Source organism: Microbacterium sp. bgisy189, assembly GCF_057707225.1.
Window position 1 is genome coordinate 1 of sequence record NZ_JBYIPT010000009.1, and the last position, 115343, is coordinate 115343.

Genomic DNA, 115343 nt, shown 5'->3' on the forward strand with positions numbered 1-115343 from the left:
AGACGACGACTGATCGCATCCGGATGCCGCATTCGGCATACTCGGAGGCGATGAACGGACAAGGATCGTCTGCACTGCGGCGACGCATCGCGCGTATCCGCGAATCGATGGACGCGCGGCTGTGGCCGGTGCCCCTTACCGCGGTCATCGGCGGGGTGCTCATCGGCATCGCCCTGCCGGCCATGGATCGCATCGTCGATCCCACCCTGCCGACATGGGTCTCTGCGGCCGTCTTCGGCGGCGGGGTGGATGCCGCGCGTACCGTGCTCTCGGCGATCGCCGGATCGCTCATCACGGCGGCATCCCTCACCTTCTCGCTCACCGTCGTCGCGTTGCAGCTCGCGACGAGTCAGGGCTCGCCTCGGCTGCTGCGCATGTTCGCCGCCGATCGCATGGTGCACGCCACACTGGCCGTGTTCCTGGGCACGTTCGCGTATGCGATCACCGTGCTGCGGACGGTCGACGACGCGACTGAGCAGCGCGAGGCGTTCGTGCCGCGCGTGTCGATGACCGTGGCTTCGGTGCTCACCCTCGCCAGCATCGTGCTGCTCACGCTCTTCCTCGCACACCTCGCCAGGCAATTGCGCGTCGAGACGATGATGCGCGATGTTCACCGCGAGGCGTCGGCGACGATGTCGCGGATGGGGGAGGCCTTCGCCGTCAGCGAGACGGGCGTGCCCGAACGTCCGGTGAACGTGCGTGTCGTCGTGGCGCCGGCTTCCGGGTTCCTCACCGGTGTCGACCGCGATCGGCTGATGTCGGTCGCCGCATCGGATGACCTCGTCGTCCGCGAATTGCGGGTGGTGGGGGAGAACGTCATCGAGAAGACGCCGCTCGTCGAATGGTGGCCGCGTCGCGAGGACAGCGAACTGGATGTCGCAGGCATCGCCGAACGGTTGGCATCCGCCTTCTCCTCGGGGTACGAACGAACGGCTGCACAAGACGTCGGGTTCGGGCTTCGCCAGCTCGTCGACATCGCGGTCAAGGCGCTCTCGCCGGGCGTGAACGATCCGACGACGGCGGTGCACGCGCTCGGACACATCTCCGCCGTGCTGGGCGACCTCTCCGAGATCGACGACCCGCCCGCCGCATACGCGGATGCCGATGGTATTGCCCGGCTCCTTCCGAGGGGCGGCGGGTTCACACTGCACGTCGACATCGGACTCGGTCAGATCCGGCGCTACGGCAACGGCGATCCGGAGGTGATGGCTCGGCTCCTCGGGGTGCTCGACGACCTCGCCTGGCGGGTGCACGACCAACGACAGCGGGCGGTTATCGCGTCCCAACTGGAGCGCACCGAGCGCACGCTCGCCAATGCGACCTACGACGAGGTCGAGCGCGCACGGTTCCGGGCGTTGGCAGACGGGGTGCGCGGCCGGCTCGATCTGGACCGCACAGCAGCCGCTTCGCAGCCCGCTCCTGGCTGAGCGGCCGTTCCTATGGATCGGCGCGCGCCGGGTGTCGCACGCAACGCAGTAACCTCGTGCGCTTAGGCTCATCTGGTCATGATCCGGTTCGAACACGTCACAAAGCGCTACCGCGGGACGAGCAAGCCGGCCCTGAGCGACGTCGGATTCGAGGTGCAGCGCGGCGAGTTCGTGTTCCTCGTCGGCGCCTCAGGGTCTGGCAAGTCCTCGTGCCTGCGACTGATTCTGCGCGAAGACACGCCCACCGAGGGCAAGGTCGTCGTCCTCGGCCGCGACCTGCGCACCCTCTCCACCCGCAAGGTGCCGTACTTTCGGCGCCACATCGGGTCCGTGTTCCAGGACTTCCGGCTGCTGCCGAACAAGACCGTGTTCCAGAACGTCGCCTTCACGCTCCAGGTGATCGGGTCATCACGCGGTTTCATCCAACAGGCGGTCCCCGAAGTGCTCGCACTCGTGGGGCTCGAAGGCAAGGAGAAGCGGCTTCCACACGAGCTGTCCGGTGGTGAGCAGCAGCGAGTCGCGATCGCGCGTGCACTCGCGAACCGCCCCCAGGTCCTCCTCGCCGACGAGCCGACCGGAAACCTCGACCCGGCAACGTCTGTCGACATCATGCAACTGCTGGCGCGGATCAACGCGGCGGGCACCACGGTCCTGATGGCGACCCACGAAGCGTCGTTCGTCGACCAGATGCAGCGCCGTGTCATCGAACTGCGCGGCGGCGTCATGGTGCGTGACGACCGTCACGGTGGCTACGGCGACACCTCGTCGATTCCGCGTCTGGCTCCCGCGTCGGAACGCGGTGCCGCTGCGACGGCCGCACTCACGGCGGTTCTCGAGCTCCAGCGCGAGATCGCGCAGGGCGCCGGTGACCCGGCTGCCGCCGCCGCGGCGGCTGCTGCGATCCCGACTGCCGTCCCCGTGGCGACTCCCGATCCGGTCCCCGACGGAATGTCCGTGTCGACACCGGCGCCCGAGCAGCACGAGCCGGCATCCTCATCCGTGCCCGCCACCGCCGCACCCGAGGTGACGACACCACAGCCGGGGGCTGACCCGCATCCCGGTACCAGGCCCATCGCGATCAATGCACCGGAGGTCGACCTCGGTGCGCTGGGGCTCGACGGCCCGGGTGTCGCTGATCGTCTCGGGCTCGCCGCTCATGACGAGAACGAAGACGAAGTGGGGCCGACCTCGTGAGGGCCGGGCTGATCCTCGGCGAAGCGCTGTCCGGCCTGCGTCGCAATGCCTCCATGGTGATCTCGGTCGTGCTCGTCACGTTCGTCTCGCTCACGTTCGTCGGCGCCGCGATGCTCATGCAGATGCAGATCGTGAAGATGCGGGACTTCTGGGTGGATCGCGCCCAAGTGGCCATCTCGATGTGTCGCGAGGATTCCGCGACGACGAACTGCACCAACGGTGCTGCGACGGTCGAACAACTCGACGCGGTCAGCGAGCGACTCGAGAGCGACGCGCTCGAAGAGGTCGTGCGCAGTGTGCGATTCGAGTCGGCGCAGGAGGCGTACGACAACGTCCTCGAGCTCTACGGCGAAGAGTATTCGGAGTTCATCACACCCGAGCAGTTGGGCGAGACGTTCCGCGTGAATCTCGTCGACCCGACGAAATCGGACGTCCTCGTCGAAGCCTTCACGAACGAAGAAGGCGTCGAATCGGTCACCGATCAGATGCAATACCTCGAACCGCTCTTCGCCGCACTCACGATCGCCACCTACATCGCCGTCGGCATCGCAGGGCTCATGCTGATCGCTGCCGTCCTGCTCATCGCGACAACGATTCGACTGTCCGCCTATGCGCGTCGAAAAGAGCTCGGCATCATGCGGTTGGTCGGTGCCTCGAACAGATTTATCCAGACGCCGTTCATCCTCGAGGGCGTTTTCGCGGCATTCATCGGCTCGCTGCTCGCGGGCGGCGCGATCGTGCTCGGCGTTCAGTTCGGCGTGCAACGGTATCTGCGTGACAGGGTCGACTTCGTCACGAGCTGGGTCAACCTCGGCGATGTGGCGATCGTGCTCCCGACCATCATCGGCATCGGTCTGCTCCTCGCCGCGCTGTCGGCGGGCTTTGCGATTCGGCGCTGGCTGCGCGCCTGATCCGCTGCGTCGGCTAGACTGAACGGCTGCCGCGCGGCCAGATCGGGTCGAGGGTGCGGCGAGATCGAGGAGTCATCATGCCCAGGGAACGCGGCGAGAAGGTCGTCGCGACCAACCGTCGCGCGCGCCACGACTACGCCATCGAGAAGACGTACGAGGCAGGTCTCGTGCTCACCGGCACCGAGGTGAAGTCGCTGCGTCAGGGACGCGCGAACCTGACCGACGGTTACGCCTACATCAAGGACGGCGAAGCCTTCCTCGACGCCGTGCACATCCCCGAGTACTCGCAGGGGCACTGGACGAATCATTCGGCCAAGCGCATCCGAAAGCTACTGCTCCACAAAGACGAGATCGTGAAGCTCAGCCACGCCGTGGCCGCCGGTGGCTACACCCTGGTGCCGTTGAAGCTCTACTTCTCGGACGGGCGGGCGAAGGTCGAGATCGCGGTCGCGAAGGGCAAGCGCGAGTTCGAGAAGCGCCAGACGATTCGCGAACGTGAAGACAAGCGTGAAGCCGAGCGGGCGATGCGCTCCCGCAACCGGCTGGGGGAGTAGCCTCAGACCGCGCGGAAGCGCGCCTCGACCGTCGCAGTGATGACGATGTCGTCGGGGTGGAAGTCGACCGCCGGCGCGCCGCCGTCGAACGCCATCTCGGCCTTCGCTGCACGCAGCATCGCCGGATGCGTCGGTTCGCTGCCGCCCAGCATCCCGACGTCGGCGATCTCGATCGGCCGGACGGTGCTGCGACCGATCGCTGTCGCGTACGCCGTCGCCCGCTCGACGGCGACGGCGACCGCCGACGTCGCGACCTCGCGTTCCGTGCGTGCGCGTACCTCGGGCGTGAGCTGCCACGCGACATGGCCGATCTGCACTCCGTCCTGCTCGGCGAGGGCGTTGATCCAGCCGGAGAGGGCGATCGTGTCGGTGAACGTGGCGGTGAATTCGACGGACGCGTAATGCACGGGTGGCAATTGCTCCCCGGCGTCGTTCCACGGCCGCTGGGCCCAGACGCTCACACGCTGACTGTTCCACTCCGAGACGGCACCGGCTTCGCGTCGCACGCCGAGTCCGGCGCGCACGGGCTCCGCCAGGGCCGCGATGCGTTCGACCACCGCGCCGCGCTCGGGCCCGTCAGCGGCGACCGTGATGTGGGCTCTGGCCTGCTCGGGCGCCACCCGCCGTTCGCTCTCGCCCCGGACGGTGATGATGACCTCGTCGCTCATGCTCGGGAGCCTACGGGGAATGGCAGTCTGCCCGCATCCGTTGTAGGCTGTAATGCTCGGGTACGAAAGTTCCCGAGGACAACTCCACAGCGTGACAGTGGCCCACTGCCGTCAGGCGCACGGGGATGATCGGTTTCGACATCGCCTGTGTAACTGCGGGAAGCGGGCCGAGGATGCAGAGTTATCTCGTGAACGCCCTCTGCAAAACTATAGTTGCCGATGCAAAGCGCAACGACTTCGCCCTCGCCGCTTGAGCGAGCCCGATAGTCCGTCAGACCGTGGCTGATTCCGACACGGATCCTGGCGTCATCTAGGAATCTTGCTGGGTGGCGGCGTCTGGACGCCACCCGGGACTCTTCCCAGACTGGGCTCGTCGACTTAGGTGTCTGTGACAAAGGTCGGAGCCGAGCAGAACGTCTCCACAGACTGCGCCCGGAGAAGACGCAGTATCCCAGCGATGGACGGGGGTTCGATTCCCCCCATCTCCACGACGCCGCTGTCACGCGAACGAGTCGACAGGCCGCCCCTCGGGGCGGCCTGTTCCGTTTCGGGGCGCCCGGTCAGAGCGCGGGCTGCTCGATGAGCACGAGGTTGGCCTTCCAGTCGGCCAGGGTGACCCAGCCGTCGCCGAAGCGGTACGTGAACCCGTAGCCGTCGTCGTCCACGGTCAGCGGGTTGGGCTCGGTGACGAGCACGCCGTCGGCATCCTCTTCGCGCTTCCATCCTTCGGCGACAAGCTCCGCCTCGATCGCGGCGGCATCGTCGGCAGCGACCGGCGCCCACGCCAGCACCATCATGTCGTTGCTCTCGACGCTGAAATCGGCCCACATGCAGCGGATGCCGCCGGGCATCTCCCGCTCGCCGATGAGGAACGGCTCCTCCTTCGGCGTCCACCCCGCCTCGGTGAAGGTGGCAACCGTCTCCGGCAGCACGAGCGTCTCGCACGTGACGTCCTCAGCCGGCACCGCGGTCTCGGTGGGCTCGGGCGTCGATGCGGGGGCCTCGCCGGCCGGGGTCTCGACAGGTGCCTGCGGCGTCGGGTCCTGTGCAGCGGGCGCGTCGGCGGGCGAGCAGCTGACTGTGAGCAGGGCGAGCGCGGTGACGGCGGCGGCGACGACGGTGCGTGCCGGGCGAGGGAAAGGCATCGGGGTCCTCGTCATCAGGTGGTCGGACCGATCACGTCGAGGAACGCGTCGTGCAGGATACCGTTGGTTGCCAGCGAGGAGCGGGAGTCGAGCGAGTCGGCGCCGTCGATGTCGGTGAACCGTCCGCCCGCCTCCATCACGATCGGCACGTGCGCTGCGATGTCGTACGCCTGCACGCCGAACTCTGCGACGAACTCGAGACGCCCTTCGGCAAGCAGCATGTAGGGCCACGCATCGCCGTAGCCTCGGTCGCGCCAGACCGCGCGGGTCAGGCGGAGCAGGTCTTCGCTGCGGCCGACTTCATCCCACTGCGCGATCGACTGGAAGCTCACCGACGAGGCCGCGACATCGTCGACCCCAGACACGTGCAGGCGTCGCGGCTCGCCGGTCGGGGTGTTCGTCCACGCGCCGAGTCCGGTGGCGCCCCACCAGCGGCGACCGATCGCCGGCTGGCTGACGACGCCGACGCGGGGCACGCCGTCGATTGCGAGGGCGATCAAGGTCGACCACATCGGAATGCCCTTGAGGTAATTGGCCGTGCCGTCGATGGGATCGATGATCCACTGGCGTGCAACGTCTCCCGAGGTTCCGAACTCTTCGCCGTGGATGCCGTCGGCCGGACGCTCGGCGACGAGGATGTCGCGGATCGCGCGCTCCGTGGCGAGGTCAGCCTCGGTCACGGGTGACTGATCGGCCTTGAGGTCGATGTTCAGATCGGGTGCGTCGAAGCGCGCCATCGCGACGCGATCGGCCGCATCGGCGAGCCGAAGCGCGAGGGCCAGGTCCTCCGTGAGGTCGTCGTCGAAGGGCGTGCGCCAGGACGTCGGCGTGGTGGGGGAGGTCACACCGTCAAGGATAGTTCGCGACGGGGGCCTCGATTGGCGTGAGTCGGCATCGGGATGGTAACGTTGACCCTCGGTTCGTCTCGCGGCAGAACCGATGCACCTCTAGCTCAATCGGCAGAGCAACTGACTCTTAATCAGTGGGTTCTGGGTTCGAGTCCCAGGGGGTGCACAGACCGGGAAGCCCCGGCGCGAACATGTTCGCGCCGGGGCTTCTTCGTGTCATGTGCGGGCCGCTCCTCGTCGGTAACGGTTGCGACACGGGGGTCCATGCCGTTTGACACGAGGTGCCCTGCGCTCCATGATTGCATTACCTGAATCGGGTTTCAGGTTTCCTTCCAACGGTGAAAGGCATCGACATGCGGGTTACGAAGAAGTTGCTCCTGGGGGCGGTCGCCACGACCGCCGCGTTCGCCCTTGCGGCGTGCGCTCCCGGAACCACGGGTGGCAACGGTGATGGTGGCGAGGGCGATGGCAATGCGCCCAGCGAGATCACCGTCGGCGTCATCACGAGCGAGACCGGTCCGCTGGCCAGCTACGGTGAGCAGTACCTCGACGGGTTCAAGGCAGGGCTCGACTACGCCACCGACGGCACGGGTGAGGTCGACGGCACGACGATCAACGTCGAGTACCGTGACGACACCGGCGACCCCGACACGGCGGTCAACATCGCCAAGGAGCTCATCGGCGACGGTGTGACCATCCTTGCCGGCAGCGCCTCCTCGGGTGTCGCCCTTGCGGTGGCCGAGCAGGCTGCACAGAACCAGGTGCTGTTCCTCTCTGGGCCGGCTGCGGCCGACGCGATCACCGGCATCAACGAGTACACGTTCCGTACCGGTCGTCAGTCCGCGCAGGACGTCGCGACCGCCGGGACCTTCCTCGATGACATCGAAGGGCAGAAGGTCGTCGTGTTCGCGCAGAACAACGCGTTCGGTCAGGGCAACCAGGCCGCCGTCGAGGCGATCCTCGGCGCACAGGGTGCAGAGGTCGAGCCGGTGCTCGTTGCAGAAGACGTCACCGAGTTCACGCCGTTCGCGCAGCAGGTGCTGGCGGCCGACCCCGATCTCGTGTTCGTCGCGTGGGCCGGTGCTACCTCCGGCGCGATGTGGCAGGCGATGAGCCAGCAGGGCGTGCTGGATGACATCCCGGTCGTGACGGGTCTCGGCGATGCGGCGACGTTCGGTGCGTACGGTGAGGCGTCGGAGCAGATCAGCTTTCTCAACCACTACTTCGCGGGTGCACCGGACAACGACGTGAACACGGCGATGGTCGAGGCGGTCGAAGGTGCCGGCGGGACGCCCGACCTGTTCACTCCCGACGGCTTCAACGCGGCGATCATGCTCGTGCAGGCCATCTCGGAGGGCGATGGCGACGTGGATGCCATGATCGCCGCACTCGAGGGGTTCAGCTTCGACGGGCCCAAGGGCAGCCTGACCGTGCGTGAGGGTGACCACGCGCTGCTGCAGGAGATGTACCAGGTGCGTCTGGTCGCCGACGGCAGCGGCTTCGTGCCGGAACTGATCGAGACCGTTCCCGCCGACGCAGTTGCACCGGCCGAGGCCGGCTGATCCCGGCACCTCCACCGACCCGAGGAGCACTCACCCGATGAGCACCCCTGTCCCGTCCGCGCTGACGATCGAAGGCCTCGGCCTGCAGATCGGCGGCGCCACCATCCTCCATGATGTCGACCTCGACATCGCGCCCGGCTCCCTGGTCGGCGTGATCGGGCCCAACGGTGCCGGAAAGACCACGCTGTTCAACGTGATCTCCGGTGTCGCGTCACCCACGTCGGGTCGCATCCAGATGCACGGTGAGGACATCACCCGCACGTCCGTGTCGCAGCGGGCGCGGGCGGGACTGGGGCGCACCTTTCAGACCTCGAGTCTGTTCCCGCGATTGAGCGTGCTCGAGAACGTGCGGCTCGCCGCGCAAGTCGCCCTCGGCGGCAACTATTCACTGCTGCGATTTCCGCGTCGCACGGATGCCGCCACCGGGTTGGCTCTCGAGAAGCTGACGCTCGTCGGGCTCACCCACAAGCTCGACACACCCGCCGGCGACATCTCGCACGGCGACAAGCGAAAGCTCGAGATCGCGGTGCTGCTGGCCACCGACGCCTCGGTCGTGCTGCTCGACGAACCGATGGCGGGCGTCGCGTCGGGGGATGTCGCGGGACTCGTCGACAACATCCGCGAGATGCAGCGCGAAAAGCAGTGCACCGTGCTGATGGTGGAACACCACATCGACGTGCTCATGGGGCTCGTCGAGAAGGTCGCCGTCATGTACTCGGGATCGATCATCGCGTTCGACACCCCCGAGAACGTCATGGCCAACCCGCTCGTGCAGAGTGCCTACTTGGGAACGGCAGCATGAGCGCGGCGACCACCGCATCCCCGATCCTGGAGGTGGAGGAGCTGTCCGCCTCGATCGCCGGTCAGCAGGTCGTCGAGTCGGTCAGCTTCACGGTGCCCGCCACCGGCATCACCGCCGTCCTCGGCCGCAACGGTGTCGGCAAGACCTCGACGCTGCGCGGCATCCTCGGGCTGATCCAGCGACGCGGGCGCGTCACCTTGGCGGGGGAGCGCATCGACCACCTGTCGACCCACAAGGTCGTCCAGCGCGGTGTCGGGTACGTTCCCGAAGACCGTGAAGTGTTCGCCAAGCTCACCGTCGCCGAGAACCTCGCACTCGCCGAGCGCTCCAAGCACCCGCGGCGCGATTTCGTCGCGGAACTGTTCCCCGACCTCGTGAAGCGTCGCGGGCAGATGGCCGGCACGCTCTCCGGCGGCCAGCAGCAGATGGTGTCGGTCGCCCGCGCCCTGCTGAACGAGAACGTCCTGCTGCTCGTCGACGAACCCACGAAGGGCCTCGCCCCCAAGATCGTCGACGAAGTCGCTGCCGCCCTCCAGGAAGCGTCGAAGACCGTGCCGATCCTGCTCGTCGAACAGAACCTCGAAGTCGTCAAGCGATTGGCCGCGGATGCCGTCGTGATCGCCGGCGGTCGTGTCGTGCACACCGGCACCGCCCGCGGCATCCTCGATGACGAGGCGCTCACGATGCGCCTGCTCGGCGTCAGCGCGGAGGTGCACTCGTGAACCTCGAACCGCTCGTCCTCATCCTCATCACCGGCGTCGGACTCGGCGCGCTGTACTTCCTGGTGGCCTCCGGACTCAGCCTCATCTATGGCCTCATGCACGTGCTGAACTTCGCGCACGGCGCGTTCCTCACCCTCAGCGCCTTCATCGGATGGCAGGTCGCGCAGGCGCTCGGCACGGCGTCGTGGGGATCGTTCCTGATCTCGATCCTCGTCGGCGCCGTCGTCGGCGCGCTGTTCGCGACGGTCACCGAACTCGTGCTCATCCGTCCCCTCTACGAACGGCACATCGAGCAGGTGCTCGTCACCGTCGGCCTCTCGTTCGCTGCGATCGCGCTCTTCGAAGGCATCTGGGGCACCGACGTGATCAACATCTCGGGGCCGGCGTGGCTCAAGGGCACGACCCCCGTGCTCGGCGCCAGCATCCCGAACATCTACTGGCTGCTGATGGCCGCCGCGGTCATCGTGCTCGGTGCGATCGTGCTGTTCCTGCGCAAGACCCGCTACGGCATGATCATCCGCGCCGGTGTCGAGAACCGGGCGATGGTCACGGCGCTCGGCATCGATGTGCGCCGAAGCTTCACGATCGTCTTCGCGATCGGCGGTGCCGCTGCCGGCATCGGCGGCGTGCTCGCAATGCACTGGAACACGTTCGTGTCCGCCCACATGGGCTCGACGCTGCTCATCTTCGCGTTCATCGTGACCGTGATCGGCGGGCTCGGCTCACTCACGGGAGCGGCGATCGCCGCCGTGATCGTCGCGGTGCTGCAGCAGTTCGCCAACTACTACCTGGGCGGCACGGGCGACTTCATCGTGGTCGCACTGCTCGCCATCGTCCTGCTGGTGCGACCCACCGGCCTCATGGGGAGGGCAGCATGACCGTCACCACCGGCGTCCCGACGCTCGTTCCCGGCCGCAAGGGCGCCTACCTGCCCTTCGTCGTCGGTGCAGGGCTCGTCGTGCTCATGGCCGTGCTGCCACTGCTGAACATCTCGATCCCCGGCATCCTGCCCGGCGCCACCTACACGCCCGGCAGCCTGTCGCTCATGTCGCTGTGCATGGTGTTCGCAGCGCTCGCACTGTCGTACAACCTGCTGCTCGGTACGAGCGGGATGCTCTCGTTCGGCCACGCACTGTACTTCGGCGCCGGCGCATACGGCCTGGGCATCGCCCTGAAGTACCTCGGTGTGCCCCTGTGGCCCGGCGTGCTCATCGCGCTGGTCGGCGGCCTGTTGATCGCCCTGTTCACCGGGTCGATCGCGATGCGCGTCTCCGGCATCCCGTTCGCAATGGTCACCCTCGCCTTCGCGCAGGCCGGTTCGGTGCTGGTGCGACGCAACCAGCAGGTCACCGGCGGCGAAGAGGGGATGCGGCTGCCCACCGAGCATGTTCCCGACTGGCTCATCGGCGTCATCAACACCCGGAACCTCTACTGGTTCGCGCTCGTCGTCGTGGTGATCGTCTACCTCGTCGTGCTGTGGGTGGACCGCTCGCGTCTCGGCCACCTCGCCGAGGCCACGCGGGAGAACGAGCTGCGCGTGCGGGTGCTCGGTCTGCATCCGTACGCGGCACGGCTGATCGTCTTCACGGTCGCCGCCGGGTGCGCCTCGCTCGCCGGCATCGCCTACATGCTGCTGCAGTCGGGCACGCAGCCGAGCTCGGTCGGGGCCGATCTGACGATCACGGTGCTCGTGATGGTCGTGCTCGGTGGCGTCGGGTTCCGCTGGGGTGCCATTCTCGGAGGCGTGCTCTACACGATCCTCGACCAGCGCCTGACGGTGCTCGCGCGTTCGGAGTGGATCGATTCGCTGCCGGCCTGGCTGCACATCCCGCTGTCGGAGCCGCTGTTCCTCCTCGGCGTCCTGTTCATCCTCGTCGTCATGTTCCTTCCCGGTGGCATCGCGGGAACGATCGACACCTGGGTCAGGCGTCGCCGAGGCGAGCGCACGCGCACCCAACTGCGCACGCTCGACGATGCGGGCAGCACGGCCGAGGCCGGAGAAGGTGCCGGAGAGGTCGCGGCGCGCACATGAACGAACTGCTGCCCGAGCGCGACGGTGCGCACACGGTCGGCCGATGGCTCTCCGACCGCGCCGCGGCATCGCCCGCGCGCATCGCGATCGACGATCGCGGCGTGACGATCGCGTACGGCCGGCTCGACGAGCGTGTTCGCGAGCTGTCGGCGCGGCTGCGACGTGCGGGGTACGGTCCGGGGGACCGCATCGCGACCGTGTCGGGCAACTCGATCGACCACGTCGTTGCCTTCTTCGCGGCGGCACGCGTGGGTGCCGCGTTCGTCCCGCTGTCGTGGCGGCTCACCGCGAAGGAACTGTCCGGGATGCTGGCGCGGACGGCTCCCGAACTCGTGCTCGTCGAAGACGAGTACGTTGCGCTCGCCTCCGAGGCGCTCGACCTGCTCGCCGAGCGCCCGCCGGTGGCATCGCTCGGCACGACAGGGGTCGAGCAGACCGTGCCGCGCCGCACGACTGCACCCGCACCCTGCCGTGCGGTCCGCGACGACGACGCGCTGCTCGTGATCTTCACGTCGGGCAGCGAGGCCGAGCCCAAGGGCGTCGTCCTCACCCACGCGAACTGCTTCTGGAACAACCTCGCCCTCGCCGGAGCGCTGCCGCTGACCGCTGACGACGTCGTGCTCTCGATGCTCCCGCAGTTCCACGTCGCCGCCTGGAACGTGCAACCGCTCCTCGCGTGGTGGACGGGTGCGACGGTCGTCCTCGAACGGGGCTTCCAGCCTTCACGCGTCCTCCAGCTCATCGAGGACCGCGGCGTGACCGCGATGATGGGGGTCCCCACCCAGTACCGGCTGCTCGCCGACGATCCTCGCTTCGACGCGGCCGCCCTCGGCTCGCTGCGCGTCGGTCTCGTGGGCGGTGCGACGCTGCCCGATGACGTGGCCGAGACATGGCAGGCGCACGGCGTGGATCTCGTGCAGGGGTACGGGTTGACGGAAGCCTCGCCCAACGTGCTGTGGCTCGCCGCTGACGAGGCCCGCCGGCATCCCGGCGCGGTCGGCCGGCCCTACCCGGGGGTCGACGTCTGCCTCGCCGACCCCGAGACCGGACTCGTGCTGGAGGGCGCGGCGACGGGGGAGTTGTGGGTGCGCGGTCCGAGCGTGTTCGCCGGGTACCTCGACGATCCCGCAGCCACGGCGCGCGTCTTCGCCGGAGAGTGGCTTCGCACAGGCGACATCGTCGAGCGCACCGCCGACGGATGCCACCGCATCGTCGACCGCATGAAGGACATTTACATTTCCGGTGGCGAGAACGTCGCGCCGGCCGAGGTCGAGGCGGCGCTCATGCGGCACCCGAACGTCGCAGAGGCGGCCGTCGTCGGCGTCCCCGATCCGGTGTGGGGCGAGCGGGGGGTCGCGTTCATCGTGCCGATTCCGGGCGCCTTGGTCGGCGAGGACGAACTGCTCGCCCATGCTCGTGCGGAGCTCGCGGGCTACAAGGTGCCGGTGAAGATCGCGCTGGTGTCCGAATTGCCGCGCTCGACGATCGACAAGCTCGCCCGCTCACGCCTGCGCGAACGGGCCATCGCACTCGTGCACGCGGCGTCGACCGTCGCACACGAGCCGCACGCGCACGAAGAACAGGGGGTCGCGCATGAGCAGCATTGACGTGGGTGGAGTGGTCGAGGCAGTCGGCGCCACCTCGACATCGGGCCGCCCGCTCACAAAACGCGGTGAGGCGACGCGGCGCAGGCTCCTGGAGGCAGCAGAGGTGGTCTTCGCCGATCTGGGATACCACGAGGCGTCCATCGTCAAGATCACCGAGCGCGCGGGCATCGGCCTCGGCACGTTCTACCTGTACTTCGACGGCAAGCAGCAGATCTTCGAAGAGCTCGTCATCGACCTGAACCGTCGCGTGCGGCATTCGATGGCAGAGGCGATGGCGGGCGCAACCGACCGCATCGCCGCCGAGCGTGCGGGCTTCGAGGGGTTCTTCCGCTTCACCGCCGCCCACCCCGCCCTCTACCGGGTCGTGCGTGAAGCCGAGTTCGTCTCGCCCGAAACGCTCCGGCTGCACTACACGCGGATCGTCGAGGGGTATGAGGCGGGACTGCGTGCCGCACAGCATGTCGGCGACGTCGATGTCGCCCTCGACCCAGAAGTCACCGCCTGGGCACTCATGGGCGCGGGTGAGCTGATCGGCATGCGCTACGTCCTCTGGGAGCGCGACGACGAGGGCAACGCGCCGATCCAGATGCCCACCGAGATCATCGACCACACCATGCGATTCATCCGCAACGCCCTCGAGGCTCGCGGACAGGGCCAGGCGCCCGGGGAGGAAGGCCAGGATGGCTGAGCACGATCTGCAGGGCAAGCGCGCCCTCGTCACCGGCGGCGCGAGCGGCATCGGTCTCGCGTGCGTGCACGAGTTCGCGTCGCGCGGGGCGCATGTCACCGTCGCTGACTTCAACGGGGATGCGGCGCACGCCGTCGCCGCAGAGGTCGGGGGAGAGGCGTGGGTCGTCGACCTGAGCGACACGGCTGTCCAGGAACGACTCGAGCTCGAGACCGACATCCTCGTCAACAACGCGGGCATCCAGACCGTGGCGCCGATCCACGAGTTCGACCCTGAACGGTTCCGCTTCATGCACCGCCTCATGGTCGAATCCCCCTTCCTGCTGGTGCGCGCCGCGTTGCCCGGCATGTACGAGCGCGGATGGGGTCGCATCATCAACATCTGCAGCGCGCACGGACTGCGGGCAAGTCCCTTCAAGGTCGCCTACGTGACGGCGAAGCACGCGATGGAGGGGCTGTCGAAAGTAACGGCGCTCGAGGGCGGCCCGCACGGCGTCACGAGCAACTGCATCAACCCGGCTTACGTGCGCACGCCGCTCGTCGAGAAGCAGATCGCTGACCAGGCGGTCGTCCACGGGATCCCCGAAAGCGAGGTCGTCGAGAAGATCATGCTGACCGAAACGGCGATCAAACGGCTCATCGAGCCCGAAGAGGTGGGCTCGCTCGCGGGGTGGCTCGCATCGGATGCCGCGGGCATGGTGACCGGCGCGAGCTACACCATGGACGGCGGATGGACCGCGCGGTGACGGGGCACACCTATCGCACCGTCGACGTTCCGGTGGCGGGCGGCGACCTGCGGGTCGCGATCTGGAATCCTGAGCACGTCGAAGATGCACCGACCCTCGTCGCGATCCACGGAGTGACCTCCTCGCACCTCGCATGGCAGTGGGTCGCGGAGGCGATGCCGGGCGTGCGGATCGTCGCACCAGACCTTCGCGGGCGCGGCCGCAGCAACGAGCTCGAGGGCCCGGCCGGCATGGCGGCCCACGCGGAAGACCTCGCGGCGGTGTTCGCCCACTTGGAACTCGATCCGACCGTGATCGTCGGGCACTCCATGGGAGCGTTCGTCGCGGTCGTCTTCGCCCACCGTCACCCCGACCTCGTCACGAGACTCCTGCTGGTCGACGGCGGGCTGCCGCTCGCCGCTCCTGCCGGGCTCTCGGCCGATGAGCTGGTCGCCGCGATCCTCGGCCCCACCGCCGAACGGCTCGGAATGCGTTTCGCCGACACCGGCGAGTACCTCGCCTTCTGGGACGGGCACCCCGCGTTCGAGGGCCCCCCGTCGCCCGCGCTCGAACGGTACTTCGCGTACGACCTCGTGCCCGACGGCGACCTGCTGCGCCCCGCGACGAGCTACGAGACGACCGCCGAAGACACCGTCGACCTCAACACCGGTACCGCGCTCACGCAGGCCCTGGCCGTCCTTCCCGCCGGGACGGCCTTCATCACGGTGCCGCGCGGGTTGCAGAACGAAGCGCCGGGACTGTACCCGCCGGCCCATCTCGAGGGCCTCCTCGAGACCCACCAGCAGGTCGAGCATGAACGCTGGGAAGGCCTGAACCACTACTCGGTCGTCATGGCGCCCCAGGGGGCGCACGCGGTCGCAGCCCGCATCCGCTCCCTCCTCGACTGAAGCGTCAGCGAAGATCCCGGAGGCGCGCGGCGATGCCTTCCGCCTCGCCGGCACGTCGTTCGTACGACACGGCGAGGATCAGCAGGACGGCCCCGACGACCGCGAGTGTGATCCACCACGGCATCGACTCGATGCCCCGACCGATCTGCACCGCGAACGCCGATACGGTCTCGATCGGCAGCACGACGACGCCGATGACGAACGGTGCCGCCAGTCGGGCGGTCGCCCCCACGAGGATCGCGACGAGTGCGAGGACGATCACGAGGATCGCACGCCACGTGAGCGGGTCGGTGAACGTCGACGCGATCGAGGCGCTGAGCACCGTCACCAGGCCGGGCGCGAGCAGCGCCCACGACCCGCCGAACCCCGCCGGCCACTGTGCCAGCGTCCCGCGGGCGCCGTCCGGATGCCGCCCGAGATGCAACGCGCCCGCCACCAGGAGGGCGGCGCCCAGCGGCAGCGAGAACCACTCGACTCGAAGATCACGCGGACTCCACGCGACAACCGCAGTGGTGAACGACAACACGAAGAGCACCCACACCGGCGGCAGGATGCCGGCATCCTCCACACCTCGTCGGCGAAGCGTCGTCGCGACGGCCACCACGGCGATGAGCCCCGCGATCATGACCGCCCACATCGTCCAAATGCTGGTCCAGTCCCGCTGGATCGCCGGCCACGTGCCGGCGGCGAGGAACACGACCGTGGGCACGAGCAGCCACCGCCGCCGCGATGGGGTCGCGAACACCGAGGATGCCGCCGCCGCTCCCGAGAGACCCGCGACCACGGCGCCGAGCCCGGCGAACGCCAGCGCAGTGAACACCACGACGCCGCCCGGACCTTCAGCATCCAGGCCCACGCGAGCCGCGTGCACGGGGCCCGCCGATGCGGCCACCACTGCGGTCGCCAGCATCGGGATGCGCAGCGCGCCGAGTGGCCCGGGGTCACGCAGTCGCGCACCGAGCGCGCACAGGACGACGGCTGCGGCCAGCAGCGCCCACAGCCGCCAGGTGCCGCCGGCGATCGCCAGCAGCACGACGCTCGGTGTGACGACGACCGCCATGCCGACGGCGAACAGTGCCCGACCGTTCCGGCGACGCCAGGTGAGCGCGGCCCCCACAGTCGCAGCGGCCAGCGCAGGCGGCACGGTGTACGGTTCGACGACCTCGACCCCGGCGAGCGACCAGGCGCACCACAGCGCTCCCGTGCCCGCCGCGGCTGCGAACCACCACAGGAAGCGGCGACGGACTGTCGCCGCGGCCGCACCGATGCCGATCGCGAGGATGACGAGCACGAGGATCGCTGTGGGCAGCCCCGCCGCCTCCCGCCCGAGCGCGAGCGCAACTGCGATGGCAGCGGTCAGGAGCGATGAGGACTCGATCGCCAACCGAAGGCGCTCTGCGTCGCCGCCCGACATGTCACGCCCCACGAACGCCGCGCGCACGCGCGTCGCGAGCGGCAACGCGCACACCACGATGACAGCGATGATCGGGAGGACCACCGGCGATCCGCTCATGGGCAGCAGCCACGCGCCGAGACACACCGCGACGACCGCCAGTGCCGGCACCAGCACCGCGGCGCACACGGCGCGCAGGACCGGCACGAGGCCCGCCCGTCTGGTCATGAGCAGCGTCAGCGCGAGCAGGAAGATGAGCCCGGTCGACAGGGCCGTCCACCCCGTCCGCACGGTGATCACCTGCACGACACCGACAAGGAACGGCACCGAGGTGACCGCGAGCACCGTCCACCACGCGTGCACCGGGACGCGTCGCGCGTATGTGGCGGCAATGGCCACCATGGCGCCGGCCGATGTCGTGAGGCTCGTCGTCGCGACCGCATCCAGCCCCAGCAGGCCGAACCCAGCGGCCGTCGCGAGGAGCGCATAGGCATACCCGGCGCCCACGTGCGCCCACCGCCTCGCCCGCGGCGCGCCGAGTGAGACCACGGCGGCCGCGGCGACCACGACCGGTGCACTCCACACGGCGATCTGCGCGGATTGCCAGGCCACCAGCGCGCCCAGCGCGAGGGCCGCATGCGTCGCGATGGTGAACGGAATCGCGAGGATCGCCGAACGGGTGCGTGTGCGGACAACCATCGTCGTGAGTACCGCCACCACCACGGCGACGGCGACGGCGACGGTGAGACCGGGCATCCCGTGCGGCAGCAGCACGGCGGCCAGAAGCGCGCCCGCGCCGAGCCACGCCGCGACGACACTCGACCAGACAGTGGCATGCAGCCGTGCGTGCAGCGCGAAGCCGACCGCGACCGCGACGAGTCCGACCGTGGCGCCCAGCGATGCCCACCGGTCATCGGCGACACCGCCCCACCCGCCCCCGGCCTCCCCGGAGAGGGTGAGCACGGCGCCGAACGCAATGGTGGCCAGCACCGGGAGAGCCATGAGCGCCATCGCAGACAGGGCGCCCGCCGTCGTCCACGCGGTCCGCGAACGGGATCGCACGTCAGGAGCCCACGTCGCGAGCAGCAGGCCTGCGGCGGCGCCCGCCGGCGCCGAGGCGAACAGCCATGCGGCGCCCGCCTCGGCGGTGACGGGAACGGCGGCCCCGATCAGGGTGAGGGCACCGACTGCGGTCCCGCCCGAGACGGTCGACCACAGCGGCATCGCGATCCGTCGTGCCGAGAGCGCCGCGACCAGCGCGACCAGCGCGAAGAAGGCAGCGGCCGTCCACAGCGTTGCAGAGAACGAAGCGCCGATCGCCAGCAGCTGCGGCAACGAGATCACGAGCGCGATGACCTGCACGACGGTGAGCGCGACACCTTCGGCAGTCGCCGATGCGCGCCGGGCAGCGGCGGCGCGCTGTGCGACCGCGATCAGCGCCATCGCGGCGCCCATGGTCCCGGTCCACCCGATCAGCGCGGCGATCGGCGTCGCACCGGCCGCGCCGAACATGGCAGGAACGAGGGCGAGTGCGACCACCGCGGGCGCGAACCATGCCCGGATGCCGGATCGAAGACCCGCGAACCCCATCACACCGCCGGCGATCAGCGTCGCGATCGCCGTGAGCACCCAGCCGCTGAGGGTTGCGGGAGTGAGTGCCGCGATCGCTGTGATGTCGAGTGCGATGAACACCATGCCGAGGGCACCGACGGTTTCCGCCGAAGAGCGCAGCCGCCGAGCGTGCAGCATCCTTGCGCCCGCGAGGAAGACGGCCGTCGTGGCGAACAGCACGAGGCTGCGCACGCCCCGGTCGTCGAGGTCCGGGTTGAAGAAGGTGAACACGATCGCTGCGACGGCGAACAGTCCCGCGCCGGCGACCGCAAGGACGGATTGGACCGTGGTGTTGCCGCGCGGCGCCGCAACCGCCGTGGGCGTGGCAGACGTGCTGGGCGGGCGCTGCGCTGGCGGGGCGGCAGCGGCGACAGATCGCCGCGGGATGTTGAGGCGGAGGGTCTCGCGAGCTTCCAGCGCGACGGCGGCGGAGTGGGAGGCGTTCCATAGCGCGACGGCTTCGGTGGTGGCGAGATCGGCGCCGCACTCGGTGCACGACGTCGCGACGAGCGACGCGCGCCCGCAGACCGGGCACCGGCCCCCGTCGCGCAAGCGGGCGATGGCGACGGTGCTCCATGACGGCGCGGCTTCGACGATGTACGTCATCGGGCTTCCTCCTCGTCGGGCACCCACTGCAGGATGTCGCCCGGCTGGCATTCGAGCACACGGCAGATCGCGTCGAGGGTCGTGAAGCGCACCGCCTTTGCGCGTCCGTTCTTCAAGACCGAAACATTGGCGGGCGTGATGTCGATGGCCGCGGCGAAGTCGCCCACCGACATCTTCTTCTTGGCCAGTTCGACGTCGAGGTTGATGATGATCGGCATCACACCACCTCCGAGAGGTCGTGCTGCAGATCGAGCGCGCGTCGCAGCAGTCCGCGCAGGACCCGCACCAGCAGGGCGAGCCCGCCACCGACGACGATGCCGAACAAGCCGAGCAGCAGGGTCGACGGGTTCGCGGCTCCCGTCGCCAGCAGCAGCACCGCGGCGACCACGATCAAGAGGTCGGCGATCACGATCGAGGCGATGATGACGTCGATGTAGCGGAATGCACGATCACTGAAGGAGCCTTCCGTCGTGAACAGGTCGAGGAGGCGCCAGATGCACACGAGCACGACTTGCACGCAGACCGTGAAGGCGATGGCGATGATCAGGCACGGCACCTGCAAAGTGGCGAACTCGGGGAATGCACGTGCCCACCCCGCGGCCGTGACGGGCAGCGCGACGGTCTGCGCGACCAGCAGCAGCAGGATCATCAGCACGAGCGACGCTTTGAGGGCGACGAAGGTCACGCGATTCATGGGGCACCTATCGATAAACGGCATACAGCTATCGATATTCAACGCACAATCTGAGCCGAACGGCAAGTCGTCGCGCCCGCGTGCGGCGAGTTCTCAGGTGTCGTCAGCGACGGCGCGCGTGCTGGATGCGGGAGGTCAACTGGTGAGCGTGCGCAAGCAGCGTCCGACCGAGCGATGCGAGCCGATCCGGCCCGAATCGGAATTCGACGCCGGTGAGGCTGAGCGCCCACTCCGGCCGCCCGTGCTGATCGAAGACCGCCGCGCCGATACCCCAGGAGCCCTGCACGATCAGTCCGGGGTTGACGCCGTAGCCGCGTTCCCTGGTCTCGCCGAGGCGGGTGCGGAGGGCGCCCGCATCGTGGGAGCCGCCCCATCGGGCCGCCAGGTCGGGGTGCCGCTCGAGATACGCGTCAACGTCGGCATCGGGCAGAAACGAGAGGATCGCGAGCCCGGCCGATGCGACGCCGAGCGGAAAGCGCACGCCCTCGCTCAACACGAAGGAACGAATGGGGAAGGCGCCGTCCTCGCGAAGCAGACAGACCGTCTCATCGCCACGGCGTACCGACAGGAACGCGCTCTCCTCCGTTTTCACCGCCAGTGAGCGCACGATGTCGCGCGCGAGGTGTGTCACGTCGTAGCGGCTGGCCGCAGCCGCGCCCATGAGGAACAGCTCCGGTCCGGGCAGCCACTTCGCGGTGCGCTCATCCTGATCGACGAGCCCCTCCGCCCGCAACGCGGACAGCAGGCGGTGCGCGGTCGAGCGCGACAGCTGTGCGTCGGCAGCGAGTTCCTGCACACCGCGACCCTGCTCGCCCCCGGCGGAGACCAGACGCAACAGCGCGGCGGCGCGGCCGATGGCCTGTGCGCCGGGCACAGCGACGGTGGGTTCCATATTGTGGACACTACGTCCCATCGCTCCCACATGGCAAGCCGTCGCTTGGCACGGGCCGCGCCGGTGGCCGAGGGTGGAGGCAACCGACACGAAGGAGTGCCACGTGATCGACAAGACGATCGCCTCAGCGGCTGACGCCGTCGCAGACATCCCCGATGGAGCATCGCTCGCCGTGGGCGGGTTCGGGCTGTCCGGCAACCCGATCGCGCTCATCGAAGCGCTGCTCGCACAGGGCACGAGCGATCTCTCGATCGTCTCGAACAATTGCGGCGTCGACGACTGGGGGCTCGGCATCCTGCTGAATGCCCAGCGGATCCGCAAGATGACTTCGTCATACGTCGGCGAGAACAAGGAGTTCGAACGGCAGTTCCTCTCCGGGGAACTCGAGCTCGAGCTCACGCCCCAGGGCACCCTGGCGGAGAAGCTGCGCGCAGGCGGGTCTGGCATCGCCGCGTTCTACACGCAGACCGGCGTCGGCACCCAGGTCGCCGAGGGTGGACTGCCGCGCCGGTACGACGGTGCCGGCGGTGTCGCAGAGGCCTCGCCCGTCAAAGACGTGCGCACGTTCGACGTCAACGGCGAACCTCGTGAATACGTGCTCGAGGAGGCGATCGTCACCGATTTCGCGCTCGTGCACGCGCTGAAGGGTGACCGGCACGGCAACCTCATCTTCAACAAGGCCGCCCGCAACTTCAATCCGCTCGCGGCGATGGCAGGGCGCGTGTGCATCGCGCAGGTCGAACAGCTCGTGGAGCCGGGGGAGCTCGACCCCGATCTGATCCACCTGCCGGGCATCTACGTGCACCGCGTCGTCGAGGTGGGCACCGACATCGAGAAGCGCATCGAACGGCGCACCGTCACGACCGCACCGGCAGAAGGAGCCTGACATGGCGCTCACCCGCAACGAGATGGCCGCCCGCGCGGCCGCGGAGCTGACGGACGGCTCGTACGTCAACCTCGGCATCGGTCTGCCCACGCTCGTGCCGAACTACGTGCCGGCGGGCGTCACCGTCGTGCTGCAGTCGGAGAACGGCATCCTCGGCGTCGGTCCGTATCCGACCGAAGACGCCGTCGACCCCGACCTCATCAACGCCGGCAAAGAGACGGTGACCGTCCTGCCGGGGTCGGCCTATTTCGATTCGGCCACGAGCTTCGGCATGATCCGCGGCGGCAAGATCGACGCCGCGATCCTCGGCGCGATGCAGGTCTCGGCGGCCGGTGACCTCGCGAACTGGATGATCCCCGGCAAGATGGTGAAGGGTCCCGGCGGGGCGATGGATCTCGTCCACGGTGCCGCCAAGGTGATCGTGCTCATGGAGCATGTGGCCAAGGACGGCTCGGCGAAGATCGTCGACGAATGCTCGCTGCCGTTGACCGGTAAGGGCGTGGTCGACCGCGTCATCACCGATCTGGCGGTGATCGACGTCACCGACGATGGCCTCGTGCTCGTGGAGGTCGCTCCGGGCGTGACGGTCCAGCAGGTCGTCGACGCCACCGGCCCCCACCTCACGGTCGCAGAAGCATTGGAGTCCCACGCATGAACACCGAAGACATCGTCATCGTCGGCGCGGCCCGCACGCCGCAGGGCCGCCTCAAAGGCGCGCTCGCCTCGTTCACGGCCCCGCAGCTCGGTGGCTTCGCGATCGCCGGTGCGCTGGAGAAGTCCGGCATTCCTGCAGCTGCCGTGGATGCCGTCGTCATGGGACAGGTGCTGCCTGCCGGTTCCGGGCAGAATCCGGCGCGCCAGGCTGCGCTTGCCGCCGGGATCGGCTGGGATGTTCCCGCGTCGTCGGTCAACAAGGTCTGTTTGTCCGGTCTGACCGCGATCATCGACGCCAAGCGCATGATCGCCTCGGGCGACGCCACGGTCGTCGTCGCAGGCGGTATGGAGTCGATGACGCGGGCGCCGCACCTGATGATGGGGTCGCGCGACGGCTGGGCCTATGGATCGGTCGAGGTGCTCGACCACATGGCATTCGACGGACTCACCGACGCCTACGACAAGGAGAGCATGGGGGCGTCCACCGAACGCTTGAACGGGCGCTACGAGGTGACGCGCGAGGCGCAGGACCGTGTTGCAGCGCTGTCGCATCAGCGAGCTGCTGCCGCGCAGGCAGCGGGGCGATTCGACGCTGAGATCGTTGCGGTCGAAGTCCCTCAGCGCAAGGGCGACCCGGTGCGGGTGACCGCTGACGAAGGGATCCGACCCGGCACGACCGAAGAGACGCTGGCCGGGCTTCGGCCGGCATTCGCGAAGGACGGATCCATCACGGCCGGCAACGCGTCGCAGATCTCCGACGGCGCAGCTGCCGTCGTGCTGACCACGAGGGCGCACGCTGATGCCGAGGGGTGGGACGTCCTCGCCGTGGTGGGCGCGAGCGGTCAGGTCGCCGGGCCCGACAACTCATTGCACGCGCAGCCGGCACGGGCGATCGAGAAGGCACTCGGCGCGCAGGGGATCGCGGCATCCGATCTGGACTTCGTCGAGATCAACGAGGCCTTCGGAGCCGTCGTCGCGCGGTCGCAGTCCGAACTCGGTCTCGCAGAGGATGTCGTGAACGTCGACGGTGGTGGTATCGCGCTCGGCCACCCGATCGGAGCGTCAGGCTGCCGCCTGGTGGTGCACGCCGTGCACGAACTCGTGCGTCGGGGATCCGGCACGGCCGCAGTCGGACTGTGCGGTGGCGGCGGTCAGGGCGACGCGCTCATCATCACGCGCTGACCGGGCGCGACCGGCCCGGCTCAGCGGCGCTTGAGTCGGGCCTCGAACAGCTCCTTCTCCTGCCCGGCGACGGGGGAGTCCAGCGCGATGAGCTTGCCGCGCGATGCCCGGCGGGTGTCGACGACCGCGCCGACGGCGAGCGCGAGGGTGATGCCCCAGCTCAGCCATGCGAGCGCGACCCGCCAGGTGAACGGTTCGTTCTCGCGAGCGCTTCGCAGCAGCGTCATGCCCGCGCTGATGGCGGAGAACAGTCCGGTCCCGAACAGGTACTTGCGCATACCACCACGCTACCCGGCAAGCGCCCGGCGCGCCTCGTTAGGCTGGATGAATGCCCCGTCGAGAGGAACCTTCGTGTCTGAGCACCCCGTAGACGAGGCCGACTTCGTCGTCGTGTCGAACCGCCTTCCGGTCGATCGCACCGATGATGACGCTGATCCGTGGCGTCGATCGCCCGGTGGATTGGTCGCGGCGCTCGAACCCGTCATGCGCACCGTGCAGGGTGCGTGGGTGGGTTGGCCGGGCAAGGCCGACCTTGAGGTCGAGCCGTTCGAGTTCGACGGGCTCAGCCTCGTGCCGGTCGCGCTCTCCGGCGATGATGTGCAGTTGTACTACGAGGGGTTCTCCAACGACACGATCTGGCCGCTCTACCACGATGTCATCGCGGCGCCGGGCTACCACCGCACCTGGTGGGATGCGTACGTCCGGGTGAATCGGCGCTTCGCCGAGGCCGCGGCCTCGATCGCCGCAGAGGGCGCCACGGTGTGGGTGCATGACTATCAGCTGCAGCTGGTGCCGGCGCTGCTGCGCGAACGGCGACCGGATCTGACCATCGGCTACTTCCACCACATTCCCTTCCCGGCATACGGCATCTACGCCCAGTTGCCGTGGCGCAAGCAGGTGCTCGAGGGACTGCTCGGCGCCGATGTGATCGGCTTCCAGCGGGTCGCGGATGCCGGCAATTTCGCGCGAGCCGTCCGGCGGGTGTTCTCCTACGAGACGAAGGCGGGCGCGATCTCGGTGCCGACGCCCGACGGGGGATCGCGCGTCGCGGTCGCGAAGGCGTACCCGATCTCGATCGACGCGTCCGTGTACGACGAGTTGGCGCGGCGGCCCGACATCCAGGCGAGGGCGCGCGAGATCCGCGAAAGCCTCGGCGACCCGGCCACGATCCTGCTGGGCGTCGACCGACTGGACTACACCAAAGGCATCCGCCACCGTCTCAAGGCGTTCGGCGAACTGCTCAACGACGGCCGGCTGTCGGTGGAGGACGTGACGCTCGTCCAGGTCGCGAGCCCCAGCCGCGAACGCGTCGAGGCCTACATGCAGTTGCGCGATGAGATCGAGTTGACGGTCGGTCGCATCAACGGCGACCACGACACGGTCGGGCGCTCCGCGATCCGCTACCTGCATCACTCCTACCCGCGCGAAGAGATGGTTGCGCTCTACCTCGCGGCTGACGTCATGTTGGTGACGGCGTTGCGCGACGGCATGAACCTCGTGGCGAAGGAGTACGTCGCCAGTCGTATCGACGGCGGTGGCACCCTCGTGCTGAGCGAGTTCGCCGGTGCCGCCGACGAACTGACGCAGGCGATCAAGGTGAATCCGCACGACATTGACGGGCTGAAGGACGCCATCATGTCGGTGATCGAACTTCCAGAAGGTGAGCGTCGCAAGCGCATGAAGGCGCTGCGTCGACGCGTGTCCGAATACGACGTCGCCCGTTGGTCGCAGCGGTTCCTCGACGATCTCGCGGCATCGAAGGGAGCCTCCGCATGAGTGCCACCCTCGAGCAGCTGGCCGCGACCGAGCACCTGCTCGTCGCGCTCGATTTCGACGGCACCCTCTCGCCGTTGGTCGACGTGCCGATGGATGCGCGCATGACCGCCGAAGCCCGCGCCGCGGTCGATGCGCTCGTCGCCACCCCCGACACCACCGTCGCACTCGTGTCCGGCCGCAGCCTGCATGACCTTCGCGAGATCGCAGAACACACGGACGCGTCGGCGATCATGCTGGCGGGATCGCACGGTGCGGAGTTCTGGCTGCCGGGCACGGGCCGCCAGGCGAGCGCCGAGGATGCCGATGACGTGCGGCTGCGCGATGAACTCCGCGCCGAAGCCGAGCGACTGGTCGCCCCGTTCGACGGCGCGTGGATCGAGCCGAAGACATTCGGATTCGGGGTGCCGACCCGCACGGTCGCGCCCGAGCATGAAGCGCGCGTGCACGAGCTCGTCGCGGCGCTCGTCGCTGAACGGGCGCCGCATTGGCGACGACGCTCGGGGCACCACATCACTGAATACGCCTTCCGATCCGAAGGCAAGGACACCGCAGTTGCGCACCTTCGCGAGCGCACCGGTGCCACGGCCGTGCTGTTCGCGGGCGACGACGTCACCGACGAAGACGCGATCACGTCGCTCGGCGCGGGCGATCTCGGCATCCGTGTCGGCGGGGGAGCGAGCGCCGCTGCCCTGCACCTCGACGGCATCGAAGAGCTCGCGGCGTCACTGTCGCGACTTGCGGCGCTGCGGGCCGCCGCGCGGGAATAGACTTCGAGAATGCCCACTGGAGACGACACCATCGACATCAAGCCCCGCAGTCGAGCGGTCACAGACGGCATCGAAGCCACCACCTCGCGCGGAATGCTCCGCGCCGTGGGCATGGGCGATGCCGACTGGGACAAGCCGCAGATCGGCATCGCGTCGAGCTGGAACGAGATCACCCCCTGCAACCTGAGCCTGGACCGCCTCGCGCAGGGCGCGAAGGAGGGCGTGCACGCCGGCGGCGGCTATCCGCTGCAGTTCGGCACGATCTCGGTCTCGGACGGGATCTCGATGGGCCACGAGGGAATGCACTTCTCGCTCGTCAGCCGCGAGGTCATCGCAGACTCCGTCGAGGCCGTCATCATGGCCGAACGGCTCGACGGCACGGTGCTGCTGGCAGGCTGCGACAAGTCGATCCCGGGCATGATGATGGCCAGCGCCCGGCTCGGGCTGTCCAGCGTCTTCCTCTACGCCGGCTCGACCATGCCCGGCTGGGTCAAGCTGAGCGACGGCACCGAGAAGGACGTCACGATCATCGACTCGTTCGAGGGCGTCGGTGCCTGTCGCGCGGGCAAGATGTCCGAAGAAGACCTCAAGCGCATCGAATGCGCGATCGTCCCGGGCGAGGGTGCGTGCGGTGGCATGTACACCGCGAACACGATGGCATCCGTGGGCGAAGCGCTCGGGCTCAGCCTGCCCGGTTCGGCGGCGCCGCCGGCGGCCGACCGTCGTCGCGACTACTACGCGCACCGTTCGGGTGAGGCTGTCGTGAATCTGCTCCGCCAGGGCATCACGACCAAGGACATCCTGACGAAGGAGGCGTTCGAGAACGCCATCGCCCTCGTCATGGCGCTCGGCGGATCCACCAATGCGGTGCTGCACCTCCTCGCGATCGCGCGTGAGGCCGAAGTCGACCTGTCGCTGCACGACTTCAACCGCATCGGCGACAAGACGCCGCACGTCGCCGACATGAAGCCCTTCGGTCAGTACGTCATGAACGACGTCGACCGTCACGGCGGCATCCCCGTCGTGATGAAGGCGATGCTCGATGAGGGTCTGCTGCACGGTGACGCGCTCACCGTCACCGGCAAGACGCTCGCCGAGAACCTGCGTGAGCTCGACCCCGAGCCGATCGACGGTCAAGTCATCCACACGTTCGCCGACCCCATCCACGTCAACGGCGGCATCACGATCCTCCACGGTTCGCTCGCCCCCGAAGGCGCGGTCGTGAAGTCCGCGGGCTTCGACGCCGACGTCTTCGAGGGCCCCGCGCTGGTCTTCGAGCGGGAGCGCGCCGCGATGGATGCCGTCGCGAACGGCGAGGTCGCCCCCGGCTCGGTCATCGTCATCCGCTACGAGGGCCCCAAGGGTGGCCCCGGCATGCGTGAGATGCTCGCGATCACTGCCGCCATCAAGGGCGCTGGGCTCGGAAAAGATGTACTACTCTTGACGGACGGCAGATTCTCAGGCGGCACAACCGGCCTGTGCATCGGCCACATAGCACCCGAAGCGGTGGACGCTGGTCCCATCGCCTTCGTGCGCGATGGTGATCTGATACGGGTCGATATCGCAGCTCGAACACTCGACCTACTCGTCGACGAGTCCGAGCTCAGCTCCCGCCGTGAAGGCTGGGAGCCGCTTCCCCCGCGCTATACCCGTGGCGTCCTGGCCAAATACTCCAAGCTCGTGCGCTCCGCTGCGGAGGGCGCGACGACGGGGTAAGGCCCGCTCACCCTTCCGATCGTCCACTCGCACTCGAGGTTCGTCATGTCTTCAGACACCGCACCGGCCGTGCCACGGCCGCCCGCACGTTCATCCGCTCCCTCGCTCACCGGCGCCCAGGCCGTCGTCCGCTCGCTCGAGCTGCTCGGCGTGACCGATGTGTTCGGTCTGCCCGGCGGCGCCATCCTTCCCGTCTATGACCCGCTCATGGACACCTCCGAGATCCGCCACATCCTGGTTCGGCACGAGCAGGGCGCCGGTCACGCCGCAGAGGGTTACGCCTCGGCTTCGGGCCGCGTCGGTGTCGCGATCGCCACGAGCGGTCCCGGTGCGACCAACCTCGTGACCGCGATCGCCGACGCCTACATGGACTCGGTTCCGATCGTGTGCATCACGGGGCAGGTCTTCTCGACCCTCATGGGTACCGATGCCTTCCAGGAAGCCGACATCGTGGGCATCACGATGCCGATCACGAAGCATTCGTTCCTGGTCAAGCGTGCCGAAGACATTCCCGGTGCGATCGCGGCGGCCTTCGAGGTCGCCTCGACCGGTCGACCCGGGCCCGTGCTCGTGGACATCACGAAGGATGCGCAGCAGGACGAGGTGCCGTTCGTCTGGCCGCCGAAGATCGACCTGCCCGGCTACCGTCCGGTGACGAAAGCGCACGGCAAGCAGATCCAGGCGGCGGCCCACCTGATTGCCGAGGCGACCAAGCCTGTCCTGTACGTCGGTGGCGGCGTCGTGCGCGCCGGCGCATCGGCCGAGCTGTTGGGCCTCGCTGAAGCCACCGGCTCGCCCGTCGTGACGACGCTGATGGCTCGCGGCGCGTTCCCTGATTCGCACCCGCAGCACCTCGGCATGCCCGGCATGCACGGCACAGTGCCCGCTGTCCTTGCACTGCAGGAAGCCGACCTCATCGTCGCGCTGGGTGCGCGATTCGATGACCGCGTGACCGGCAAGGCCGCGCTGTTCGCACCGAACGCCAAGGTCGTGCACGTCGACATCGACCCGGCCGAGATCTCGAAGATCCGCACGGCGGACGTGCCGATCGTTGGTGACCTGCGCGACGTGTTGGTCGATTTGGATGCTGCGTTCCTCGGGGCGACCAACGGCACCAAGCCCGACATCTCCGACTGGTGGGCGTTCCTCGACGGTCTGCGCGACGAGTTCCCCCTCGGCTACTCGCCGACCAGCGACGGACTCCTCTCGCCGCAGCACGTGATCCAGCGCATCGGCGAGCTCACCGGCCCCGAGGGCGTCTACGCTGCCGGTGTCGGTCAGCATCAGATGTGGGCGGCGCAGTTCATCAAGTACGAGCGCCCCAACGCATGGCTGAACTCCGGCGGCGCCGGCACGATGGGCTATTCGGTCCCTGCAGCGATGGGTGCGAAGGTCGCTGAACCCGACCGCGTCGTGTGGGCGATCGACGGCGACGGATGCTTCCAGATGACGAACCAGGAACTCGCGACCTGTGTCATCAACAACATCCCCATCAAGGTCGCGATCATCAACAACTCGTCGCTCGGCATGGTGCGACAGTGGCAGACGCTGTTCTACAACGGCCGCTACTCGAACACCGACCTGAACACCGGCCACGACAGCATCCGCATCCCCGATTTCGTGAAGCTGGCCGAGGCGTACGGCTGTCTCGCGATCCGCGTCGAGTCCGAGGACGAGGTGGATGCCGCGATCAAGACGGCGCTCGAAACCAACGACCGTCCGGTCGTGATCGACTTCGTCGTCAGTGCCGACGCCATGGTGTGGCCGATGGTGCCGCAGGGCGTCAGCAACAGCTACGTGCAGTACGCGCGCGACCACGCGCCGACGTTCGACGAGGAGGCCTGATGAGCAAGCACGTCCTGAGCCTCCTGGTGGAGGACAAGCCGGGTCTGCTGACCCGTGTCGCGGGGCTGTTCGCCCGGCGCGGCTTCAACATCGACTCGCTGGCCGTGGGCGTCACCGAGGTGCCGGGGCTGTCCCGCATCACGGTCGTCGTCGACGTCGAAGAGCTGCCGCTCGAACAGGTCACCAAACAGCTGAACAAGCTCGTCAACGTCATCAAGATCGTCGAGCTCGACTACGCGGCCTCCGTGCAGCGCGAGCACATGCTCGTGAAGGTGCGGGCCGACAACCAGACGCGGTCCAACGTCATCGAGGTCGTCAACCTGTTCCGCGCCTCGGTCGTCGACTACGCCACCGACGCACTCGTGGTGGAGGTCACGGGTGACCGCGGCAAGGTCGACGCGTTCCTGCGCGCCCTCGAGCCGTTCGGCATCAAGGAACTCGCCCAGTCCGGCATGGTCGCCATCGGCCGCGGCGGCAAGAGCATCACCGAGCGCGTGCTGCGCGGCTGACGCCGCGACATTGGCATGACTCGATCACTGACCAGAAATACAAGGAGAGAAACACAACATCATGGCTGAGATCTTCTACGACGCAGACGCTGACCTTTCGCTCATCCAGGGCAAGAAGGTCGCGGTCGTCGGCTACGGCTCGCAGGGGCACGCCCACGCGCAGAACCTGCGTGACTCGGGCGTCGAGGTCGCCATCGCGCTGAAGGCCGGTTCCAAGTCGGCTCCCAAGGCCGAAGAGGACGGCTTCGCCGTCAAGTCGGTCGCCGATGCGGCCGAGTGGGCTGACGTCATCATGATCCTCGCGCCCGACCAGCACCAGCGCGGCATCTACAACGACGAGATCAAGCCGCACCTCACCGCCGGCAAGACCCTCGCCTTCGCGCACGGGTTCAACATCCGCTTCGGCTACATCGAGGCCCCCGAGGGTGTCGACGTGATCCTCGTCGCCCCGAAGGCGCCGGGTCACACGGTGCGCCGCGAGTTCGTCGCAGGTCGCGGCATCCCCGACATCATCGCCGTTGAGAACGACGCCTCGGGTCAGGCCTGGGACCTCGCGCTCTCGTACGCGAAGGCGATCGGCGGCACCCGCGCCGGTGTCATCAAGACGACCTTCACCGAAGAGACCGAGACCGACCTGTTCGGCGAGCAGGCCGTGCTCTGCGGCGGCGTCTCGCAGCTGATCCAATACGGCTTCGAGACCCTCACCGAGGCCGGCTACCAGCCGCAGATCGCGTACTTCGAGGTGCTGCACGAGCTCAAGCTCATCGTCGACCTCATGTGGGAGGGTGGCATCGCCAAGCAGCGCTGGTCGGTCTCCGACACCGCCGAGTACGGCGACTACGTCTCGGGCCCGCGCGTCATCGACCCGCGCGTGAAGGAGAACATGGCGGGCGTGCTCGCCGACATCCAGTCGGGCGCCTTCGCGGAGCGCTTCATCGGCGACCAGGACAACGGTGCCGAGGAGTTCCAGAAGCTGCGCGCCGCCGCCGCCCAGCACCCGATCGAGGCGGTCGGACGGGACCTGCGCGCCCTGTTCGCGTGGAAGCAGCAGGACGCCGACTACACCGAGGGCAGCGCTGCGCGCTGATCCCCGCATCAGACCCTCGGTGACCAGCCGAGACAGGCTTGCAAGAGCCACCGGAGCCCGGCCCCTTACAAGGGGGTCGGGCTCTGTGCATGCAGGTGGGCGAGGATCGATGGCGGATCTCGATGTTGTCGCGGTGGCTGTCGCTGCGGTTCGGCGACGACCGGATACGCTGAGATCGTGAGCACCGGACGCGACGACGACGCCCTCTCGTGGGACGGCGACGACGACCCTACGCTGCACGCAGGCGAGGATCGCAACCCGCAACCGGAGCCGGCTGCGGAGGCACCCGCGAACACGCCCCCTGACCCCGCGTTGCCGAAGGGGTACACCGCCGTCGGCAAGGGCAGTGAGGGCGTGGGGCGGCTCGAGGCCGACGGCACCGTCATCGTCCCGGGGGAGCCGCAGCCGCTCGGCAACACCGCGCTCATCGCCCTCGGCATCCTGGGTGGTGTGTATGCGCTGTTCACGGTGGGGTGGGTCATCGGCGGCCTGCGGTTGCAGGACGTCGCGGTGTTCCTCGTGTCGCCGATCGCCTATGTGCCCGCGTTCTGGCTTGCGGTGCTCGCGCCCGCGATCTGGTTCGTGACGACCTATGCCCTGACCCGTCACGCGGCCACATGGGTGCGTTTCTGCTGGCTCGCCGCCGGCGCGGTGCTGCTGGTGCCGTGGCCGTTCATCATGATCGGGGCGGTGGGCCAGTGACCGAGACGACGACCACCGCGGCGCCCCGTCGGAATCCGACCTGGCTCGTCGCGACGATCGCGGGCTTTTTCGGGCTGTTCTACGCCTATGCCGTATGGAACGCGGTCGCATTCATGGCTGCGCAGTCCGGCGACGGCACCGGGCTGCAGGACTGGGCGGCGCTCATCCTCGCCGTCGCGTTTCCGATCCTGGCGTTCGCGGCATCGTTCGCGATCGGCTCCCGCAGGAAGCTCTGGGAGTTCGCCCTCGTCATGCTCGTCGGTTTGGCGTTGACGGCCGTCGTGTGGTTGAACGTCATCGCGTATGCCTGGAACGCCGTCTCGTTGCAGCTCGTTCCCGGTTCCTGAGGGCCTGTCGCGCGCCGACACATGGTCTGAGGCGGCTTCTCTCGGCCGGTAGGCTGTGTGTCAGCCGCGCCCGCCGTCGGCACGGCTCATTTCCCACCCGCGTTCCGAAGGGTCTGTCGCCGTGCCCAAGCCCGTTGTCCTCATCGCCGAAGAGCTCTCGCCCGCCACGATCGACGCCCTCGGGCCCGACTTCGACATCCGCCACGTGGATGGCGCCGATCGTGCTGCGCTGCTGCCTGCGCTGGCCGATGCGAACGCGGTGCTGATCCGCTCGGCGACGAAGATGGATGCCGAGGCGATCGCCGCAGCCCCCGAGCTGAAGGTCATCGCCCGCGCGGGCGTGGGCCTCGACAACGTCGACATCAAGACGGCCACGACGGCCGGCGTCATGGTGGTCAACGCCCCGACGTCGAACATCATCTCGGCAGCCGAGCTGACGGTCGGTCACATTCTGAGCCTGGCCCGTCACATTCCCGCGGCGCACGCGTCACTCGCCGCGGGTGCGTGGAAGCGCAGTTCGTTCACCGGCACCGAACTGTTCGAGAAGACCGTCGGCATCATCGGCCTCGGCCGCATCGGTGCACTCATCGCCGCCCGCCTGCAGGCGTTCGGAGTCACGGTCGTCGCCTACGACCCCTACGTCACGCCCGCGCGTGCCGGTCAGCTCGGCGTGCAGCTGCTCGAGCTCGACGACCTGTTGGCGACCAGCGACTTCGTCACGATCCACATGCCGAAGACACCCGAGACGACGGGCATGATCGGCGCGGAGCAGTTCCGCATCATGAAGAACAGCGCCTACGTCGTCAACGTCGCCCGCGGCGGCCTGATCGACGAACAGGCCCTGCGCGAGGCCCTCGTCGCGGGTGAGATCGCCGGAGCGGGCCTGGACGTGTTCACGAGCGAGCCGCCGGCTGCCGGCGGTTCGGCAGCCGCGCTGCTCGACCTGCCGAACGTCGTCGTCACCCCGCACCTCGGTGCGTCGACCGACGAGGCGCAGGAGAAGGCGGGCGTGTCGGTCGCGAAGTCGGTGAAGCTCGCGCTCGAGGGTGACCTGGTGCCCGACGCGGTCAACGTCGCAGGCGGCGTCATCGACCCGTTCGTCCGCCCCGGTATCGCCCTCGTCGAGCAGCTCGGTCAGTTCTTCACGGGTCTCGCCCCGGCGGCACTCACCACGCTCGACATCGAGGTGCGCGGTGAGCTCGCAGCCTACGACGTCAGCGTGTACCGCCTGGCGGCACTCAAGGGCATCCTCGCGAATGTCGTGAGCGAGAACGTCTCCTACGTCAACGCCCCGCTGTTCGCCGAGCAGCGCGGTATCGAGACGCGCATGATCGTCGAGCCCGAGAGCCCGCTGTACCGCAACATCACGATTCTGCGCGGCACGCTGGCCGACGGCACCGTGCTGACCGTCGCGGGCACGCTCGCCGGCACCCGCATGGTGCCGAAGGTCGTCGAGATCGACGGGTACGAGATCGAGGTTCCGATCGAGAAGCACCACCTCGTGATGCGCTACAAGGATCGCCCCGGCATCGTCGCGATCTACGGCGAGAAGCTCGGCACGGCCGGCATCAACATCGGTGGGCTGCAGGTGGCGCGTTCTGACGCGAGCGGCCGTGCGCTGTCCGTGCTCACGGTCGACTCGCCGGTTCCTGACGCGCTCGTCGAGGAGATCGCGACCGCCGTCGAAGCCGACCTGTTCCGTCGCATCGAGATCACCGAGGCCTGACCGCGCGCTCGACGAGTGCGACGAGCGCGTCGAGTGCGGCGCCGCGGGGGACGGGCTCTGACCCCGACACCGGCAGCGCGTTGTTGTAATAGAGGCCGTCGCTGACGAGCAGAACGAGGTCGAGTGCGGTGTCGTCGCGCACGTGCGGGCGCAGCGCCGTCTCCCAGCGCGCGCGCACGTCGCGCAGGGCGTCCGACGCCTCGGCATGGCCGCCTTGTGCGAGTCGTGACGCCGCAATGAGCGCGCGATCGAGCGGTTCGTCGGCCATCACCGAGGTCCTGACGAAGAAGGCGACGGGCCCCTCGGGTGCGGCATCCATCGCCGCGATGTCGGCGTCGACCAGCGCCGCAAGGCGTTCGAGCAGCGCGCGCTCCAGCGCCTCCTTCGACGCGAAGTGGTAGAGCAGCCCGCCTTTGGACACGCCAGCGGCACGCGCGGTCGCATCCATGGTCGCGGCGCGTTCGCCGTCGTCGACGAGCAACCGCTCGAACGCATCGAGCACACTGTCGCGGGCGCGGGGAGGGCGACTCATGTCTCGATCCTCCCATCGTCACAGCGTGTCTGTTACTATACCGGCTGGACGGTGTAGAAATGACGTTGACAGAAGAGATCCGGATCGCCGACGACGCAGGCACGCGCGTGGGCTGGCGCGGCTGGGCCGCGCTGATCGTGCTGATGCTGCCGGTGCTGCTGGTGTCGGTGGACAACACGGTGCTGAGTTTCGCGATCCCCGCGATCGCAGAAGACCTCGCACCCTCGAGCGCGCAGCAATTGTGGATCGTCGACGCCTACCCGCTCGTACTGGCTGGGCTGCTGGTGACGATGGGCACGTTCGGCGACAGGTTCGGGCGGCGACGGATGCTGCTGATCGGCGCGACCGGGTTCGCCGTCGTATCGGTGCTCGCCGCATTCGCGCCGACCGCAGCGGCCCTGATCGTCGCCCGAGCCGCGATGGGCGTGTTCGGCGCGATGCTGATGCCGTCGACGCTGTCGCTGCTGCGCTCGATCTTCACCGACCGCAACCAGCGGCGCCTCGCGATCGCGGTGTGGGCTTCGATGTTCTCTGCGGGTTCGGCCATCGGCCCCGTCGTCGGCGGATTCCTGCTCGAGCACTTCGCGTGGGGGTCGGTGTTCCTCCTCTCGGTGCCGGTGCTCGTGCCGCTCCTCGTCTTCGCGCCGCTGCTGGTGCCAGAGTCCCGCGACCCGCACCCCGGCCGATTCGACCCCGCGAGCATCGTGCTGTCGATGCTCACGATCGTCCCCGTCGTGTACGCGATCAAGGAGATCGCCGTCCATGGCCTCGGTGCGCTGCCGATCGTGCTCGCCGTCGCGGGCGTCGGCTTCGGCATCCTGTTCGTGCGTCGACAGCTGCGGGCCACCGCGCCCATGCTCGACATGCGGCTGTTCCGTCGCGGCCGGTTCAGCGGTGCACTGCTGGTCAACCTGCTGAGCGTCATCGCCCTCGTCGGCTTCCTCTACTTCGTCTCGCAGCACCTGCAGCTGGTCATGGGGCTCTCGCCGATGGATGCCGGCCTCGCCCTCGTTCCGGGCATGGTCGCGATGATCGCCGCGGGACTCACCGTCGTGCCGATCGCCAGGCGCATCGATGCCCGCATCGTCGTGCCGACAGGCCTCGTGTTCTCGGTCGCCGCCTATCTGCTGATCGCCCTCGGTGCCGGCACCACCGTGACCGGCCTCGCGATCGCCTTCGTCGTGCTCGGGATCGGGATCGGCATCGCCGAGACCGTCTCCAACGACCTCATCCTCGCCAGCGTTCCGCCCGCGAAGGCCGGTGCGGCCAGCGCTGTTTCGGAGACGGCGTACGAGCTCGGCGCGGTGCTCGGCACGACCGTGCTCGGCGGCATCCTCACCGCGCTCTACCGCGGCGGCATCGAGATCCCCGCCGGCGTGCCCGCGGACGCGGCCGATGCCGCGCGTGAGACACTCGCCGGCGCGTTCGTCGCGGCGCAGCAGTTGCCCGACGCGATCGGCGACGCGCTGCGCGAGGCCGCAGCGCTCGCGTTCGAGTCCGGGGTGACCGTCACGGCGATCATCGGGGCCGTCCTCGTCGTCGGCGCCGGGGTCATCGCGGCCACTACGCTGGGAGCAGTCCCCACCGCCCCCGAAGCGAGCACACAGGAGAGTAATGTCGCGCGTCGTGAAACTGGCCGTCATTCCGGGTGACGGCATCGGTCCCGAGGTCATCGCCGAGGCGGAGAAGGTGCTCGACGCCGCCACCGCGGCATCCGACGTCACGTTCGAACGCACGGCCTTCTCGCTCGGCGCCGCGCGCTACCTCGAGACCGGCGACACCCTCAGCGACGACGACCTGGCCTCGATCAAGGCACACGACGCGATCCTGCTGGGCGCCGTCGGCGGCACCCCCGGCGACCCTCGCCTGAAAGACGCCAACATCGAGCGCGGGCTGCTGCTGAAGCTCCGATTCGAGCTCGACCATTACGTCAACCTGCGGCCCTCGAAGCTGTACCCGGGGGCCTCCGGTCCGTTGGCGGACCCGGGAGAGATCGACTTCGTCGTCGTCCGTGAGGGCACCGAGGGTCCCTACGTCGGCAACGGCGGCTCCATCCGCACCGGCACGCCGCACGAGGTCGCGAACGAAACCTCGGTCAACACGGCGTACGGCATCGAGCGGGTCGTGCGGTTCGCGTTCGCGCAGGCCGCCAAGCGCCGCGGCAAGGTGACGCTCGTCCACAAGACCAACGTGCTCGTGCACGCCGGCGGCATGTGGAAGCGGATCACGGATGCCGTGGCCGCAGAGCACCCGGACGTCGCCGTAGACTATCTGCACGTCGACGCGGCGACGATCTTCCTGGTCACGAACCCGGGCCGCTTCGACGTGATCGTCACCGACAACCTCTTCGGCGACATCCTCACCGACTTGGCCGGCGCCGTCACCGGAGGCATCGGCCTCGCCGCATCGGGGAACATCAACCCCGACGGCGCGTTCCCGTCGATGTTCGAGCCCGTGCACGGATCGGCTCCCGACATCGCCGGCCAGCAGAAGGCCGACCCCACGGCCGCGATCCTCTCCGTCGCCCTGCTGCTCGATCACCTCGGGCTCTCGGGCGAAGCGCAGCGCGTCACCCGCGCTGTCGAGGACGACATCGCAGCCCGGGGCGCCGTAGCCCGCACGACTGCGCAGATCGGCGACGCCATCGTCGCCCGCGTACAGGCGTAACCTGACAGGAACGACCGCCGCCGCTTCGCCGGCGGCACGTGGAACAGGATTGAACATGACCCTCACCGACCCCGCCGCCGACCTCGCACCGCTCGAGTTCGCCGTCACCCGCAACCTCGCCGCCCGCAGCGCGGCCGAGCGCGACGAGATCCTCGCCGCACCCGGCTTCGGCACGAACTTCACCGACCACATGGTCGACATCTGCTGGTCGAAGGGTGGCGGCTGGCACCGGCCCCGGGTGCAGCCGTACGGGCCGATCTCGCTCGACCCGGCCGCAGCTGTGCTGCATTACGGCCAGGAGATCTTCGAAGGCATCAAGGCGTACCGGCACGCCGACGGCTCGGTGCACACCTTCCGTCCCGACCAGAATGCGAAGCGCCTGCAGCGCTCCGCGCGCCGCATGGCACTGCCCGAACTGCCCGAGGACTACTTCCTGCAGTCGCTGCGCGAACTCATCGCCGTCGACGGCGACTGGGTGCCGTCGGGGGAGGACCAGAGCCTCTATCTGCGCCCCTTCATGTTCGCGAAGGAGGCGTTCCTCGGCGTGCGTCCCGCGCAGAAGGTCGCCTACTACCTGATCGCGAGCCCCGCGGGCGCCTACTTCAAGGGCGGCGTGCAGCCGGTGAAGATCTGGCTCAGCGAGGACTACGCACGTGCAGGCAAGGGCGGCACGGGCGCTGCGAAGACCGGCGGCAACTACGCCGCGAGTCTGCTGCCGCAGGCAGAGGCCTACGAACAGGGCTGCGATCAGGTGGTCTTCCTCGACCAGGACGGCAACGTCGAAGAGCTCGGCGGCATGAACGTCGTCTTCGTCCACAAGGACGGCACGATCGTCACGCCGCAGTCCGACTCGATCCTGCCGGGCATCACGCGTGACTCAATCCTGCAGCTCGCCGAAGACCGCGGCCACCGCGTCGAGCGTCGTGCGGTCTCGCTCCAGGAGTGGCGTGACGGCGTCGCCTCGGGCGAGATCGTCGAGGTGTTCGCGTGCGGCACCGCAGCCGTCGTCACCCCGATCGGCACGCTGCTGGCCGCCGGTTTCGAGGACGCCCAGCCCACCGGCACCCTCGCACTCGAGCTTCGCCAGCACCTCACCGACATCCAGTACGGTCGCGCCGAAGACACCCACGGCTGGCTGACCCGGCTGGACGGCTGACCCGTGCGCATCGCGCGTTTCAGTCACCAGGAGCAGCTGCGGTACGGCATCCTCGACGGCGACGAGCTTGTCGTGCTCGCAGGTGACCCGATGTTCGCCGGGTACGAGACGACAGGCGAACGCGTTCCCGTGGCAGACGTCGCCCTGCTCGCTCCCGTCATCCCGCGATCGAAGGTCGTGTGCGTCGGCAAGAACTATCGCGACCACGCCGCCGAGATGGGCGGTGAGGCGCCGGCAGCACCGCTGCTGTTCCTCAAGCCCAACACGGCCGTCATCGGTCCGGATGACATGATCGTCCGCCCCCCGCAGTCCGAGCGCACCGACTTCGAGGGCGAACTGGCCGTCGTGATCGGTCGGGTCACGAAGAACGTGTCTGTGGAGGATGCCCTGGACCACGTCTTCGGGTACACGATCGCCAATGACGTGACAGCGCGCGACCTGCAACACGCCGACGGACAGTGGGCGCGCGCGAAGGGGTTCGATACGTTCTGCCCGTTGGGGCCGGTCATCGAGACCGAGTTCGACCTCGACGGGGGAGCGCGGATCGTCACCCGCGTCAACGGCGAGGAACGGCAGAACGGGCCGATCAGCGACATGGTGCACTCGGTCCCCGACATCATCGCCTACGCGTCGGCCGCGTTCACGCTGCTGCCGGGCGATGTAATCCTCACGGGCACCCCCGCGGGAATCGGCCCGTTCGAAGCGGCGGACGTGGTCGAGGTGGAGATCTCGGGCCTCGGCGTGCTGCGCAATACGGCACGTGATGCCTGACGAGACGGCACCCCAAGACCTCACCCTCTCTTCTGCGGCCGTCGGCAGCATCCAGCGGCGCACGGTCGGTGTCCTTGCCGCCGGTCAGGTGCTCGGCGGCGTCGCGTTCGGTGCGACGGTCTCGCTCGGCGCGCTCCTGGCGGCGGACCTGTCCGGGGCCGAAGAGCTGTCGGGCCTTGCGACCGCGTCGGTGACGCTCGGCGCGGCGCTGTGCGCGATCCCACTCGCGCGGCTCGCGGCGCGTCGCGGCCGGCGATTCGCCCTCACGCTGGGCAATCTGTTCGCCCTCGTCGGCATCGTGGTCGTCATCACCGCTGCCGCGATCCGCTCCTTTCCACTGTTGCTGGTCGGTGTGGTCCTCATCGGCGCCGGCAACGCGGGCAATCTGCAATCGCGCTTCGCGGCCACCGATCTGTCGGCGCCCGGGCGGCGCGGGCGGGACCTCGGAACGGTCGTGTGGGCGACCACCGTCGGCGGCGTCCTCGGGCCGCTCCTGCTCACTCCGGGGGAGGCGGTCGGCTCCCTGCTCGGGATGCCGGAACTCACCGGCTCCTATGCCTTCTCGATCGTCGCGCAGACGATCGCGTTCGTGCTCTACCTGTTCGGGTTGCGGCCCGACCCGTTGCAGACCGCGCAGCGACTCGCCCGTGAGCGCCCGGTCGCACCGGGCGGGGTCGTGGAGGATGATCATCCCGTCGTCGCCCGGTATGCGATCTTCGCCGTGGCCGGATCGCACGTCGTGATGGCGTCGGTGATGGCGATGACCCCGGTGCACCTCTCGCACCTCGATCCGGCGAACGTCACGACGATCGTCGGTGTGACCATCGCGTTGCACGTGTTCGGCATGTACGGCCTGTCGCCGCTGTTCGGCATCCTCGCCGATCGGTGGGGTCGCGTGCACACGATCCTGCTGGGTCAGGCGGTGCTCGCGGCGTCGCTGCTGGTGGCTGCCCTCGCGCCGCAGTCCTCGCTGGCAGTGCTGATCGCGCTGCTGCTGCTCGGGCTGGGGTGGAGCGCCGCGACGGTGTCGGGCGCGGCGCTGCTCACCGAGAGCACGGAGTCCTTGAAACGGCCTCGCCGACAGGGGTTCAGCGACACGATCATGACCTCGAGTGCTGCCGCCGGAGCCGTTCTCGCGGGTGTCGTTCTCGGCTGGGTCGGCTATGGCGGTCTCGCGCTGAGCGCGTTGGTGATCGTGATCGCGATCGTCGTCCTCTCGCCATACGCGCGCCTGTCGCGCGTCTGACCCGCTTCCACCCACGAAGTCGGTCTCGTGGGGCGAGCGTCAGGTGAGCGCGTCGACGGCGGCTGTGACGTCGTCAGCCGTGTTGAACACGTGGAACGCCACTCGGGCACGGCCGTTCCGACCAGACGCGACGATGCCGGCGGACTCGAGGCGCTGCAGGTCACGCCCGCCGGGGTCGGCCCACGACACGATTGCGCTCGGACGAGCCGGCATCGGCAACGCGAGCCGCTCGCGGAAGTCGGTCGCCAGGGCCGTCGTCGAGGCGTAGAGCGCGTCCGAGTCGGCGTCCGCGAATGCGCGCAGCGCGGGTTCTGCGCCGAGGAAGGCCTGCCAGGCGGGGGAGACGTCGAACCGGCGCGCGCAGGTCGCCAGCCGTGCGCCGTCGCCGTAACACGACGCCCACGGGTCCGCGCCCGCGTACCAGCCGGCATGGACGGGCGTGAGCCACGCGGCGGCGTCCTCGGTGACGGTCAGGAACGCGACCCCCCGCGGTGCGGAGAGCCACTTGTAGGTGTGGCACACCGTCGCGTCGAAGCGGGCGGCATCCACCGGCATCCATCCCGCAGCCTGGGTCACGTCGCACAGCGTGCGGACGCCGTGTCGGTGGGCGGCGTCGCCGATCGCGTCGGCATCGGCGACCTCTCCGGTGGCGGACTGGACGAGTGAGAACGCCACGAGCGCGGTCGTCGAGCCGATCGCGTCTGCGAGTTCCGCCAGTGGCACGCTGCGCACGCGGATGCCGCGGCCCGCGTACACGAAGGGGAGGACGAGTGAGGAGAATTCGTCGGTCGGGCACAGTACTTCTGCGCCATCGGGGAGCGACGCGGCGATCATGCTCGCGAGGACCGAGGTGTGTGAGCCGATCGCGACTCGATCCACGTCGACACCGACGAGTCGCGCATAGTGCGCGCGAGAGAACTCCACCGCCGCGCCGTAGGCCACCGGATCCGGCCGTCGCTCGAGGTCGGCGTGCAGCGCGGCTCTCGTCGCCCGTGTCGTGAGGCCCACCGTGCAGGCCGCGAGATAGCCGGCGGCATCGGTGAACTCGGCTCGCAGCGCGGCGAGCCCGTCCGAGACGGCGGCCGAGGCGGGAGCGGTGGCGGTGGACATGGCACCAGCATCCCGGGTGCACATTCATTCGTCTACGGCAGGTATTGCATCAAAGACATGCGGTGTGTTTATGTAATGTCGTGAACACCGACGCACACGAACTCGACGTGCACGCGTTGCGGACGATGCAGGCGATCGCCGACACAGGGTCGCTGACAGCCGCTGCGGAATCGCTCGGCTACAGCCAGCCAGCGTTGTCGCAGCAGCTGCGTCGCTGGGAACAGCGCCTCGGTGTGCCCCTCGTCGAACGCGCCGGGCGCCGGCTGCGCCTCACGGCGGCCGGGCGCGTGCTTGCCCGACATGCGGCTCCCGTCACGACGGCGCTCGAGGCCGCGGCCGGCGAACTCGCCGCCCTCAGCGGGCTGCAGGCGGCGACGGTACGAGTCGTCGGTTTTCCTTCGGCATCGCCGACCATCGTTCCGCGCCTCATCTCCCTCCTTGCGGAGCACGCACCCGGCATCACCCTCACGTATGTCGAGGAGGAGCCTCCCGAGGCGGTCGCGGCGGTGCGTGCCGACCGCGCCGATGTCGCCCTCACCTTCAGCCACCCGGGTGACCGCGACGATCCTCACGGCGAGAGCGCCCGCGGACTCTCCGTCGAGACGATCGGTTCAGACGACCTGCTGCTCGTCGTGCCCGAGGATCACCCCGCGGCGTTGCGGGACGCCGTGCGACTGTCGGAACTGTCGGATGCCGCATGGATCGCGGGCTGCCCTCGCTGCCGTGGTCATCTGCTCGAGGTGTGCGGACGCGCGGGGTTCACCCCGAAGATCGGGTTCGAGACCGACAACATCGCGGCCGTCGAATCGCTCGTGGCACAGGGGATCGGCGTGGCAACCCTTCCGCGTCTCGCGCTGACGTCGTTCCCGCCGCTCCCGGGCATCGTGTGGCGCCCCCTCGAAGACGGACACGTCCGCACCCTGCACACCGTCACCGCCCGTGGCGGCGAACGCGTGCCGGCCGTCGCCGCCGTCCTCGACGGACTTCGCCGCGCTGTCAGCGCAGCGACCGGGACCTAGGGCCATCGCGAACTAGACTGGTGGGCGATGTCTGCACAGCCCGATCCCCGCACCACCACCGCCACCGGCCCTGACGTCCGCGTGCGATTCTGCCCGTCGCCGACGGGACTTCCGCACGTCGGCATGGTCCGCACGGCGCTGTTCAACTGGGCGTACGCGCGTCACACCGGCGGCAAGTTGGTCTTCCGCGTCGAAGACACCGACGCTGCGCGTGACAGCGAGGAGAGCTACCGGCAGCTTGTCGATGCGCTCACCTGGCTCGAGATCGACTGGGATGAAGGTGTTGAGAAGGGTGGGCCGCACGAGCCCTACCGCCAATCGCAGCGTCACGACATCTACGCGGGCGTGCTCGACAAGCTGATCGCCTCGGGCGCTGTGTACGAGTCGTACTCGACGGCCGAAGAGATCGACGCACGTAACGAGGCGGCCGGCCGTGCCAAGCAGCTCGGGTACGACAACTTCGATCGCGATCTCACCGACGAGCAGAAGGCAGCGTTCCGTGCCGAGGGGCGTGAGCCCGCGTGGCGGCTGCGGGTGCCGAGCCACGACCTCACCTACGTCGACCTGATTCGCGGCGAGGTCACGTTCCCCGCTGGCTCGTTCCCCGACTTCGTGGTGGTGCGCGCAGGCGGCATCCCGCTCTATACGTTCACCAATCCGGTCGATGACGCGCTGATGGGCATCACCCATGTGCTGCGTGGCGAAGACCTCATGCCGTCAACGGCCCGGCAGCTCGCCCTCTATGCGGCCCTCATCGATGCCGGCGTCACCGACTTCGTCCCCCGCTTCGCGCACATGCCGCTCGTGCTGGGGGAGACGGGCACGAAGAAGCTCTCCAAGCGCGACCCGAAGGCCGACCTGTTCCTGCAGCGTGAGCGCGGCTTCATCCACGAGGGGCTGCTGAACTACCTCTCGCTGCTCGGCTGGTCGATCGCCGCCGACCGTGATGTGTTCACGCGCCAGGAGCTCATCGAGGCCTTCGACATCGTCGACGTGAATCCGAACCCGGCTCGCTTCGATCAGAAGAAGGCCGAGTCGATCAACGGCGACCACATCCGCATGCTCGCGGCCGACGACTTCGCCGCGCGACTCGTGCCGTACCTGGTGTCGGCAGGGGTCGTGTCGGAGCCGCTGACGCCGCAACAGCAGTCCACGCTCGCTGCCGCGGCGCCGCTCGTGCAGGAGCGGATGCAGATGCTCGGCGACGCGCCGGGGCTGCTCGGCTTCCTCTTCAGCGCAGACGTGACCTACGACGATGATGCGCTGAAGGGCCTGCCCGCGAACGCCGGCGAGGTGCTCGCTGCATCCCTGCCGGCGCTGCGTGGCGTTCCGGCCGACGCCTTTTCAGCGGCCGCGATCCAGGACGCGCTGGCCGTCGCGCTGATCGAGGGCCTCGAGCTCAAGCCGCGCGTCGCGTATGGGCCGCTTCGCGTGGCGATCAGTGGTCGACGCGTCTCGCCGCCACTGTTCGAGTCGATGGAACTACTCGGCGCCGACGAGTCGCTGCGTCGACTTGAGCAGCTCGCTGCACAGCTCGGGTGACGCCGTGTCGGTTTGGTGCTGCCGCCCTCGTCGGCTAAGCTAGACCCTCGGTACGGCTTCGGTCGGAACCCCCTTGGGGTATGGTGTAATTGGCAACACGGCTGATTCTGGTTCAGTTGTTCTTGGTTCGAGTCCAGGTACCCCAGCAGTGAAATCCGCAGGATTCCGCCACAGAATCCCTCCTCGTCAGAGGGTCATCCGAGAGGCCTGACGGGCCCGGAGGCCAGAAACGAGACCAAATACTCGCGCGATTGTCTTCGCGGAGTAGGTGCGTCCCGGTACCCACGCCGTCGCACGGTGGAGTACGGGTTGGTCCGGAGGAATCCGGCGCACCTTGTGTGCATGGACGCATCGACCTCCGGCATTCCCGGGTTCATGACCCAGGCGGAAATCGCCGAGATGCTCCAAGTGCCCGAGCGCACGTTGGAGGACTGGCGTCTCACACGCCATGGTCCGCCCTATCTGAAGCTCGGTCGGCACGTGCGCTACGACCCGGATGACGTGTACGCGTGGGCTAGAGAGCACCGGCATGCCTAGGCCGCGCATTCCCGCCGGCGAGGTCGGCGCGGTGCAGATCACCAAGCTCGCCGACGGGCGGTATCGCGCCCGCGGGCGGATGCGCGATGACGCGGGGGAACTGCGCCAGCTGCGCGCCACCGCCGACACCGAGGAAGGCGCTCTCGCTGAGCTGCGCCGGCTGGCTGCGCAGCTCACCAGCAACGGCGAGGGGGCTCTCACCGGGGCGAGCACGATCGCGGCGGCCGCCGACGCGTGGCTCATCCACGTCACCGGGCGCGCGGGCGCCGGCAGCCTGGCCTACTCGACGGTCGAGTCCTACGAGACAACGGTGCGACTCATCCTGAAGCCCGCGTGCGGTGGGATCGCGCTGGACCAGCTCACGGGACCCAGCCCCTGACCCGCCAGTCGCGCGCCCGACACAGACTGCGGGTGATTGCAGCAGCAATGAGAGGGAATGTAGAAGGTGCCTGAGATTCAGGTGGTGATTGGGGTGCCGCGCACATCATCGGACCGGTTCTCCGCAGGACCCGGTGGGCCACGACAGTCGCTTGCCGAGGAGTATGCCACCGCGGTTGGCGCAAATTATCTCGCAGGGGGTCACGAAGTTGAGGAAGTGTGAGCTAGCACCCGCGGCATGCAAGTGCATTGTGCACTTCGAACCGTGGGAGAGTGCCTCGCGGTCCACAGCGCCTGCAATCCCCGGATCTGCGAGAGCTTTTCGGCGAACCTAATGCGGTGCTCAAGTGTTCGGCCTTGCCTGCCCCTGGCGGCCCGTTGGCGGACGAAGCGTAACCCCAGCGCAGACTCGCGCCGTTCCGCGCATCCGCCCCTTCCGATCCGGCGACGAATGGTGGGGGACACCGACGGCGGGAGTCCTCTGAATAACCACGGCCGTCACTGGAGACCGCCGCGGCGAGAAGCGTAGCGTCGAGGCATGGAACCCCGAGCGCCCGCCCGCCCAGCGCGGCTCGTGCTGGTGCTCTCTGCCGCCGGGGTCCTCGTGCTCGGGCTGAACGCCGGGCTCCTGCTCCTAGGCCTTCCGATGCCGATCGGGGCTGAGCGCCTTGCCGAACTCCACGCGCCGCTCCTCGTCTTCGGCGCGATCGGCGCGCTCATCTCGCTCGAGCGGGCGGTGGCGCTCCGGAGGTCGTGGGCCTACGCCGCCCCGGCACTGATGACCGGCGGCGCTCTGATTGCGTTGACCCCGGCGCCGCCGACGACGGGTCCGCTGATGGTCGTCGCCGGACTCGCAGTGCACGTGTGGCAGTATCGCGCCATCTGGAGGCGGCAGCCCATGACCGCCACCACGGTGCAAGCGCTCGGGGCGATCACGGCGCTCGTGGCCACGGTCGCGTGGAGCGGTGGGGTGCCGCCGAGCCGTCTGGTCCCCCTTCTGGCCGTCTACCTCATCCTCACCATCGTGGGAGAAAGACTCGAACTCGCACGCCTGAACGCCCCTGGTCTCGCGGCCGAGCGGTTGCTGTTCGCCCTCGCCTTGAGCCTGTCGGCTGCCGCAGTGGTGAGCCTCACGGTACCGACGGTCGCGGTGCCGGTGGCCGGGGTCCTTCTCATCGCCCTCTCGGCCTGGCTGCTGTCGTACGACGTCGCGCGCACGACCGTCCGGATGAGCGGACTCCCGCGCTTCGTCGCGGCGTGTCTCCTCGTCGGCTACGTGTGGCTGATCATCGCAGGCGCCGGATGGGTGTTGGGCGGGGCGCGCACCGAAGGGGCGATCTACGACGCCACCACACATGCGATCTTCCTCGGCTTCGTGGTCACGATGATCATGGCGCACGCCCCGATCATCCTCCCCGCCGTCCTCGGCGTGCGGATCCCGTACCACGCGGTGCTCTACGTGCCGGTGGGTCTCCTGCACGCGGCGCTGCTCGCGCGGGTCGTCGCCGGAGACGCCTGGGGGTGGATCCACGCGCTGCAGACGGCCGGGGCAACCGCGGCCGTGGCGATGATGCTGTACGGCGTGCTGGCGATCACGGTGTCCGCACGCGCACGGTTCACCGAGAGGCAAGGCGGACGACGTGTCGAGGCGTAACTGGTACCTGCTCACGAACTCGCTGGTGCTGTTCTGGATGGTGATGTCGGTGGTCGCTGTCTTCGTGCACCGTTTCGTGTCACAGCCGCTCTGGCTCATGGTCCATCTGCCGCTCCTCGGCGCGGCGACGGCGGCGATCCTCATTTGGTCGCAGCACTTCACCGACACGCTCCTTCGCCGATCGGCTCCCGCGGGGCGTACGGGGTTGGCGGCGCGCCTCGCCCTCCACACTCTCGGTGCCGCGTTCGTGGTGACCGGTGTCGCCGTGTCGCTCCTGCCGTTGACGGTCACGGGAGCCGCGCTGGTGGCGATGGCGGTGGTCGCTCACGCGGTCATCCTCTTCGTCCAACTGCGGCGCGCTCTTCCGGCCAGGTTCGCCCCTCTCGTCCGCTATTACATCGCGGCAGGCCTCGTCTTCCTGGCCGGTATCGCGATCGGAGTCACCATGCCGGCGGTGGCCGATCCGGCTGCGACCGACCGACTCGTCGTCTCACATCTCGTGCTGAACGCGTTCGGATGGATCGGACTCACTGCGCTCGGAACGCTCGTGCTGCTGTGGCCCACGGTGCTCCATGCGCGTATGTCCGACGCCGTCGACGTGGCCGCGCGTCGCGCCCTCCCGCTCCTCACGGCCGGGCTCCTTCTGGCCGCCGCGGGACCGGTCACCGGCGTACGCCCTCTTGTCGCCGCCGGCATGCTGGTGTGGCTCTCCGGGGCGGGGATGATCGCCGTGCAGGGGTGGCATCAGGCCCGCGCGATGCACCCGGCCACCTTCGCCGGGTGGAGCCTCGCGGCAGCGTTCGGCTGGGTGCTCATCGCGGCGGGTGCGCTCGTGTTCCTGGCCGTTACGAACGGCGACTGGGCGTCGCTTCGGACCGCCTACCTCTCGGTGCTCGGTCCTCTCGTGGCAGGGTTCGCGGCGCAGCTGCTGATGGGGGCGCTCAGCTATCTGCTGCCCGTCGTGGCTCTCGGGAGCCCTGCGGCGGCGAAGGTCGGCGCGGAGATGCTCGACCGCGGGGCGGTCTTCCGGGTCACCGCGTTCAACGGCGCGATCATCCTCTATCTGCTGCCGATGCCGTCGCTCGCCCGAGTGCTGTTGTCGTTCGTGGCGGTCGGGGTCGTCATCGCCTTCTTCGTGCTGGCGGCGCGCGCGATCCTCGCCGGCCGTCGGGCGCGTCGCGCGGAAGGCGATTCACCCGATCGCAGCGGGCGTGTCGCGCTCGGCACGCCCGTCGCCGTCGCGCCCCCACTGCCGCCGCGGCGGGTCGGTGCCGTCAGCGCTGCGTTCGCGGTGCTCGCCCTCTGCGTCGGCGCAGGGGTGGCTGCCGACCCCGCGGCTGTCGGCATCGCAGTCAGTGCACCGACCGGCGCAGTCGTCGCCTCGGGCGAGACCACGGAAGTCACCGTCGGGGTGAGCGGGATGCGCTACACGCTCGACGAGATCGAGGTGCCCTACGGCGACCGACTCGTCGTGACCTTCCACAACACCGGCAGCGACGTCCACGACCTCACGTTCGCCAACGGGTTCCGTTCCGAACGGCTTGTCCCGGGCGCTCGCGAGGTGGTCGACGTCGGCGTGATCGGGTCTGACATGCAGGGCTGGTGTTCGATCGCCGGACATCGGCAGATGGGCATGGAACTCACCGTGGTGGTCACCGGAGCACCGGTCGACGCGTCCGGTGAGCCGGGCGACGACGGCTCGGCCCACGGGTCCCACGGCGAGGGCACCTCCGCGGGGGCGTCGGCTGCGGCCGACATTGATCTCGAGCGGGCGCCCGCCGTCGGGTTCGAAGAGTGGCCGGCGGCGCTGACCCCTGCAATCGACGAACGGGTGCATCGCGTCACCCTCACCGTGCAGGAGACGGTGCAGGAGGTCGCTCCCGGGGTGCGACAGACGCGATGGACGTTCGGCGCCTCGGCGCCCGGTCCGGTGCTCCGAGGGAAGATCGGCGACATCTTCGAGATCACCCTCGTCAACGACGGCACGATCGGACACTCGATCGACTTCCACGCCGGCGCGCTCGCCCCCGACGAGCCCATGCGGACCATCCAGCCGGATGCGACGCTCGTCTATACCTTCACCGCGACGCAGGCGGGCATCTGGATGTACCACTGCTCGACGATGCCGATGTCGATGCACATCGCGAACGGCATGTTCGGCGCCGTCATCATCGACCCTCCCGACCTCGCCCCCGTCGACCGCGAGTACGTGCTCGTGCAGGGCGAGCTGTACCTCGGCCCGCAGGGCGAGACGGCCGACGCCGACCGCATCGCGACGCGGCTTCCCGACCTCGTGACCTTCAACGGGTACGCGAACCAGTACGCGTACCGCCCGCTGACGGCGGCCGTGGGCGAGCGCGTGCGCATCTGGACCCTGGATGCCGGACCCAACACGCCCTCGTCGTTCCACATCGTCGGCGGCCAGTTCGACACGGTCTACTTCGAGGGCGCGTACACGCTGCGCCCCGGAGACGCCGGCGGATCGCAGGCGCTCGCGATGCAGCCCGCGCAGGGCGGCTTCGTCGAGCTGTCGTTCCCCGAGGCGGGGAACTATCCTTTCGTCACGCACATCATGAGCGACGCCGAGAAGGGGGCGAAGGGGATCTTCCATGTCGACGACTGACCGCGTGCATCTCGATCAGAAGGGCCGCCTCGTCATCGGCGACCATGCTGAAGTCGTCCGCCTCGCGCACGACCCGGAGACCTTCTCGAGCATCGTCTCGCGCCACCTGCAGGTGCCCAACGGGCTCGACGGGGCGGCGCACGCCGAGATGCGCCACCTGCTCGACCCGTTCATGGATGCCGACGCCGTCGCCCAGCTGCTGCCCGAGCTCGAGCGCATCGCCGCCGACCTCGTCGCCCGGCTCGACGCCGCCGATGCGCCCTTCGGCGCCGTTGCCGACCTCGGTGCGCGCTTCGCCGTGCGCGCCCAGTCGGCGTGGCTCGGATGGCTGCCCGAGTGGGAGGAGCCGCTGCTGCAGTGGGTCGCCGACAACCGCGTCGCATCGCGCACGGGGCACCCGCGGGCGACCGCCGAGATCGCCGACCGGTTCGACGCCATCATCCGGGAGCTGCTGCGACGGCGTCGGGAGCATCCGCGCGACGATGTCACCGCCCGGCTGATGGCGCTGCGGCACAGTGACGGCTCGGCGCTACGCGACGACGAGCTCGTGTCGATACTGCGCAACGTCACGGGCGGCGACCTGGGCTCGCTCGCCCTGTGCACCGGCGTCATCGTGCACTGGCTCGCCGTGCACCCGGAGCATCAGGATCATCTCGCGGCGGCATCCGACGCCGACCTCGACGCCGCGATCGACGAGATCCTGCGCGCCGACGACCCGTTCGTCTCCAACCGACGCCGCGTCACGCGACAGACCGAGGTCGGCGGCTGCCCCGTGCACGCCGGCCAGATCGTCGTGCTCGACTGGCGCGCCGCCAACCGCGACCCGGCCGTCTTCGCGGAACCCGACGCCTTCGACCCTGCCGCGCACGCCGCCGCGAACCTCGTCTACGGCACCGGCCCGCACGTGTGCCCGGGACGCCTGCTCGCGACCGCCGAGCTGCGCGTGCTCGTGCGGGCGCTGCTCACGGCGGGCCGCATCGAGCCGGCGGGCGACCCGGAGCGTGAGCAGGCACCCGTCGCCGGCTTCCGCGCGGTGCCCGTCCGGCTGGTCTAGAACCTAGAGCTTGTGCAGGCGCTCGGGGTCGGGGGTCTGCACCGGGTCCCAGCCGCGACGAACGGGGCGCGCGCCGCGCACGGCGTCGCGTGAGCGGTAGACGACGTAGGGACGGAACAGGTAGCCCACCGGCGCGGAGAACACGTGGACGAGGCGCGTGAACGGCCACAGCGCGAACAGGGCGAACGCCGTCAGGATGTGCAGCTGGAACAGCAGCGGCACCTCGGCCATCAGCTCGACCTGCGGTTGGAACAGGAAGATGCTGCGGATCCACGGCGAGATCGTCTCGCGGTAGTAGAATCCGCCGCCGAACACCTGGTACACGACGGTCGCGAGCGTGCCGAAGCCGAGCGTGGCGGCCAGGAAGACGTACATGACCTTGTCCATGTCGGTCGTCGCGAGGAACACGGGGCCGACGGTACGCCGGCGGTAGATCAGGATCGCGAGCCCCACGAGGGTCAGCACGGCGGCGAAGGACCCCATGACGGTCGCGCCGATGTGGTACATCTCCTCGTTGATGCCGATCGCGTACAGCCATTCGCGGGGGATGAACAGTCCGACGACGTGACCCGCGATGACCATGAGGATGCCGATGTGGAACATCGGCGACCCCCAGCGCAGCAGCCGGTTCTCGTACGTCTGGCTCGACCGGGTGGTCCAGCCGAACTTGTCGTAGCGGTATCGCCAGATGTGCCCGACGACGAACACCGCGATCGAGGCGTACGGGATCGCGACCCAGAGGATCATCTGCAGCGTGGTCATGGTGCCTCCTGCGAGACGGGACGGAAGGGCGGAAGCTGCCCCAGGAAGCTGAGGCCCACCGTCTCGGTGGGCGGCCCCTCGTTGATGAGGTCGAGGTAGCGCTCGCGGGTCGCGGCGTCGATGGGGGGAAGCGACTGCGTGACGGTGCGCACGACGAGCGCCCACGGGCTCGACATGCCCTCGAGCGCGGCGCGCAGTACCTCGATACCCTCGCGGTGCGAGGCGAGCAGCGCGCCGGCGATCTGAGCATCGGCGGTCGCGGCGTCGGCGCGGGCCGAGAACTCCAGCACCGCCGGCAGGAAGTCGGGCAGGTCATCCGCGTCGAACTCCCACCCGGCGGCGCGGTACGCCTCGAGGAACGTGACCAGCGCGACGCCGCGGCGGCGCGTGTCGCCGGTCGCGTAGTAGCTCAGGTACAGGCTGCACTTGCGCTTGAGGTCGAATGTGACCACGTAGCGCCGCTGCCATTCGGCCTCGCCGGCCGCTTCGGCCTGATCGACGAAGGATGTGAGGGGTTCGGAGATCGCGGACGGCAGCGCGTCGATGTGCGGACGCAGGGCGGGCAGGCGCCCGAACCACGCGGCATCGGGGTAGTCGAGCAGGAGCGACGCGAGCATGTGGGTGGCGGCGCGGTCGACGGCCGACAGCCGCAGGGCGGGCACCTCGGGGGGCAGGGCGCGGCGCGGGGTGACGCGGGGCAGGACGGAGCTCATGGGCGGCCCTCGCCCGCGCCCTGGTTCTTGTCCTTGCCCTTGCCGGTCTCGCGCACCGCCGTCGTCGAGGTCGGCGGGAAGAGCCCGTCGGCGTTGCCGTTGCCGTCCCAGTTGAGCAGGTTGACGCGCCCGGGCGACGACGGTCGGTCGGCGGTCTGCCGGTCGGCGAGGATGTGGAAGTTCTCCACCGCGACGGGCACGCTCGGACCGCTCGAGGAGCCGAACGGACCGGCGCCGCCCATGCCGGGGCCCCCGTCGAAGTCGAGCGAGCACGCCATCTCCTCGAGGGCGTGAGCCTGCTCCGTGTGCGCCGAGGGGATGACGTAGCGCTCCTCGTACTTCGCGATCGCGAGCAGCCGGTACATCTCCTCGACCTCGGTGCCGCTCATGCCGACCGCCCGTGCGATGCGCTCGTCGCGCTCGTCGTCGAGGTTCACGCCGCGCATGTACGAGCGCATCGCGGCGAGGCGGCGCAGGGCAAGGTCGACGGGGGCGATGTCGCCCGCCGTGAAGAGCTCGGCGAGGTAGCCGATCGGGATCCGCAGCTTGTCGATGGCGGCGAACAGGGTCCGCGCGTCCTCGCCGTCGTTGCCCGAGCCGGTCACGACGTCGACGACGGGGGAGAGCGGCGGGATGTACCAGACCATCGGCATGGTGCGGTATTCGGGGTGCAGCGGCAGGGCGACCTGGTACTGCATGAGCTTCCAGATCGGGCTGCGCTGTGCGGCCTCGACCCAGTCCTCGGGGAGGTCGCCCGCGCGTGCCGCCTCGATGACGGCGGGGTCGAACGGGTCGAGGATGATGTCGCGCTGCGCCTGCAGCAGCGCCTTGTCGTCCTCGACGGCCGCCGCCTGCGCCACCCGGTCGGCGTCGTACAACACGATGCCGAGATAGCGCAGCCGCCCGACGCAGGTCTCCGAGCACACGGTGGGCAGGCCCACCTCGATGCGCGGGTAGCACATCGTGCACTTCTCGGCCTTGCCGGTGCGGTGGTTGAAGTAGACCTTCTTGTACGGGCATCCCGACACGCACATGCGCCAGCCGCGGCACTGGTCCTGATCGACGAGCACGATGCCGTCCTCGGCGCGCTTGTACATCGCGCCTGACGGGCAGGATGCCACGCACGACGGGTTCAGGCAGTGCTCGCAGATGCGCGGCAGGTAGAACATGAAGGCCTTCTCGAACTCGGCCTTCACCTCTTCGCTCATCTTCTTGAGGATCGGGTCGTCCTGCATCGTCTCGAGCGAACCGCCGAGGTCGTCGTCCCAGTTGGCCGACCACGAGATCTTCATGTCCTCGCCGGTGAGCAGGCTCTTCGGCCGAGCGACGGGCGTCTGCTGCCCCTTCGGGGCGTTGAGCAGCATGTCGTAGTCGTAGGTCCACGGCTCGTAGTAGTCGTGGATCTCGGGCAGCTTCGGGTTCGAGAAGATGCGCGCGAGCTTCGACAGCCGGCCACCGCTGCGCAGCTTCAGGCGGCCGCGCTTGGTGCGCACCCAGCCGCCGCCCCACTTCTCCTGGTCCTCGTACGTGCGGGGGTAGCCCACGCCGGGGCGCGTCTCGACGTTGTTGAACCAGACGTACTCGACGCCGGTGCGGTTGGTCCACGCCTGCTTGCACGTGACCGAGCACGTGTGGCATCCGATGCATTTGTCGAGATTCATGATCATCGACATCTGAGCCATGACCTTCATCAGTACTCCACCTCCTGGCTGCGGCGGCGGATCTGCGTGATCTCGTCGCGCTGGTTGCCGGTCGGACCCAGGTAGTTGAACGCCCATGCGAGCTGCGCGTAGCCGCCGATCAGATGGCTCGGTTTCAGCAGGATGCGGGTGAGCGAGTTGTGGATGCCGCCGCGCAGGCCGCTGGTCTCGGCGATCGGCACATCTACCGTGCGGTCCTTCGCGTGGTACATGTACACCGTTCCCTCGGGCATGCGGTGCGAGACGATCGCGCGGGCGACGACGACGCCGTTGCGGTTGTACGACTCGATCCACTCGTTGTCGCGGACGCCGATCTTCGCGGCATCCTGCGTGCTCATCCAGATCGTGGGGCCGCCACGGCTCAGCGACAGCATGAACAGGTTGTCCTGGTACTCGGAGTGGATCGACCACTTCGAGTGGGGCGTCAGGTAGCGCACCGTCACCTCGGTCTGCCCGGCGGCGCCCGGCCCCGCGATGCGCTTGGTCGTGCCGACCTTCTCGGAGTCGAAGAGGCGGTGCATGTCTAGCGGCGGTCGGAACACGGGCAGGCTCTCGCCGAGCTCGCTCATCCAGTCGTGGTCGAGGTAGAAGTGCTGGCGGCCGGTCAGGGTGTGCCACGGCTTCAGGTGCTCGACGTTGATCGCGAACGCGGTGTAGCGACGGCCGCCGTGCTCGGAGCCCGACCACTCCGGCGAGGTGATGACGCTGCGCGGCTGCACCTGAACGTCCTGGAAGGTGATGTGCGAGCCCTCGTGGTCTTCGGCGAGCTGCGCGATGCGCTGGCCCGTCTTCTTCTCCAGTTCGCGGAAGCCCTGCACGGCGAGGCGGCCGTTGCTCGTCCCCGAGAAGGCGAGGATCATCTCGCACGCCTTCTTGTCGGTGTCCAGCAGCACGCTGCCGGTGTACGGGCCCGACTGTACGACGCCGTTCTTCTGCTTCAGCTGCTCGATCTCGCGGTCGGGGTGGTACGTGATCGCCTTCGTCGTCATCCCGAGCTTGGCCGTCAGCGGGCCGAGGGACTTCCACCTCTCGTAGAGGTTGGGGTAGTCGCGTTCGACGACGATGAGCTTGGCCATCGTCACGCCCGGTACGAGCGGCGCGTCCTCGGGGACGGTGCCGTGCGGGGTCGCCATGACGTCGGGGGTGTCGTGCTGCAGCGGCGAGGCCACGACGTCCTTGCGGACGCCCAGGTGCACCGCCGCGTACTCGCTGAACTTCTCGGCGAGCGCCCCGAACAGATCGAAGTCGGTGCGCGTCTGCCACGGCGGGTTGATCGCCGGCGTGAACGCGTGGATGAAGGGGTGCATGTCGGTCGAGGACAGGTCGTACTTCTCGTACCAGGTCGCCGCCGGCAGCACGAGGTCGCTGAACAGCGTCGTCGAGGTCATGCGGAAGTCCGCCGTCATCAGTAGGTCGAGCTTGCCTTCGGGTGCGTTCTCGTGCCACACCATGTCCCGCGGGCGCGACCCCTCGGGCGACTCGGGCGCGCGGACGGCCGAGTCGGTGCCGAGCAGGTGCTTGAGGAAGTACTCGTTGCCCTTGCCCGACGAGCCCAGCACGTTGGCTCGCCAGATGGAGATGACGCGCGGGAAGTTCTCCGGGGCGTCGGGGTCTTCGACCGCGTAGTGCAGCGACCCGTCGGTGAGGGAGTCGACGATGTGCGCGGCGGGCTCTTTGCCGGCCGCCTCGGCCTCGTCGCACAGGTCGAGCGGGTTGCGCGAGAAGGTCGGGTAGGCAGGCATCCATCCCCGCTTGACCGACTCGACGAGGCAGTCCGCCGTCGTCCGGTCCTCGAACTGGCCGCGGGCGAGCGGAGAGGCCAGGGCGGATGCCGGCAGGCCGTCGTAGCGCCATTGGTCACTCGCGAGGTACCAGAACGCCGTGCCGATGTTCTGCCGGGGCGGGCGGTTCCAGTCGGCGGCCGTCGCGTACTGCGAGTAGCCGGTGATGGGGCGCACCTTCTCCTGCCCCACGTAGTGCGCCCAGCCGCCGCCGTTGACGCCCTGGCATCCGGTCATCGTCGTCAGCGCCAGGAACGTGCGATAGATCGTGTCGGAGTGGAACCAGTGGTTGGTGCCCGCTCCCATGAGGATCATCGAGCGGCCGCCCGAGCGCTCGGCGTTGTCGGCGAACTCGCGGCCGATGCGCGCGGCCTGCGCCGCGGGCACGTTCGTGAGCTCTTCCTGCCACGCGGGCGTGCCGGGCGTGGTCGGGTCGTCGTAGCCGGTCGGCCACTGGCCCGGCAGTCCGTCGCGCGCGACGCCGTACTGCGCGAGCAGCAGGTCGAACACGGTCGTGACGAGGCGGCCGGCGACGCGGCGCACGGGCACGCCGCGGGTGACGGTGCCCGTCCCGCCGGCGTGCGCCTCGTCCTCGCCGCTGGGCGTGACGTCGAAGCGGGGGAGGACGATCTCGACCGATTCGGTCGTGTCGTCGAGGTCGAGCAGCGACAGGGGCGGCACGACGCCCTCGAGGTCGAGGTTCCACCGCCCCTCGTCCTCGGGCGTGAAGCGGTGGCCGAGCGACCCGTTCGGAACGACGGGGGTGCCGTTCTGATCGAGCAGGACGGTCTTGAAGTCGGCACGCGGGACGGCGGCATCCTCGCCGCCCAGGTCGCTCGCGGTGAGGAACTTGCCGGGGACCAGACCCGACGGGTGCTCCTCGAGCGCGACGAGGTAGGGCGCGTCGCTGAAGCGGCGCATATAGTCCTCGAAGGGCGCGGTGCGGCGCTGCACGAAGAACTCCGTGAGGATGACGTGACCCATCGCCATCGCGAGCGCGGCGTCGGTGCCCGGGTGCGGTGCGACCCACTCGTCGGCGAACTTCGTGTTGTCGGTGTAGTCGGGTGAGACCGTGACCACCTTCTGGCCGCGGTAGCGCGCCTCGGCCATGAAGTGCGCGTCGGGCGTGCGCGTGACGGGTACGTTCGAGCCCCACATCATGAGGTACCCGGCGTTCCACCAGTCGGCGGACTCGGGGACGTCGGTCTGGTCGCCGAACACCTGCGGGCTCGCGACGGGGAGGTCGGCGTACCAGTCGTAGAAGGACAGGATCGTGCCGCCGACGAGGTTCAGGAACCGGGCCCCGGCACCGTGGCTGACCATCGACATCGCGGGGATCGGCGAGAACCCGGCGACCCGGTCCGGGCCGTACTCCTTGACGGTGTACACGTGTGCGGCGGCGGCAATCTCCATCGCCTCGTCCCACGTCGTGCGCAGCAGGCCGCCCTTGCCACGGGCGCTCTTGTAGGCGCGCGACTTCTCGGGATCCTCGACGATCGAGGCCCACGCGTCGACGGGGTCGGGATGCGTGCGCTTGGCGTCGCGGTACAGCTCGGCGAGCGTGTCGCGGATGTACGGATACCGCACGCGCGTGGGGGAGTAGGTGTACCAACTGAACGCGGCGCCGCGGGGGCATCCGCGCGGTTCGTACTCGGGCGAGTCGGGGCCGACGGACGGGTAGTCGGTCTGCTGCGTCTCCCACGTGATGATGCCGTCCTTGACGTACACCTTCCACGAGCACGACCCCGTGCAGTTCACGCCGTGCGTCGAACGGACGACCTTGTCGTGCGCCCAGCGGTCGCGGTAGAAGACGTCGCCCGAACGTCCGCCTTTGAGGAACACGGAGCGCAGGTCCTCACTCGTCTCGCCGGGGCGGAGGAAGCGGCCCATGCTCAGCAGTGCGTCCGCCAGAGGACCGTCCGTCGAGGGAGTGCTGCGGATCTGTGGTGTCATCGTCTCCTCCAGCCCGGATGGCTGCCCTCAGTATCCGCATCGTCGCGGCAGGGAACCAGCCCGTACACCGTATTTAATACGGACTGAAGGTCGGGGGCAATGGATGCCGCGGACTCGTCGAATAAGGACGGTGAACCCGTGGTGCGGGAGTCGTCGTCGCCGCTACCGTGAGCGTGTCGAATGGAGTAGCCGTGACTACGAAAGTCCCGCACCGTCCCGCCACAGAGGCCGCCCCCGATCTGCGCGGGGGGCTCGGTCAGGTGATCCTCGCCACCCTCGCGTCGACTGTCGGCTTCTGGGCCTGGATGTCGATCGCTCCGCTGCAGAACGTCTACGCCGAGAATATGGGGCTCGATCAGGGGCAGATCTCGCTGATGCTCGCCACCCCCGTGCTCGTCGGTGCGCTCGGCCGCATCGTCGTCGGGGCGCTGACCGACCGCTTCGGTGGGCGACGCATGTTCACGCTCGTGCTCCTCGCCTCGGTCCCCGCCGTCCTCCTCGTTGCGTTCGCCGGATCGATCGGCTCCTACCCGCTCCTGCTCGTCGCCGGCTTCCTGCTCGGTGTGGCGGGCACGATCTTCGCGGTCGGCATCCCCTTCTCGAGCGCCTGGTTCCCCGCCGCGCGGCGCGGACTCGCCACCGGAATCTTCGGCATGGGCATGATCGGCACGGCGGTGTCGGCGTTCGTCACACCGCGGCTCGCACTCGCGATCGGGTACATCCCGACCCACCTGCTCATCGCCGGAGTGATGATCGTGGTGGCCGCGGCGGTGTGGTTCTTCCTCCGCGAGTCGCCGGCGTGGGTACCGAGCCATCAGGCGCTGGTCCCGAAGGTCGTCGGGGCGTTGAAGTTGACGGTCACTTGGCACATGTCGTTCCTGTACGCGATCGTCTTCGGTGGATTCGTGGCGTTCTCGACCTACTTGCCCAAGTACCTGACCACCATCTACCCCGACGAGGTGGACGCCGTGGGGGCAGGTACGCGGACGGCCATCTTCGCCGCGGCCGCGGTGATCGCGCGACCTGTCGGCGGCGTGCTGGCCGACAGGCTCGGACCCAAGGTCATCTCCCTCATCTCGCTGGCAGGCATCGTCTCCACGGCCTACATCGTTGGTCAGCAGCCGCCGGAGGGCGTGCTCACCGGCTTCGTCTTCAACCTCATGGCCGCCGCGATGGGCCTCGGGATGGGCGCGGTGTTCGCCTGGGTGGGGCCGTCGACGCCGCCGGACAAGGTCGGCGCGGTGACCGGCGTCGTGGCTGCCGCGGGCGGACTCGGCGGGTACTTCCCGCCGCTCGTGATGGGAGCGACGTACCAGGCGGAATCGAACTCGTACGCGCTCGGCCTCTGGCTCCTCGTCCTTGTGGGTGCGGCGGCGCTCGTGGTCGCCGGAATGCTGCGGGACGCGCGATCAGCCCCTGCCCTGAAGGAAAGCTAGTCCCGCGGCGGGGGTGATTCGTCGTGCGCGGGTCGCATCCGGAGGAGCAGCTCGCACCGATGCTCGGTCACGAGCGGGAGCAGTCGGTCGACCTCGACCGGCCCGCCCGCGCGCTCGAGGACGTCGCGGACGAGCCCTTCGTGCACGCGGCACAGCACCTCTCGGTGACCCTCGACGAGAGTGTGGAACTCGCACGGCCGCAGCGAGACCTCGAGACGATGCTCGTCGATATCGGGGTCGAGGCCCACCTCGTCGAGGTGCTCGTACAGCGCGTCGATCTGGTGGACGGCCGCGGGGTCGAGGTCGGGTGCCGCCGACGGCACCATGCGCCGCAGGAGATCGCCGCGGCGCTTCGCCTCGTCGACGCGTCTCTGGGCGGTCTCGTTCTCGGTGGCTGCATCGACGGGGTAGTAGAGCGCGCGCGGTCGACCACGGGTGCCGCGCTGCTCCGGCATGCTGCGGATGATCCCCTCCGTCTCCAGCACGCGCACGTGATCGCGGAGCGTGTTGGCGTGGAGGCCGGTCTCGACCGACAGATCGGCGAGCGAGACGCCCGGCCGCTGCATCACGGCATCCACGATGCGCAGACGGCTCGCCTGCGCGATCCCTCGGTGGGCATGCATCGGCCGTGGCATCCTTCGATTATCCGTGCATTCGGCCGCGGGTGGGCCCATGTATCGAAGCGCGCCGCGCGTGGGCTGGCTGTGTGCCGATTGCCGCTGCCGTTGTGACCGTGTCTGATCGCTCCGCCCGAGGCGAGCGCGTCGACGCCAGTGGCCCCCTCGCCGTCGCCGCACTGCGGGCGGCGGGCTACACGTGCCACGGTGCCACGGTCGTCGCCGACGGGATCGAGTCGGTCGAAGTGGCGCTGCGGCAGGCACTGGCGTCGGGCTCGAGAGTCGTCGTCACCACCGGGGGCACGGGGCTCGCGCGCCGCGACCTGACGCCCGAAGGGACAGCGCGTGTCGCAGAGCGCACCCTGCCGGGGATCGCGATGGTCGGCTTATCCGTGAGCGGGGTCTCCACGTCAGGCCCCTCCGTCGGCCAAGGCGACCGCGTGACGCCGGCACCACCAACCCGCCCCCAGGGTGCGCGCCAACAGAGTTTGTCAACCCTCTTCGGCACCTTCGCACCCAGGTGATTTGGTAGCTGTGAAGGCTCCGACACTCGGCTGCCGGAGAAGGGAACCATGGCTGACGTAGTGCGCCAGCGCGATCCGGAAGGGGACGCCATCGCGGGCGACGGTCGCGACGAGACGGAAGCGGAGAAAGCGGACCGCAACTGGAGCGACATCCTCCAGGAGCTGCGCGCCGTCCAGACCGGGACACAGATCATCACCGGGTTTCTGCTCGCCGTCGCCTTCCAGCCGACCTTCCACGATCTCGAGCCCTATCAGGTAGGTCTGTACCTGGTGTTGATTGTGCTCGCAGGTTGCGCGACAGTGCTGGGGCTAGCGCCGATCATCATGCACCGGCAGGCCTTCGGCAAGCAGCGCAAGCCCGAACTGGTCCGGTCGGCGAACCGACTGCTTCTCGCTCTCCTCGTGGTCGTCTCGCTGCTCGCCGCGGGCGTTGTCGGGCTCGTCTTCGACGTCGCCGCAGGTCGCGCGGCCGGACTGGTGGCACTCGGTGTTTCAACGGTGATCCTGATCGTCTTCTGGACCGTGGTGCCGCGATACGGACGGAGTCGGACATGACTGAGCGAGAGACGAGCACGGGGACCGATGCTGTCGACGACGTGATGGTCCGCCCCATTCACTCGGATGACGCGGGCGAAGTCCTCACGGTGCAGCGAGCCGCCTTCGTTCAGGAGGCGCTCATCTACCGCGACCCCGACATGCCCGCGCTGACTCAGACCCTCGAACAGCTCGAGGCAGAACTGGCCGACAACCTCGGGTTGGTCGCAGAGAGAGGGCCGCGCATAGTGGGCGCGATCCGGGCCGTCGCCGCCGACGAGCTGCTGCTGATCGGACGCATAGCAATCGTTCCTGACCAACAGGGCGAAGGCATCGGCCGAATGCTGCTCGAGGCTGTCGAAGAGCGTGGCTGGTCGGTCGGATGTCGCGAGGCCGAACTCTTCACCGGGTCGCACAGCGACGCGAATCTGCGGCTGTACGAGCGGCTGGGCTATCGCAAGACCGAGCAGATCGACCAAGGCGACGGCACCGCCCAGATCTTCATGCGCAAGCACTTGCGAACAGAATCGCCGTCCAGCTCCTCAGCGGAATAGCGCTCTGACCGGCCGCCAGAACGAGTTGCCGCGCATGGACGCCGGGATGGCAACCCTCTCCCCGGTTTCGTGGCCGTCGTGTTCGCTGAAGCCGCGAGAGGAGATCACCATGCCCCGGGGCAAGAACTCGAGTCTGAAGGACCCTGAGATGCCTGAGAACAACAGCGGACCCGCCCTGCGCGCGCTCGCTCTGAACTGCACGCTGAAGGCTCACAGCGAGTCGTCGAGCACGGAGAAGCTGCTGGGCGAGGTCCTTGATGCCCTGCGCGAGCACGGGGTCGAAGGAGAGCAGGTGCGTGTCGCCGACATGGACACTCGTCCCGGTGTCGAGACTGACATGGGTGACGGGGATCATTGGCCGGCGATTCGAATGAAGCTGCTCGCCTCCGACATCCTCGTCATGGGAACCCCGGTATGGATGGGGCACCCGTCGAGCATCGCTCAGCGAGTGCTTGAGCGCCTCGACGCAGAGCTCGCCGAGACGGATGAGCACGGACGCCCGGAACTGTTCGACAAGGTCGCGGCGGTCGCCGTGGTCGGCAACGCGGACGGTGCCCACAAGATCACCGCGGATCTGCTGCAAGCCCTCAACGACGTCGGCTTCAGTGTGCCCGCGCAGGCGGGGACGTACTGGGTCGGAGAGGCGATGCAGACCGTCGACAACAAGGACCTCGACACGATCCCAGAGCCTGTTGCCGGTGCGACCGCAATGCTCGCCCGCAATACGGCGCATTTGGCCCAGCTGCTTCGCGCACACGCCTACCCCGCCGAGTCCTGAGTTCGGCGAACGGTCACCTGAACCGGCTCCGGTGACCCGGGGGAAGCGGTGGCGACATAGCCTTCGGGCCACGATGGCGGTCGCCGCTGGTCTGAGTTCGGCGACGAGGCCCGTTCAGGACCAGAGTCGTGCGATCGCGAGCGCGTTCCCGATGACGCGCTCGGCGGCGCGGTGGCCGGACAGCATGGCTGCGGGTACCGTCGCCGGGTCGTCGGTCCAGGTCGCTTCTCCCGCGAGGTGCAGCACCCCGCCGATGGGCGTCGCGAGATCGTCGTGGTCGCTCGTCGTCGAACCGACAGTCATGTACGCGTACGAACCGTGCGAGAACGGGTCATCTTGCCAGTGCGTCACCGTGACGGTGACCGGGTCTGGCGCAGCCGGGAAGAGTCGTCTGAGCGCCGCCATGACCGATGCGGTCACCTGCTCATCGCCCCACCGACGGATCGCCCGGGCGGCCGGGCCCGCCGCGAACGTGAGCAGGGTCGGTTCGCCGTCGAGCGCCGACAGGTCGTACCAGGAGTGCCACCACGCGGCATCCGCTCCCTGTCGTCGCAGCGCGTACACTTCGTCGGGCCAGAACGCGCGATCGAAGCGCAAGAAGACCTTCTCGAATGCGTTCATCCGCAGGCGACCGAGCGGCTCAGCCACGACGGCGGGCAGCGGGGGATCGAAGGTGAGATCGCCTCGGTGGAGGACGCCGACCGGCACCGTGACGACGGCCTGATCGGCCGCGAACGCGCCCGCGTCGGTCGACACGATCACGCCGGTCTTCGACCAGCCCACCTGCGTGACCACGTGCTGCAGACGCACATCGAGCCCCGCTGCCAGACGAGCGGGGAGTCGGTCGTAACCGTCGGGGAAGACGACCTCGTCGCCTTCAACGAGATCGTCGTCGAGGCCGTGCGCCGCGAGGTCGGCGATCCATGCACCGTATTGCTCCTCCGACCGGTGCCGAAGGTACTCCCGCACGCGCTCGGTGCGCTCGTCCGCCCACCCCTGAGAGGCGAGTGCGACCTCTGCGACATCCTCGTACGACGCGTCGGGTGCCGACTCGGCGATCGCGCGCGCCAGGGCGGCGTCGACAGTGTGGATGTCGGCGATGAAGGCGGCGGTCGTCGCGCCATCCAGGCGCGCGTCGTCGGGTCCGTAGTACGCGATCGGGCGGCTGTCGGGCTGATACCCGCCGACGGTGAACTCCATCGTCGGCATACCGAACGCCGTGACAGCTGCCGCGACCGGGCAGCCGTCGACACCGTGGATCCATGAGGCGCCCAGATCGGTCACGCGGTCACCGGTGCGCTCGGTCACCACGCGTCCGCCGATACGATCACGCCCCTCGAGCACGACCACCCGCTGGCCGGCATCCTGCAGGAGTCTGGCCGCACTCAAGCCCGAGACGCCTGCACCGACGACGACCGTGTCGAACCGCTCCACAGCGCCACGCTACCGTCGCGGCGACGCTCAGCGCATCGCGTCGCCGATGTAGGAGTACTTCAGGAAGACCTCGCTCGCGATTCCGGCCTCTTCGAGCACGCCCTGCACCGCGGTCAGCATGTACTTCGAGTCCCAGCCCATGTAGAGGTACTGGCCCTCCGCGAGTTGATCCCACTGTCCGTTCCAGGCCATCTCGGCGTAGACGGGCCCGCCATGGCGAGCGCTGTATGCGATGACGCTCTGGCGCGAGTCCGCCCACAGTCGTTTGAAGATCCGGTTGAAGAGGTACCTGACGTCGGGGACTTCCCAGTGCTCACCGCGGTACTCGACGTAGGCGAACTCCCGCTGCCAGCCCCTGGGCCAGCCGCGTCGCCGCCGTCCGTCGAGGATGGGCGTGAGGTTGTCGTCATCGATCCCGACGACGGCGGGCCGACGCCACAACTGAACGAACGCCCTGGTCAGCTCCTCGGTGCGCTGCGCGATGCTCGCGGTGCCCCACGCTTCGTGCGCGGTGACGTCGGCGGTAAGGGGGATGCCGCTGCGTGCGTAGACATCGCGTTTGACGGGGAAGGATGCGTCGAACGCCTGCTCGAACAGGTTCGGTTCGAGCAGCGTCAGATTTCCGAGGGTCGATGCGAGCGCGCGGTGGCTGTTCTGCTCGTCCTCGGTGTACTGCGCCCACCGGCGGAAGCCGTCACCGCTCCATTCGTCGCCCGGCGCTTGCGGCACGATGTGGTCGAGGTCGGCCGTGGCACCCGGGTCGATGCCGGCGAGCCGCCCGAGCACGTATCGCGGGTGCGGAAGATCGCTGTACTTGAGGCCGACGCGCGTGCGCTCGTCGGACGGCGTGATCCGGGCGACGGCCAGGCGAAGCTCGTCCGCGCCGCGCGCGTATGCGCGGACGAGGCGCGCGACGAGCCGATCGGTGGCGAGCCCCACCACGGTGCGACGCAGCAGGAGCGATTGCAGGTCTTCGAGCGCGTCGATGAACGCCGACGGACTGATCGCGCCGTCGAGGCGGTCGCGGTAGAGCGTCAGGACGAGCGGGTACATGCCCCGACCGAAGGTGTTCAGGTGGGTCAGGTGGCGGGCCACTTCGGCATCCGGCGCCTGTGCGGGGTCCAGCAGCACGCCGTAGGTCTCGGCGAGTGCGCGCCACCGCGCCGCTTCGATGCGAAGTGTGGCGACGTCGAGACGGGGGAACTGGCCGCGGAACGCGTCGTAGACGCCACGCTCGCCGGCGACGGTGACCTCACGCCCCGTGAGCATGACGAGCACATGCCGCCAGAAGGAGCCGATCTGTTCGCCGGTGTGTGCTTCGATCGGCAGCCAGAAGTCGCGTTCGATCTCTGTCTGCTCGCCGTGCGAGAGGCCCATCAGCACGTAGTTGTGGATCAACTCGTGGTCACCAAGTGGTTCGCCCGTCGAGTTCAGGCTCTCGAAGATCTGCTGCGCGTTGGCTCCGGACCCGAGCGTGATGGAGACGTGCTCGAGCTTTTTGAGACCGCGCCAGATGTGTGCGGCCTCATCAGGGCGGATCTGGCTGCGGAAGAACGCGTAGTTGTCGTCGAACCGCGACTCGCGGGTGGCGTCCTCGGGGCTGCGCCGATCCAGCACGACGCTTTCGAAGACGTCGGCCCATGCGCGGTGAGGATGCAGCTTGGTGCGACCATCGGCACTCACCAGCACGCGTGCCAATTCGGATGCCAGTACCGGATCATCGTCGCGCAGCGTGTGCTGCAGCGCTGCGATGAGGAGCATGAGCGTCGTGATGCGCTGCTGTCCGTCGATGAGCACCAGGTGGGCGTCATCGACGGACGAGGTGCTCGCGGTCGAGAGGATGGACCCGATGAAGTGCGTGTGGCCGTCGTCGGTGTCGGCGACGCGGCGGATGTCGGCGAGCAGCTGTTCGCATCCGCCGATGTCCCAGCGGTACTGGCGCTGGTAGACGGGGACCACAATGGTCGTCTCGGCATCTGAGAGCCAGCCGATCGTGTTGACGGCTGTCGCTCCGACATTGGTGGCACGGGTCATGATGATGGGCGGCACTCCTTCGGCAAACCCTTTCGAGTCTATTCGGGCCCTGATATTCACGGCGTTGACACGGCGGGTTCGCAAGGGCCGAGGGTAGGGTGACCTCAGTCGGGCCTGTAAAAACTTCGCTTGTCCGACAGAAAGGTGATGAGACCCATGGGTTACATCAAGTCCGCTGCGCTCGAGGAAACCGGCTACGTCGTCCTCGACCGCTACAACCGAGAGATCGATCCGAAGGAATGGCTCGACATCGAGTATGTCGACTGGAAGTCTTCGGGCGACACCCGCTTCGCGCCGCTCGCGTCGGCCAAGGGTGAGATCGAATGCAACGGCTTCTGGAACCACAAGCCGCCGCGCACTGACAAGGACGGCGTCTGGATCGACGCGCAGACCGAGCTTGCGCCCACGCTCACCGAGCGCGCGCAGGAGCCCGGCGCGAACGTCGGACGCTGCCGCGTCATCGAACTGCAGCCGAACACGTACGCCGACTGCCTCTACAACCTCCACCAGGACGACAACAACCGTCTGAACCCGGACGGCACCGGCTGGGTCGTGCGTGGGTTCTTCAACCTCACCGACGACACCACGAGCTACTTCGTGCTGCGCGAGAACCGGACCGATCCGAGCGAGGAGACGCGCATCGCGCTGCCCGCCGGTGCTCAGCTGATCGTCGACACGCAGCGTCTGTGGCACGCATGCGCCCACTACGGCGACGAGCCGCGCTACTGCCTCATCACCTCGTGGGAGTCGGGTCCCGAACTCGACGCCTACATCGCCAAGTACAACGGCGTGAACAAGGTCGAGAGCTACCCGGTCGATCAGGAGACCCTGGATGCCGGTCAGATCGAGCAGGAGCGGCGCATTGCCGCTCGCGCCGCCGCCCTCGCTGCTCGTGGGCAGCAGGAGGTCGTGGCGATGAGCGAGGCCTGAGCCTCAGCATTCTGCCGCCGACGCCGGCCCCGATCACCACGGTCGGGGCCGGCGTCGCGTTGCGGGAGCACAAACGGACGGGAGGGCCCGGCCGCGGCCGAACCCTCCCGTATGCGCTCCGATCAGATCACGCCCGCTGCGCGGTTGCGGTGGCTGATGCGGTGTCCGATCCACAGTGCGACGGCGATCAATCCGGCCAGCCCAACGCCGATGAGCCACGGCAGCAGCGTCGGGGTGAGTCCGGACGTTCCGGCGACGAGTTCGCCCGTGCCTGCGGCGAGCTGCGCGTTGCCGTCGCTCAGTTCTCCGGTGCCGCTGGCAAGCGTGGTCGCACCGTCGGACAGACGGGTGGTGCCGTCCGAGAGCTTGTTCGCACCGTCCGAGAGTGAGCCGAGTCCATCCGACAGCGTCGTCGCACCGGCGGACAGCTTGGTGGCACCTTCGGAGAGGCTGCCCGCACCCGTCGAGAGCTCTCCGGCGCCGGTGGCGACGCTCTCGGCGCCGGCCAGCAGCCGAAGCGATCCGTCGGCGAGGCGCTGCGTGCCGTTGCGGATCTCGCCGAGGCCGTTCGCGAGCGTGCCCGCCTTCGTCGCGAGCGTCACACCGCCCTCGCTGAGCTCACCCGTCTTGCCGCTCAGAGTGTTGAGACCGGCCGCGACCGTGCCTGCACCGGTGTGGATCTTTCCGAGGCCTGCGGCCAGTTCGCCCGACTTGGTCGTCGCCGTGTCGAGACCGGTCGCCAACTCGCCCGACTTGTCGGCGAGGGTGTCGAGTCCGGCGACGAGCTCACCCGACTTCGTCGAGAGCGTGTTGAGCCCTGTCGACAGTTCGCCCGTCTTGGTCGCGAGCTGGCTGGAACCGGCCGCGAGCTGCTGCGTTCCTTCGTGGAGCTGAGCGGTGCCGTCGCGCACCTCGACCGCACCGTCGCGCACCTGGACGGCACCATCGCGCAGACGCTCGGCGCCATCGGCCGCCTCGTCCATCATCGGACCGTAGACGGGGTGTGCGGCCACGAGCACGGCGGCTGCGCGCAGCTTGGTGGCGAGCTCGGTCGCGCCGTCGGCGACCTGCGAGGCTCCGCCGGCCAGCGTCGTGGTGCCGTCGGCGAGCTTCGTGGTGCCGGCAAGGCCCTGCTGGAGGCCGGCATCCAACTGCTGAGCGCCGCCCGCGAGCTGCGATCCGCCCGCGGCCGCGGTGGCGATGCCGTCGGAGAGCTGCTTGCCGCCGGCCGCAGCGGTGCTCATGCCGGCCGAGAGCTGGTCGGCGCCGTCGGCGGCCGTCCCGAGCCCGGCAGTGAGCTGCTTGCCGCCGTCAGCGGCGGTCTTCGCACCCTTCGCGAGGTCTCCCGCGCCCGTTTCGAGCTTGACGACACCGGCCTGCGCCTTGGTGAGGCCGTCTGACAGACGACCCGCGCCGGCAGAGAGCGCGCCCGCGCCGTCAGCGGCGCTGATCGTGCCGGTGAGCAGTCGCTGCGCGCCGTCACGGTTGCTCACGGTGCCGTCGGCGAGGGTCTGCGCGCCGGTCGCGAGGCGGGTCGCGCCGTCCGAGAGCCGGGCAGCCCCGTCGGCAGCCGAGGTGGCACCTTCGGCCAGCTTGCCGGCGCCCTCGGTCGCGCTGACAGCCCCGTCGTCCAGTGCTGCGGCGCCTTCGGCGAGCTCGCCGGCCCCGGATGCGAGGTCGGCTGCGCCGTCTGCCACGCGCGTGGATCCGTCCGAAGCGGAGGCGGCGCCGGCGTCGAGGCGGTTGGCTCCGTCGGAGAGTTTGGCGGCGGTCAAGAGGAACAGGGTCGTCATGGCGGCAAGCAGCACGCCGAGGACGATCACCGTGATCCGCATGCCCATCCCGTGGACGTGTGCGTGTGTTCTCGACATCGAGGACTCCGTAGTGTCTCGCGCCCGCTGCGCTGCGGGCGTGGTGGGGGTGCTCCGATGGGTATCGGTACGACGGCGGACTCTTCGGTGGGTCCATGCGTTCTCGCGTGCGGCCATTGCCGTGGAGGACGTGCGCCGTGAAGCGTGACGACGCTAACAGCGGGGGAGACCGGCTCCGAGGAGGCTGGGAAGAAACTTCGGCTGAAACTAAGTCCCACGCCGCGTGGGCTTGAGTTTCTTGTGCGCTTTCTACAAATGGCTCGCAACTCGTTGGTTGAACCCGACACGTCGACTCGCGCAGATCATCGGCGAAAGATGGATCTTGTTCTCTGTGGGTCTGTGTTGTAATGTGTTGGAAACGCGGGGAGGCAACTGTGTACGCGACGGAGCGACAGGACCTGATCGAACGACTTGTCGGCAGCGATGGCCGGGTTGCCGTGATCGATCTCGCGGCCCGCTTCGGCGTCACGACAGAGACCGTGCGCCGCGACCTCGATCTGCTGGAGCGCGCGGGACTCGTCCGCCGTGTGCACGGTGGCGCCGTTGCACCCGAACGTGTGAGCACGGCGGAGTCATCGGTGATCGAACGCACCGCCCGGCACACCGGCGCCAAGCGCGCGATCGCAGCCGCCGTCATTGCGACGCTGCCGCCCGGCGGGTCTATCTACCTCGACGCGGGAACGACGACCGCGGCCGTCGCCGCGTTGCTGGCCGATCGTCGGGGTGCCGCGCCGGTGGAAGTCGTCACGCATTCCATGGCGGTCGCGCAGATCCTCGCCGGTGTTCCTGGCGTCGCACTCACCGCCATCGGCGGGCGTGTTCGCGGGCTCACCGCGGCAGCGGTGGGATCCGAAACCGTCTCGGCGATCACGCGCCTTCGACCCGACGTCGCGATCGTCGGCGCGAACGGGTTGACCGCGGCGTTCGGCGTCAGCACACCGGATCCCGACGAAGCGGCGGTGAAGCGGGCCGTCGTCGACTCGTCCCGCCGGGTGGTCGTGGCCGCCGACAGCTCGAAGTTCGGCGCGGAGTTGCTCGTCTCGTTCGCAGCACTGTCGGCGATCGATGTGCTTGCGACCGATGTCGCGCCGCCCGGCCCGCTCGCCGGCTCGCTGGCGGAGGCCGACGTGGAGGTGCTGCTGCCGTGATCGTCACCGTCACCGCGCATCCGAGCCTCGATCGCACCGTCTCGCTCGAGGCGGCCCTGACTATCGGCGACGTCCAGAGCGCCGCAGGCGTCCGCGAAGACGCAGGTGGAAAGGGGGTCAACGTCGCCGGCGTGGTCGCCGCGGCGGGGGAGCCCGCGGTCGCGATCCTGCCCCTGGCGCCGAGTGATCCGTTCGGCGCCGTCCTCGCCGAGACGGGCCTGCAGACGGTCGCCGTGCCGGCATCCGGACGTGTGCGCAGCAACATCGCGGTCGTGGACCCGTCGGGGGTCACCACGAAGATCAACCTGCCGGGCGCAACGCTCGGGCCCGAGGTGCTCGACGCGCTCGTCGATGCCGTGGTGACAGCTGCAGAAGGCGCCGACTGGCTCGTGCTCGCCGGCTCGCTGCCGCCTGGAGCGCCCGAAGATCTCTATGTCCGCATGATCCGTGCAGTGCGCGCGGCACATGCGTCGATTCCGCGAATCGCCGTGGACACCTCCGGCCCCGCGCTGCGCGCCGTTGTCGAGGCAGGGGGAGCGGACCTCATCAAGCCGAACGAGATCGAACTCGCCGAACTCGCAGGCGCGACGTATGGCGAGGATGTCGACCTCGTGGATGCTGTGACGGTCGTCGCCCGCGAATTGGTGCCCGGTCGCGTCGGGGCGGCTCTCGTGACGCTCGGCGCCCGAGGCGCTGTGCTCGTCGAGGCTGGGGGTGCGTGGGCGGGTTCACCGCCGCCGATCACGGTTCGCAGCACGGTCGGCGCCGGCGACAGCTCGCTCGCCGGATACCTCCTCGCTGCGGTGCGCGGGGCCGGCCCGGCCGAGCGCCTGCGCTCCGCAATCGGCTACGGCGCCGCCGCCACCTCGCTCGACGGCACGCAGCCGCCGACCCCGAACGACCTACCGGCCGGGGACATCCCGGTGCACGCACTTCCGAACTGAATCCAAACCGCCCGCACATCGACCACAGGAGGTCACCGTGGCAGACACCATCACCGCACGATTGGTCAGCATCGACGCCGACCTGGGCGCCGACAAACGCGCCGTCATCACCGCGCTCGCGAAGCGGGTCGCCGCCGAAGGGCGTGCCGACGACGCACAGCGGCTCGCCGATGACGCGTGGGCCCGTGAGCAGAAGGACGAGACGGGACTGCCCGGTGGGATCGCGATCCCGCACGCGAAGAGTCCCGCGGTGACGCAGGCATCCCTCGCGTTCGCCCGACTCGCACCGGGGGTCGACTTCGGCGCGCCCGATGGTCCCGCCGACCTGGTGTTCCTCATCGCCGCCCCGGATACGGCTGCAGAGGAGCACCTCGCGGTGCTGTCGAAGCTCGCCCGCTCCTTGATGAAGGACGAGTTCACGGCAGGACTGCGCGCAGCCGGCAGCGCCGACGACGTCGTCGCGATCGTCCGCGAGGCGATCGGCGAGGGCGATGTCGAAGCGGCTCCTGCAGCAGCCTCCGCCGCAGCAGCGCCCGCAGCGACCGAGCCGGCTTCCGGACCGAAGATCGTCGCCGTGACGGCGTGCGCCACCGGCATCGCGCACACCTTCATGGCCGCCGACGCGCTGACCGCGGCCGCGGCGGAGGAGGGGATCGACCTCGCCGTCGAGCCGCAGGGCTCGAGCGGCTACAAGGCGCTCGACCCCGCAGTGATCGCCGCCGCCGACGCCGTCATCTTCGCCGTCGACGTGGATGTGCGTGAGCAGCAGCGGTTCGTCGGCAAGCCGGTCATCCGCTCCGGTGTCAAACGCGGCATCGAGCAGCCCAAGCAGATGCTCGCCGAGGCGGTCGCTGCGGCAACCGACCCCAACGCGACCCGCGTGAGCGGCGTCGCCGCCGAGACCGTGTCGTCGTCGACCGAGAAGATGTCGTGGGGGCGTCGCATCCAGCGGATCCTGCTCACCGGCGTCAGCTACATGATCCCGTTCGTCGCAGGCGGCGGCCTGCTCATCGCGCTCGGGTTCCTGCTCGGCGGGTACGACGTCACCGACGATGCGGCGAAGGTCATCGTCGAGAATTCGCTCTGGAGCCTGCCGGCGGGTGGGCTCGGGCAGTATCTCGGCTCGGTCGCGTTCATGATCGGGTCCACGTCGATGGGCTTCCTCGTGCCGGTGCTTGCCGGGTATATCGCCTACGCGATCGCCGACCGTCCCGGTATCGCGCCCGGGTTCGTTGCCGGGGCCGTGGCGCTACTGATGACGGCCGGCTTCATCGGCGGAATCGTCGGTGGCCTCCTCGCCGGGTTCATCGCCTGGTGGCTCGGCACGCTCAACGCACCCCGCTGGCTGCGGGGGCTCATGCCGGTCGTGATCATCCCGCTGGTCGGGTCGATCGTGGCATCCGGCTTGATGATCCTGTTCCTCGGTCGTCCGATCGCGGCGCTGATGGAAGCGCTGACTGCGGGCCTCACCTCCCTCACCGAGAGCGGCGCAGGACTGATCGGCGTCGGTGTGATCCTCGGCCTCATGATGTGCTTCGACCTGGGCGGACCCGTGAACAAGGTCGCCTACGTCTTCGCCACAACAGGTCTGGCGGCCGCGAGTGCCGACAACACGGCGCCCTACCTGATCATGGCCGCCGTCATGGTCTCGGGCATGGTGCCGCCGTTGGCGCTCGCGCTCGCCTCGACGGTGCTCGCTCGTCCGCTGTTCACCCCGGTCGAGCGTGAGAACGGCAAGGCCGCGTGGCTGCTCGGCGCCTCGTTCATCAGCGAAGGTGCGATCCCGTTCGCGGCCGCCGATCCGCTGCGCGTGATCCCGGCATCCATGGTCGGCGGGGCGGTCACCGGTGCGTTGAGCATGTGGTTCAACGTGACGAGCTACGCGCCGCACGGCGGCATCTTCGTGCTGTTCGCGATCGAGCCGATCTGGGGCTTCCTCGTCGCGCTCGCGGCAGGCACAGTGGTCTCGGCGCTCGTGCTCGTCGTCCTCAAGAAATACGTCCGGCGCTCGACGCCGGCAGTCGCGACCGATAGCGTCGCAGTCACCGCGTGAAGGTAGGGAGACCGACATGGCAGAACGCACAACCACCATCGCCAGCAGCTCAGGACTGCACGCCCGCCCGGCGAAGCTCTTCGTGCAGGCCGTGCAGCAGACCGGCATCCCGGTGACGATCGCGGTCGAAGGCGGCCCTGATCTGAACGCGGGCAGCATTCTGAGCCTCATGGGGCTCGGCGCCACCCAAGGCACGGTCGTCACGCTCAAGGCCGAGGGCGACGGAGCCGATGCGGCACTCGACGAACTGGTGGCCTTCTTGCAGGTCGACCACGACGCCGAGGGCTGAGCCACAACGACACGAAGCGGATGCCGCGCCGAGGAGGCCGGCATCCGCTTCGTCGTGTGCGGGATCAGAGGTCGACGGCGTCGCCCGGGTCGAGCTCGACGAACTCGCCGCCGCCCTGCTCGGTGGCCCACTTCAAGCGACTGCGTCCCATCGTGAGCCCGATGCGCGACAACGTCATGTCGTGCGTGCCGAACGCACGTCGCGGTGCCACGGCGAGCACGAAGTCCATGGCTTCGCCGATCTTGAGCCACGGTGCGCCGACGGGAGCGGCGAGCATCCGCACGTCGGCGCCCCGCGGAACCGTGTAGGAGTCGCCCGGGTAGTAGAACTCGTCATCGACGAGCACACCGACGTTGTCGATGCCGGGGATCGATTCGTGGATCACCGCGTGGGCGCCGCCGAAGAACCGCAGCCTGAACGGGTCGAGCGTCACCGAATCACCGGCCGACACCTCGATGACGCCGTATCCAGCCGCCGCGCGAGCGACGCCGGCAGGCCCGTACACGGGGATGTCGGGGTGGTGGTCACGGATGCGATCGAGATGCTCGGGCGTCCAGTGGTCCGGGTGTTCGTGCGTCAGGACGACGCCGACGACGTCGTGCAGGTCGTTGAGGGGGAGCGTGAACGACCCCGGGTCGATCAGGAGGGTCTTTCCGTCCTTCTCGATACGAAGACAGGCGTGTTCGTGCTTGGTGACGCGCATGCCGCCAGTCCACACCGCGCAGCGTCGCGAGGCAAGTGCGAGTCCGATTTGGCGGGCACGGTCGGCCGTGGCATACTTGAACGGTTGCCTTCGGGCAGCTCGGTGAGGCCCCATCGTATAGCGGCCTAGTACGCCGCCCTCTCACGGCGGTAACGCGGGTTCGAATCCCGCTGGGGTCACCACAGGAAGAACGTCCCATCCATCGCGGATGGGACGTTCTTCGTTTCCGGGATCTCGATACACCGCGCCTTTGCCGCGGCACTCGATCACCGGGCGACGGCAGCTCTAGTCGGTGGCGCGGCGGCGACGTCGCACGATCCACACGATCAGCACGACCATGCCGGCCACGACCAACCAGGGGAGCAAGAAGCCGAACGCGACGACGATGCCGTTGAGCGTCGCGACGAAGCCGCTCCAACCCGCAGTCAGGCCATCCCCGAACCCGGCAGGGTCGGCTTCGACCACCTCGGCCGGCTCGACGAGCTGAATCGTGAGGGTCGACAGCGCGACACGGTCTTCGATCGCGGCCAGCTGCTGCTTGGCGGCCTCGAGCTCGCCTTGTCGGGCTGCGAGCGCCTCCTCGGCGGCCAGCAGTTCGGTCAGCGAGGCACTTTCGTCGATCAGCCCCTGCAACCGCTCCACCGAGGTCTCGAGCGCCGTGATGCGAGCACGCAGATCGCGGGCGCCGTCGGTGACGTCGTCGCGGACGATCTGCGATGCCTTCACCTCGCCGAATGCCGAAAGCCCCGTCGTGAAGTCGTCGAGGGCGTCTGCGGGCACCCTCACGCTCACCCAGGCGCCCGACGTCGGCGGGTACCAGACGTCGCCGCCCTCGAGGTACTCATCGCTCATCGGTGCGTCGGCAGAGCCTGCGTCGTCGGCCGACACGCTCATCGACTCGACGTACCCGCCGACGGCCTGCGCTGCGGCAGCGATCTGCTCGGAGGCCTCGGTGGCATCGGGCACCTCGAGGGTGGCCGAGGCGGTGACGGTGACCTCACGGTCGCTGATGGCGCCATCGCTCTCGGTGCTGTCGCCTGCCTCGGCGCCCGTGCCCGGGTCTGCGCTCGTCCCCCCGGCATCCGAATCCTCACGACCCATCTCGGGGGCGCCGGGCGCCGCTTCGTCGGCGGTGCTGCTGCCGGAGGCGTACGGCCGCAGGCTGTCGAGCACGAACGGCACTGCGACGGCCGAGACCAGCACGACGGATGCCGCGATGCCGATGCCCGCCCAAACCCTGCGCCGACGTCGAGCCCGAGCATGCGCAGGGGTCGCCGCATCGCGCGTCGCGTTCGTCTTCGCGTCAGCCTCTTCGCGGGTGATCGCCGCGAAGATCTCCTGCTCCATCGCCGCGATCCGCTCGTCGGTCAGCGGCGGCAGTTCCACCCTGTCCATCGTCATGGTCCCTCCGTTCCGATCGCGGTGCGCACCTGCGCGCGCACCCGGGAGAGACGATTGCGCACGGCACCGTGTGAGATGCCGAGTTCATCTGCGGCGGCCTGATAGCCGTATCCCTCGGCGGCGCAGAGGCGGAACACCTCTCGGTCGATCTCACTCATTCCCGCCACCTCCTCCAGAATCCGATCCACGAGCCCCGCCGTGACCACCTGCTCTTCGACGTCGATCGTCGCCGGCAGGGTCTCCTCGACAGCCGCCTGCGTGTGCTCTCGGTCTCGCTTGAGCCGCCGGATGCGATTGGCGCATTGGAACCGGCAGATCGTCGCGAGCCACGGGAGCAGCGATTCACTGCGCAGTTCCAGCCCGGGAAGCTTCCGCCACGCAGCGAGGAATGTCTCCTGCGTGACCTCTTCGGCATCCGCCGCCGAGCCCACCAAACCGTGGGCGATCCAGTACACCGGTCTCGCGTAGGCCCGATACAGCGTGCGGAAGGCGTGCTGGCTCCCGCCGGCCGCTTCTGCGACCAACGCGGCGTCGTCACGATCCTCAGGCTGTGCCATGGCTTCCCCTCGCGGCGGTCTCCCACCCCGCACTCGATTCGTCGCGGTCATCGTCTCGCAGGAGGAGTGTCCCGATCGACACGATCGTCTCACCGTGCGGATCCTGTCAACATCGCCCTGTATTCTGGTGCGAGCGAGAGGGAGTATCCCGTTCTTGCGCGCCCGTCATCACGGGCCCCGACGGAGGGGCCTCGGGTGCGCACCGCCCGTCGGGTGGGGGAGAGACTTTCGATCCCTCGTCATACCTCCGAAAGGCCCGCATGGACCTCCCTGTCTGGTTCGAGGTCGGCTCGCTCGTCGTGCTGACCCTCATCCTCATCGCCGACCTGCTCATCATCCTGAAGCGGCCGCACATCCCATCGACCCTCGAATCCACACTCTGGGTCGTCTTCTACGTCACCCTCGCCCTGATCTTCGCCGGGCTCATGTGGCTGTTCGCCGGTGGTGAGTACGCGGGGCAGTTCGTCGCCGGTTGGCTGACCGAATACAGCCTGTCGATCGACAACCTGTTCGTCTTCGTGCTGATCATGAGCCAGTTCTCGGTGCCGCGCCGCTATCAGCAGGAAGTGCTGATGGTGGGCATCATCATCGCGCTCGTGCTGCGCGGGCTGTTCATCCTCGCGGGCGCTGCCATCATCGAGCAGTTCAGCTGGGTCTTCTACATCTTCGGCGCCTTCCTCATCTGGACCGCGATCCGTCAGGCGTTCCCGGGTGGCGACCACGACGACGACGTCAAGCGCGAGAACTTCCTCGTCCGTCTGATCCGGCGTCGCATCGACATCAGCGAGGAGTACGACGGCGCGAAGCTGCGTACGGTCGTCGACGGCAAGAAGATCTTCACGCCCATGATCATCGTCTTCGTCGCGATCGGCATGACCGACCTGCTGTTCGCGATCGACTCGATCCCCGCGATCTTCGGCATCACCCAGAACGCGTTCATCGTGTTCACGGCGAACCTGTTCGCGCTCATGGGGCTGCGCCAGCTCTACTTCCTGCTGGGCGACCTGCTGGACCGTCTGAAGTATCTGCACTACGGCATCGCGTTCATCCTCGCCTTCATCGGCGTGAAGCTGGTTTTCCACGCCATGCACGAGAACGAACTCCCGTTCATCAACGGCGGCGAGCACATCGAGTGGGTTCCGGTCATCTCCACCTGGATGTCGTTGGGCGTCATCGTCGGCTCGATGGTCGTCGCCACCGTCGCGAGCCTCATCGTGTCGTCGCGTGAGCGTCGACTCGCTCCCGCCGGCCCCGTCGAAGCGGCTGAAGCCGTCGCCGACGAGAAGGGCACACCTGCCACGGTGGACGGGCAGGCGTCGTTGCCTGAGCGCGCCGACGAACACTGACGACGACCCGTCACACACCGGCGTCGCGCGTCATCGACGCCGGCGCCGGTGCTAGTCTGGGCGGGTGCGGATCGCGCTCCTTCTCCTTAGCGGCCGCGACGAGATCTCGTTCTGAGCCCGCTCTCGTCGCGGAGTCCGGCATGGGCTGATCCGATGCAAGGAGAACGACAGCAATGACCACCCACATCCCCGATCACCCGCGCACGCTCGCCGAGAAGGTCTGGGACGACCATCTCGTCGTCAAGGGCGAAGACGGTCAACCCGACCTGATCTACATCGACCTGCACCTCGTCCACGAGGTGACCAGTCCGCAGGCATTCGACGGCCTGCGTGCAGAGGGCCGACCGGTGCGCCGCCTCGACTTGACGATCGCGACGGAGGATCACAACACCCCGACGCTCGAGATCGACAAGCCGATCGCAGACCCGACCAGCCGCATCCAGATCGAGACGCTGCGTCACAACGCCGCCGAGTTCGGCGTTCGCCTGCACTCGCTGGGTGACAAGGAGCAGGGCATCGTCCACGTCGTCGGTCCGCAGTTGGGCCTGACGATGCCCGGGATCACGGTCGTATGCGGAGACAGCCACACGTCGACCCACGGCGCGTTCGGCGCCATGGCATTCGGCATCGGCACGAGCGAGGTCGAGCATGTCCTCGCGACGCAGACGCTGCCGCTCAAGCCATTCAAGACCATGGCGATCACCGTCGAGGGCGAACTACGCGAGGGGGTCACGGCGAAGGACATCATCCTCGCGGTCATCGCCAAGATCGGCACGAACGGCGGACAGGGCTACGTCCTCGAATACCGCGGCTCGGCGATACGCGCGCTCTCCATGGAGGGCCGCATGACGATCTGCAACATGTCGATCGAGGCCGGCGCGCGCGCCGGAATGGTCGCGCCCGACGAGACGACCTTCGCCTACCTCGAGGGCCGCGACCACGCGCCGAAGGGGCAGGATTGGGACGACGCCGTCGCATACTGGCGAACGTTGCCGAGTGACGATGGCGCCGTCTACGACGCCGAGGTCTTCCTCGATGCGAACGACCTCGAGCCGTTCGTCACGTGGGGCACGAACCCCGGGCAGGGCGTGTCGCTCAGCGATGTCGTCCCGACGCCGGCAGACATCGCCGACCCGAATGAGCGCGTGGCCGCAGAGCGGGCGCTGCAGTACATGGACCTCGCGGCGGGGACGCCGATGAAGGACATCGCGGTCGACGCGGTCTTCATGGGCTCGTGCACGAACAGCCGGATCGAAGACCTGCGTCAGTTCGCCTCGATCATCGAGGGTCGCACCAAGGCCGACGGTGTTCGCGTCATGGTCGTGCCGGGGTCGGCGCGAGTGCGACTCGAGGCCGAGGCCGAGGGACTCGACAAGGTGTTCACGGATTTCGGTGCCGAGTGGCGGTTCGCGGGGTGCTCGATGTGTCTCGGGATGAACCCCGATCAACTCGCCCCGGGCGAGCGCTGCGCATCGACGAGCAATCGCAATTTCGAGGGTCGGCAGGGCAAGGGCGGACGCACGCACCTCGTCTCACCGGTCGTCGCCGCCGCCACGGCGGTGCTCGGCCATCTCGCCAGCCCCAGCGACCTGCCCGTGCTGACCGGTTCGGAGGCCTGATCATGGAGAAGTTCACGACCCACACCGGCATCGTCGCTCCGCTTCGGCGATCCGCGGTCGACACCGACCAGATCATCCCCGCGGTCTACTTGAAGCGCGTCACGAAGACCGGGTTCGATGACGCCCTGTTCTCGAGCTGGCGGCAGGACCCCGACTTCGTGCTCAACCAGGACGCGTACCGTCACGCCTCCGTGCTGGTGACCGGTCCGGATTTCGGCACCGGATCCAGCCGGGAGCACGCCGTGTGGGCGCTGCGCGACTACGGATTCCGCGTCGTGCTGAGCCCCCGTTTCGCAGACATCTTCCGCGGCAATGCGGGCAAGCAGGGCCTGGTGACGGGCGTCGTCTCCGAGGCCGATGTCGAGGCGATCTGGTCGGCAGTCGAAGCCGACCCCGGTGCGTCGATGACGGTCGACCTCGAGACGCGCACCGCCACGATCGGCGACCTCCGCGTCACTTTCGACATCGACGATTACACTAGGTGGCGGCTTCTCGAAGGGCTCGACGACATCGGGCTCACACTGCGCAACGAAGAGCGGATCGCGCAGTTCGAGGCGCGCCGAGAGGCGTGGCGGCCGCGGACGATTCCCGTCCCGTAGCCCGGTGAACGCCCCGCACAACGGGGCGCGAACCGTTCAGAGCATCCTCGAGAATCAAGTGAGGTCCACCGTATGAAGCCACTCGTGAGCGCTTCGGACGCCGCCAACAGCACGGAACCCGCCGCCGCCCCAGGGCAGGCGCTCGTGATCCGCGGAGGTCGTCCGCTCACGGGTCGCGTCGACGTGAAGGGTGCGAAGAACCTCGCCACAAAGGCGATGGTCGCAGCCCTTCTCGGCGAGTCTGAGTCGGTCCTTCGCGATGTTCCCGAGATCAGCGACGTCAATGTCGTCCGGTCGCTTCTCGAGGTGCACGGTGTGCGCGTCGACGATGAGGGCGACGGGGTGCTGCGCCTCGATCCGAGTGGGGCCGTCTCGGCCCACATGGAGGAGATCGACGCGCACGCGGGGGCATCTCGCATCCCGATCCTGTTCTGCGGGCCGCTGCTGCACCTGCTGGGAGAGGCGTTCATCCCCGACCTCGGTGGATGCCGCATCGGCGACCGGCCGATCGACTTCCACCTCGATGCGCTGCGCTCGTTCGGCGCCGTCGTCGAGAAGCTGCCGAGCGGCATCCGGCTGTCGGCGCCTGAAGGCGGCCTGACCGGCGCGAACATCGAGCTGCCCTACCCGAGCGTCGGCGCAACCGAACAGGTGCTGCTCACGGCCGTGCGCGCGAAGGGGACGACCGAGCTTCGCAATGCGGCGATCGAGCCCGAGATCATGGACCTCATCGCGGTCCTGCAGAAGATGGGCGCGATCATCTCCTACGAGCCGAACCGCGTCATCTTCATCGAGGGCGTCGACCGACTCGAGGGCTACGATCACCGCTGCATCTTCGACCGCAACGAAGCCGCCTCGTGGGCGTGCGCCGCGCTGGCCACCGACGGCGACATCTTCGTCGCGGGTGCCAAGCAGCAGGAGATGCTGACCTTCCTGAACGTCTACCGCAAGGCCGGTGGCTCGTTCGACATCCAGGAGGACGGCATTCGGTTCCGCCGCGGCGAGGCTCTCAAGCCCGTCGTCGTCGAAACCGATGTGCACCCCGGCTTCATGACCGACTGGCAGCAACCGCTCATCGTCGCGCTCACCCAGGCTGCGGGCACGTCGGTGGTGCACGAGACGGTGTACGAGAACCGACTGGGCTTCACGCAGGCGCTCAACAAGATGGGGGCCGACATCGTCGTGCACCCGCACGGGTTCGCGAGCCCGGAGCGACGCGTGCCGCGCCGCGAGCTCGAGCAGGCCGCCGTGATCAATGGCCCGACGCCGCTGCACGGCGCGGATGTCGTCGTTCCGGACCTTCGCGGCGGTTACAGCTACGTCATCGCGGCTCTCGCCGCCGAGGGGGAGTCGATCGTCCGCAACATCGGTATCATCCGCCGAGGCTACGAGAAGATCCTCGACAAGCTCACGGCGCTCGGCGCTGACTTCGACGTCCTCGGGTGACCTCGTGACCTCGAACCCGCGTCGACGGTCGTCGCCCGAGACGGCCAGACCCAGTGTGTTCTGGCCGGCGGCGGCGATCGTCGTCCCCGCAGTAGGCTGGTTCGCCCGTATCGAGATCACTGGCGGAGAACACCTGCCGCTCGAGGGGCCGTACGTCCTGGTGCCGAATCACTACAGCGAGTTCGATCCGCTCATCCTCGCCGTCGCCACGTGGCGTCTGGGGCGGGCGCCACGGTTCATGGCGAAAGAGAGCCTGTTCCGCGTGCCGGTGCTCGGCGCCTTGCTGCGCGCGACCGGCATGGTCCCTGTCGCGCGGGCATCGAGCGCCGGTGCTGCGAAGCAGACGATCGAGCAGGCCGCTGCACTCGTCGAACACGACCGGGGCGTGATCGTCTACCCCGAAGGCTCGCTGACGCGCGAGCCCGACCTGTGGCCGATGCGCGGCAAGACCGGTGCCGTGCGCGTTGCACTCGCGGGCGGCATCCCCGTCATTCCGGTCGCAACGTGGGGTGTGCAGCGCATCCTGCCCCGTTACGGCAAGCTGAGCTTCTGGCCTCCTCGCAAGCGGGTGCAGATGAAGTTCGGTCCGGCCGTCGACATGTCGGAGTGGGAGGGCAAGGTCGCCCCCGCGCAGCTCGCCGCGGCGACCGATCGCGCGATGGCGGCCGTCTCGGGCCTGCTCGGTGAGCTGCGCGGCGAGACGCCGCCAGCGCAGCGGTGGAACCCGTCCGACCACGGTCAGAAGGAGACGGGCCGCCTTGAGTCGTAGGAGCGAGAGCGCGATGCCGCGCGTCGCCGTCATCGGCGCCGGAAGCTGGGGCACGACGTTCGGCAAGGTGCTCGCCGACGGTGGCGCGCATGTGGTCATGTGGGCGCGCCGCGCGGAACTGGCCCACGAGATCAACGCGGCCAAGCGAAACAGCGAGTACCTTCCCGGCATCAACCTGCCTCGCAGCATGTCGGCGACGGATCACCTCTCCGAGGCCCTCGACGGTGCGAGCCAGGTGTACCTGGCGATCTCGAGTCAGGCGCTGCGGCAGAACCTCAAGGCCGTGCGGCCGCTCGTCCGCAATACCGATGCGCCCGTCGTCTCCCTCATGAAGGGCGTCGAGAAGCGCACCGGACTGCGGATGAGTCAGGTCATCGAGCAGGAACTGCACTGTGATCCCGCGCGTATCGCGGTGGCGAGCGGGCCGAACCTGGCGCTCGAGATCGCGCGTGAGCAGCCCACGGCGGCGGTCATCTCATCGACCAGTCAGGAGACGGCCGACGCGGTTGCCCGTCGCGCACGCAACGGGTACTTCCGAACCTTCGTGAACACCGACGTCATCGGCACCGAGTTCGGCGGCGTGCTGAAAAACCTCATCGCCGTCGCGATCGGCATCGTCGATGGGGTCGGCTACGGCGAGAACACGAAGGCGTCGATCATCACGCGCGGCCTCGTGGAGATGACCGACTTCGCGGTCGCCCAAGGTGCGCACCCCGAGACCCTGCAGGGGCTTGCCGGGCTCGGCGACCTCATCGCGACATGTCAATCGCCTCTGAGCCGCAACAACACGGCAGGCCGACTCCTCGGTCAGGGCTACGGGTTCCAAGACGTCGTGAAGCAGATGAATCAGACGGCCGAGGGGCTCGCCTCGGTCGCCCCAGTCCTGCAGCTGGCCCGAGAGGCCGGCGTGCAGATGCCGATCGTGGAACAGGTGAAGATGGTGCTCGACGGCACCATGAACCCGCGCGACATCGCGCCGCACCTCACGACAGACGATGATCAGCCCACGGGCGAGAGGACGCAGAATGGTGGAAGCGGCGGTAGCGGTGCTCTTTGGCGGTCGTTCCAGCGAGCACTCGATCAGCTCCGCCACGGCCGGGGGCGTGCTGCAGGCGATTGACCGATCGCGGTATCGGGTCATTCCGATCGGCATCACGCGTGACGGCGCGTACGTGCTCGAGGACGACGATCCGGGCAAGTTCGCGCTCGACCCCACGCATCTGCCGGAGGTGACCGACAACGGCACCCGCGTGCTGTGGCCCGAATCGGCGACGTCGCGCGAACTGCGCGTGCGTCGCGCCGACGGCACCGTCGACTCGCTCGGCGACGTCGACGTGGTGTTCCCGATCCTGCACGGCCGGTTCGGTGAGGACGGCACCATCCAGGGATTCCTCGAACTGCTCGACCTGCCCTACGTCGGCGCAGGGCTCCTCATGTCGGCGATCGGCATGGACAAGCACACGACCAAGAGCGTGCTGCAGGCCGCGGGCGTTCCCGTGGTGCCGTGGGTGACCGTGACACGTTCGCGTCTGGATCGTCAGGGCGACCTGTGGCGGCGACGCATCCGTTCTCTCGGGCTGCCCGTTTTCGTCAAGCCTGCGCGTGCCGGCTCGAGCGTCGGCGTGTCGAAGGTGTCTGACTGGGATCAGCTCGATGCCGCGCTCGAGGTCGCATTCGCCGAAGACGCGACGGTGCTCGTCGAGCAGTCGGTGGTCGGTCGTGAGATCGAGTGCGGCGTGCTGGCCGGGCGCGAGGGCGGCGAGCCGCGCGTGAGCCTGCCCGGTGAGATCGTCATCACCGGTCGCGACTTCTACGACTTCGAGGCGAAGTACCTCGATGCCCCCGGCATCGACCTCGTCTGCCCGACCGAGATGGCGCCCGGTGAGATCGCCGAGATGCAGCGGATCGCGGCCCGCGCGTTTGAGGCCGTGGGCGGGCAGGGGCTGTCGCGCGTGGACTTCTTCTTCACCGGCACCGAGTTCTTCGTCAACGAGGTGAATACGATGCCCGGGTTCACCCCGATCTCGATGTTCCCGAAGTGCTGGATCGCGTCGGGGCTCAGCTACGAAGCGCTCGTGACCGAGCTGATCGACATGGCCCGAGAAGGCTGAGGAGACGTCGCCCCGGCGACGCGATCAGTCCGTCGGGCGATCGGTGCACACCGCGCCGGTCGGGGAGAGGGCATCGTCTGCGACGGCGCCGATGCGCTCGAGGACATCGCGTGAGCTGACGACCTCGTTGTCGAGGTACACCTCGATCGCAGGCTCCCGCCCGAAGGAGACGAACCGGTAGTTCGGAGCCTGGGACTCGTCGATCAGCCAATCCACGCCGCCCGCGGACTGGCAGGGGAGGGTGGACGCGTCGACCGCGTCGAGTCCGCACGTCATCAGCACCGTCGACGGGTCGCCCCACGAAGCCGTCGCCTGCGCGTCGGTCCAACGCCGCTGTTCGCCGCCGACCGTGTCGGGCAGACGCACCATGACCTCGGCGCAGGCCGGGTCGTTCGCGGATGCGGCCGGCTCCATCGACACCGTCGACGAGCACCCGGTGAGTGCGGCTGCGCCGGTCAACGCCACCGTTGCGATGACGAGCGCGGAGCGGACAGGACGCAGACGTGGCACCCCTCCAGGCTACCTGCGCGGCGGCGACGACCAGCCCCGGTAGCGTGGGGGGATGCAGGAGGAGACGGTGGGTTCGTCGAGCGAGGGGGCAGTGCTCGCACGCATCCTGCGCAGCCTCGCTGGAACGAGCACCGCGGAGGTCGGTCCCGGCGACGACGCCGCCGTGATCGCCGCACCCGACGGGCGCATCGTCGCGACCACCGACACGCTCGTGCACGGACCGGACTTCCGTCTCGCCTGGTCATCCGGCTACGACCTCGGGTTCAAGGCGGCCGCCGTCAACCTCGCCGACGTCGCCGCCATGGGGGCGAGGCCGACGGCGCTGCTGGTCGCGCTCGCGATGCCCGATTCGACCCCGATCGCATTCGTCGAGGCGATCGCTTCGGGTCTGCGCACCGCGTGCGAGAGGCTCGCCCCGGACTGTGCGGTCGAAGGCGGCGACCTCACCGCGTCAGACACACTCACGATCGCCGTGACCGCGCTCGGGAGTCTCGACGGGCGCGATCCCGTGCTGCGCAGCGGCGCACGGGTCGGCGATGTCGTCTGCGTGTGCGGTGAGCTCGGCGCCGCGGGGCGGGGTCTGGCGCTGTTGTTCGACCGGTTCCGTGACGTGGACGGCGCACCGGTGCCGGTCGACGCGGCTGACTTGTCGGATGCCGAGCAGCATGACCTCGCTGCGCAACTGCGTCCCTCGCCGCCCGTACGCACAGGGGGAGAAGCCGCGTCGGCCGGTGCGACCGCAATGATGGACGTCTCCGACGGGCTGGTGCTCGATGCGACGCGCATGGCCCTGGCATCCGGCGTGACGCTCGCGCTGGACCCGCTCGATGCCGATGCCCTCACCGGCGGCGAAGACCATGCGCTGCTGGCGACCTTCCCGCCTGATCTCCGACCTCTGCCGGAGGGGTTCCGCCGGATCGGACTCGTCATCGAACGCGGCGAGCACCCGGTCCTCGTCGGTGGGCGCGCGCACGACGGTCGCGGCGGCTGGGATCCGTATCAGGACTGGGACGCCGGTCGCGGCTGATCCGCGCGGGTCAATCCGCTGCGAGCCACCACACCGTGGTGTCGCCGTAGCGGCGATCGCGTTCCGGCTGCCAGCCGTCCGGCAGCGTCGGTCTGCCCGACCTGGTCGCCCGTTCGACCAGTGCCAGCCCGTCGGTCGACATGCGCGGGCGCAGCAACTCGAGTGCGCCGCGCAGTGCGGTGTCGTCGAGGTCGTACGGGGGATCGAGGAAGGCGAGGTCCCAGGTCGCTGAGCTGGCGCGCAGGAAGGAATCGACAGCGCTCTTGTGCACGCGGATGACAGCGCCGTCCACCGCCTTCGCGACGATCCGTGCGTTCGCGGATGTCACTGCCGCCGCCCGTGGCGACTTCTCGACGAGGTCCGCCGAGGCCGCGCCACGTGAGACGCTCTCCAGTCCGAGCGCGCCCGAGCCGGCGTAGAGGTCCACGACTGCGGCGCCGTTGAGGATGCCCGCTGATTCGAGGGCGCCGAAGACCGACTCCCGCACCCGGTCGCTCGTGGGCCGGGTGCCGGCGTCGGGCACCGCGAGGGTGAGTGAACCGGCACGGCCGGCGATGATCCGCGTCACAGGCTCACGATACGTTGTCGTCGGAACCGCCGTGCGCGCCGGTCGACTCGTCGCGCAGGCGGGGCTCGGTGCGCAGATCCGGCCGAACGCCGGCTTTGTCCGCGTAGAACGCGCGGATGCGGTCCATGTCGGCGCCGACATCGCCGGTGAGGCCGATGGTGGGGCCGAGTCCCGTCGTCATCGTCGTGCGGTCGACGTATCCGAGGGTCACATCGAGGCCGGCTTGGCGGGCGATGCGGTAGAAGCCGCTCTTCCAGTAGCTGCTGCGGCGCGTCCCGTCGGGTGTGACCACGAGGGAGAACACCTCGCCGGCGGCGATGCGGGCGACCACGTCCTCGACGACCCGTGACGCGTCATCGCGATCGACCGGAATGCCACCCCACGCGCGCATGATCGGACCGCGCCAGCCGCGGAACAGCGAAGACTTGCCGAGCCAGCGCACGTGGATGCCGAGCCGCCACGCGATCGCCAGCATCAGGACGAAGTCCCAGTTCGAGGTGTGCGGCGCACCGATGAGCAGGGTCGGTCGGTGCGGAGCCGGCTGCGTGACCAGACGCCAACGGCTGACTGCCCAGTACGCCCGGGCGATGAGGGATCGGAGCACGATCCAACGGTAGTGCCGTCGGCTGTGGATGCCGGCCACCGTCGTGTCCGCAGCCGACCCTAGACTCGTTGCATGCCGACGGTGAGCCTCGAGTCCCGCATCGACGGGATCGTCGGGGGCAAGACCGCGTCCGCGCTGTCGCGCGCGTTCGGCATGTCGACGGTAGGCGATGTGCTCGCTCACTATCCGCGCCGGTATGCGCGTCGGGGAGAGCTGACGCCGATCGCGTCGCTCCCGGTCGGTGAGCAGGTCACGATCGTCGCCGAGGTGCGCTCCGTGTCGGTGCGGCCGATGCGTCAGAAGCGCGGCTCGCTCCTCGAGGTGGTGATCAGCGACGGTGAGGGCACCGTCAGCCTCACCTTCTTCAACCAGGCCTGGCGCCAGAACGAATTGCAGGTGGGTCGGCAGGGCATCTTCTCGGGCAAGGTCGGCGAGTTCAAGCACGTGAAGCAGTTCGCCCATCCGGCCTACGAGATGTTCGACGACGTCGACGAGGCGCGAGCGAGCGCCGAGGCACAGCAGCACCTGCCGATCCCCATCTACCCGGCCACCTCCACGGTGCCGAGCTGGCAGTTCCAAAAGGTCGTTGCGCTCGTCCTCGCCTCCCTCGGCGAGGTGACGGACCCGCTCCCAGATGACCTGCGCGCGGCGCACGGCCTGGTCGACGCGCGCACGGCGATCGTCGGCATCCACACGCCGGCCTCGCTCGACGAGATCGAGATCGCGCGGCATACCCTCCGCATGCACGAGGCGTTCGTGCTGCAGGCGGCCCTCCTGCAGCAGCGCCAGCGGGTGCGGGCCCTGTCGGCCGTACGTCGCGCTCCGGGAGGACTCCTGCGCGATTTCGATGCGACCTTGCCGTTCGAACGCACCCCGGATCAGATCGCCGTCGGCGACCAGATCGCAGACGACATGCAGGGCGACTGGCCGATGAACCGACTCGTGCAAGGCGAGGTCGGCTCAGGTAAGACGCTCGTGGCGTTGCGGGCGATGCTGCAGGTCGCCGAGTCGGGTGGGCAATCGGCGCTGATCGCACCCACCGAAGTGCTCGCCGCCCAACACGTGCGATCGATCGCCCGGATGCTGGGCCCGAAGCTCGCGCCCGAGCTGATGCCGACGCTGCTGACGGGGCAACTGCCCGCGGCGGAACGTCGAAAGGCGGCCCTGCGGGTGGCGTCGGGGCAGGCGCGCATCGTCGTCGGCACACACGCGTTGCTGAGCGAGTCGACGACGTTCGCGGACCTCGGACTGGTCGTCGTCGATGAGCAGCACCGTTTCGGCGTCGAGCAACGCGAGACGCTGCGCGCGAAGGGCACCGCGCCGCATGTGCTCGTGCTCACGGCGACACCGATTCCGCGCACGGTGGCCATGACCGTCTTCGGCGACCTCGACGTGTCGACGATCCGAACGTTGCCCGTCGGGCGCGCAGGGATCACCTCGCACGTGGCGCCACTGGCGGAGAAGCCCGGGTGGTTCGCTCGCGTGTGGGAGCGGATCGCCGAAGAGGTCGCGGCCGGGCATCAGGCGTTCGTCGTGTGCGCCGCGATCGATGCCGAAGCGGCGGAGCAGTCCGAAGCGCCGGCGGCTCCCGAAATGCCGGGGGAGCAACCGCGAACCCGATGGGGCGTCGTGCAGGTCGGTGAGCTGTTGGCACGGCATCCGTCGTTCGCGTCGGTGCGCGTGGAGATCTTGCACGGCAAGATGCCCTCCGAGCAGAAGGATGCCGTCATGCAGGCGTTCGCCCGCGGGGAGGTCGACGTGCTCGTGGCGACGACGGTCGTCGAGGTCGGTGTCGATGTCGCGAACGCCTCGACGATGGTCATCCTCGAGGCCGACAGATTCGGCGTGTCGCAGTTGCACCAGTTGCGCGGTCGGGTCGGTCGAGGTGAGTTGCCAGGCCTGTGCCTGCTCGTGACGGAGGCTCCTGCGGGGTCGCCCGCACGATCACGCGTCGAGGCGGTCGCCGGGACGACCGATGGGTTCGCCCTCGCCGAAGTCGACCTCGAACTGCGCGGCGAAGGCGACGTGCTGGGCGACGCGCAGTCGGGTGCCCGCTCATCGCTGCGACTGTTGCGTGTGGTGGCCGACGCCGACTTGATCGCCGAAGCCCGTGCCGCCGCAGAGCGGGTCATCGACGCCGACCCCGACCTGGACCGGCACCCCGGTCTCGCCTCGGCCATCGAACGGCGCGTCGGGCTCGAGGAACGCGCAGCACTCGCGAAGAACTGAGCGGCACACCGCGACACGCGTGTCTGGTGCGCGCCCCTAAGCTGGGTTCCATGAACAACCGGATCGCCGTCGTCCCCGGCTCGTTCGACCCGCCCACCCTCGGCCATCTCGATGTGATCCGTCGCGCCGCAGGCCTGTATGACCAGCTGCACGTGCTCGTCGTCCACAACCCGGGCAAAGAGGCGATGCTGCCGATCGCGCAGCGCCTGACGCTGCTCGAGCAGTCGATCGAAGAGCAGCAGATCGCAGGCGACGTGGTCGTCGCATCGTGGAGCATGGGGCTGCTCGTAGACTATGCGAGCGATGTCGGTGCCGGGGTGCTCGTGAAGGGGATCCGCTCCCAGGTCGACGTCGCCTACGAGACGCCCATGGCGATCGTCAACCGCGATCTCGCCGAGATCGAGACGGTGTTCCTGCTGCCCGACCCGTCGCACGCGATGGTGTCGAGCTCACTGGTGCGTCAGGTCGCCGCGCTCGGCGGCGACGTCTCACCGTACGTGCCTGGACCGGTGGCGCGCTTCCTCGACACGGGCGCCCGCGACATCTGATCGCGACCCGCACCCGGTGCGCGGCGACTAACATGTCGGAGTGGTCAGAAAGCATGTGAGCGGTCCGTTCGTGTTCCCCGCGCACGACATCGTGCGGCGCCCCGGCGAGATGCGGGAGTTCGAGGTCTCGGTCCCCGCGCCGGCCAAATGGGGCGAAGGACTCGTGGCGGTCGCGGCCGGCGAGCCGATCGAACTCGACGTCCGTCTGGAGTCCGTGCACGAGGGAATCCTGGTCACCGCAGATATTCGGACGCGGTATGCCGGGGTATGCGGTCGATGCCTCACCGACATCGCCGCGCCTGTCGAAGTCGAGTTTCAAGAGCTCTTCGGGTATCCTGGGCAGGAAGCGAACGACTTCGAGCTTCAAGACGACCACGTGGATCTTGAAACTCCGGTCAGGGATTCGATCGTCCTCTCGCTTCCGTTCCAGCCGGTGTGTCAGCCGGATTGCCCCGGGCTCGACCCGACGACGGGCGAGAAGCTGACCGCAGGTGCCGAGCCGGAAACCCCGATCGATCCGCGCTGGGCCGCGCTGCAGGCCTACACCACAGACCACGATGACGAGGCGCAGAGCCACGTCGTCGACAACACAGAGAAGAGCTAGCCATGGCAGGTAACCCCCCGAAGCGCAAGGTCTCCCGCTCCAACACCCGCTCGCGCCGCGCGCAGTGGAAGGCTGAGGCGCCCGCGCTGGTCAAGACCGTCGAGAACGGCAAGGTCGTCTACAGCCGCCCGCACCAGGCCAAGGTCGTCACCGACTCGCAGGGCACCGAGCTGTTCCTCGAGTACAAGGGTCGCAAGGTCGCTGACGTCTGATCCGACGGCGTTCGCCGTGGATGACGCGTTTCAGCCGAACGGGCTCACCGACAAGCTCGGGGTCGAGATCGACCCCGAGCTTCTGTCGCTTGCCCTCACACATCGCTCGTACGCGTACGAGAACGGCGGCATCGCGCACAACGAGCGTCTCGAGTTCCTCGGCGACTCGATCCTCGGGCAGGCCGTGACGGTGCATCTGTTCACCCGGCATCCCGATCTCGACGAGGGTGCGCTGGCCAAGCGGCGCGCGTCGGTCGTCTCGACCGTCGCCCTGGCCGAGGTGGCACGTGCCATCGGACTCGGCTCGCACCTCCTGCTCGGACGCGGCGAGGACCAGACCGGCGGCCGCGACAAGGATTCGATCCTCGCCGACACGATGGAAGCCGTGCTCGGTGCCGCGTTCCTGTCCGCCGGGGCCGATGCGGCGACGGCGCTCGTCCTGCGCCTGGTCGAGCCGCTCATGGCCGACCCCGAGCGCTACGGCGCCGCGATGGACCCCAAGACCAGTCTGCAAGAGCTCGCTGCCCGTCTCGGGCTCACCCCTCCCGCATATGCGGTTTCAGCGACCGGCCCTGACCACCACCGCGTCTTCAGCGCGACGGTGACCGTCGGCGAGGTGAGCCGCACGGGGCAGGGGTCCAGCAAGAAGCAGGCCGAGATGGCAGGCGCCCTCGCGGTGTGGCGCGACCTGTCGGCCCGCGACTGACCCCGTGCCCGAGCTTCCAGAGGTCGAAGTCGTTCGCGCGGGCCTCGCGCCGGCGGTCACCACGGCCACGATCACCGGGGTGAGTGTGTTCGACGAACGCGCGCTTACTCGGCATACGGGTTCTGGCGATGACTTCGAGCGCACCCTCACCGGTCGGACAGTGCTCGCGGCGGCCAGACGCGGCAAGTTCCTCTGGCTGCCCCTGGACGGCGGCGCCGAGGCCATCGTGGGTCATCTCGGGATGAGTGGACAGCTGTTGCTTCGCGCGCCCGGCTCACCGCCCGAACGTCACGAACGTGTGCGGCTCGACGTCGCCCACCCCGTGCACGGCGATCTCGCGATCGCGTTCGCGGACCAACGCACATTCGGCTCCCTCGCCGTCGACGCGCTCCAGCCGACACCGGATGGCGCGCCCGGCGGGTTCGGTGACGCCGCGGCGACGGTGCCGACGCAGGTGGCGCACATCGCCCGCGACGCCCTGGACCCTGCGCTGGACGAGAAGGCTGTCCGCGCACGGTTCTCGCGATCGGCCTCCGGCATCAAGCGGGTGCTGCTGGATCAGACGGTCATCAGCGGCATCGGCAACATCTACGCCGACGAGGCGCTGTGGGCTGCCCGCATCCACCCCGAGCAGCCCGCGCGCGAGCTGTCTTCGCGGGCGGTGGGGTCGCTGTTGGCGGCGGTGCGTGCCGTGCTCGAGAAAGCATTGGCAGAGGGCGGAACGAGCTTCGACGCGCAGTACGTCAACGTGAACGGTCAGGCGGGCTACTTCGCGCATTCTCTCAACGCGTACGGCCGCACGGGGGACCCGTGCCCGAGGTGCGGGAGATCCATCGTGCGGGTGGCCTTCACGAACCGGTCGTCGCATTTCTGCGCGTCGTGCCAGCGACGTCGGCGCGCCGAGTAGCCTCGTGGCGTGGACGCAACCTACGAACGACTCGAGGCTGCTATCGCCGGCGCCACCGGATGCAAGGACGGCACCCAAGAGGAACTCAGGGAGGCGCTGCGGCATCTCTCCGAGGCCGACCGTGCGGCGCTCGTGCCGCGCATCGCCAAACTGCTGACGCGCGCGGGTTCGGCTGAGTGTCGAACCAGTACTGGACGAAGTCGACAGCGGTCGAGGACGGCTGGCCCCCAGGGCTCGCCTGTCACAATCGTGGCTGCGCGGGCACCTTTCGTGACAGGCGAGCGCGTGGCGTGAGTCGGTGGGACGCTCGCCTGTCACGATCGCGGCTGCTCGAGCACGTTTCCTGACGGGGGAGCGGCGCGCTCACGCCAGCACCTTCTTCCAGGCGCCGTTGTAGGCGGCCGGAGCGAAGCCGATCGCCTCGTTGATGTCGAGCATCGGTCGGTTCTCTTCGGCGTTCCAGGTGATCACCCGCGGCGACGCCGGCGCCACCTCCCGCCATGCGACGAGCCCGGCGCACTTGACGAGCAGGCCCAGCTTGTGGCCGCGGTGCTCCTTGAGGACGAGGGTGTCCTCTTGGTGCGTCACGGCGGCGTGGTCCTCGCCGATCACGAGTTCGTTGAACGCGACGACGTCGCCCGACGCCTCATGCACAGCTGCCGTCACCAGGACGGTGCGCCCCGATTCCAGGTACCGGGCATCGTGCCGCGCGATGCGTTCGGCATCCCACGTCTCCTCATCGAACTCCATGGCTGCCGACGGTGCGTCGGTCGACATGCGCGACTTCGCCCAGGCGTAGCCGGCGACGTGCTCAGGCGGCGTCGGGGCCGTCCACTGCACGACGCGATATCCCGTGGATGCGGCGCGCGCGACATCCAGCAGACGATCGATCTCGGCGCGGCTCTCGGCGAGGTCGAGGAGACTCTTGCGCTCGACCTGCTCCAGCACGTAACCCAGCCGGCGATAGAACCGTGCCGGCCGATCGATCGGGATCGACCCGAACCCGGTGGGGGAGTCGAGTCGCTCGCCCGGGGCGTCGGGGTGTTCTGCCCACGACTGCAGCACGGTGCGGCCGAACTCGCGGGCCGTCTGCTCCACGAGCTCGTATGCGCGCGTGCCGATGCCACGCCCCTGTGCGGATTCGAGCAGCTCGATCAACCAGAAGGCGACCCGTGAGCCGGCCTCATGCGGGATGTCGACGCCGACGCGGCCGACGATTCGCCCGCCCTCGACGACGACCCACATGCGGCGCGTCTCATCGGGGTCGGGCGCGAAGTACGGCAGCAGTTCTTCGGGGCTCATCGCCTCGTCGTCGCTGCCGCTGATCTCGCGGTAGACGGTGTTGCGGACGGCCACCATCTCGATGAAGTCGGCGGCGTCGGCGGCATCGATGGATGCCGGCACGGTGAGAGGTCGGAACTCGACCTCGGGTGAAGCGTTCATGTGTGTTCCGTTCGTTTGGTGGGGCCCCGTCGAGGGACCCCACCCGGTCAGAGGAGGGGAAGGGTGCGGTGATCGCGCAGCCAGGCGTGCTCGCGCGTCGACTGGGCGACCACCGCAGCGCGTCGCCGCGCGACGGTGGTGTGGTCGGGCTGTGGGCGTGTGCTCCACAGCACGAGCGCGAGCGCGATGCGCATCGCGATGCGGTCGGGCAGGCTCGTGCGCGCGGGGCGCTCGAGCACGATGGGATGTCGCAGCGTGTGGTCGAGCCGGTGCTGCGACGTGGACACGGTGTTCACGATGGTCCTCTTCTCGAGAGGAAGTGCAGATGTGCCGCGGGAGCAGGCTCCTGACGGCGGGGTCGTGCGGCAGCACGGGATCGGCGGGTATCGAGGTGATACCGGGCGATGCGGCGGGACAGATGGGCCGACGCGCCAGATGGACGCAGTCGTACCCGTGAGAACCGGCGGGACGGCGGCTCGGTGCTGCGGAGTCTGTCAGCAGGCCGAGGGGTATGCGCGAAGCGCGGCGCCGAAGGAGACGGTCCCGGACGTGCGGAACGCGTTGCCTGTGCCGGTTGCGGTCAGGCGGGTGGCGTGCATTGAAATCATCTCGGGACCTCCTTTCTCGACTTCTGATGCGAGCAGTGACACTAGCGCGCGTCGAGGCGTCCCGTCAAGACACCGTCCGATAGCGTGTACACGACACCGAGCCGGAGGCACCCCGAATGCACTTGAAGAGCGTCACGCTCAAGGGCTTCAAGTCGTTCGCGCAGCCGACGACGTTCCAGCTCGAACCGGGCGTCACCTGCATCGTCGGACCCAACGGATCCGGCAAGTCGAATGTCGTCGATGCGCTTGCGTGGGTCATGGGTGAGCAGGGGGCCAAGACGCTTCGCGGCGGCAAGATGGAAGACGTCATCTTCGCCGGCACGTCGACGCGCGGCCCGCTCGGGCGCGCTGAGGTGCAGCTCACGATCGACAACAGCGATGGGGCGCTGCCGATCGAGTACAGCGAGGTGACGATCAGTCGCACGCTGTTCCGCAACGGCGCCAGCGAGTACGCGATCAACGGCGAGGGATGCCGTCTGCTCGACGTGCAAGAACTCCTGAGCGACTCGGGGCTCGGGCGCGAGATGCATGTGATCGTGGGGCAGGGCCGCCTCGACGGCGTGCTGCAGGCGAGCCCGGAGGACCGGCGCGGGTTCATCGAGGAGGCGGCCGGCATCCTCAAGCATCGCCGTCGCAAGGAGAAGACCCTCCGCAAGCTCGAGGCGATGGAAGCGAACCTCACCCGGTTGAGCGACCTCGCCGGCGAGCTCCGGCGCCAACTCAAACCGCTCGGCAAGCAGGCCGAGATCGCGCGCGAGGCGGCGACGATCGCAGCGGTGGTCCGTGACGCGAAAGCGCGCCTGTACGCGGCTGAGCTGGTCTCGTTGCGCACGCAACTCGCCGACCACGCGCGCAACGAGCAGGAACGCCACACCGAACGCCTCGTGCTGCAGGACCAGGCCGACCAGCTGAAGACCCGAATCGACGAGCTCGAGAACTCGCAGCGTTCCGAAGCGGTCGATCGCGCCAGAGCGGTCGCATTCTCGCTCGAACAGGTGCAGGAGCGGCTTCGCGGACTGTATTCGCTCGCCGGGCAGCGACTCGCACTGCTCGAGGACGACGGCCAGCTCGCGATCGAAGTCGCGACAGTCAGCCAGGCGTCGATCGACGAGGCACGCAACGAGATCGACGAGATCTCGAGCGGCCTCGGCGATGCGCAGGATGCCGCGGCCTCAGCGGCGCGCGACGTCATCCGTGCGCGCGCCGAACTCGATGCGCTCGATGTCGACATCGCCGCCCAGAGCGCGCTCGTCTCCGAGCACGACATGCGACTCGCGTCGTTGCGGGGCCGGGCCGAGGCGGCCGCTTCAAAGCTCGACGCGGTTCGCGCGGCCGTCGAGCGGCAGCAGCGCGCGCTCGACGCGGCCCAGCAGCGCCGCGCGGAGGCCGAGGAGGTGCTCGCCGGCATCGATCCCGACCTCGTCCCTGAGCAGTCCGCAGCCGAGCATTCGTCGGCCTACGAGCGCGCCCAGCGCGACGCCGCCGACGCGGAGGCGAAGGTCGGCGAGCTGCGCGAACGGCTCCATGCGACCGAGCGCGAAGTGGAATCGCTCACCGCGCAGACTGCCGCGCTCTCGCGAGCCCTGGATGTGCGCAATGCCGCGGCTGCGCTCGTGCAGCGAGGCGGCCCCGGCGTCCGCGGCCTTGTCGGCGATGCGATCAAGGTCAAGCCCGGGTATGAGGCGGCGATCGCGGCTGCGCTCGGATCACTCGCGGAGGGTGTGCTCGTCGACGACGTGGATGCCGCGCTGCGACTGGTCGACACGGTACGCGACGAAGATCTCGGCACGGTCGACATCGCGATCGCGGGCGCCGGTGCCATGACCCCACCGCTCGGCGGAATCGACGGTGTCGTCGCCGCACGTGACGTGGTCACGGGGCCCGAAGGTGTGCTCGGGGTGCTGTCGTTCGTCGCTGTCGTCGACGACCTCAAGGCTGCGCACACCGTCGGTGCCGCGCTTGCCGCGCGGGAGGTCGGCGGGCCGGTCACGATCGTGACCCGCACCGGAGAGATCGTCACCGAGTACACGGTGCGCGCCGGCTCAGGCGTGGGGCGATCGAGGCTCGAACTGAGTGCCGAACGCGACGCCGCGGCCGACCGCCTCGGTGAGATCACCATCGTGGCCGACTCGCTGCGGGAGGCGCTCGCGGACGCGCAACAAGCGTGGGACCACGCGCGTCGTCGCACGAGGGAAACGCTCCAGACCCTGCGCGAGCACGATGCCGCGCTGGCCGCCCACACCGAACAGGTCAACCGCGCGACCGTCCGGCACGAGGCGGCATCCGCCGAGTGCGAGCGGCTCGAAGCCGGTGTCCGACAGGCATCCGCTGCCGTCGCCGACGCCGAATCCGGCGCCCGGACGGCGAACGATGCCCTCGCCGCTGCTCAGGAGGCTCCGCGCCCGATCCTGGACGCCTCGGCTCGCGACGGGCTGCTGGACGCGCTCGAAGCGGCGCGCGAAGGCGAAATGCGTTCGCGGTTGGATGTCGAGACGCTTCGAGAACGGGTGCGGGCGGGTGAGGCTCGCGTCGCTCAGCTGGAACGTCAGCGCGAGCGAGAGCGGGCCGCTGCCGAAGAGGCCGCCCGCCGTGCCGTCATCCGTCGGCAGCAGCGCGAGCTCGCAGCCGAGGTGCACGGACAGTTGCCGCCGCTGCTGGATTCGGTCGACCGTTCGGTCAGCCAGGCCCGCGTCGAGCTGGCCGCTGCCGAGCAGGAGCGAACGGCCTTGACGGAGGAGCTGTCGCAGCTGCGCACGCAGGATGCCGGTGTCCGTGAGCGTCTCGCACGCTTGACCGAGAGTGTTCACGGCATCGAGCTGCAGATGCACGAGCAGCGTCTGCACGTGACGAGCCTGCTCGAGCGGGTCGGATCCGAGTTGAGCCTCAGCGAAGACATTCTGATTCGGGAATATGGCCCGGATCAGGAGATTCCATCCACGGAAGAAGGCGGAGAGTCGACGGCGTTCGACCGGGCGACGCAGAAGCGACGCCTGCAGGATGCCGAGCGCAAGCTCGCGCAACTCGGCCGCGTCAATCCGCTCGCGCTCGAGGAGTTCGCCGCGCTCGAGCAGCGCCACACATTCCTGACCGAGCAGCTCAGCGATCTGCAGCAGACCCGCAGCGACCTGCTCACGATCATCGAGGAGCTCGATGAGCGCATGCAGACGATCTTCCTGGCCGCATTCGAAGACACGAAGGTGGCCTTCGGAGAGGTGTTCCCGGTCCTCTTTCCAGGCGGCACCGGTTCGATCGCGCTCACCGACCCCGACAGTCCGCTCACGACCGGTATCGAGGTCATGGTGCGCCCCGTCGGGAAGAAGATCGAGCGCCTCTCACTGCTTTCGGGTGGCGAGCGTTCCCTCGCTGCGGTGGCGTTGCTGACGGCCATTTTCAAGGCACGCCCGAGCCCGTTCTACATCCTCGACGAGGTGGAAGCGGCGCTGGACGATGCGAACCTCGGCCGGCTGCTCGGCGTGTTCGAACAGCTCCGGGAGTCGAGCCAGCTCATCGTCATCACCCACCAGAAGCGCACGATGGAGATCGCCGACGCGCTCTACGGTGTGTCGATGCGCCAGGACGGCGTCTCCGCAGTTGTGGGCCAGCGTGTCCGCGAGAAGGCGACTGCCTGAGGCGGGGCGCCTAGGCTGTACACATGGCTGAGAATCGATGGTCGCTCGGGCGCGCCCTGCGCGGCATGTTCACGGCGCCCGCGATCGACGAGAACACGTGGGACGACCTTGAGACCGCGCTGCTGACCGCTGATTTCGGCCCCGACATCACCGAACGGCTCGTCGACGAGCTGCGGGAGAAGGTCGATCGATACCGGACAACCGATCCGCGCGACCTGCAGCGGATGCTGAAGGAGTCGCTCGAAGAGCACTTCGCGCGCTTCGACACGACACTCAAACTCACCGAACGCCCGGCTGTCGTGCTGGTGGTCGGTGTCAACGGTGTGGGCAAGACCACGACGATCGGCAAGTTCGCGAACTATCTCAAGCGGTTCGGTCGGTCTGTCGTCGTCGGGGCAGCCGACACGTTCCGCGCCGCCGCCGTCGACCAGCTCGCCACGTGGGCAGAGCGTGGGGGAGCAACGATCGTCCGGCCACAGCAAGAAGGCCAGGATCCGGCATCCGTCGCCTTCCAGACGATCGACCACGCCAAGCGCACCGGCACCGAGATCGTCCTCGTCGACACAGCCGGACGACTGCACACCAAGGGTGGGCTCATGGACGAGCTCACCAAGATCCGACGCGTCATCGAGAAGCAGGCGCCCATCAGTGAGGTACTCCTCGTCCTCGACGCCACAACCGGCCAGAACGGGGTCATGCAGGCGCAGGCGTTCCTCGAGCACGCCGGTGTGACCGGACTGGTCATCACCAAGCTCGACGGCTCCGCCAAGGGCGGCTTTGTGCTGGCGGTGCAAGAGCGCACCGGTATCCCGGTCAAGCTCTTGGGGCAAGGCGAGGGGATCGGCGATCTGACCGGCTTCACACCGCACGTCTTCGCGTCGCAACTCGTCGACTGACCCGACACGCCCATCCAGGGTCGCGCGCGGCCCGCGGTTGCGGTTTCATGGGCGTATGGCGATCGAGCACGACTACTTCGGCTTGCTGGAGTCCGGCCCGGACGGCTCGATCTTCTGGTCCGAGGTGGTCGACTTCGGCGACCAGAGGGTCACCGTCGATCTCACCGCGCCCGATCAAGACGACGTCTCAGCCGACGCGCTCGACGTGGCAGCCGGCATGATCTCGTCGCTCGAGGCGATCGACCTGAGCGCACGGAACGCGATGATCTCCGAACTCGACGACCGCACCAGCGAGGTGACCGAGTACATCCTGCAGCAGCAGGAAGAACTCGGTGAAGAGCTGGAGACCCTGCTCGTGGACATCTCGGGAGATGTCCACGTCGACGTCATCCGCTCGCTGCAGCTGGTCAGCATGACGATCCTCGCCGACGAGCACGGCGGCGGCGACCCGTTCGCGGTGCTCGAGTACGCCCTCGACCCCGACGCGACCGAAGAGGTGCTGCTGGTGAACCTGACCTCAGACGGAAGCGTCCAGTCGGTCACCAGCGCCGAGTAGCACCGGCCTGCTCAGACCGCCTGTGCGAACGCCCCGTCGGTGAGGTGCGACAGGTGCGTCGGGATCTCGCGGCCCTTCGAGACCATCGACTGTGCCCAGAGGCGCCCCGCGCGATACGACGAGCGCACGAGCGGGCCGGCGAGAACACCGAGGAACCCGATCCGCTCGGCTTCCTCCTTGAACCCCACGAACTCGTCGGGCTTCACCCAGCGATCCACGGGCAGATGCCGCGGCGACGGCCGGAGGTACTGCGTGATCGTGATGATGTCGGTCCCGGCATCGTGCAGATCCTGGAGCGCCTGCACGACTTCTTCGGGTGTCTCGCCCATACCGAGGATCAGGTTCGACTTCGTGATGAGCCCTGCGTCGCGCGCCTGTGTCAGCACGTCGAGTGAGCGCTCGTAGCGGAATGCAGGGCGGATGCGCTTGAAGATGCGCGGCACGGTCTCGACATTGTGCGCGAAGACCTCGGGGCGGCTGTCGAAGACCTCGCCGAGCAGCTTCGGGTCGCCGTTGAAGTCGGTGGCCAAGATTTCGACGCCGGTCCCCGGATTGTCGGCGTGGATGCGGCGCACCGTCTCCGCGTGCAGCCACGCGCCCCCGTCGGGCAGATCGTCGCGGGCGACGCCGGTGACGGTCGCGTAGCGCAGCTGCATGCGTTGCACGCTCTCCGCGACACGGCGGGGCTCGTCGGTGTCGTAGTCCGCGGGCTTGCCGGTGTCGATCTGACAGAAGTCGCACCGCCGCGTGCACTGCGAACCGCCGATGAGGAACGTGGCTTCACGGTCCTCCCAGCATTCGTAGATGTTGGGGCAGCCGGCCTCCTGGCACACCGTGTGCAGGTCCTCGCTCTTCACGAGCTTCTGCAGTGACTGGTACTCGGGCCCCATCTTCGCGCGGGTCTTGATCCACTCGGGCTTGCGCTCGATGGGCGTCTCGGCGTTGCGCACCTCCAGGCGCAGCAGCTTCCGGCCAGCGGGCGCGGTCGTCGTGCCGGACGCGGGTCCGGTTCCGCAGGCGCTCACGCGGCGACCTCCTCGGGATACGCGGTCTGGAAGGCCGATGCCACTCGCTGGACGACATCGGCCGGTGAGACGTCGCGGCCCAGCACCTCGCTCAGCGTTGTGACACCGGCATCCGAGATGCCGCAGGGCACGATCTGTGAGAACGGGGCGAGCGAGTTGTCGCAGTTCAGCGCGAACCCGTGCATCGTGACGCCGCGCTGCACACGGACGCCGATCGCGGCGATCTTGTCCTCCGACAGCGGGCGGCGCACCCACACGCCGCTGCGTCCGTCGACGCGGTAGCCGTCGATGTCGTAGGTCGCCAGCACGTCGATGAGAATCTGCTCGAGTCGCCGCACGTGCGCGACGACGTCGACCGGCTCGGGAAGCCGCACGATCGGATAGCCCACGAGCTGACCGGGGCCGTGCCACGTGATCTTGCCGCCGCGGTCGACATCGACCACTGGCGTTCCATCGGTCGGACGTTCGTGCCGAGCCGTGCGCGCCCCGGCCGTGAAGACCGGCTCGTGCTCGACGAGCAGCAGCGTGTCGCGGCGATCTCCCGCGACCACCTCGGCGTGGATGCTGCGCTGCAGCGCCCAGCCCTCCTGGTAGGGGACGAACGCGGGGGCAAGGCCCACCGTCTGGATGTCGAGCATCGCGCTCCTTCGCTTGTGGCGAGTTTGTGGATTGCGTCCAACAATACGCCCGTCGGAACCGTCACGGCGCGCCATAGGCTGTCGACATGTCCTCTGGAATCGGCAGACCCCGCGCATCGTCGCGCGAGACCCTCGCCGAAGCCGCGTGCGAGCTGTTCCTCGAACGCGGTTTCGCTGCGACGTCGATCACCGACATCGCCTCGCGCGCCGGCGTGAGTCGGTCGAGCTTCTTCAACTACTTCGCCGCGAAAGCCGACGTCCTGTGGGATGCACTCGACGACCGCATCGACACGTTCGAACGCGCCGTCGCGGCGGGGCCGCCGACCGCTGCCGCCCTGCGCTCCGCGCTCGACGAACTCGGCGAGGGGCTCGAACCCGACGCACTCGCACTGGCGATCGCGAACGCAGAGCAGATGGCGATCGGCGACGAACTGGTGCGGGATGCCGCACTGCGTCGAGCGCGGATCGCAACCGCCATCAGCGAACGACTCCGAGCCGGTGGGTGCAGCGCCCTGCAAGCCGATGTCGCCGGAGCCGCCCATGCCGGTGCCGTGCTCGCCGCGATCGAGGCGTGGGCGCACGCCGGCGCAGGCTCGTCGTCGTTGCGCGCGCTGTACCGCGAGGCGCTCGACGCTGCACTGTCGACGATGCCCGGCCCGGTCCGCCAGCTGCGCGTCGTCGCGAGAGCGGATGCGTTCGAACACGCGCTGCACTTCTATCGCGATGTCGTCGGGATGCCGGAGCAGGAGTCCTACGAAGGCGACGGCGGCGCCCGCGTCGCGATCCTCGGCGCGGGGCGCGCCACGCTGGAGCTGTCCAACGCCGCACAGATCGACCTGATCGACCGCGTCGAAACCGACGGCGACGCGCCGAGTGACGACATCCGTCTCGCGTTCGAGGTCGATGACACCGCCGCCATGACCGCGACGCTCACCGAGGCCGGTGCCGAGCTGCAGGCGACGCCCCGCGTCACGCCGTGGCGCTCGAGCAACGCGCGCCTGCGCGCCCCGGCATCCCTGCAGGTGACCCTCTTCCAGGAACTCGGCGACGCCTGACACGTGCGCGAGACTTCACGAATGTCACGAATCTCGCGCGATGTCGTGACATTCGTGGAGTTTCGCGAGTCACTGCGGACGAATCTCGAGGTGCCCGACAGGGAGAGGGTGAGGCGAAGTTTCGACGAAGGAGGGCGTCTCGGTGTGACGAACTGAGTGACAAGATCCGTCGCGCACCCCGACTCGGCGACGCTGCCCCTCGGGTCGATCCGAAGGGGCTCTTGCGATGGCGCCGGAAGAGGCGTATGCCTGACACTGTCACCGATGGGGTGGTGACGTGGGGAGGGTTGTGCCGTGGGGCGCACCGCACCTCGGGCGCGGCCGTGGCGCTCGAACACATCGACTCGTATCGCGATCACGGTGTTGAGCGCACTGTCGCTGATCGCTGCAGGGCTCACGGTGGGAGCGGCCCCTGCGAGCGCGGTCGCCACGAACACCGTGGCGTTCTACAGCATGGATGAGCCGGCCGGGGCGACGACCTTGGTGGACTCCAGTGGCAATGGCCGCGACGGAACGATCGGCTCCGACGTCACGACCGGTCAGGCCTTTCAAGGGGCGAGCATGCACCGTTTCGCCACTGTCCTGCCGGGGGAGATGGCGTATCGCCCGGGCCATGTGAACCGCGTTCCGCATCACAGCTCCCTGAACCCGGATGCGGGCGACTTCTCGATCACGCTCCGGTTTCGCACGGACTATCCGTTCGGGAACATCGCGCAGAAGGGCCAGGGGACGCAACAGGGCGGGTACTGGAAGGTCGAGAATCCGGCGGGCAAACCCCGCTGCCTGTTTCGGGGAGGCAATGGCGCATCTCGCACGGGATACTCCCAAGTCGAAGTCGACGACGGCCAGTGGCATGTTCTGCGCTGCGTCCGCACGTCGGCCTACGTCGAGATGTACATCGACGGCGTTCGTCAGAGCCGACTGACCGGTTCGACAGGCTCGATCTCCAACACCGCGCTCATGTCGATCGGCGGCAAGAGTTCCTGCAACGGAACCAGTACGACCTGCGACTACTTCGTCGGTGACATCGACTATCTCCGCATCGAGAAAGGGGCGTCCACCTCACCGAACCAGACTCCATCGGCGGATGTCGACGTCGATTGCGCGGGTCTGATGTGCGCCTTGTCGGGTGCGGCGTCGAGTGACCCTGACGGCGCGATACAGCGCTACCAGTGGGACTTCGGGGACGGCACCACGCACGATGGAGCAGCGATCCCGTCCACGAATCACCTGTACATGCATGCAGGGACGTACACGATTCGGTTGACGGTCACCGACGACAGGGGTGCCACTGACCAGCACGCGATGGCCGTGACTGTCACACCCGCGGCCGAGACGATCTCGTACGTGGGCCAGGCGACGAGGAATGCGAATGCGAGTAGCCACGCGCTCACCATCCCGACGAATGTGCGAACGGGGGACACGATGCTGCTGTTCCTCAGCCAGAACACGTCGGCCTCGCGCTCGACGCCCGCAGGATGGACCCAGATCGACTCGATCGCCGGCGGGTATGCCCGCACGACAGTGTGGCGGCGCGTGGCGAGCGCAACCGATGCCGGGTCCACGGTGAGTGTGACCCTCTCTTCGGCATCCAAGGTCAATATGGTGCTCGCCGCCTATCGAGGAGTGTCCGCTAGCGACCCGATCGCGGGCTACGCCGCGAGGACCGAATCGGCAAGTACGAACTCACGCCTCACCCCGACCGTCAATATCGAGGGCAACGCCAGCTGGGCCGTTTCGTACTGGATGCACGGCGACGCGGCCAGCTCCTCGCTGGTCGCCCCCGGCGGCGTGGCGGTGCGCAGTAACGGCTCGCAGACCGGAGGCGGCCGCGTGACAGGACTCCTCGCAGACTCCGCGATGTCAGTCCCGAGAGGTCAGTACGGTGGGCTCGTCGCAACCGCGACGGCGGCGAGCACGACCACGACATCGTGGACGGTCGTTCTCGCACCTCAGGACGGATCGCCGCCCGCCAATCAGCAGCCTGTATCGGCCTTTGTCGTGGATTGCTCCGGCCTCAGCTGCGCCGTCGACGGACGTGATTCGTCGGATGCCGAGGGAGGTCTCGACTTCAGTTGGGACTGGGGCGATGGGTCGCAATCGGGTGCGGGAGCGCCTCCGCAGATGGCCCACACCTACAACACTGCAGGGACGTACACAGTGAGACTGACCGTCACGGACGAGGACGGGGCGACGGCCACAACGACGCGGACCGCGAATGCTTCCACGCCGCAGGACGAGTCGATCGAGTACGTCGCCGCAGCATCGAGCGACCGCACGTCGGCGACACACTCGCTCACGGTGCCGGCTGCGGTGGCGGCGGGCGACACCCTTCTGCTGTTCCTCGCTGTCAGCGGAACGCCGACTGTGGGTGCCGTGAGCGGCGGCGGCACGTGGGAAGTCCTGGGTATGCGCGATGACGGAAACCTGCGCACGTCCGTATGGCGACGGACCGCCGGACCAGATGATGCCGGGTCGACGGTGGCGGTTGCGCTCGGAGCTTCCGCGAAGGGGAATCTCTCCCTTGTCGTCTACCGCGGTGCAGGGGAGGTCGCCGCGCTCGCGTCTGCCGCGGCCGATGGTGACAGCGCCCAGCGAGCGACGCCATCGGTTGCGGTGTCGGCCACGAACACCTGGGGTGTGTCGTACTGGGCGCATCGCGACAGCGCCTCAGCCGCCCTCGATCCGCCGCCTACGGTCGCCTCCCGCGCAACGGGGACGCAATCCGGGGGAGGCCGCGTGACCATTCTCGTCGCCGACAGTGCTGCCTCGGTGCCACCGGGCTCGTACGGGGGCCTCGCGGCAACAGCAGATGCGGCGAGTTCGTATGGCGTCACCTGGACGATCATCCTGGCACCCCCGCCCTGATTCCATCGACCGAGCCGCTCCCGCGCAGACGGATAGAATCGGGGGATCATGGCGACATTCGGCACTCTCTCCGACCGGCTCACCGAGACCTTCCGCAACCTCCGCACCAAGGGCAAGCTCACGCCTGCCGACGTCGACGGGACGGTGCGCGAGATCCGTCGCGCCCTCCTCGACGCAGACGTCGCACTGGTCGTGGTCAAGGAGTTCACCTCGAAGGTGCGCGAGCGCGCCCTCGGCGACGAGGTCAACCGCGCGCTGAACCCGGCGCAGCAGGTCGTGCAGATCGTCAATGAAGAGCTCGTCGCGATCCTCGGCGGGCAGCAGCGCCGGCTGCAGTTCGCGAAGAATCCGCCGACCGTCATCATGCTCGCGGGGCTCCAGGGATCGGGCAAGACGACCTTCGCCGGCAAGCTCGCCAAGCAGCTCGAGAAGGACGGCCACACGCCGCTCCTCGTCGCCTGTGACCTCCAGCGCCCCAACGCCGTGAACCAGCTGCAGGTCGTCGCGCAGCAAGCCGGTGCTGCGATCTATGCACCGCAGCCGGGCAACGGGGTCGGCAACCCGGTGCAGGTCGCACGCGAGGGCGTCGAAGTCGCCCGCCGCCAGCAGCACGACGTCGTCATCATCGACACCGCGGGGCGTCTCGGTGTGGATGCCGAACTCATGAAGCAGGCCGCCGACATCCGCAAGGCCACAGACCCCGATGAGGTGCTGTTCGTCATCGACTCGATGATCGGTCAGGACGCCGTCAACACGGCGAAGGCCTTCCAGGACGGAGTCGACTTCACCGGCGTCGTCCTGTCCAAGCTCGACGGCGACGCCCGAGGTGGCGCCGCACTGTCGGTCGCCTCCGTCACGGGCCGCCCGATCATCTACGCCTCCACGGGCGAGGGGCTCGACGACCTCGAGGCGTTCCACCCCGACCGCATGGCGAGCCGCATCCTCGACCTCGGCGACATCCTCACCCTCATCGAACAGGCCCAGCAGGCCTTCGACGAGGAAGAGGCGATGAAGGTCGCCGAAAAGCTCGCCAAGGAGCAGTTCACGCTCGAGGACTTCCTCGAACAGCTGCAGCAGATGCGCAAGATGGGCTCGATGAAGAAGATGCTCGGCATGCTGCCGGGCATGGGTCAGATGAAGCAGCAACTCGACAACTTCGACGAGCGCGAGATCGACCGCACCGAAGCCATCATCCGCTCGATGACACCGGCCGAGCGCACGAACACCAAGCTGCTCAACGGTTCGCGGCGCCTGCGTATCGCGCGCGGCTCCGGCATGACGGTCACCGATGTGAACCAGCTCGTGCAGCGCTTCGAGCAGGCCGCGAAGATGATGAAGACCGTGGCCCGCGGCGGCGTCCCGTCGATGCCCGGCATGGGGCCGATGGGCGGTAAACCCGGAGCGTCGGCCAAACGCGGCAACAAGCAGAAGAAGTCGGGTGGTTCACGTTCGGGCAACCCCGCCAAGCGGGCCGCCGAGAACGCCGGGATCGCGTCGCAGGGACCCGCCACCGGGTCGGGATTCGGGCTCGGAGGTCAGCAGCAGCCGACAGCCGAAGACCTCGCCGAGATCCAGAAGCTCTTCGGCAAGGGCTGAGCAGTCACCTCGTGAGCGCGGCGAGATGATCGCGTAGCGTGGGGCCGGCGCGGAACTCGCGGATGAGGTGGCGCACGACCTCTGAGAGGTCGCCGCTGGCAGCGTCGGCGACGAGCAGTTGGCGCGCGTAGCTGGCGCCCTGCGAGAGGATGCGCTCGAGGCCGCCGAACTCGCGTTCGCAGTGCAGCTCGACCGCGATCGGACGCAGCAGCTCGATGGTTTCGCGCAGATGCTCGGCGACCGGCCGTTGTGTGCCGTCGCGGTCGACGATGACTCGCGCGTCGAGCCCGTACCGTGCCGCGCGCCACTTGTTCTCGCGCACGAACCACGGCTGGATCGTCGGCAGCGTCCTTCCCTCGTCGAGCTCGCGCGAGAAGTGCTCGACGAGCACCTGCAAGAGCGAGGCCACCGCGGCGAGCTCGGGAAGGGTGGACATCCCGTCGCAGGCGCGTACTTCGATCGTTCCCCAGCGCGGGGCGGGGCGGATGTCCCATCGCACTTCGGAGACGTCTTCCATGACGCCGGTGCGGACCATGTCTTCGAGGTACGACTCGAACTGCGGCCAGGTCTCGAGCGGCCAGGGGAGTCCCGCCGTCGGCAGCTGCTGGAAGACGAGCGCCCGGTTCGACGCGTAGCCGGTGCGTTCCCCGGCCCAGAAGGGGCTCGACGCAGACAGTGCCTGCAAGTGGGGCAGGTACACGCTGAGCGCATTGACGATCGGAAGGACCTTTGCGACGTCCTCGACGCCGACGTGGACGTGGATGCCCCAGATCATCATGTTGCGCCCCCACCACTGGGTGCGGTCGATGAGCTTGTTGTACCGCGTCTTGTCGGTGACGGACTGCTTGTACCACTGCGCGAACGGATGGCTCCCGGCGCACAGCAACTCGATCTCCCGGGGGTTGGTGACTTCTCGCACCTTGCCGATCGCGTCGGCGATGTCGTCGACGGCGGCGGCGACCGTGTCACCCACGCCGCTGGTGACCTCGATCGTGTTCGTGAGCAGCTCGCCGGTCACCGTGTAGCGTTCGAGGGCCGTGGCATCCTCGACGAGTTCGAGCACTTCGGGTGCGCGGGGGACGAGGTCGCCGGTCGTGCCGTCGGCGAGCATCAGCTCCCATTCCAGGCCCACCGATGAGCGGGCCGAAGGTGCGAACGTGACCGTCATGCGCACAGTCTGACACGCGGCCGCCCGCCGGTTCGCAGGCGACGTCACGATCTGGCAGAATAGACGGTTGGACCGCCCGCTCGACCCTCTATCCAGCGGCCGGCCCACCCGCAGAGCTTCCGCCGGGTGTGCACCCCACGCTCTTGGCGACGTTCAAACCTCACATCACACCATTCAGGAGAATTGTGGCTGTCAAGATTCGTCTCAAGCGCCTCGGAAAAATCCGCGCGCCGTACTACCGCATCGTCGTCGCCGACTCGCGCACCAAGCGCGACGGCCGCGTCATCGAGGAGATCGGCAAGTACCACCCGACTGAGGAGCCCTCGTTCATCGAGGTCGACTCGGAGCGCGCGCAGTACTGGCTGTCGGTCGGCGCGCAGCCCACCGAGCAGGTTGCCGCCATCCTCAAGCTCACCGGCGACTGGGGCAAGTTCAAGGGCGACAAGAACGCCGTCTCGACCGTGAAGACGGCCGAAAGCAAGGGCGAGTTCGTGGCCGACACCGCCAAGAAGTCGGTCATCAAGCCCAAGGCCGAGAAGAAGGCCGAAGAGCCCGTCGCCGACGAGGCTCCCGCCGCCGAGGCCGACGCGGCCGACGAGACCGCGGCAGAGTAATCCGGTGCTGGCCGCCGCGCTCGAACATGTCGTGAAGGGGATCGTCGATCACCCGGACGACGTCACCGTCCGTTCTTCCTCGTCGCCGCGCGGCGAGGTGCTCGAGGTGCGTGTGCACCCCGACGACCGCGGACGCGTGATCGGGCGCGGCGGACGCACCGCCAAGGCCCTGCGCACCGTCATCGGCGCACTTGCCGACGGTTCGCGGGTCCGCGTCGACGTCGCGGACGACTGATGGGTTCGGAAGGACCCGCCCGCACGCAGCTGCGTGTCGGACGCCTCGTCAAGGCGCACGGGCTCAAGGGCGCCCTCAAGCTCGAGTTGTACACCGACGACCCCGACGGGCGATTCACCCCCGGTGCGGTCTTCACCCTGCAGGTGCCGGTCTCTTCGCCGTGGCACGGCAAGACCGTCACCGTGCGAGAGTTCCGATGGATGAACTCGCACCCCGTCGTCTTCCTCGACGACATCGAGGACCGTGACGCGGCCGAGTCGATCGTTCGCGCCATCCTCTGGATCGACAACGACGCGGATTCGGCGCCCGTCGAAGAGGATGCGTGGTACGACCACCAGCTCGTCGGTCTGTCCGTCGTCCGCGACGGATCGGTCGTCGGCACCGTCGCGCGCGTCGATCACCTTCCGGCCCAGGACCTGCTCATCGTCCGGCCGACCGGGGAGGACCGTGAGGTGCTCGTCCCGTTCGTCAAGGCCATCGTCCCCGACGTCGACATGGCAGCAGGGCGCATCACCGTGACACCGCCTGCCGGCCTGTTCGAAGACCTGCCGGTCGACGAACCAGTCACGGCCGCCGACGCGGTCGACGAGGCACCCGCCGCCGACTGACACCTTCACCTCCGCGGATCCACACGGCATACTTGCGTCGACGGAGAAGGAGTCCCGCGTGCGCAGAGCGAAGATCGTCGCGACCCTCGGCCCGGCGACCGTGTCGTACAAGGTCATCGAGCAGCTTGTGACCGCGGGCGTCGATGTCGCGAGGCTCAACTGCAGCCACGGCGACCATGCCGACCACGAACGGGCCTACGCGAACGTCCGACGCGCGGCAGCGCAGTCGGGGCGTGCCGTCGGCGTCCTCGCAGACCTCCAGGGCCCGAAGATCAGACTCGGCAGATTCACCGATGGTCCACATGTGTGGTCGGTCGGCGACCGTGTCACGATCACGACCGAGGCCGTGGCCGGCACGGCCGACACCGTGTCGACGACGTACGCAGCGCTCGCTCGCGACGTCCAGGTCGGCGACCCGCTGCTGATCGACGACGGCAAGGTGCGGTTGCGGGTGCTTTCGAGCGACGGGGTACGCGTCGCGTGCGAGGTCGAGGTGGGCGGGACGGTCTCGGACAACAAGGGCATCAACCTGCCCGGTGTGGCTGTCAGTGCGCCCGCGCTCACCGACAAGGACGAGGCCGACCTGCGCTGGGCACTGCGGCTCGGCGTCGACCTCGTCGCCCTCTCGTTCGTCCGCTCGCCCGCCGATGCCCATCGGGCGCGCGTGATCATGGCGGAGGAGGACCGCAGGGTGCCGCTGATCGCGAAGATCGAGAAGCCCGAAGCGGTCGCGCACCTGCAGGAGATCATCGATGCCTTCGACGGGGTGATGGTCGCGCGCGGGGATCTCGGTGTCGAGTTGCCGCTCGAAGACATTCCGCTTGTCCAGAAGCAGGCGATCGATGCCGCGCGACGGTGGGCGAAGCCGGTCATCGTGGCGACGCAGATGCTCGAGTCGATGACGGTCAATCCGGTGCCGACCCGCGCCGAGACGAGCGATGTCGCCAATGCGGTGCTCGACGGCGCCGACGCGGTGATGCTCTCGGGTGAGACGAGCGTCGGCGCCTACCCGGTCGTCGCGGTCGAGACGATGGCCCGCATCGTGGCATCCACCGAGGAGCACGGCATCGATCGGATCCCGCCGCTCGGCACCACGCCGCACACGCAGGCCGGGGCACTCACGTTCGCCGCAGCCGCGATCGGCGAATTCGTGCAGGCGCGGTACGTCTGCGTGTTCAGCCAGTCGGGCGACTCTGCGCGGCGTATGGCGCGGCTGCGACTGCCGCTGCCGATTTTGGCGTTCACCGATTCGCCCGACACCCGTCAACGATCCGCCGTGTTCTGGGGGGTCGAGACCTTTCTCGTGCCCAGGGCCCGCAACACCGACGAGATCATGCGCATCATCGATGACGTGCTGCTGGCCGACGGGCGTGCTGCGAAGGGCGACAAGGTCGTCGTCACGGCAGGAGCGCCTCCCGGGATCGCCGGGTCGACCAACAACGTGCGGGTGCACACGGTCGGCGCCGACGACGGCTCGTAGCGGACTCACCAGCGCACGCTCGGTCGGGTGAGAACGGTGTGATCCCCGTGTAACACGGTGGGCGTCCTGCCGGAACATGCCTCGGCGATCATCGGTGCATGACGGTTGGCGCGCAGGCTCCCGCGCAGACGTTGCGTACGGTCTGCTCGTACTGCGGTGTGGGCTGCGGCATCACCGTGACCGGCGGCGCGGACGGCGTCGTCAAGGCCGTCGGCGATCGTGAGCACCCGACGAACGCGGGCCGACTGTGCACCAAGGGCGCCACCCACGTCGACCTCATGGCGGCTCCGGGTCGCCTCACCCGCGCGCGCGTACGCCCGCAGCGCGGCGAGGCAGCGATCGAGATCGCACTCGACGAGGCGATCGAGCGCGCGGCGAGCGGATTGCAGGCGGTCATTGCGGAGCACGGACCGGATGCCGTGGCCGTCTACGTCTCGGGGCAGATGTCGCTCGAGGCGCAGTACCTGTCCAACAAACTCGTGAAGGGGCGGCTGCGCAGCCCGCACATCGAGTCGAACTCCCGGTTGTGCATGGCGTCTGCGGGCACCGGCTATAAGCAATCGCTCGGCGCCGATGGCCCGCCCGGCTCCTACGAAGACATCGACCATGCCGATCTCTTCTTCGTCATCGGTTCGAACACCGCCGACTGCCATCCGATCGTGTTCCTGCGCATGGCCGACCGCCTCAAGCGCGGTGCACGCATGATCGTCGTCGACCCCCGGCGTACCGAGACCGCCGCCCGCGCCGACCTGCACCTCGCCATCGCGCCCGGCACCGATCTCGCACTCCTGAACGGCCTGCTGCGTCTGCTCGTTGATGCGGGCGCGATCGACGAAGCGTTCATCGCCGCCCACACCGACGGATGGGATGCCGTCGTCGACATGCTCGCCGACTATCCGCCCGAGCGGGTGGCCGAGATCACCGGACTGGCGGTCCAAGACCTCCGGACGGCAGCTGCGTGGATCGCCGAGGCCGGCGAGTGGATGACCCTGTGGACGATGGGCCTGAACCAGTCAACGCAGGGCACGTGGAACACGAATGCGATCTGCAACCTGCACCTCGCGACAGGAGCCATCTGCCGCACCGGCAGCGGCCCGTTCTCCCTGACCGGGCAGCCGAACGCGATGGGCGGGCGGGAGATGGGCTACATGGGGCCGGGGCTGCCGGGCCAGCGCGTGGCCGCCGATCCGGCCGACCGCGCGTTCGTCGAGGCCGCCTGGAACATGGAACCCGGTTCGCTGCGAACCGATGCCGGCAGCGGCACGATCGACATGTTCCACGCGATGGCGGACGGCGATATCAAGGCCGCGTGGATCATCTGCACCAACCCGGTCGCATCGGTCGCGAACCGTCGCACGGTGATCGAGGGGCTGGAGGCGGCCGACCTCGTCATCGTGCAGGACGTGTTCGCCGATACGGCGACCGCCGCGTACGCCGACGTGCTGCTGCCGGCGACACTGTGGGTCGAGTCCGAAGGCGTCATGATCGGCAGCGACCGCACCCTCTCCCTCGTCCAGCACGCCGCACCCGCACCGGGCGAGGCGCTGCCCGACTGGATGCTGATCTGCCACGTCGCGCAGGCGCTCGGGTATGAGGGCTTCGACTATGCCGACGCGTCCGAGGTGTTCGATGAGATCCGCACCTTCTGGAACCCGCGCACGGGCTGGGACATCCGGGGCATCGACTACGACCGCCTCCGACGCGGACCCGTCCAGTGGCCGGCGCCCGCCGGCGATACGGACGACCGGCATCCGATCAGGTACGTCAACGACGGGGTGAGCCAGCACCTGCACGTCGACGACGACGGTGCACAGCCCGCGCTCGCGTTCCCCACGCCGAGCCGGCGCGCGCAGTTTCACGCGCGGCCGCACGTCGGGCCGGCTGAACTGCCAGACGATGACTACCCCTGGGTGCTGAACACCGGTCGCCTGCAGCACCAGTGGCACACGATGACGAAGACCGGCAAGGTCGACAAACTGGTGCGACTCAATCCCGACCCATTCGTCGAGATCCATCCCACGGATGCCGCTGCGTTCGGCATCGGGCCCGGCGATCGCGTCGAGGTCGCATCGCGCCGGGGGAGCGCCGTCCTTCCCGCCGTCGTGACCGACCGTGTGCGACCGGGCAACTGCTTCGCCCCGTTCCACTGGAACGACGAGCAGGGTGAGCATCTCACGGTCAACGCCGTCACCAGCGATGCCGTCGATGCCGCGTCGCTGCAACCCGAGTTCAAGTTCGCCGCGGTCTCGCTGCGTCGTGTCGCTGCGGCCGTCGAAGCGGCACCCGTGCAGGGGCTGGCGCTCCCGGGCCCGCCGACGCTGGGACCGACCGAGGCCGCATACGTCTCAGGCTTCCTGACGGCGATCGAGGCGACACCGCGCACCGGGGTGCCCGTCGTCCCCTCGACGGCGCCACTGGATCCGATCGCGCGCGCGTGGTTCGATGGACTGCTCGCCGGCAGGTACGCGGACCGCGCGGCGCCGTCCGCCGACGACGGCGCAGCCGTGACGATCGCGTGGGGGTCGCAGACGGGCAACGCTGAGGCGGTCGCCCGGCAGTGCGCCCAGGCGTTGCAGCAGGCGGGGATCGCGGCGCGCACGACGAGCATGGCCGAGCTGAGCCCCTCGGATCTTCGCGAGATCCCCCGACTGCTGGTTGTCACGTCGACCTTCGGTGACGGAGGACCGCCCGACAACGCGGCGGGGTTCTGGGCGGGCCTCAGCGGGGACGACGCTCCTGCGCTCGACGGCCTCGAGTACGCGGTCTTCGCGCTCGGCGATCCGAGCTACGACGACTACTGCGGCTACGGGCGAGGCCTCGACGCGAGGCTGGCAGCACTCGGTGCCTCGCCGCTCTGGGCGCGCGTGGAGAGCGACCCGGACTACGAGGATGCCGCCGCGACCTGGTCCAGGTCGATGGTCGCGACCTTGACGGGATCGGCGCCCGCGGCGCCGGAACCCCCGGCCGTGCGTCGCATGTTCACCCGCGCCAACCCGGTCGCCGTCCCACTCGTGCGCAACGTGCTGCTGAGCGGTGCGGGATCGGCCAAGGAGGTGCGTCAGTTCGGGTTCGACGTCGCGCGCCTGGGTGTCTCCTACGCCGCCGGTGACAGCCTCGGCGTGGTCTGCGCGAACCCACCCGCACTCGTCGAGGAGTTCCTCGAGGTGACGGGTTTGCCGGCAGACGCGATCGTCGACATCGACGGACGCGAGCAATTCCTCGACGACGCGCTCACCACCTCGCTCGACATCACGCGAACCGCGTCCTCGTTCGTCGACTTCGTGGGGGAGCGCAGCAGCGACTCGACGCTCGCGATGCTGCGACGTCGTGAGAACGCGGCGCGACTGGAACAGCACCTGTGGGCGACCCAGGCCATCGACTTGCTGCGGGAGTTTCCGATCGAGGCGACCGCGCAGGAGTGGGCCGACGTGCTCGGTCGCCTGCAGCCGCGTCAGTACTCGATCTCGTCGAGCCCGAAGACGAGCCCGCACGAGATCCAACTCACGGTCGCGGTCGTCCGCTTCCTCACCGATCGCGGCATCCGTCGGGGCGGGGTCGCCTCCTCGATGCTCGCCGATGCCGACTCCGCAGCACGTGTGCCTGTCTTCCTGCAGCGTTCGCCCCAGTTCCGTCCCCCCGAGGACGCGGACGCGCCGATGATCATGATCGGTCCCGGCACGGGCGTCGCGCCCTTCCGCGGGTTCCTCCACGACCGACGCGCAGACGGTCACCGCGGGCGGAACTGGCTGTTCTTCGGCGAACAGCACGCTGCGAGCGACTTCTATTACCGAGACGAACTGCTGGACCTCCACGCGGACGGCTTCCTGACGCGCCTGGACACCGCCTTCTCCCGCGACCAGCGACAGAAGATCTACGTACAGGACCGCATGGTCGAGCACGGCGCCGAACTGTGGCGCTGGCTCGAAGCCGGCGCGCACGTGTACGTGTGCGGTGACGCGTCACGCATGGCCGCCGACGTCGATGCGACTTTGACGGCACTCATCCACCGCCACGGCGGGATGGGTGAGGATGCCGCGGCCGAATACAAGGCGCAGCTCGTCGCCACCGGGCGCTACGTCCGCGACGTGTACTGACGAGGTCAGCAGGTCCTACGGCGAAAGGGCCGCCCCGTCAGGAGCGGCCCTATCGTGTGCAGGGTGATGGTCAGATGCGTTCACCCGCGAGGGAACGACGGGGGACGACATACACGAGCAGGGTCACGAGCAGCAGCACGAGGTACGCCCCGACGAAGCCGTAGAACGCGGCGCTGTAGCCGCCTGTTGCGGCCTGCGATGCGTTGAGCACCTGCGGGATGAGGAAGCCGCCGTACGCACCGATCGCCGAGATCAGGCCCAGGGCTGCGGCCGCCTTGCGCTTCGATGCGGTGAAGTCACCGGCATCCGGCGATGCGAGCGCGCGCGCGTGGAACACGTTCGGGATCATGCGGTAGGTCGAGCCGTTGCCGACGCCGGTCGCGGTGAACAACACGAGGAAGCAGACGAGGAAGACCCAGAAGTTGCCGAGCGGCAGCGTCAGCGGCAGCGCCAGCGCACCGGCGGCCATGACCGCGAACGCAGCCACCGTCATGCGCGCTCCACCGAAGCGGTCAGCGAGCTTGCCGCCGTAGGGCCGGGCGACCGAACCGACGAGCGCACCGAGGAACGCCAGCGACACAGCCGCGGTACCCACCTGCAGGGTCGAGAACTCGGGGAACTGGTCGGCGATCAGCTTCGGGAAGACGCTCGCGAAACCGATGAACGAACCGAACGTGCCGATGTACAGCAGGGCGAGCACCCACAGGTGCGGTTCGCGGAGCGCCGCAGCCGACCCGGCGAAGTCCGCCTTGGCCGACGACAGGTTGTCCATGTAGCGGTACGCCCCCCACATGGCGAGCAGGATCAGCGGGATCCACATCCAGCCGGCGAGGGAAATGCTGAAGGTCATGCCGGCGGTGATGCTCACCGCGATGGGCACGAGGAACTGCGCGACCGACGTGCCGATGTTGCCGCCGGCCGCGTTCAGGCCGAGCGCCCAACCCTTCTCCTTCTGCGGGAAGAAGTAGGTGATGTTGGCCATGGAGCTCGCGAAGTTGCCGCCGCCCACGCCGCCGAGGGCCGCGACGGTGAGCAGCACCCAGAACGGCGTCTCGGGGTTCTGCACGACGAAGCCGAGGAGCGTCGTCGGGATGAGCAGGAGAGCGGCCGACACGATGGTCCAGTTGCGCCCACCGAACGTCGCCACGGCGAACGTGTACGGGAAGCGCAGCGTGGCGCCCACGAGGCTCGGCAGCGAGATGAGCCAGAACGACTCAGACGTCGAAAGGGTGAAGCCGGCGTTCGGCAGCATCACGACGACGATGCTCCACAACTGCCAGACGATGAAGCCGAGGAACTCGGCGAAGATCGACCAGCCGAGGTTGCGGCGAGCGATGCCGCGGCCCTCCCGCGCCCAGAAGCCGGCGTTCTCGGGGTTCCATCCGTCGATCCAGCGACCAGGGCGGTGGGTGAGTGTCACCTCCTCAGTCGCGTCGACGGTGGCTGCGGATTCGGGGGTGGCGCGCGGCGATGGTGCAGAGGTGGTCATGGCGAGTCCTCAGGGTCGTCCGACGGGTACACGAGTGAGGTTAGGGATCGCGTGTTTCGCGCGACCGGCCGCGACGGTTTCCACCGCGTCACTTTCGCGTCACCCGGTTGCGCCGCTCCCGGTGAGTGCGGCGTCACACGGTCGAAACACGCGGCCCGCCTACACTCGAAACCATGCGCATCGACATCGTGACGATCTTTCCCGCGTTCTTCGATGTGCTCGATGTCTCGCTGGTCGGCAAGGCGCGTGAGCGCGGGATTCTCGATGTGCGGGTGCACGATCTGCGCGACGCCGCCCACGACCGCCATCGCACCGTCGACGACACGCCCTACGGAGGCGGCGCCGG

Annotated in this window: 103 protein-coding genes, 3 tRNA genes and 1 other RNA gene (1 of these 107 running past the window's edge); 77 read left to right on the forward strand and 30 right to left on the reverse strand. The window is 68.6% G+C overall.

All coding sequences use genetic code 11. From position 1 onward, the window contains the following. From AC3ENX_RS11470 to smpB, 4 genes are all read left to right on the forward strand, one after another. A partial coding sequence (locus tag AC3ENX_RS11470) for a DUF2254 domain-containing protein (RefSeq protein ID WP_434812014.1) occupies positions 1-1427 on the forward strand: 1427 nt, incomplete at its 5' end. Positions 1428-1505: 78 nt separating this feature from the next. Then, a complete protein-coding gene (gene ftsE / locus AC3ENX_RS11475) occupies positions 1506-2621 on the forward strand; it encodes a cell division ATP-binding protein FtsE (RefSeq protein ID WP_434812015.1) in 1116 nt (371 codons plus the stop codon). Beyond that, positions 2618-3532: a permease-like cell division protein FtsX gene (gene ftsX, locus AC3ENX_RS11480; RefSeq protein ID WP_434812016.1), complete on the forward strand. Its 915-nt coding sequence runs from the start codon at positions 2618-2620 to the stop codon at positions 3530-3532. The genes ftsE and ftsX overlap by 4 nt, the downstream gene beginning before the upstream one ends. Before the next feature lie 77 nt (positions 3533-3609). Continuing rightward, complete coding sequence (gene smpB, locus AC3ENX_RS11485) at positions 3610-4086, forward strand: SsrA-binding protein SmpB (protein WP_434812017.1); 477 nt, start codon at positions 3610-3612, stop codon at positions 4084-4086. A 2-nt stretch (positions 4087-4088) separates the two neighbouring features. Here the strand turns inward: smpB and AC3ENX_RS11490 are convergent, their stop codons facing one another. Beyond that, a complete protein-coding gene (locus AC3ENX_RS11490) occupies positions 4089-4754 on the reverse strand; it encodes an SIMPL domain-containing protein (RefSeq protein ID WP_434812018.1) in 666 nt (221 codons plus the stop codon). Between the two features lie 121 nt (positions 4755-4875). Here AC3ENX_RS11490 and ssrA point away from each other — a divergent pair. Beyond that, positions 4876-5245, forward strand: a transfer-messenger RNA (tmRNA) gene (gene ssrA, locus AC3ENX_RS11495). Positions 5246-5314: 69 nt separating this feature from the next. On the opposite strand, the gene AC3ENX_RS11500 is transcribed toward ssrA, so the two are convergent. Further along, on the reverse strand, positions 5315-5899 hold the full coding sequence (locus tag AC3ENX_RS11500) for a hypothetical protein (RefSeq protein ID WP_434812019.1): 585 nt from the start codon (positions 5897-5899) through the stop codon (positions 5315-5317). Positions 5900-5913: 14 nt separating this feature from the next. Continuing rightward, positions 5914-6744 (reverse strand): inositol monophosphatase family protein, encoded by an 831-nt coding sequence (locus AC3ENX_RS11505; protein ID WP_434812020.1) that lies wholly within the window; start codon positions 6742-6744, stop codon positions 5914-5916. A 96-nt stretch (positions 6745-6840) separates the two neighbouring features. On the opposite strand from AC3ENX_RS11505, the gene AC3ENX_RS11510 reads away from it, so the two are divergent. From AC3ENX_RS11510 to AC3ENX_RS11555, 10 genes are all read left to right on the forward strand, one after another. Then, positions 6841-6913: transfer RNA gene (locus AC3ENX_RS11510), tRNA-Lys, on the forward strand. 187 nt (positions 6914-7100) lie between these two features. Beyond that, positions 7101-8309: a substrate-binding domain-containing protein gene (locus AC3ENX_RS11515; RefSeq protein WP_434812130.1), complete on the forward strand. Its 1209-nt coding sequence runs from the start codon at positions 7101-7103 to the stop codon at positions 8307-8309. Positions 8310-8346: 37 nt separating this feature from the next. Further along, positions 8347-9111, forward strand: coding sequence for an ABC transporter ATP-binding protein (locus AC3ENX_RS11520; protein ID WP_434812021.1), 765 nt, complete (start codon positions 8347-8349; stop codon positions 9109-9111). Then, the gene (locus tag AC3ENX_RS11525; RefSeq protein WP_434812022.1) at positions 9108-9833 is read left to right on the forward strand and encodes an ABC transporter ATP-binding protein; all 726 of its coding nucleotides are present in this window, start codon (positions 9108-9110) and stop codon (positions 9831-9833) included. The genes AC3ENX_RS11520 and AC3ENX_RS11525 overlap by 4 nt, the downstream gene beginning before the upstream one ends. Continuing rightward, complete coding sequence (locus tag AC3ENX_RS11530; protein ID WP_434812023.1) at positions 9830-10711, forward strand: branched-chain amino acid ABC transporter permease; 882 nt, start codon at positions 9830-9832, stop codon at positions 10709-10711. The genes AC3ENX_RS11525 and AC3ENX_RS11530 overlap by 4 nt, the downstream gene beginning before the upstream one ends. Continuing rightward, complete coding sequence (locus AC3ENX_RS11535; RefSeq protein ID WP_434812024.1) at positions 10708-11865, forward strand: branched-chain amino acid ABC transporter permease; 1158 nt, start codon at positions 10708-10710, stop codon at positions 11863-11865. The genes AC3ENX_RS11530 and AC3ENX_RS11535 overlap by 4 nt, the downstream gene beginning before the upstream one ends. Continuing rightward, a complete protein-coding gene (locus AC3ENX_RS11540; protein WP_434812025.1) occupies positions 11862-13472 on the forward strand; it encodes a class I adenylate-forming enzyme family protein in 1611 nt (536 codons plus the stop codon). Before AC3ENX_RS11535 ends, AC3ENX_RS11540 begins: the two co-directional genes overlap by 4 nt. Beyond that, positions 13459-14160: a TetR/AcrR family transcriptional regulator gene (locus AC3ENX_RS11545; protein ID WP_434812026.1), complete on the forward strand. Its 702-nt coding sequence runs from the start codon at positions 13459-13461 to the stop codon at positions 14158-14160. The genes AC3ENX_RS11540 and AC3ENX_RS11545 overlap by 14 nt, the downstream gene beginning before the upstream one ends. Then, the gene (locus AC3ENX_RS11550) at positions 14153-14905 is read left to right on the forward strand and encodes a 3-hydroxybutyrate dehydrogenase (protein WP_434812027.1); all 753 of its coding nucleotides are present in this window, start codon (positions 14153-14155) and stop codon (positions 14903-14905) included. Before AC3ENX_RS11545 ends, AC3ENX_RS11550 begins: the two co-directional genes overlap by 8 nt. Then, entirely contained in the window at positions 14902-15792 is an 891-nt protein-coding gene (locus tag AC3ENX_RS11555) for an alpha/beta hydrolase (RefSeq protein WP_434812028.1), read from the forward strand. Before AC3ENX_RS11550 ends, AC3ENX_RS11555 begins: the two co-directional genes overlap by 4 nt. A 4-nt stretch (positions 15793-15796) precedes the next feature. On the opposite strand, the gene AC3ENX_RS11560 is transcribed toward AC3ENX_RS11555, so the two are convergent. The 4 genes from AC3ENX_RS11560 to AC3ENX_RS11575 form a co-directional block, all read right to left on the reverse strand. After that, complete coding sequence (locus AC3ENX_RS11560) at positions 15797-19402, reverse strand: SCO7613 C-terminal domain-containing membrane protein (protein WP_434812029.1); 3606 nt, start codon at positions 19400-19402, stop codon at positions 15797-15799. Next, positions 19399-19620 (reverse strand): helix-turn-helix domain-containing protein, encoded by a 222-nt coding sequence (locus tag AC3ENX_RS11565; protein WP_434812030.1) that lies wholly within the window; start codon positions 19618-19620, stop codon positions 19399-19401. Before AC3ENX_RS11565 ends, AC3ENX_RS11560 begins: the two co-directional genes overlap by 4 nt. Then, positions 19620-20096: a DUF2975 domain-containing protein gene (locus AC3ENX_RS11570; protein WP_434812031.1), complete on the reverse strand. Its 477-nt coding sequence runs from the start codon at positions 20094-20096 to the stop codon at positions 19620-19622. The genes AC3ENX_RS11565 and AC3ENX_RS11570 overlap by 1 nt, the downstream gene beginning before the upstream one ends. 103 nt (positions 20097-20199) lie before the next feature. Further along, positions 20200-20988 carry an IclR family transcriptional regulator gene (locus AC3ENX_RS11575; RefSeq protein WP_434812032.1) on the reverse strand — a complete coding sequence of 263 codons (789 nt, stop codon included), beginning with the start codon at positions 20986-20988 and terminating at the stop codon, positions 20200-20202. A gap of 103 nt (positions 20989-21091) precedes the next feature. Between AC3ENX_RS11575 and AC3ENX_RS11580 the strand changes: the two genes are divergently transcribed. From AC3ENX_RS11580 to AC3ENX_RS11590, 3 genes are read left to right on the forward strand one after another with little or no spacing between them, the layout of a single operon-like run. Then, positions 21092-21874, forward strand: a complete 783-nt coding sequence (locus tag AC3ENX_RS11580) for a CoA transferase subunit A (protein WP_434812033.1) — start codon at positions 21092-21094, stop codon at positions 21872-21874. Position 21875: 1 nt separating this feature from the next. Further along, positions 21876-22529: a 3-oxoacid CoA-transferase subunit B gene (locus AC3ENX_RS11585; protein ID WP_434812034.1), complete on the forward strand. Its 654-nt coding sequence runs from the start codon at positions 21876-21878 to the stop codon at positions 22527-22529. Continuing rightward, a complete protein-coding gene (locus AC3ENX_RS11590; protein WP_434812035.1) occupies positions 22526-23710 on the forward strand; it encodes an acetyl-CoA C-acetyltransferase in 1185 nt (394 codons plus the stop codon). Before AC3ENX_RS11585 ends, AC3ENX_RS11590 begins: the two co-directional genes overlap by 4 nt. A 20-nt stretch (positions 23711-23730) precedes the next feature. Here the strand turns inward: AC3ENX_RS11590 and AC3ENX_RS11595 are convergent, their stop codons facing one another. Further along, entirely contained in the window at positions 23731-23988 is a 258-nt protein-coding gene (locus AC3ENX_RS11595; protein WP_434812036.1) for a hypothetical protein, read from the reverse strand. 73 nt (positions 23989-24061) lie between these two features. Between AC3ENX_RS11595 and AC3ENX_RS11600 the strand changes: the two genes are divergently transcribed. The 9 genes from AC3ENX_RS11600 to serA all read left to right on the forward strand — a co-directional run bounded on the left by AC3ENX_RS11600 (position 24062) and on the right by serA (position 34185). Then, positions 24062-25486, forward strand: coding sequence for an alpha,alpha-trehalose-phosphate synthase (UDP-forming) (locus AC3ENX_RS11600; RefSeq protein ID WP_434812037.1), 1425 nt, complete (start codon positions 24062-24064; stop codon positions 25484-25486). Continuing rightward, the gene (gene otsB, locus AC3ENX_RS11605) at positions 25483-26253 is read left to right on the forward strand and encodes a trehalose-phosphatase (RefSeq protein WP_434812038.1); all 771 of its coding nucleotides are present in this window, start codon (positions 25483-25485) and stop codon (positions 26251-26253) included. Before AC3ENX_RS11600 ends, otsB begins: the two co-directional genes overlap by 4 nt. Positions 26254-26262: 9 nt before the next feature. Then, positions 26263-27969: a dihydroxy-acid dehydratase gene (gene ilvD, locus AC3ENX_RS11610; RefSeq protein ID WP_434812039.1), complete on the forward strand. Its 1707-nt coding sequence runs from the start codon at positions 26263-26265 to the stop codon at positions 27967-27969. 45 nt (positions 27970-28014) lie between these two features. After that, complete coding sequence (locus tag AC3ENX_RS11615; protein ID WP_434812040.1) at positions 28015-29814, forward strand: acetolactate synthase large subunit; 1800 nt, start codon at positions 28015-28017, stop codon at positions 29812-29814. After that, positions 29814-30323: an acetolactate synthase small subunit gene (ilvN, locus tag AC3ENX_RS11620; RefSeq protein WP_412946718.1), complete on the forward strand. Its 510-nt coding sequence runs from the start codon at positions 29814-29816 to the stop codon at positions 30321-30323. The genes AC3ENX_RS11615 and ilvN overlap by 1 nt, the downstream gene beginning before the upstream one ends. Positions 30324-30384: 61 nt before the next feature. Then, the gene (gene ilvC, locus AC3ENX_RS11625; RefSeq protein ID WP_434812041.1) at positions 30385-31410 is read left to right on the forward strand and encodes a ketol-acid reductoisomerase; all 1026 of its coding nucleotides are present in this window, start codon (positions 30385-30387) and stop codon (positions 31408-31410) included. Positions 31411-31587: 177 nt separating this feature from the next. Beyond that, positions 31588-32112: a DNA polymerase III subunit gamma/tau gene (locus AC3ENX_RS11630; protein ID WP_434812042.1), complete on the forward strand. Its 525-nt coding sequence runs from the start codon at positions 31588-31590 to the stop codon at positions 32110-32112. Then, entirely contained in the window at positions 32109-32459 is a 351-nt protein-coding gene (locus tag AC3ENX_RS11635; protein ID WP_434812043.1) for a hypothetical protein, read from the forward strand. Before AC3ENX_RS11630 ends, AC3ENX_RS11635 begins: the two co-directional genes overlap by 4 nt. 121 nt (positions 32460-32580) lie before the next feature. Then, positions 32581-34185, forward strand: coding sequence for a phosphoglycerate dehydrogenase (gene serA, locus AC3ENX_RS11640; protein WP_434812044.1), 1605 nt, complete (start codon positions 32581-32583; stop codon positions 34183-34185). Here the strand turns inward: serA and AC3ENX_RS11645 are convergent. Further along, complete coding sequence (locus AC3ENX_RS11645; RefSeq protein ID WP_434812045.1) at positions 34172-34717, reverse strand: TetR/AcrR family transcriptional regulator; 546 nt, start codon at positions 34715-34717, stop codon at positions 34172-34174. The two genes, serA and AC3ENX_RS11645, sit on opposite strands and share 14 nt — an antisense overlap. A 59-nt stretch (positions 34718-34776) precedes the next feature. On the opposite strand from AC3ENX_RS11645, the gene AC3ENX_RS11650 reads away from it, so the two are divergent. From AC3ENX_RS11650 to AC3ENX_RS11670, 5 genes are read left to right on the forward strand one after another with little or no spacing between them, the layout of a single operon-like run. Beyond that, a complete protein-coding gene (locus AC3ENX_RS11650; RefSeq protein ID WP_434812046.1) occupies positions 34777-36369 on the forward strand; it encodes an MFS transporter in 1593 nt (530 codons plus the stop codon). Continuing rightward, entirely contained in the window at positions 36332-37384 is a 1053-nt protein-coding gene (locus AC3ENX_RS11655; RefSeq protein ID WP_434812047.1) for a 3-isopropylmalate dehydrogenase, read from the forward strand. The genes AC3ENX_RS11650 and AC3ENX_RS11655 overlap by 38 nt, the downstream gene beginning before the upstream one ends. 55 nt (positions 37385-37439) lie before the next feature. Next, positions 37440-38540: a branched-chain amino acid aminotransferase gene (locus tag AC3ENX_RS11660; RefSeq protein ID WP_434812048.1), complete on the forward strand. Its 1101-nt coding sequence runs from the start codon at positions 37440-37442 to the stop codon at positions 38538-38540. Positions 38541-38543: 3 nt separating this feature from the next. Continuing rightward, positions 38544-39311, forward strand: coding sequence for a fumarylacetoacetate hydrolase family protein (locus AC3ENX_RS11665; protein ID WP_434812049.1), 768 nt, complete (start codon positions 38544-38546; stop codon positions 39309-39311). Further along, on the forward strand, positions 39304-40557 hold the full coding sequence (locus AC3ENX_RS11670) for an MFS transporter (protein ID WP_434812050.1): 1254 nt from the start codon (positions 39304-39306) through the stop codon (positions 40555-40557). Before AC3ENX_RS11665 ends, AC3ENX_RS11670 begins: the two co-directional genes overlap by 8 nt. A 39-nt stretch (positions 40558-40596) precedes the next feature. Here the strand turns inward: AC3ENX_RS11670 and AC3ENX_RS11675 are convergent, their stop codons facing one another. Then, positions 40597-41667: an aminotransferase class V-fold PLP-dependent enzyme gene (locus AC3ENX_RS11675; protein ID WP_434812051.1), complete on the reverse strand. Its 1071-nt coding sequence runs from the start codon at positions 41665-41667 to the stop codon at positions 40597-40599. An 80-nt stretch (positions 41668-41747) separates the two neighbouring features. Between AC3ENX_RS11675 and AC3ENX_RS11680 the strand changes: the two genes are divergently transcribed. From AC3ENX_RS11680 to AC3ENX_RS11715, 8 genes are all read left to right on the forward strand, one after another. Then, positions 41748-42686: a LysR family transcriptional regulator gene (locus tag AC3ENX_RS11680; protein ID WP_434812052.1), complete on the forward strand. Its 939-nt coding sequence runs from the start codon at positions 41748-41750 to the stop codon at positions 42684-42686. 27 nt (positions 42687-42713) lie between these two features. Continuing rightward, on the forward strand, positions 42714-44228 hold the full coding sequence (gene gltX, locus AC3ENX_RS11685; RefSeq protein ID WP_434812053.1) for a glutamate--tRNA ligase: 1515 nt from the start codon (positions 42714-42716) through the stop codon (positions 44226-44228). A gap of 74 nt (positions 44229-44302) precedes the next feature. Continuing rightward, positions 44303-44374: transfer RNA gene (locus AC3ENX_RS11690), tRNA-Gln, on the forward strand. A gap of 196 nt (positions 44375-44570) precedes the next feature. Beyond that, on the forward strand, positions 44571-44765 hold the full coding sequence (locus AC3ENX_RS11695) for a helix-turn-helix domain-containing protein (RefSeq protein WP_434812054.1): 195 nt from the start codon (positions 44571-44573) through the stop codon (positions 44763-44765). After that, positions 44758-45144, forward strand: coding sequence for a hypothetical protein (locus AC3ENX_RS11700; RefSeq protein WP_434812055.1), 387 nt, complete (start codon positions 44758-44760; stop codon positions 45142-45144). The genes AC3ENX_RS11695 and AC3ENX_RS11700 overlap by 8 nt, the downstream gene beginning before the upstream one ends. 537 nt (positions 45145-45681) lie before the next feature. Next, complete coding sequence (locus AC3ENX_RS11705) at positions 45682-46797, forward strand: hypothetical protein (protein ID WP_434812056.1); 1116 nt, start codon at positions 45682-45684, stop codon at positions 46795-46797. Continuing rightward, positions 46784-49420, forward strand: coding sequence for a multicopper oxidase domain-containing protein (locus tag AC3ENX_RS11710; protein ID WP_434812057.1), 2637 nt, complete (start codon positions 46784-46786; stop codon positions 49418-49420). Before AC3ENX_RS11705 ends, AC3ENX_RS11710 begins: the two co-directional genes overlap by 14 nt. Next, positions 49407-50474 (forward strand): cytochrome P450, encoded by a 1068-nt coding sequence (locus tag AC3ENX_RS11715; protein WP_434812058.1) that lies wholly within the window; start codon positions 49407-49409, stop codon positions 50472-50474. The genes AC3ENX_RS11710 and AC3ENX_RS11715 overlap by 14 nt, the downstream gene beginning before the upstream one ends. Positions 50475-50477: 3 nt before the next feature. Here AC3ENX_RS11715 and narI read toward each other — a convergent pair whose 3' ends face one another. From narI to AC3ENX_RS11735, 4 genes are read right to left on the reverse strand one after another with little or no spacing between them, the layout of a single operon-like run. After that, entirely contained in the window at positions 50478-51236 is a 759-nt protein-coding gene (narI, locus tag AC3ENX_RS11720; RefSeq protein ID WP_434812059.1) for a respiratory nitrate reductase subunit gamma, read from the reverse strand. Further along, a complete protein-coding gene (gene narJ, locus AC3ENX_RS11725; protein WP_141379821.1) occupies positions 51233-51949 on the reverse strand; it encodes a nitrate reductase molybdenum cofactor assembly chaperone in 717 nt (238 codons plus the stop codon). Before narJ ends, narI begins: the two co-directional genes overlap by 4 nt. Further along, positions 51946-53640, reverse strand: coding sequence for a nitrate reductase subunit beta (gene narH / locus AC3ENX_RS11730; RefSeq protein ID WP_434812060.1), 1695 nt, complete (start codon positions 53638-53640; stop codon positions 51946-51948). Before narH ends, narJ begins: the two co-directional genes overlap by 4 nt. After that, positions 53640-57383, reverse strand: a complete 3744-nt coding sequence (locus AC3ENX_RS11735) for a nitrate reductase subunit alpha (protein ID WP_434812061.1) — start codon at positions 57381-57383, stop codon at positions 53640-53642. The genes narH and AC3ENX_RS11735 overlap by 1 nt, the downstream gene beginning before the upstream one ends. Before the next feature lie 191 nt (positions 57384-57574). Here AC3ENX_RS11735 and AC3ENX_RS11740 point away from each other — a divergent pair, with 191 nt between their 5' ends. Then, complete coding sequence (locus AC3ENX_RS11740; RefSeq protein WP_434812062.1) at positions 57575-58819, forward strand: MFS transporter; 1245 nt, start codon at positions 57575-57577, stop codon at positions 58817-58819. Here AC3ENX_RS11740 and AC3ENX_RS11745 read toward each other — a convergent pair. Next, positions 58816-59442: a winged helix-turn-helix transcriptional regulator gene (locus AC3ENX_RS11745; RefSeq protein WP_434812063.1), complete on the reverse strand. Its 627-nt coding sequence runs from the start codon at positions 59440-59442 to the stop codon at positions 58816-58818. The two genes, AC3ENX_RS11740 and AC3ENX_RS11745, sit on opposite strands and share 4 nt — an antisense overlap. Before the next feature lie 110 nt (positions 59443-59552). Here AC3ENX_RS11745 and AC3ENX_RS11750 point away from each other — a divergent pair, with 110 nt between their 5' ends. The 4 genes from AC3ENX_RS11750 to AC3ENX_RS11765 all read left to right on the forward strand — a co-directional run bounded on the left by AC3ENX_RS11750 (position 59553) and on the right by AC3ENX_RS11765 (position 61826). Then, on the forward strand, positions 59553-59960 hold the full coding sequence (locus tag AC3ENX_RS11750) for a MogA/MoaB family molybdenum cofactor biosynthesis protein (protein ID WP_434812064.1): 408 nt from the start codon (positions 59553-59555) through the stop codon (positions 59958-59960). 60 nt (positions 59961-60020) lie between these two features. Beyond that, positions 60021-60515 carry a DUF6328 family protein gene (locus AC3ENX_RS11755; protein ID WP_434812065.1) on the forward strand — a complete coding sequence of 165 codons (495 nt, stop codon included), beginning with the start codon at positions 60021-60023 and terminating at the stop codon, positions 60513-60515. Next, a complete protein-coding gene (locus AC3ENX_RS11760; protein ID WP_434812066.1) occupies positions 60512-61048 on the forward strand; it encodes a GNAT family N-acetyltransferase in 537 nt (178 codons plus the stop codon). The genes AC3ENX_RS11755 and AC3ENX_RS11760 overlap by 4 nt, the downstream gene beginning before the upstream one ends. Before the next feature lie 148 nt (positions 61049-61196). Beyond that, complete coding sequence (locus tag AC3ENX_RS11765; protein WP_434812067.1) at positions 61197-61826, forward strand: flavodoxin family protein; 630 nt, start codon at positions 61197-61199, stop codon at positions 61824-61826. Positions 61827-61940: 114 nt separating this feature from the next. Here the strand turns inward: AC3ENX_RS11765 and AC3ENX_RS11770 are convergent, their stop codons facing one another. Both AC3ENX_RS11770 and AC3ENX_RS11775 read right to left on the reverse strand, forming a co-directional pair. Then, positions 61941-63260, reverse strand: a complete 1320-nt coding sequence (locus AC3ENX_RS11770; protein ID WP_434812068.1) for a flavin monoamine oxidase family protein — start codon at positions 63258-63260, stop codon at positions 61941-61943. A gap of 27 nt (positions 63261-63287) precedes the next feature. Continuing rightward, positions 63288-65294, reverse strand: a complete 2007-nt coding sequence (locus AC3ENX_RS11775; RefSeq protein WP_434812069.1) for a DUF262 domain-containing protein — start codon at positions 65292-65294, stop codon at positions 63288-63290. Between the two features lie 156 nt (positions 65295-65450). Between AC3ENX_RS11775 and AC3ENX_RS11780 the strand changes: the two genes are divergently transcribed. Then, complete coding sequence (locus tag AC3ENX_RS11780; RefSeq protein ID WP_434812070.1) at positions 65451-66224, forward strand: hypothetical protein; 774 nt, start codon at positions 65451-65453, stop codon at positions 66222-66224. Between the two features lie 122 nt (positions 66225-66346). On the opposite strand, the gene AC3ENX_RS11785 is transcribed toward AC3ENX_RS11780, so the two are convergent. Further along, a complete protein-coding gene (locus AC3ENX_RS11785; protein ID WP_434812071.1) occupies positions 66347-68095 on the reverse strand; it encodes a hypothetical protein in 1749 nt (582 codons plus the stop codon). A 374-nt stretch (positions 68096-68469) separates the two neighbouring features. Here AC3ENX_RS11785 and AC3ENX_RS11790 point away from each other — a divergent pair, with 374 nt between their 5' ends. Genes AC3ENX_RS11790 through AC3ENX_RS11805 form a run of 4 tightly spaced genes read left to right on the forward strand, consistent with a single transcriptional unit; the run spans position 68470 to position 72529 of the window. Next, on the forward strand, positions 68470-69243 hold the full coding sequence (locus AC3ENX_RS11790; protein ID WP_434812072.1) for a DeoR/GlpR family DNA-binding transcription regulator: 774 nt from the start codon (positions 68470-68472) through the stop codon (positions 69241-69243). Beyond that, positions 69240-70187, forward strand: coding sequence for a 1-phosphofructokinase family hexose kinase (locus AC3ENX_RS11795; RefSeq protein ID WP_434812073.1), 948 nt, complete (start codon positions 69240-69242; stop codon positions 70185-70187). The genes AC3ENX_RS11790 and AC3ENX_RS11795 overlap by 4 nt, the downstream gene beginning before the upstream one ends. A 37-nt stretch (positions 70188-70224) precedes the next feature. Further along, on the forward strand, positions 70225-72240 hold the full coding sequence (locus tag AC3ENX_RS11800) for a PTS fructose transporter subunit IIABC (protein ID WP_434812074.1): 2016 nt from the start codon (positions 70225-70227) through the stop codon (positions 72238-72240). A 16-nt stretch (positions 72241-72256) separates the two neighbouring features. Continuing rightward, positions 72257-72529, forward strand: coding sequence for an HPr family phosphocarrier protein (locus AC3ENX_RS11805; RefSeq protein ID WP_434812075.1), 273 nt, complete (start codon positions 72257-72259; stop codon positions 72527-72529). A 64-nt stretch (positions 72530-72593) separates the two neighbouring features. On the opposite strand, the gene AC3ENX_RS11810 is transcribed toward AC3ENX_RS11805, so the two are convergent. Further along, the gene (locus AC3ENX_RS11810) at positions 72594-73232 is read right to left on the reverse strand and encodes an MBL fold metallo-hydrolase (protein ID WP_434812076.1); all 639 of its coding nucleotides are present in this window, start codon (positions 73230-73232) and stop codon (positions 72594-72596) included. Positions 73233-73338: 106 nt separating this feature from the next. Between AC3ENX_RS11810 and AC3ENX_RS11815 the strand changes: the two genes are divergently transcribed. Then, positions 73339-73414, forward strand: a tRNA-Glu gene (locus AC3ENX_RS11815). Between the two features lie 103 nt (positions 73415-73517). Here AC3ENX_RS11815 and AC3ENX_RS11820 read toward each other — a convergent pair. Together AC3ENX_RS11820 and AC3ENX_RS11825 are read right to left on the reverse strand one after the other, a co-directional pair. After that, a complete protein-coding gene (locus tag AC3ENX_RS11820) occupies positions 73518-74633 on the reverse strand; it encodes a DUF4349 domain-containing protein (RefSeq protein ID WP_434812077.1) in 1116 nt (371 codons plus the stop codon). Beyond that, positions 74630-75190: an RNA polymerase sigma factor gene (locus AC3ENX_RS11825; protein WP_434812078.1), complete on the reverse strand. Its 561-nt coding sequence runs from the start codon at positions 75188-75190 to the stop codon at positions 74630-74632. Before AC3ENX_RS11825 ends, AC3ENX_RS11820 begins: the two co-directional genes overlap by 4 nt. A 260-nt stretch (positions 75191-75450) precedes the next feature. Here AC3ENX_RS11825 and AC3ENX_RS11830 point away from each other — a divergent pair, with 260 nt between their 5' ends. From AC3ENX_RS11830 to AC3ENX_RS11860, 7 genes are all read left to right on the forward strand, one after another. Then, complete coding sequence (locus AC3ENX_RS11830) at positions 75451-76536, forward strand: TerC family protein (protein WP_434812079.1); 1086 nt, start codon at positions 75451-75453, stop codon at positions 76534-76536. A 173-nt stretch (positions 76537-76709) separates the two neighbouring features. After that, entirely contained in the window at positions 76710-78155 is a 1446-nt protein-coding gene (gene leuC / locus AC3ENX_RS11835) for a 3-isopropylmalate dehydratase large subunit (protein WP_434812080.1), read from the forward strand. Between the two features lie 2 nt (positions 78156-78157). After that, complete coding sequence (leuD, locus tag AC3ENX_RS11840) at positions 78158-78754, forward strand: 3-isopropylmalate dehydratase small subunit (protein ID WP_434812081.1); 597 nt, start codon at positions 78158-78160, stop codon at positions 78752-78754. A 72-nt stretch (positions 78755-78826) separates the two neighbouring features. Further along, on the forward strand, positions 78827-80200 hold the full coding sequence (murA, locus tag AC3ENX_RS11845) for a UDP-N-acetylglucosamine 1-carboxyvinyltransferase (protein ID WP_434812082.1): 1374 nt from the start codon (positions 78827-78829) through the stop codon (positions 80198-80200). A 4-nt stretch (positions 80201-80204) separates the two neighbouring features. Next, positions 80205-80969 carry a lysophospholipid acyltransferase family protein gene (locus AC3ENX_RS11850; protein ID WP_434812083.1) on the forward strand — a complete coding sequence of 255 codons (765 nt, stop codon included), beginning with the start codon at positions 80205-80207 and terminating at the stop codon, positions 80967-80969. A gap of 13 nt (positions 80970-80982) precedes the next feature. Then, on the forward strand, positions 80983-82089 hold the full coding sequence (locus AC3ENX_RS11855) for an NAD(P)H-dependent glycerol-3-phosphate dehydrogenase (protein ID WP_434812084.1): 1107 nt from the start codon (positions 80983-80985) through the stop codon (positions 82087-82089). After that, positions 81995-83080, forward strand: coding sequence for a D-alanine--D-alanine ligase family protein (locus tag AC3ENX_RS11860; RefSeq protein ID WP_434812085.1), 1086 nt, complete (start codon positions 81995-81997; stop codon positions 83078-83080). Before AC3ENX_RS11855 ends, AC3ENX_RS11860 begins: the two co-directional genes overlap by 95 nt. A gap of 24 nt (positions 83081-83104) precedes the next feature. Here the strand turns inward: AC3ENX_RS11860 and AC3ENX_RS11865 are convergent, their stop codons facing one another. Next, positions 83105-83590 carry a DUF3515 family protein gene (locus AC3ENX_RS11865; RefSeq protein WP_434812086.1) on the reverse strand — a complete coding sequence of 162 codons (486 nt, stop codon included), beginning with the start codon at positions 83588-83590 and terminating at the stop codon, positions 83105-83107. Positions 83591-83642: 52 nt separating this feature from the next. On the opposite strand from AC3ENX_RS11865, the gene thiL reads away from it, so the two are divergent. Beyond that, positions 83643-84617 carry a thiamine-phosphate kinase gene (thiL, locus tag AC3ENX_RS11870; protein ID WP_434812087.1) on the forward strand — a complete coding sequence of 325 codons (975 nt, stop codon included), beginning with the start codon at positions 83643-83645 and terminating at the stop codon, positions 84615-84617. A 10-nt stretch (positions 84618-84627) separates the two neighbouring features. Here the strand turns inward: thiL and AC3ENX_RS11875 are convergent, their stop codons facing one another. Beyond that, entirely contained in the window at positions 84628-85185 is a 558-nt protein-coding gene (locus tag AC3ENX_RS11875) for an RsmD family RNA methyltransferase (protein ID WP_434812088.1), read from the reverse strand. A 4-nt stretch (positions 85186-85189) separates the two neighbouring features. Next, positions 85190-85789 carry a 1-acyl-sn-glycerol-3-phosphate acyltransferase gene (locus AC3ENX_RS11880; protein ID WP_434812089.1) on the reverse strand — a complete coding sequence of 200 codons (600 nt, stop codon included), beginning with the start codon at positions 85787-85789 and terminating at the stop codon, positions 85190-85192. 72 nt (positions 85790-85861) lie between these two features. Here AC3ENX_RS11880 and AC3ENX_RS11885 point away from each other — a divergent pair, with 72 nt between their 5' ends. Genes AC3ENX_RS11885 through mutM form a run of 6 tightly spaced genes read left to right on the forward strand, consistent with a single transcriptional unit; the run spans position 85862 to position 90995 of the window. Beyond that, positions 85862-88018 (forward strand): ATP-dependent DNA helicase RecG, encoded by a 2157-nt coding sequence (locus AC3ENX_RS11885; protein ID WP_434812090.1) that lies wholly within the window; start codon positions 85862-85864, stop codon positions 88016-88018. Positions 88019-88068: 50 nt separating this feature from the next. Continuing rightward, entirely contained in the window at positions 88069-88566 is a 498-nt protein-coding gene (coaD, locus tag AC3ENX_RS11890; protein WP_434812091.1) for a pantetheine-phosphate adenylyltransferase, read from the forward strand. A gap of 55 nt (positions 88567-88621) precedes the next feature. Further along, positions 88622-89170 (forward strand): YceD family protein, encoded by a 549-nt coding sequence (locus AC3ENX_RS11895; RefSeq protein ID WP_434812131.1) that lies wholly within the window; start codon positions 88622-88624, stop codon positions 89168-89170. Between the two features lie 2 nt (positions 89171-89172). Next, positions 89173-89382: a 50S ribosomal protein L32 gene (rpmF, locus tag AC3ENX_RS11900; RefSeq protein WP_050721097.1), complete on the forward strand. Its 210-nt coding sequence runs from the start codon at positions 89173-89175 to the stop codon at positions 89380-89382. Between the two features lie 16 nt (positions 89383-89398). Further along, positions 89399-90088, forward strand: coding sequence for a ribonuclease III (rnc, locus tag AC3ENX_RS11905; RefSeq protein ID WP_434812092.1), 690 nt, complete (start codon positions 89399-89401; stop codon positions 90086-90088). 4 nt (positions 90089-90092) lie between these two features. Further along, positions 90093-90995, forward strand: a complete 903-nt coding sequence (gene mutM, locus AC3ENX_RS11910; RefSeq protein WP_434812093.1) for a bifunctional DNA-formamidopyrimidine glycosylase/DNA-(apurinic or apyrimidinic site) lyase — start codon at positions 90093-90095, stop codon at positions 90993-90995. A 363-nt stretch (positions 90996-91358) separates the two neighbouring features. Here mutM and AC3ENX_RS11915 read toward each other — a convergent pair whose 3' ends face one another. Both AC3ENX_RS11915 and AC3ENX_RS11920 read right to left on the reverse strand, forming a co-directional pair. Continuing rightward, positions 91359-92438, reverse strand: coding sequence for a GNAT family N-acetyltransferase (locus tag AC3ENX_RS11915; RefSeq protein ID WP_434812094.1), 1080 nt, complete (start codon positions 92436-92438; stop codon positions 91359-91361). 47 nt (positions 92439-92485) lie between these two features. Continuing rightward, positions 92486-92734: a hypothetical protein gene (locus AC3ENX_RS11920; protein ID WP_434812095.1), complete on the reverse strand. Its 249-nt coding sequence runs from the start codon at positions 92732-92734 to the stop codon at positions 92486-92488. 428 nt (positions 92735-93162) lie between these two features. Here AC3ENX_RS11920 and smc point away from each other — a divergent pair, with 428 nt between their 5' ends. The 3 genes from smc to AC3ENX_RS11935 are packed head-to-tail and all read left to right on the forward strand — an operon-like array spanning position 93163 to position 98127. Then, entirely contained in the window at positions 93163-96675 is a 3513-nt protein-coding gene (gene smc / locus AC3ENX_RS11925; protein WP_434812097.1) for a chromosome segregation protein SMC, read from the forward strand. A 23-nt stretch (positions 96676-96698) separates the two neighbouring features. Beyond that, a complete protein-coding gene (ftsY, locus tag AC3ENX_RS11930; RefSeq protein WP_434812098.1) occupies positions 96699-97571 on the forward strand; it encodes a signal recognition particle-docking protein FtsY in 873 nt (290 codons plus the stop codon). Positions 97572-97626: 55 nt separating this feature from the next. Then, the gene (locus AC3ENX_RS11935; RefSeq protein ID WP_434812099.1) at positions 97627-98127 is read left to right on the forward strand and encodes a DUF2004 domain-containing protein; all 501 of its coding nucleotides are present in this window, start codon (positions 97627-97629) and stop codon (positions 98125-98127) included. 11 nt (positions 98128-98138) lie between these two features. Here the strand turns inward: AC3ENX_RS11935 and lipA are convergent, their stop codons facing one another. Together lipA and lipB are read right to left on the reverse strand one after the other, a co-directional pair. Continuing rightward, entirely contained in the window at positions 98139-99152 is a 1014-nt protein-coding gene (gene lipA / locus AC3ENX_RS11940) for a lipoyl synthase (RefSeq protein WP_434812100.1), read from the reverse strand. Then, positions 99149-99907: a lipoyl(octanoyl) transferase LipB gene (lipB, locus tag AC3ENX_RS11945; RefSeq protein WP_434812101.1), complete on the reverse strand. Its 759-nt coding sequence runs from the start codon at positions 99905-99907 to the stop codon at positions 99149-99151. The genes lipA and lipB overlap by 4 nt, the downstream gene beginning before the upstream one ends. On the opposite strand from lipB, the gene AC3ENX_RS11950 reads away from it, so the two are divergent. The 3 genes from AC3ENX_RS11950 (at position 99877) to ffh (ending at position 105309) form a co-directional block, all read left to right on the forward strand. Then, the gene (locus AC3ENX_RS11950; protein WP_434812102.1) at positions 99877-100845 is read left to right on the forward strand and encodes a TetR family transcriptional regulator; all 969 of its coding nucleotides are present in this window, start codon (positions 99877-99879) and stop codon (positions 100843-100845) included. The genes lipB and AC3ENX_RS11950 overlap by 31 nt on opposite strands. A gap of 294 nt (positions 100846-101139) precedes the next feature. Continuing rightward, complete coding sequence (locus AC3ENX_RS11955) at positions 101140-103713, forward strand: PKD domain-containing protein (protein ID WP_434812103.1); 2574 nt, start codon at positions 101140-101142, stop codon at positions 103711-103713. A 48-nt stretch (positions 103714-103761) separates the two neighbouring features. Further along, complete coding sequence (ffh, locus tag AC3ENX_RS11960; RefSeq protein ID WP_434812104.1) at positions 103762-105309, forward strand: signal recognition particle protein; 1548 nt, start codon at positions 103762-103764, stop codon at positions 105307-105309. Between the two features lie 4 nt (positions 105310-105313). Here ffh and AC3ENX_RS11965 read toward each other — a convergent pair whose 3' ends face one another. Beyond that, complete coding sequence (locus AC3ENX_RS11965; protein ID WP_434812105.1) at positions 105314-106477, reverse strand: glutamate--cysteine ligase; 1164 nt, start codon at positions 106475-106477, stop codon at positions 105314-105316. A 185-nt stretch (positions 106478-106662) separates the two neighbouring features. On the opposite strand from AC3ENX_RS11965, the gene rpsP reads away from it, so the two are divergent. From rpsP to AC3ENX_RS11990, 5 genes are all read left to right on the forward strand, one after another. Next, positions 106663-107091, forward strand: a complete 429-nt coding sequence (rpsP, locus tag AC3ENX_RS11970; protein WP_434812106.1) for a 30S ribosomal protein S16 — start codon at positions 106663-106665, stop codon at positions 107089-107091. A 4-nt stretch (positions 107092-107095) separates the two neighbouring features. Continuing rightward, the gene (locus AC3ENX_RS11975; RefSeq protein WP_434812107.1) at positions 107096-107326 is read left to right on the forward strand and encodes an RNA-binding protein; all 231 of its coding nucleotides are present in this window, start codon (positions 107096-107098) and stop codon (positions 107324-107326) included. Continuing rightward, positions 107326-107934, forward strand: a complete 609-nt coding sequence (gene rimM / locus AC3ENX_RS11980; protein WP_434812108.1) for a ribosome maturation factor RimM — start codon at positions 107326-107328, stop codon at positions 107932-107934. Before AC3ENX_RS11975 ends, rimM begins: the two co-directional genes overlap by 1 nt. A gap of 58 nt (positions 107935-107992) precedes the next feature. Beyond that, positions 107993-109414, forward strand: a complete 1422-nt coding sequence (pyk, locus tag AC3ENX_RS11985) for a pyruvate kinase (protein ID WP_434812110.1) — start codon at positions 107993-107995, stop codon at positions 109412-109414. Positions 109415-109512: 98 nt separating this feature from the next. After that, positions 109513-113508, forward strand: coding sequence for a bifunctional nitrate reductase/sulfite reductase flavoprotein subunit alpha (locus AC3ENX_RS11990; protein WP_434812111.1), 3996 nt, complete (start codon positions 109513-109515; stop codon positions 113506-113508). A 70-nt stretch (positions 113509-113578) separates the two neighbouring features. On the opposite strand, the gene AC3ENX_RS11995 is transcribed toward AC3ENX_RS11990, so the two are convergent. Next, positions 113579-114997 carry an MFS transporter gene (locus tag AC3ENX_RS11995; RefSeq protein WP_434812112.1) on the reverse strand — a complete coding sequence of 473 codons (1419 nt, stop codon included), beginning with the start codon at positions 114995-114997 and terminating at the stop codon, positions 113579-113581. Between the two features lie 173 nt (positions 114998-115170). On the opposite strand from AC3ENX_RS11995, the gene trmD reads away from it, so the two are divergent. Then, positions 115171-115343: the 5' end (the start) of a tRNA (guanosine(37)-N1)-methyltransferase TrmD gene (gene trmD / locus AC3ENX_RS12000; RefSeq protein ID WP_434812113.1), read on the forward strand. Its footprint extends 565 nt past the window's final position; only the first 173 of its 738 coding nucleotides appear in the window; its start codon is at positions 115171-115173; its stop codon lies off the right edge, out of view.

Bases quoted from the DNA above. Each gene is read 5' to 3' on its own strand.
- AC3ENX_RS11855 (WP_434812084.1), top strand. From the start codon at position 80,983: ATGCCGCGCGTCGCCGTCATCGGCGCCGGAAGCTGGGGCACGACGTTC.
- AC3ENX_RS11820 (WP_434812077.1), bottom strand. From the start codon at position 74,633: ATGACGATGGACAGGGTGGAACTGCCGCCGCTGACCGACGAGCGGATC.
- AC3ENX_RS11805 (WP_434812075.1), top strand. From the start codon at position 72,257: ATGGCAGAACGCACAACCACCATCGCCAGCAGCTCAGGACTGCACGCC.
- AC3ENX_RS11550 (WP_434812027.1), top strand. From the start codon at position 14,153: ATGGCTGAGCACGATCTGCAGGGCAAGCGCGCCCTCGTCACCGGCGGC.
- AC3ENX_RS11645 (WP_434812045.1), bottom strand. From the start codon at position 34,717: ATGAGTCGCCCTCCCCGCGCCCGCGACAGTGTGCTCGATGCGTTCGAG.
- leuD (WP_434812081.1), top strand. From the start codon at position 78,158: ATGGAGAAGTTCACGACCCACACCGGCATCGTCGCTCCGCTTCGGCGA.
- AC3ENX_RS11705 (WP_434812056.1), top strand. From the start codon at position 45,682: ATGGAACCCCGAGCGCCCGCCCGCCCAGCGCGGCTCGTGCTGGTGCTC.
- AC3ENX_RS11775 (WP_434812069.1), bottom strand. From the start codon at position 65,294: ATGACCCGTGCCACCAATGTCGGAGCGACAGCCGTCAACACGATCGGC.
- AC3ENX_RS11545 (WP_434812026.1), top strand. From the start codon at position 13,459: ATGAGCAGCATTGACGTGGGTGGAGTGGTCGAGGCAGTCGGCGCCACC.
- AC3ENX_RS11575 (WP_434812032.1), bottom strand. From the start codon at position 20,988: ATGGAACCCACCGTCGCTGTGCCCGGCGCACAGGCCATCGGCCGCGCC.
- rimM (WP_434812108.1), top strand. From the start codon at position 107,326: ATGGGTTCGGAAGGACCCGCCCGCACGCAGCTGCGTGTCGGACGCCTC.
- ftsY (WP_434812098.1), top strand. From the start codon at position 96,699: ATGGCTGAGAATCGATGGTCGCTCGGGCGCGCCCTGCGCGGCATGTTC.
- AC3ENX_RS11700 (WP_434812055.1), top strand. From the start codon at position 44,758: ATGCCTAGGCCGCGCATTCCCGCCGGCGAGGTCGGCGCGGTGCAGATC.
- AC3ENX_RS11500 (WP_434812019.1), bottom strand. From the start codon at position 5,899: ATGCCTTTCCCTCGCCCGGCACGCACCGTCGTCGCCGCCGCCGTCACC.
- AC3ENX_RS11785 (WP_434812071.1), bottom strand. From the start codon at position 68,095: ATGTCGAGAACACACGCACACGTCCACGGGATGGGCATGCGGATCACG.
- AC3ENX_RS11935 (WP_434812099.1), top strand. From the start codon at position 97,627: ATGGCGATCGAGCACGACTACTTCGGCTTGCTGGAGTCCGGCCCGGAC.
- thiL (WP_434812087.1), top strand. From the start codon at position 83,643: ATGCAGGAGGAGACGGTGGGTTCGTCGAGCGAGGGGGCAGTGCTCGCA.
- AC3ENX_RS11830 (WP_434812079.1), top strand. From the start codon at position 75,451: ATGGACCTCCCTGTCTGGTTCGAGGTCGGCTCGCTCGTCGTGCTGACC.
- narI (WP_434812059.1), bottom strand. From the start codon at position 51,236: ATGACCACGCTGCAGATGATCCTCTGGGTCGCGATCCCGTACGCCTCG.
- AC3ENX_RS11590 (WP_434812035.1), top strand. From the start codon at position 22,526: ATGAACACCGAAGACATCGTCATCGTCGGCGCGGCCCGCACGCCGCAG.
- AC3ENX_RS11655 (WP_434812047.1), top strand. From the start codon at position 36,332: ATGTCGCGCGTCGTGAAACTGGCCGTCATTCCGGGTGACGGCATCGGT.
- AC3ENX_RS11825 (WP_434812078.1), bottom strand. From the start codon at position 75,190: ATGGCACAGCCTGAGGATCGTGACGACGCCGCGTTGGTCGCAGAAGCG.
- smpB (WP_434812017.1), top strand. From the start codon at position 3,610: ATGCCCAGGGAACGCGGCGAGAAGGTCGTCGCGACCAACCGTCGCGCG.
- leuC (WP_434812080.1), top strand. From the start codon at position 76,710: ATGACCACCCACATCCCCGATCACCCGCGCACGCTCGCCGAGAAGGTC.
- AC3ENX_RS11650 (WP_434812046.1), top strand. From the start codon at position 34,777: ATGACGTTGACAGAAGAGATCCGGATCGCCGACGACGCAGGCACGCGC.
- AC3ENX_RS11915 (WP_434812094.1), bottom strand. From the start codon at position 92,438: ATGAACGCTTCACCCGAGGTCGAGTTCCGACCTCTCACCGTGCCGGCA.
- AC3ENX_RS11995 (WP_434812112.1), bottom strand. From the start codon at position 114,997: ATGACCACCTCTGCACCATCGCCGCGCGCCACCCCCGAATCCGCAGCC.
- AC3ENX_RS11675 (WP_434812051.1), bottom strand. From the start codon at position 41,667: ATGTCCACCGCCACCGCTCCCGCCTCGGCCGCCGTCTCGGACGGGCTC.
- AC3ENX_RS11585 (WP_434812034.1), top strand. From the start codon at position 21,876: ATGGCGCTCACCCGCAACGAGATGGCCGCCCGCGCGGCCGCGGAGCTG.
- AC3ENX_RS11990 (WP_434812111.1), top strand. From the start codon at position 109,513: ATGACGGTTGGCGCGCAGGCTCCCGCGCAGACGTTGCGTACGGTCTGC.
- AC3ENX_RS11515 (WP_434812130.1), top strand. From the start codon at position 7,101: ATGCGGGTTACGAAGAAGTTGCTCCTGGGGGCGGTCGCCACGACCGCC.
- AC3ENX_RS11780 (WP_434812070.1), top strand. From the start codon at position 65,451: ATGGGTTACATCAAGTCCGCTGCGCTCGAGGAAACCGGCTACGTCGTC.
- gltX (WP_434812053.1), top strand. From the start codon at position 42,714: ATGTCTGCACAGCCCGATCCCCGCACCACCACCGCCACCGGCCCTGAC.
- AC3ENX_RS11540 (WP_434812025.1), top strand. From the start codon at position 11,862: ATGAACGAACTGCTGCCCGAGCGCGACGGTGCGCACACGGTCGGCCGA.
- AC3ENX_RS11520 (WP_434812021.1), top strand. From the start codon at position 8,347: ATGAGCACCCCTGTCCCGTCCGCGCTGACGATCGAAGGCCTCGGCCTG.
- AC3ENX_RS11525 (WP_434812022.1), top strand. From the start codon at position 9,108: ATGAGCGCGGCGACCACCGCATCCCCGATCCTGGAGGTGGAGGAGCTG.
- AC3ENX_RS11535 (WP_434812024.1), top strand. From the start codon at position 10,708: ATGACCGTCACCACCGGCGTCCCGACGCTCGTTCCCGGCCGCAAGGGC.
- otsB (WP_434812038.1), top strand. From the start codon at position 25,483: ATGAGTGCCACCCTCGAGCAGCTGGCCGCGACCGAGCACCTGCTCGTC.
- AC3ENX_RS11950 (WP_434812102.1), top strand. From the start codon at position 99,877: ATGTCCTCTGGAATCGGCAGACCCCGCGCATCGTCGCGCGAGACCCTC.
- AC3ENX_RS11560 (WP_434812029.1), bottom strand. From the start codon at position 19,402: ATGACGTACATCGTCGAAGCCGCGCCGTCATGGAGCACCGTCGCCATC.
- AC3ENX_RS11885 (WP_434812090.1), top strand. From the start codon at position 85,862: ATGCCGACGGTGAGCCTCGAGTCCCGCATCGACGGGATCGTCGGGGGC.
- AC3ENX_RS11715 (WP_434812058.1), top strand. From the start codon at position 49,407: ATGTCGACGACTGACCGCGTGCATCTCGATCAGAAGGGCCGCCTCGTC.
- AC3ENX_RS11570 (WP_434812031.1), bottom strand. From the start codon at position 20,096: ATGAATCGCGTGACCTTCGTCGCCCTCAAAGCGTCGCTCGTGCTGATG.
- ilvC (WP_434812041.1), top strand. From the start codon at position 30,385: ATGGCTGAGATCTTCTACGACGCAGACGCTGACCTTTCGCTCATCCAG.
- AC3ENX_RS11670 (WP_434812050.1), top strand. From the start codon at position 39,304: ATGCCTGACGAGACGGCACCCCAAGACCTCACCCTCTCTTCTGCGGCC.
- ftsE (WP_434812015.1), top strand. From the start codon at position 1,506: ATGATCCGGTTCGAACACGTCACAAAGCGCTACCGCGGGACGAGCAAG.
- AC3ENX_RS11735 (WP_434812061.1), bottom strand. From the start codon at position 57,383: ATGACACCACAGATCCGCAGCACTCCCTCGACGGACGGTCCTCTGGCG.
- AC3ENX_RS11660 (WP_434812048.1), top strand. From the start codon at position 37,440: ATGACCCTCACCGACCCCGCCGCCGACCTCGCACCGCTCGAGTTCGCC.
- rpmF (WP_050721097.1), top strand. From the start codon at position 89,173: ATGGCAGGTAACCCCCCGAAGCGCAAGGTCTCCCGCTCCAACACCCGC.
- AC3ENX_RS11810 (WP_434812076.1), bottom strand. From the start codon at position 73,232: ATGCGCGTCACCAAGCACGAACACGCCTGTCTTCGTATCGAGAAGGAC.
- narJ (WP_141379821.1), bottom strand. From the start codon at position 51,949: ATGAGCTCCGTCCTGCCCCGCGTCACCCCGCGCCGCGCCCTGCCCCCC.
- AC3ENX_RS11595 (WP_434812036.1), bottom strand. From the start codon at position 23,988: ATGCGCAAGTACCTGTTCGGGACCGGACTGTTCTCCGCCATCAGCGCG.
- AC3ENX_RS11695 (WP_434812054.1), top strand. From the start codon at position 44,571: ATGGACGCATCGACCTCCGGCATTCCCGGGTTCATGACCCAGGCGGAA.
- narH (WP_434812060.1), bottom strand. From the start codon at position 53,640: ATGAAGGTCATGGCTCAGATGTCGATGATCATGAATCTCGACAAATGC.
- smc (WP_434812097.1), top strand. From the start codon at position 93,163: ATGCACTTGAAGAGCGTCACGCTCAAGGGCTTCAAGTCGTTCGCGCAG.
- AC3ENX_RS11965 (WP_434812105.1), bottom strand. From the start codon at position 106,477: ATGACGGTCACGTTCGCACCTTCGGCCCGCTCATCGGTGGGCCTGGAA.
- AC3ENX_RS11615 (WP_434812040.1), top strand. From the start codon at position 28,015: ATGTCTTCAGACACCGCACCGGCCGTGCCACGGCCGCCCGCACGTTCA.
- AC3ENX_RS11565 (WP_434812030.1), bottom strand. From the start codon at position 19,620: ATGCCGATCATCATCAACCTCGACGTCGAACTGGCCAAGAAGAAGATG.
- AC3ENX_RS11760 (WP_434812066.1), top strand. From the start codon at position 60,512: ATGACTGAGCGAGAGACGAGCACGGGGACCGATGCTGTCGACGACGTG.
- AC3ENX_RS11490 (WP_434812018.1), bottom strand. From the start codon at position 4,754: ATGAGCGACGAGGTCATCATCACCGTCCGGGGCGAGAGCGAACGGCGG.
- AC3ENX_RS11860 (WP_434812085.1), top strand. From the start codon at position 81,995: ATGGTGGAAGCGGCGGTAGCGGTGCTCTTTGGCGGTCGTTCCAGCGAG.
- ilvN (WP_412946718.1), top strand. From the start codon at position 29,814: ATGAGCAAGCACGTCCTGAGCCTCCTGGTGGAGGACAAGCCGGGTCTG.
- murA (WP_434812082.1), top strand. From the start codon at position 78,827: ATGAAGCCACTCGTGAGCGCTTCGGACGCCGCCAACAGCACGGAACCC.
- AC3ENX_RS11745 (WP_434812063.1), bottom strand. From the start codon at position 59,442: ATGCATGCCCACCGAGGGATCGCGCAGGCGAGCCGTCTGCGCATCGTG.
- ilvD (WP_434812039.1), top strand. From the start codon at position 26,263: ATGCCCACTGGAGACGACACCATCGACATCAAGCCCCGCAGTCGAGCG.
- AC3ENX_RS11765 (WP_434812067.1), top strand. From the start codon at position 61,197: ATGCCTGAGAACAACAGCGGACCCGCCCTGCGCGCGCTCGCTCTGAAC.
- coaD (WP_434812091.1), top strand. From the start codon at position 88,069: ATGAACAACCGGATCGCCGTCGTCCCCGGCTCGTTCGACCCGCCCACC.
- lipB (WP_434812101.1), bottom strand. From the start codon at position 99,907: ATGCGCGGGGTCTGCCGATTCCAGAGGACATGTCGACAGCCTATGGCG.
- ffh (WP_434812104.1), top strand. From the start codon at position 103,762: ATGGCGACATTCGGCACTCTCTCCGACCGGCTCACCGAGACCTTCCGC.